At 63.6% G+C, this 110522-nt stretch carries 113 protein-coding genes, 3 tRNA genes, 1 pseudogene and 1 riboswitch (1 of these 118 running past the window's edge); of the genes and pseudogenes, 60 read left to right on the top strand and 57 right to left on the bottom strand.

Translation table 11 applies throughout. The annotated features are described in order from the left end of the window. Both H5P29_RS28440 and H5P29_RS28435 read left to right on the top strand, forming a co-directional pair. Window positions 1-876: the final stretch of a diguanylate cyclase gene (locus tag H5P29_RS28440; RefSeq protein ID WP_154385916.1), read on the top strand. 912 nt of this gene lie to the left of the window's left edge; only the last 876 of its 1788 coding nucleotides appear in the window; its start codon lies beyond the left edge, outside the window; the stop codon is at window positions 874-876. Between the two features lie 109 nt (window positions 877-985). Further along, entirely contained in the window at window positions 986-2005 is a 1020-nt protein-coding gene (locus H5P29_RS28435) for a 2-dehydropantoate 2-reductase (protein ID WP_067965643.1), read from the top strand. Here the strand turns inward: H5P29_RS28435 and H5P29_RS28430 are convergent. The 4 genes from H5P29_RS28430 to dapD form a co-directional block, all read right to left on the bottom strand. Beyond that, the gene (locus H5P29_RS28430) at window positions 2002-2700 is read right to left on the bottom strand and encodes a hypothetical protein (RefSeq protein WP_154385915.1); all 699 of its coding nucleotides are present in this window, start codon (window positions 2698-2700) and stop codon (window positions 2002-2004) included. The two genes, H5P29_RS28435 and H5P29_RS28430, sit on opposite strands and share 4 nt — an antisense overlap. Window positions 2701-2723: 23 nt before the next feature. Further along, the gene (locus H5P29_RS28425; protein WP_067965639.1) at window positions 2724-3095 is read right to left on the bottom strand and encodes a DUF805 domain-containing protein; all 372 of its coding nucleotides are present in this window, start codon (window positions 3093-3095) and stop codon (window positions 2724-2726) included. Beyond that, a complete protein-coding gene (locus tag H5P29_RS28420) occupies window positions 3088-3441 on the bottom strand; it encodes a DUF805 domain-containing protein (protein ID WP_067965636.1) in 354 nt (117 codons plus the stop codon). The genes H5P29_RS28425 and H5P29_RS28420 overlap by 8 nt, the downstream gene beginning before the upstream one ends. Before the next feature lie 72 nt (window positions 3442-3513). Further along, on the bottom strand, window positions 3514-4368 hold the full coding sequence (gene dapD, locus H5P29_RS28415) for a 2,3,4,5-tetrahydropyridine-2,6-dicarboxylate N-succinyltransferase (protein ID WP_067965635.1): 855 nt from the start codon (window positions 4366-4368) through the stop codon (window positions 3514-3516). A 143-nt stretch (window positions 4369-4511) separates the two neighbouring features. On the opposite strand from dapD, the gene H5P29_RS33010 reads away from it, so the two are divergent. Next, a complete protein-coding gene (locus H5P29_RS33010) occupies window positions 4512-5351 on the top strand; it encodes an LOG family protein (RefSeq protein ID WP_154385914.1) in 840 nt (279 codons plus the stop codon). Window positions 5352-5354: 3 nt separating this feature from the next. Here the strand turns inward: H5P29_RS33010 and H5P29_RS28405 are convergent. Beyond that, window positions 5355-6203, bottom strand: a pseudogene (locus H5P29_RS28405) (DUF817 domain-containing protein); the annotation flags it as partial. Next, a complete protein-coding gene (locus H5P29_RS28400; protein ID WP_067965631.1) occupies window positions 6200-6910 on the bottom strand; it encodes a pyrimidine 5'-nucleotidase in 711 nt (236 codons plus the stop codon). The gene H5P29_RS28400 and the pseudogene H5P29_RS28405, both read right to left, overlap by 4 nt. Window positions 6911-7087: 177 nt before the next feature. Between H5P29_RS28400 and H5P29_RS28395 the strand changes: the two genes are divergently transcribed. The 3 genes from H5P29_RS28395 (at window position 7088) to H5P29_RS28385 (ending at window position 10759) form a co-directional block, all read left to right on the top strand. Then, a complete protein-coding gene (locus H5P29_RS28395) occupies window positions 7088-7849 on the top strand; it encodes a GGDEF domain-containing protein (RefSeq protein WP_154385913.1) in 762 nt (253 codons plus the stop codon). A gap of 385 nt (window positions 7850-8234) precedes the next feature. Beyond that, window positions 8235-9731 carry an MFS transporter gene (locus H5P29_RS28390; protein WP_246340906.1) on the top strand — a complete coding sequence of 499 codons (1497 nt, stop codon included), beginning with the start codon at window positions 8235-8237 and terminating at the stop codon, window positions 9729-9731. A gap of 122 nt (window positions 9732-9853) precedes the next feature. Beyond that, the gene (locus tag H5P29_RS28385) at window positions 9854-10759 is read left to right on the top strand and encodes a DMT family transporter (protein WP_067965628.1); all 906 of its coding nucleotides are present in this window, start codon (window positions 9854-9856) and stop codon (window positions 10757-10759) included. A 4-nt stretch (window positions 10760-10763) separates the two neighbouring features. Here H5P29_RS28385 and phhA read toward each other — a convergent pair whose 3' ends face one another. Further along, the gene (gene phhA / locus H5P29_RS28380) at window positions 10764-11597 is read right to left on the bottom strand and encodes a phenylalanine 4-monooxygenase (RefSeq protein WP_067965626.1); all 834 of its coding nucleotides are present in this window, start codon (window positions 11595-11597) and stop codon (window positions 10764-10766) included. Window positions 11598-11729: 132 nt separating this feature from the next. Between phhA and H5P29_RS28375 the strand changes: the two genes are divergently transcribed. Then, entirely contained in the window at window positions 11730-12206 is a 477-nt protein-coding gene (locus H5P29_RS28375; protein ID WP_067967130.1) for an Lrp/AsnC family transcriptional regulator, read from the top strand. A 7-nt stretch (window positions 12207-12213) separates the two neighbouring features. Here H5P29_RS28375 and H5P29_RS28370 read toward each other — a convergent pair whose 3' ends face one another. After that, the gene (locus H5P29_RS28370; RefSeq protein ID WP_067965625.1) at window positions 12214-12996 is read right to left on the bottom strand and encodes a DUF1194 domain-containing protein; all 783 of its coding nucleotides are present in this window, start codon (window positions 12994-12996) and stop codon (window positions 12214-12216) included. A gap of 160 nt (window positions 12997-13156) precedes the next feature. Then, window positions 13157-14059 (bottom strand): acetylglutamate kinase, encoded by a 903-nt coding sequence (argB, locus tag H5P29_RS28365; RefSeq protein ID WP_172582946.1) that lies wholly within the window; start codon window positions 14057-14059, stop codon window positions 13157-13159. Window positions 14060-14237: 178 nt separating this feature from the next. Here argB and H5P29_RS28360 point away from each other — a divergent pair, with 178 nt between their 5' ends. The 5 genes from H5P29_RS28360 (at window position 14238) to H5P29_RS28340 (ending at window position 17363) form a co-directional block, all read left to right on the top strand. After that, window positions 14238-14777 (top strand): sigma-70 family RNA polymerase sigma factor, encoded by a 540-nt coding sequence (locus H5P29_RS28360; RefSeq protein WP_067965623.1) that lies wholly within the window; start codon window positions 14238-14240, stop codon window positions 14775-14777. Continuing rightward, the gene (locus H5P29_RS28355) at window positions 14774-15505 is read left to right on the top strand and encodes an anti-sigma factor domain-containing protein (RefSeq protein ID WP_154385912.1); all 732 of its coding nucleotides are present in this window, start codon (window positions 14774-14776) and stop codon (window positions 15503-15505) included. Before H5P29_RS28360 ends, H5P29_RS28355 begins: the two co-directional genes overlap by 4 nt. Before the next feature lie 188 nt (window positions 15506-15693). After that, window positions 15694-16245: a fasciclin domain-containing protein gene (locus H5P29_RS28350; RefSeq protein WP_154385911.1), complete on the top strand. Its 552-nt coding sequence runs from the start codon at window positions 15694-15696 to the stop codon at window positions 16243-16245. A 195-nt stretch (window positions 16246-16440) separates the two neighbouring features. Then, window positions 16441-16938, top strand: coding sequence for a peptide-methionine (R)-S-oxide reductase MsrB (msrB, locus tag H5P29_RS28345; protein WP_154385910.1), 498 nt, complete (start codon window positions 16441-16443; stop codon window positions 16936-16938). A 92-nt stretch (window positions 16939-17030) separates the two neighbouring features. Beyond that, the gene (locus tag H5P29_RS28340; RefSeq protein ID WP_182575136.1) at window positions 17031-17363 is read left to right on the top strand and encodes an antibiotic biosynthesis monooxygenase; all 333 of its coding nucleotides are present in this window, start codon (window positions 17031-17033) and stop codon (window positions 17361-17363) included. 38 nt (window positions 17364-17401) lie between these two features. Here the strand turns inward: H5P29_RS28340 and yihA are convergent, their stop codons facing one another. The 5 genes from yihA to rpmH form a co-directional block, all read right to left on the bottom strand. Beyond that, window positions 17402-18064: a ribosome biogenesis GTP-binding protein YihA/YsxC gene (gene yihA / locus H5P29_RS28335; protein ID WP_067965613.1), complete on the bottom strand. Its 663-nt coding sequence runs from the start codon at window positions 18062-18064 to the stop codon at window positions 17402-17404. Beyond that, window positions 18061-18699 (bottom strand): CatB-related O-acetyltransferase, encoded by a 639-nt coding sequence (locus H5P29_RS28330; protein WP_067965610.1) that lies wholly within the window; start codon window positions 18697-18699, stop codon window positions 18061-18063. The genes yihA and H5P29_RS28330 overlap by 4 nt, the downstream gene beginning before the upstream one ends. 364 nt (window positions 18700-19063) lie before the next feature. After that, window positions 19064-20869: a membrane protein insertase YidC gene (gene yidC / locus H5P29_RS28325; RefSeq protein WP_067965608.1), complete on the bottom strand. Its 1806-nt coding sequence runs from the start codon at window positions 20867-20869 to the stop codon at window positions 19064-19066. 9 nt (window positions 20870-20878) lie between these two features. After that, window positions 20879-21247 (bottom strand): ribonuclease P protein component, encoded by a 369-nt coding sequence (rnpA, locus tag H5P29_RS28320; protein WP_067965606.1) that lies wholly within the window; start codon window positions 21245-21247, stop codon window positions 20879-20881. A gap of 16 nt (window positions 21248-21263) precedes the next feature. Then, entirely contained in the window at window positions 21264-21398 is a 135-nt protein-coding gene (gene rpmH / locus H5P29_RS28315; protein WP_008833937.1) for a 50S ribosomal protein L34, read from the bottom strand. A gap of 355 nt (window positions 21399-21753) precedes the next feature. On the opposite strand from rpmH, the gene H5P29_RS28310 reads away from it, so the two are divergent. Further along, window positions 21754-23241, top strand: a complete 1488-nt coding sequence (locus H5P29_RS28310) for a HAMP domain-containing sensor histidine kinase (protein ID WP_154385908.1) — start codon at window positions 21754-21756, stop codon at window positions 23239-23241. 112 nt (window positions 23242-23353) lie between these two features. Further along, window positions 23354-23430 (top strand) — tRNA-Arg (locus H5P29_RS28305). 262 nt (window positions 23431-23692) lie between these two features. Here H5P29_RS28305 and H5P29_RS28300 read toward each other — a convergent pair. Beyond that, on the bottom strand, window positions 23693-24292 hold the full coding sequence (locus H5P29_RS28300; protein ID WP_154385907.1) for a hypothetical protein: 600 nt from the start codon (window positions 24290-24292) through the stop codon (window positions 23693-23695). 305 nt (window positions 24293-24597) lie between these two features. Here H5P29_RS28300 and H5P29_RS28295 point away from each other — a divergent pair, with 305 nt between their 5' ends. After that, the gene (locus tag H5P29_RS28295) at window positions 24598-24747 is read left to right on the top strand and encodes a hypothetical protein (protein WP_154385906.1); all 150 of its coding nucleotides are present in this window, start codon (window positions 24598-24600) and stop codon (window positions 24745-24747) included. Between the two features lie 60 nt (window positions 24748-24807). Continuing rightward, window positions 24808-24884, top strand: a tRNA-Arg gene (locus H5P29_RS28290). A gap of 44 nt (window positions 24885-24928) precedes the next feature. Here H5P29_RS28290 and H5P29_RS28285 read toward each other — a convergent pair. Continuing rightward, entirely contained in the window at window positions 24929-26116 is a 1188-nt protein-coding gene (locus tag H5P29_RS28285; protein WP_067956582.1) for an IS481 family transposase, read from the bottom strand. Between the two features lie 161 nt (window positions 26117-26277). Next, window positions 26278-26454, bottom strand: coding sequence for a hypothetical protein (locus H5P29_RS28280; RefSeq protein ID WP_154386871.1), 177 nt, complete (start codon window positions 26452-26454; stop codon window positions 26278-26280). A 233-nt stretch (window positions 26455-26687) separates the two neighbouring features. On the opposite strand from H5P29_RS28280, the gene H5P29_RS28275 reads away from it, so the two are divergent. Both H5P29_RS28275 and H5P29_RS28270 read left to right on the top strand, forming a co-directional pair. Continuing rightward, complete coding sequence (locus H5P29_RS28275; RefSeq protein WP_067967126.1) at window positions 26688-27332, top strand: carbonic anhydrase; 645 nt, start codon at window positions 26688-26690, stop codon at window positions 27330-27332. A 111-nt stretch (window positions 27333-27443) separates the two neighbouring features. Next, entirely contained in the window at window positions 27444-28925 is a 1482-nt protein-coding gene (locus H5P29_RS28270) for an aldehyde dehydrogenase (RefSeq protein WP_154386872.1), read from the top strand. A gap of 70 nt (window positions 28926-28995) precedes the next feature. On the opposite strand, the gene H5P29_RS28265 is transcribed toward H5P29_RS28270, so the two are convergent. Continuing rightward, entirely contained in the window at window positions 28996-30603 is a 1608-nt protein-coding gene (locus H5P29_RS28265) for an ABC transporter ATP-binding protein (RefSeq protein WP_371818659.1), read from the bottom strand. Between the two features lie 378 nt (window positions 30604-30981). Here H5P29_RS28265 and H5P29_RS28260 point away from each other — a divergent pair, with 378 nt between their 5' ends. From H5P29_RS28260 to H5P29_RS28230, 7 genes are all read left to right on the top strand, one after another. Then, window positions 30982-32007, top strand: coding sequence for a BMP family protein (locus H5P29_RS28260; protein ID WP_067965596.1), 1026 nt, complete (start codon window positions 30982-30984; stop codon window positions 32005-32007). Window positions 32008-32168: 161 nt separating this feature from the next. After that, a complete protein-coding gene (locus tag H5P29_RS28255) occupies window positions 32169-33695 on the top strand; it encodes an ABC transporter ATP-binding protein (RefSeq protein WP_154386873.1) in 1527 nt (508 codons plus the stop codon). A gap of 102 nt (window positions 33696-33797) precedes the next feature. Further along, window positions 33798-34847: an ABC transporter permease gene (locus tag H5P29_RS28250; protein WP_067965592.1), complete on the top strand. Its 1050-nt coding sequence runs from the start codon at window positions 33798-33800 to the stop codon at window positions 34845-34847. A 250-nt stretch (window positions 34848-35097) separates the two neighbouring features. Continuing rightward, window positions 35098-36039, top strand: a complete 942-nt coding sequence (locus H5P29_RS28245) for an ABC transporter permease (RefSeq protein ID WP_154386874.1) — start codon at window positions 35098-35100, stop codon at window positions 36037-36039. Next, on the top strand, window positions 36036-37328 hold the full coding sequence (locus H5P29_RS28240) for an amidohydrolase family protein (RefSeq protein WP_154386875.1): 1293 nt from the start codon (window positions 36036-36038) through the stop codon (window positions 37326-37328). The genes H5P29_RS28245 and H5P29_RS28240 overlap by 4 nt, the downstream gene beginning before the upstream one ends. 81 nt (window positions 37329-37409) lie before the next feature. Beyond that, a complete protein-coding gene (locus H5P29_RS28235; protein WP_067965586.1) occupies window positions 37410-37667 on the top strand; it encodes a hypothetical protein in 258 nt (85 codons plus the stop codon). A gap of 113 nt (window positions 37668-37780) precedes the next feature. Further along, window positions 37781-38701, top strand: coding sequence for a DMT family transporter (locus tag H5P29_RS28230; RefSeq protein WP_067965584.1), 921 nt, complete (start codon window positions 37781-37783; stop codon window positions 38699-38701). Window positions 38702-38837: 136 nt separating this feature from the next. On the opposite strand, the gene H5P29_RS28225 is transcribed toward H5P29_RS28230, so the two are convergent. The 6 genes from H5P29_RS28225 to H5P29_RS28200 form a co-directional block, all read right to left on the bottom strand. Further along, window positions 38838-39320, bottom strand: a complete 483-nt coding sequence (locus H5P29_RS28225; RefSeq protein WP_246340965.1) for a CAP domain-containing protein — start codon at window positions 39318-39320, stop codon at window positions 38838-38840. A gap of 144 nt (window positions 39321-39464) precedes the next feature. Then, window positions 39465-41906, bottom strand: a complete 2442-nt coding sequence (locus H5P29_RS28220; RefSeq protein WP_154386876.1) for an FAD-dependent oxidoreductase — start codon at window positions 41904-41906, stop codon at window positions 39465-39467. 2 nt (window positions 41907-41908) lie between these two features. Next, on the bottom strand, window positions 41909-42790 hold the full coding sequence (locus tag H5P29_RS28215; RefSeq protein ID WP_154386930.1) for a phosphotransferase family protein: 882 nt from the start codon (window positions 42788-42790) through the stop codon (window positions 41909-41911). Between the two features lie 13 nt (window positions 42791-42803). Beyond that, window positions 42804-44825 (bottom strand): proline/glycine betaine ABC transporter permease, encoded by a 2022-nt coding sequence (locus tag H5P29_RS28210; RefSeq protein ID WP_246340966.1) that lies wholly within the window; start codon window positions 44823-44825, stop codon window positions 42804-42806. Continuing rightward, on the bottom strand, window positions 44822-45844 hold the full coding sequence (locus H5P29_RS28205) for a glycine betaine/L-proline ABC transporter ATP-binding protein (protein ID WP_067965579.1): 1023 nt from the start codon (window positions 45842-45844) through the stop codon (window positions 44822-44824). The genes H5P29_RS28210 and H5P29_RS28205 overlap by 4 nt, the downstream gene beginning before the upstream one ends. 98 nt (window positions 45845-45942) lie before the next feature. Next, the gene (locus H5P29_RS28200) at window positions 45943-46908 is read right to left on the bottom strand and encodes an ABC transporter substrate-binding protein (RefSeq protein ID WP_067965577.1); all 966 of its coding nucleotides are present in this window, start codon (window positions 46906-46908) and stop codon (window positions 45943-45945) included. A 249-nt stretch (window positions 46909-47157) separates the two neighbouring features. Between H5P29_RS28200 and H5P29_RS28195 the strand changes: the two genes are divergently transcribed. Then, window positions 47158-47922 carry a DeoR/GlpR family DNA-binding transcription regulator gene (locus H5P29_RS28195; RefSeq protein WP_154386877.1) on the top strand — a complete coding sequence of 255 codons (765 nt, stop codon included), beginning with the start codon at window positions 47158-47160 and terminating at the stop codon, window positions 47920-47922. 8 nt (window positions 47923-47930) lie between these two features. On the opposite strand, the gene H5P29_RS28190 is transcribed toward H5P29_RS28195, so the two are convergent. Beyond that, a complete protein-coding gene (locus H5P29_RS28190) occupies window positions 47931-49313 on the bottom strand; it encodes a sensor histidine kinase KdpD (protein ID WP_154386878.1) in 1383 nt (460 codons plus the stop codon). Further along, on the bottom strand, window positions 49310-49984 hold the full coding sequence (locus H5P29_RS28185) for a response regulator transcription factor (protein ID WP_067965571.1): 675 nt from the start codon (window positions 49982-49984) through the stop codon (window positions 49310-49312). Before H5P29_RS28185 ends, H5P29_RS28190 begins: the two co-directional genes overlap by 4 nt. 210 nt (window positions 49985-50194) lie before the next feature. On the opposite strand from H5P29_RS28185, the gene H5P29_RS28180 reads away from it, so the two are divergent. Continuing rightward, a complete protein-coding gene (locus tag H5P29_RS28180) occupies window positions 50195-50794 on the top strand; it encodes a class I SAM-dependent methyltransferase (protein ID WP_154386879.1) in 600 nt (199 codons plus the stop codon). Next, window positions 50791-51408, top strand: coding sequence for a DedA family protein (locus tag H5P29_RS28175; RefSeq protein ID WP_154386880.1), 618 nt, complete (start codon window positions 50791-50793; stop codon window positions 51406-51408). Before H5P29_RS28180 ends, H5P29_RS28175 begins: the two co-directional genes overlap by 4 nt. Window positions 51409-51472: 64 nt before the next feature. On the opposite strand, the gene H5P29_RS28170 is transcribed toward H5P29_RS28175, so the two are convergent. The 14 genes from H5P29_RS28170 to H5P29_RS28105 all read right to left on the bottom strand — a co-directional run bounded on the left by H5P29_RS28170 (window position 51473) and on the right by H5P29_RS28105 (window position 63514). Next, window positions 51473-51790, bottom strand: coding sequence for a hypothetical protein (locus H5P29_RS28170; protein WP_067965566.1), 318 nt, complete (start codon window positions 51788-51790; stop codon window positions 51473-51475). A gap of 42 nt (window positions 51791-51832) precedes the next feature. After that, on the bottom strand, window positions 51833-52195 hold the full coding sequence (locus H5P29_RS28165; protein WP_067965564.1) for a nuclear transport factor 2 family protein: 363 nt from the start codon (window positions 52193-52195) through the stop codon (window positions 51833-51835). 70 nt (window positions 52196-52265) lie between these two features. Further along, window positions 52266-52742 carry a carboxymuconolactone decarboxylase family protein gene (locus tag H5P29_RS28160; protein ID WP_067967121.1) on the bottom strand — a complete coding sequence of 159 codons (477 nt, stop codon included), beginning with the start codon at window positions 52740-52742 and terminating at the stop codon, window positions 52266-52268. A gap of 104 nt (window positions 52743-52846) precedes the next feature. Then, window positions 52847-54412 carry an alpha/beta fold hydrolase gene (locus H5P29_RS28155; RefSeq protein ID WP_154386881.1) on the bottom strand — a complete coding sequence of 522 codons (1566 nt, stop codon included), beginning with the start codon at window positions 54410-54412 and terminating at the stop codon, window positions 52847-52849. A gap of 87 nt (window positions 54413-54499) precedes the next feature. Then, complete coding sequence (locus tag H5P29_RS28150; protein ID WP_067965560.1) at window positions 54500-54730, bottom strand: formate dehydrogenase subunit delta; 231 nt, start codon at window positions 54728-54730, stop codon at window positions 54500-54502. A gap of 10 nt (window positions 54731-54740) precedes the next feature. Further along, complete coding sequence (gene fdhD / locus H5P29_RS28145; protein WP_182575538.1) at window positions 54741-55568, bottom strand: formate dehydrogenase accessory sulfurtransferase FdhD; 828 nt, start codon at window positions 55566-55568, stop codon at window positions 54741-54743. A gap of 7 nt (window positions 55569-55575) precedes the next feature. Then, window positions 55576-58455 carry a formate dehydrogenase subunit alpha gene (gene fdhF, locus H5P29_RS28140; RefSeq protein WP_154386882.1) on the bottom strand — a complete coding sequence of 960 codons (2880 nt, stop codon included), beginning with the start codon at window positions 58453-58455 and terminating at the stop codon, window positions 55576-55578. An 11-nt stretch (window positions 58456-58466) separates the two neighbouring features. After that, window positions 58467-60023: an NADH-quinone oxidoreductase subunit NuoF gene (locus tag H5P29_RS28135; RefSeq protein ID WP_154386883.1), complete on the bottom strand. Its 1557-nt coding sequence runs from the start codon at window positions 60021-60023 to the stop codon at window positions 58467-58469. Beyond that, window positions 60020-60499 (bottom strand): formate dehydrogenase subunit gamma, encoded by a 480-nt coding sequence (locus H5P29_RS28130; RefSeq protein WP_067965552.1) that lies wholly within the window; start codon window positions 60497-60499, stop codon window positions 60020-60022. Before H5P29_RS28130 ends, H5P29_RS28135 begins: the two co-directional genes overlap by 4 nt. Window positions 60500-60640: 141 nt before the next feature. Then, on the bottom strand, window positions 60641-61540 hold the full coding sequence (locus H5P29_RS28125; RefSeq protein WP_067965550.1) for a LysR family transcriptional regulator: 900 nt from the start codon (window positions 61538-61540) through the stop codon (window positions 60641-60643). Between the two features lie 63 nt (window positions 61541-61603). Further along, on the bottom strand, window positions 61604-61981 hold the full coding sequence (locus H5P29_RS28120; protein ID WP_067965548.1) for a VOC family protein: 378 nt from the start codon (window positions 61979-61981) through the stop codon (window positions 61604-61606). A 101-nt stretch (window positions 61982-62082) separates the two neighbouring features. After that, window positions 62083-62634, bottom strand: coding sequence for an SRPBCC family protein (locus tag H5P29_RS28115; RefSeq protein ID WP_154386885.1), 552 nt, complete (start codon window positions 62632-62634; stop codon window positions 62083-62085). Between the two features lie 24 nt (window positions 62635-62658). Continuing rightward, the gene (locus H5P29_RS28110; RefSeq protein ID WP_154386886.1) at window positions 62659-63066 is read right to left on the bottom strand and encodes a DoxX family protein; all 408 of its coding nucleotides are present in this window, start codon (window positions 63064-63066) and stop codon (window positions 62659-62661) included. A 34-nt stretch (window positions 63067-63100) separates the two neighbouring features. Next, complete coding sequence (locus tag H5P29_RS28105) at window positions 63101-63514, bottom strand: VOC family protein (protein ID WP_067965541.1); 414 nt, start codon at window positions 63512-63514, stop codon at window positions 63101-63103. 211 nt (window positions 63515-63725) lie between these two features. On the opposite strand from H5P29_RS28105, the gene H5P29_RS28100 reads away from it, so the two are divergent. Next, a complete protein-coding gene (locus tag H5P29_RS28100; RefSeq protein WP_067965538.1) occupies window positions 63726-64892 on the top strand; it encodes an Mrp/NBP35 family ATP-binding protein in 1167 nt (388 codons plus the stop codon). A gap of 230 nt (window positions 64893-65122) precedes the next feature. Here the strand turns inward: H5P29_RS28100 and H5P29_RS28095 are convergent, their stop codons facing one another. The 3 genes from H5P29_RS28095 to pgi are packed head-to-tail and all read right to left on the bottom strand — an operon-like array spanning window position 65123 to window position 68071. After that, complete coding sequence (locus tag H5P29_RS28095; protein ID WP_067965537.1) at window positions 65123-65584, bottom strand: GNAT family N-acetyltransferase; 462 nt, start codon at window positions 65582-65584, stop codon at window positions 65123-65125. 53 nt (window positions 65585-65637) lie between these two features. Further along, on the bottom strand, window positions 65638-66366 hold the full coding sequence (locus H5P29_RS28090; RefSeq protein ID WP_182575542.1) for an HAD family hydrolase: 729 nt from the start codon (window positions 66364-66366) through the stop codon (window positions 65638-65640). A gap of 55 nt (window positions 66367-66421) precedes the next feature. After that, a complete protein-coding gene (gene pgi, locus H5P29_RS28085; RefSeq protein ID WP_371818596.1) occupies window positions 66422-68071 on the bottom strand; it encodes a glucose-6-phosphate isomerase in 1650 nt (549 codons plus the stop codon). A gap of 273 nt (window positions 68072-68344) precedes the next feature. On the opposite strand from pgi, the gene H5P29_RS28080 reads away from it, so the two are divergent. Continuing rightward, complete coding sequence (locus H5P29_RS28080) at window positions 68345-69838, top strand: PLP-dependent aminotransferase family protein (protein WP_154386887.1); 1494 nt, start codon at window positions 68345-68347, stop codon at window positions 69836-69838. A 279-nt stretch (window positions 69839-70117) separates the two neighbouring features. After that, window positions 70118-71707 (top strand): trimethylamine methyltransferase family protein, encoded by a 1590-nt coding sequence (locus H5P29_RS28075; RefSeq protein WP_154386888.1) that lies wholly within the window; start codon window positions 70118-70120, stop codon window positions 71705-71707. A 40-nt stretch (window positions 71708-71747) separates the two neighbouring features. Here H5P29_RS28075 and H5P29_RS28070 read toward each other — a convergent pair whose 3' ends face one another. Genes H5P29_RS28070 through H5P29_RS28060 form a run of 3 tightly spaced genes read right to left on the bottom strand, consistent with a single transcriptional unit; the run spans window position 71748 to window position 73905 of the window. Next, on the bottom strand, window positions 71748-72977 hold the full coding sequence (locus tag H5P29_RS28070; RefSeq protein ID WP_154386889.1) for an NAD(P)/FAD-dependent oxidoreductase: 1230 nt from the start codon (window positions 72975-72977) through the stop codon (window positions 71748-71750). Beyond that, the gene (locus H5P29_RS28065; RefSeq protein ID WP_154386890.1) at window positions 72977-73294 is read right to left on the bottom strand and encodes a 2Fe-2S iron-sulfur cluster-binding protein; all 318 of its coding nucleotides are present in this window, start codon (window positions 73292-73294) and stop codon (window positions 72977-72979) included. Before H5P29_RS28065 ends, H5P29_RS28070 begins: the two co-directional genes overlap by 1 nt. A gap of 8 nt (window positions 73295-73302) precedes the next feature. Continuing rightward, window positions 73303-73905, bottom strand: a complete 603-nt coding sequence (locus tag H5P29_RS28060; protein WP_154386891.1) for an MSMEG_1061 family FMN-dependent PPOX-type flavoprotein — start codon at window positions 73903-73905, stop codon at window positions 73303-73305. Window positions 73906-74053: 148 nt separating this feature from the next. On the opposite strand from H5P29_RS28060, the gene H5P29_RS28055 reads away from it, so the two are divergent. Beyond that, window positions 74054-75205, top strand: a complete 1152-nt coding sequence (locus tag H5P29_RS28055) for an ROK family transcriptional regulator (protein ID WP_154386892.1) — start codon at window positions 74054-74056, stop codon at window positions 75203-75205. On the opposite strand, the gene H5P29_RS28050 is transcribed toward H5P29_RS28055, so the two are convergent. Next, window positions 75202-75600 (bottom strand): hypothetical protein, encoded by a 399-nt coding sequence (locus tag H5P29_RS28050; RefSeq protein ID WP_154386893.1) that lies wholly within the window; start codon window positions 75598-75600, stop codon window positions 75202-75204. The genes H5P29_RS28055 and H5P29_RS28050 overlap by 4 nt on opposite strands. Window positions 75601-75762: 162 nt before the next feature. On the opposite strand from H5P29_RS28050, the gene H5P29_RS28045 reads away from it, so the two are divergent. Beyond that, entirely contained in the window at window positions 75763-76086 is a 324-nt protein-coding gene (locus tag H5P29_RS28045) for a hypothetical protein (RefSeq protein ID WP_154386894.1), read from the top strand. A gap of 74 nt (window positions 76087-76160) precedes the next feature. Here the strand turns inward: H5P29_RS28045 and H5P29_RS28040 are convergent, their stop codons facing one another. Then, entirely contained in the window at window positions 76161-76868 is a 708-nt protein-coding gene (locus tag H5P29_RS28040; RefSeq protein ID WP_154386895.1) for a DUF6065 family protein, read from the bottom strand. Window positions 76869-77029: 161 nt separating this feature from the next. Here H5P29_RS28040 and H5P29_RS28035 point away from each other — a divergent pair, with 161 nt between their 5' ends. From H5P29_RS28035 to H5P29_RS28015, 5 genes are all read left to right on the top strand, one after another. Beyond that, window positions 77030-77383, top strand: coding sequence for a helix-turn-helix transcriptional regulator (locus tag H5P29_RS28035; protein WP_154386896.1), 354 nt, complete (start codon window positions 77030-77032; stop codon window positions 77381-77383). After that, a complete protein-coding gene (locus tag H5P29_RS28030) occupies window positions 77367-77828 on the top strand; it encodes an SRPBCC domain-containing protein (RefSeq protein ID WP_154386897.1) in 462 nt (153 codons plus the stop codon). Before H5P29_RS28035 ends, H5P29_RS28030 begins: the two co-directional genes overlap by 17 nt. 112 nt (window positions 77829-77940) lie before the next feature. Further along, window positions 77941-78390, top strand: coding sequence for a GFA family protein (locus H5P29_RS28025; protein ID WP_154386898.1), 450 nt, complete (start codon window positions 77941-77943; stop codon window positions 78388-78390). Between the two features lie 86 nt (window positions 78391-78476). Then, a complete protein-coding gene (locus tag H5P29_RS28020; RefSeq protein WP_246670884.1) occupies window positions 78477-79247 on the top strand; it encodes a thioredoxin family protein in 771 nt (256 codons plus the stop codon). A gap of 94 nt (window positions 79248-79341) precedes the next feature. Then, the gene (locus tag H5P29_RS28015) at window positions 79342-79539 is read left to right on the top strand and encodes a hypothetical protein (RefSeq protein ID WP_154386900.1); all 198 of its coding nucleotides are present in this window, start codon (window positions 79342-79344) and stop codon (window positions 79537-79539) included. Window positions 79540-79602: 63 nt separating this feature from the next. On the opposite strand, the gene H5P29_RS28010 is transcribed toward H5P29_RS28015, so the two are convergent. Then, the gene (locus H5P29_RS28010) at window positions 79603-81405 is read right to left on the bottom strand and encodes an IlvD/Edd family dehydratase (protein ID WP_154386901.1); all 1803 of its coding nucleotides are present in this window, start codon (window positions 81403-81405) and stop codon (window positions 79603-79605) included. Between the two features lie 253 nt (window positions 81406-81658). Here H5P29_RS28010 and H5P29_RS28005 point away from each other — a divergent pair, with 253 nt between their 5' ends. Then, complete coding sequence (locus H5P29_RS28005) at window positions 81659-82396, top strand: trans-aconitate 2-methyltransferase (protein WP_182575565.1); 738 nt, start codon at window positions 81659-81661, stop codon at window positions 82394-82396. Between the two features lie 98 nt (window positions 82397-82494). Continuing rightward, window positions 82495-82947 (top strand): carbon monoxide dehydrogenase subunit G, encoded by a 453-nt coding sequence (locus H5P29_RS28000; RefSeq protein WP_154386903.1) that lies wholly within the window; start codon window positions 82495-82497, stop codon window positions 82945-82947. 316 nt (window positions 82948-83263) lie between these two features. On the opposite strand, the gene H5P29_RS27995 is transcribed toward H5P29_RS28000, so the two are convergent. Continuing rightward, the gene (locus H5P29_RS27995; protein WP_154386904.1) at window positions 83264-84457 is read right to left on the bottom strand and encodes a TCR/Tet family MFS transporter; all 1194 of its coding nucleotides are present in this window, start codon (window positions 84455-84457) and stop codon (window positions 83264-83266) included. Window positions 84458-84815: 358 nt separating this feature from the next. Here H5P29_RS27995 and H5P29_RS27990 point away from each other — a divergent pair, with 358 nt between their 5' ends. The 3 genes from H5P29_RS27990 to H5P29_RS27980 all read left to right on the top strand — a co-directional run bounded on the left by H5P29_RS27990 (window position 84816) and on the right by H5P29_RS27980 (window position 86591). Further along, window positions 84816-85022, top strand: coding sequence for a ParD-like family protein (locus tag H5P29_RS27990; RefSeq protein ID WP_154386905.1), 207 nt, complete (start codon window positions 84816-84818; stop codon window positions 85020-85022). Between the two features lies 1 nt (window position 85023). Further along, complete coding sequence (gene map, locus H5P29_RS27985; RefSeq protein ID WP_154386906.1) at window positions 85024-85803, top strand: type I methionyl aminopeptidase; 780 nt, start codon at window positions 85024-85026, stop codon at window positions 85801-85803. Window positions 85804-85961: 158 nt separating this feature from the next. Beyond that, window positions 85962-86591 carry an HAD-IA family hydrolase gene (locus H5P29_RS27980; RefSeq protein WP_154386907.1) on the top strand — a complete coding sequence of 210 codons (630 nt, stop codon included), beginning with the start codon at window positions 85962-85964 and terminating at the stop codon, window positions 86589-86591. Between the two features lie 140 nt (window positions 86592-86731). Here H5P29_RS27980 and H5P29_RS27975 read toward each other — a convergent pair whose 3' ends face one another. Together H5P29_RS27975 and H5P29_RS27970 are read right to left on the bottom strand one after the other, a co-directional pair. Beyond that, window positions 86732-88501, bottom strand: a complete 1770-nt coding sequence (locus H5P29_RS27975) for a long-chain fatty acid--CoA ligase (protein WP_210252532.1) — start codon at window positions 88499-88501, stop codon at window positions 86732-86734. 37 nt (window positions 88502-88538) lie between these two features. Then, a complete protein-coding gene (locus tag H5P29_RS27970; protein WP_185910429.1) occupies window positions 88539-89105 on the bottom strand; it encodes a hypothetical protein in 567 nt (188 codons plus the stop codon). Between the two features lie 390 nt (window positions 89106-89495). On the opposite strand from H5P29_RS27970, the gene H5P29_RS27965 reads away from it, so the two are divergent. The 13 genes from H5P29_RS27965 to H5P29_RS27905 all read left to right on the top strand — a co-directional run bounded on the left by H5P29_RS27965 (window position 89496) and on the right by H5P29_RS27905 (window position 101679). Further along, window positions 89496-91091, top strand: coding sequence for an ABC transporter substrate-binding protein (locus H5P29_RS27965; protein ID WP_154386909.1), 1596 nt, complete (start codon window positions 89496-89498; stop codon window positions 91089-91091). A gap of 110 nt (window positions 91092-91201) precedes the next feature. Then, window positions 91202-92206 carry an ABC transporter permease subunit gene (locus tag H5P29_RS27960; protein ID WP_154386910.1) on the top strand — a complete coding sequence of 335 codons (1005 nt, stop codon included), beginning with the start codon at window positions 91202-91204 and terminating at the stop codon, window positions 92204-92206. Window positions 92207-92215: 9 nt separating this feature from the next. Continuing rightward, window positions 92216-93124 carry an ABC transporter permease subunit gene (locus H5P29_RS27955; protein ID WP_067965488.1) on the top strand — a complete coding sequence of 303 codons (909 nt, stop codon included), beginning with the start codon at window positions 92216-92218 and terminating at the stop codon, window positions 93122-93124. A 1-nt stretch (window position 93125) separates the two neighbouring features. Beyond that, a complete protein-coding gene (locus tag H5P29_RS27950) occupies window positions 93126-93977 on the top strand; it encodes an ABC transporter ATP-binding protein (RefSeq protein WP_154386911.1) in 852 nt (283 codons plus the stop codon). After that, window positions 93974-94801: an ABC transporter ATP-binding protein gene (locus H5P29_RS27945; protein WP_067965486.1), complete on the top strand. Its 828-nt coding sequence runs from the start codon at window positions 93974-93976 to the stop codon at window positions 94799-94801. The genes H5P29_RS27950 and H5P29_RS27945 overlap by 4 nt, the downstream gene beginning before the upstream one ends. Before the next feature lie 343 nt (window positions 94802-95144). Continuing rightward, complete coding sequence (locus H5P29_RS27940; RefSeq protein ID WP_154386912.1) at window positions 95145-96752, top strand: ABC transporter substrate-binding protein; 1608 nt, start codon at window positions 95145-95147, stop codon at window positions 96750-96752. A gap of 272 nt (window positions 96753-97024) precedes the next feature. Then, window positions 97025-98011 carry an ABC transporter permease gene (locus H5P29_RS27935; protein ID WP_154386913.1) on the top strand — a complete coding sequence of 329 codons (987 nt, stop codon included), beginning with the start codon at window positions 97025-97027 and terminating at the stop codon, window positions 98009-98011. Next, complete coding sequence (locus tag H5P29_RS27930; protein ID WP_154386914.1) at window positions 98008-98835, top strand: ABC transporter permease; 828 nt, start codon at window positions 98008-98010, stop codon at window positions 98833-98835. Before H5P29_RS27935 ends, H5P29_RS27930 begins: the two co-directional genes overlap by 4 nt. Beyond that, entirely contained in the window at window positions 98832-99608 is a 777-nt protein-coding gene (locus H5P29_RS27925) for an ABC transporter ATP-binding protein (protein WP_154386915.1), read from the top strand. The genes H5P29_RS27930 and H5P29_RS27925 overlap by 4 nt, the downstream gene beginning before the upstream one ends. Then, the gene (locus H5P29_RS27920) at window positions 99605-100411 is read left to right on the top strand and encodes a dipeptide/oligopeptide/nickel ABC transporter ATP-binding protein (RefSeq protein ID WP_067965477.1); all 807 of its coding nucleotides are present in this window, start codon (window positions 99605-99607) and stop codon (window positions 100409-100411) included. The genes H5P29_RS27925 and H5P29_RS27920 overlap by 4 nt, the downstream gene beginning before the upstream one ends. Next, window positions 100408-100911 (top strand): L-2-amino-thiazoline-4-carboxylic acid hydrolase, encoded by a 504-nt coding sequence (locus H5P29_RS27915; RefSeq protein WP_185910217.1) that lies wholly within the window; start codon window positions 100408-100410, stop codon window positions 100909-100911. Before H5P29_RS27920 ends, H5P29_RS27915 begins: the two co-directional genes overlap by 4 nt. A 162-nt stretch (window positions 100912-101073) precedes the next feature. Further along, a complete protein-coding gene (locus H5P29_RS27910) occupies window positions 101074-101262 on the top strand; it encodes a YegP family protein (RefSeq protein WP_055971136.1) in 189 nt (62 codons plus the stop codon). A gap of 162 nt (window positions 101263-101424) precedes the next feature. Continuing rightward, window positions 101425-101679: a GlsB/YeaQ/YmgE family stress response membrane protein gene (locus H5P29_RS27905; RefSeq protein WP_067967117.1), complete on the top strand. Its 255-nt coding sequence runs from the start codon at window positions 101425-101427 to the stop codon at window positions 101677-101679. An 89-nt stretch (window positions 101680-101768) separates the two neighbouring features. Here H5P29_RS27905 and H5P29_RS27900 read toward each other — a convergent pair whose 3' ends face one another. The 3 genes from H5P29_RS27900 to H5P29_RS27890 form a co-directional block, all read right to left on the bottom strand. Next, the gene (locus H5P29_RS27900; protein ID WP_246670885.1) at window positions 101769-102692 is read right to left on the bottom strand and encodes a fatty acid desaturase; all 924 of its coding nucleotides are present in this window, start codon (window positions 102690-102692) and stop codon (window positions 101769-101771) included. 1361 nt (window positions 102693-104053) lie between these two features. Beyond that, window positions 104054-104833 (bottom strand): (2Fe-2S) ferredoxin domain-containing protein, encoded by a 780-nt coding sequence (locus H5P29_RS27895; protein WP_246670886.1) that lies wholly within the window; start codon window positions 104831-104833, stop codon window positions 104054-104056. Window positions 104834-104947: 114 nt separating this feature from the next. Next, window positions 104948-105140: riboswitch (cobalamin riboswitch) on the bottom strand. 898 nt (window positions 105141-106038) lie between these two features. Next, the gene (locus H5P29_RS27890; RefSeq protein ID WP_154386917.1) at window positions 106039-106383 is read right to left on the bottom strand and encodes a hypothetical protein; all 345 of its coding nucleotides are present in this window, start codon (window positions 106381-106383) and stop codon (window positions 106039-106041) included. Between the two features lie 167 nt (window positions 106384-106550). Between H5P29_RS27890 and H5P29_RS27885 the strand changes: the two genes are divergently transcribed. The 4 genes from H5P29_RS27885 to H5P29_RS27870 all read left to right on the top strand — a co-directional run bounded on the left by H5P29_RS27885 (window position 106551) and on the right by H5P29_RS27870 (window position 109052). Further along, window positions 106551-106907, top strand: coding sequence for a cupin domain-containing protein (locus H5P29_RS27885; protein ID WP_067965465.1), 357 nt, complete (start codon window positions 106551-106553; stop codon window positions 106905-106907). A 209-nt stretch (window positions 106908-107116) separates the two neighbouring features. Next, window positions 107117-107257 (top strand): hypothetical protein, encoded by a 141-nt coding sequence (locus H5P29_RS27880; protein ID WP_154386918.1) that lies wholly within the window; start codon window positions 107117-107119, stop codon window positions 107255-107257. Between the two features lie 53 nt (window positions 107258-107310). Then, entirely contained in the window at window positions 107311-108066 is a 756-nt protein-coding gene (locus H5P29_RS27875; RefSeq protein WP_154386919.1) for a glycosyltransferase, read from the top strand. A gap of 20 nt (window positions 108067-108086) precedes the next feature. Beyond that, the gene (locus tag H5P29_RS27870) at window positions 108087-109052 is read left to right on the top strand and encodes a polysaccharide pyruvyl transferase family protein (protein WP_182575556.1); all 966 of its coding nucleotides are present in this window, start codon (window positions 108087-108089) and stop codon (window positions 109050-109052) included. Between the two features lie 97 nt (window positions 109053-109149). Here H5P29_RS27870 and H5P29_RS27865 read toward each other — a convergent pair. After that, a tRNA-Thr gene (locus H5P29_RS27865) sits at window positions 109150-109225 on the bottom strand. Window positions 109226-109403: 178 nt separating this feature from the next. Continuing rightward, window positions 109404-110360: a nitronate monooxygenase family protein gene (locus tag H5P29_RS27860; RefSeq protein ID WP_185910216.1), complete on the bottom strand. Its 957-nt coding sequence runs from the start codon at window positions 110358-110360 to the stop codon at window positions 109404-109406. Window positions 110361-110522: the final 162 nt, after the last annotated feature.

The following is a 110522-nucleotide window of genomic DNA, read 5'->3' as shown; positions in this document are numbered from 1 at the left end:
GACCTTGCCGGCGGCCTCTATGTCCTCAACGAAGGCAAGACAGCGCTGGCACGTGTCGGCCTCTGGCTCGATCCGGATCACTCCGCGGCGGAGTTCCCGGCCACGGCCTGCTGGGGTCTGCGGCGCGGCCGTACTCATCACAGCGGCGGCAGCGGCGCCGACGTTCCCTGCCAGCACGTGGATCCGCCTGGCGTCGCGACGCTCTGCGTGCCCCTGACGGCCCAGGGCGACATGATCGGGCTGCTCTATCTCGAAGAGCGCGTCGATGGCGCGCTCGAGCCGGCAGGGCCGCGGCTTTACCTCGAACTCATTGCCGAGAATGTCGGCCTTGCCATTGCCAATCTGCAATTGCAGGCAAAGCTGACGGCACTTGCGGTGAGCGATCCGCTCACCGGCCTGTTCAATCGTCGGTTCCTCGACGAGACGCTGCGGCGGCACGCCCGGGACCACCGGGACGAGCCGCTCGCCTGCCTGATGATCGACATCGACCATTTCAAGCGCTTCAACGATCAGTTCGGCCATGACGCCGGCGACCTCGTCATGCAATTCGTCGGGCAGTCGCTGCGCGAAGCCTGTGCGTCGTCCGGCGATGCTTTCCGCTTCGGCGGCGAGGAATTCACCGCCCTTCTGCCGTCCTTCGGCGAGGCGGACGCGATGGTGCTTGCCGACATGCTGCGCGACAAGATCGGCGGCTTCGCACTCTCTTATGCCGGCCAGCGTCTCGGCGCCGTCTCCGTCTCCGTCGGCGTGGCGGTGTCCCCGGCGGGCGGTTCGGTCGAGACACTTGTGACGCGTGCCGACGCGGCCCTGCTGGAGGCGAAAGCCGGCGGCCGCAACCGGACGATTGCTGCAAGCAACATCAGAAAATCGGCCTGAGGCGCAGGTCGGCTCCCTGCCGGCGACCGCCATGATGCCATGCTCCCCGGTCTGGCAGGCATTGCCACGCCGGGTCTGCTGTCGCTTATAGTGGACTTCGGGAGGGCGCATGGCCAAGGATCATCGGATGATCGTCGTCGCTGGTGCCGGCAGCATCGGCTGCCACGCCGGGGCGTGCCTGGCGCTGGCCGGGCGCGACGTGAGCCTGTTGGCGCGGCCTCGCGTCACTGCCGCGATCAAGGCCGGCGGCCTGCGGGTCAGCGACATCGACGGCTTCGACCGCCTGCTTGCCGCCGGCGCCATCGCAGTCACGATCGACCCCTCGGTGCTGTCCCACGCCGATGTCGTGCTGGTTGCCGTCAAGAGCGGCGACACAGCCGCCATGGCCGAGCTTGTCGCCCGGCATGCGCCGGAAAGTGCCGTCGTCGTCAGTTTGCAGAACGGCATCGACAACGCAGCCAAGCTGCGCGCAGCGCTCGGCCGGCGCCGGGTGGTGGCCGGAATGGTACCGTTCAACGTCGTCCAGTCGGCCGAAGGCGAGCTGCCGCTCCGTGTCCACCGCGCCAGTGCCGGGACGGTGCTGATCGAGGCCGGAGACGAGCGTCTGCGCGAGCTGCTCGACGTCGAGGGCTTTGCGGTCGCCACCCACACCGACATGCCGGCCGTCCAGTGGGGTAAGCTTTTGATGAACCTCAACAATGCGCTTGTCGCGCTGTCCGGATTGCCGCTGGCGGCACAACTGGCGGACGCCAGCTGGCGCCGCATCCTCGCCGGGCAGATCGACGAGGCGCTGGCGGCGATGAAGGCGAATGGCATCGTTCCCGCAAAGGCAGCGGCAGTGCCGCCCGCATTGTTGCCGACGGTACTGCGCCTGCCCGACTGGCTGTTCCTGCGCCTGGCCAGGCGCATGCTGGCCATCGACCCGACGGCGCGCTCGTCGATGTGGGAGGACCTGCAACGGCGGCGCGGGACCGAGATCGATGCGCTTCAGGGCACCATCCTCGGGCTCGCGCGAAAAGCCGGCACCCCGGCCACGCTGACCGAGCGCATCGTCGCCCTGGTGCGCGACGCGGAAGCCAGGGGCAAGGGGTCGCCCAGGCTGAAGCCGGAGCAGGTTGCCGGCAGCTAGCGCCGGGCTGTTTCGATCATCGTGATCTTCTGCCAGATCTTGCGCGACAGGTTCGAGCCGAGCTCCTCGATGTCGTTGACCGCCTTCAGCACGACGTCGTCATTGACCGATTGCGCGAAAAGGGCGGCCAGCTTGCCGGTCAGCGACAGCATTTCGGAGCAATAGTCGAGATAACGCGCAAGGTCCGCCGACTTGGTGATGCGTGCCGGCGAATGCGGGGTCGGGCTGAAGCTTTCAGACAGCGTTGCCGGATCCTTGGTCAGCTGGTGCATGTCGATGACGTGGATCAGCGAGCGCAGCCCGTGCAGTTGCCTGAACGTGCGCTTGCGCTTGATGTGTTCCTCGACGCGGATCAGCGCGAGGAAACCGAGCCCAGCGAGGATCAGCGTGTTGAGCGAGGCCTCGATGCCTTGCACGAAATCGAACGCGCCGGTCGAGATGCGGTCGAAGGACAGGATCGTGCCGATGAACAGGAAGATGCCGGCGCCCGACGCGATGGCAAGCCCGATCAGGATGCGCAGCCACCAGATCGGCTGCTCCAGCGCCTTGGCCGAAGCGGCGAGGTCGCGTGCCAGGCGGACAAGCTCCTGGCTGACGCGGGACAGGCCGGCATCGGGGAACCGTTCGCTCACGCGCTGGCTCAACGTCTCGGCTGTTGCGATGATCTTGGCCGGGTCGAGCGTTCTGTAAGACATCGAACCCGGGCCTTTTTGCGCGGTTACTTCGGCGCGTTGGTGGTGTTACCGAACTGGTTCGGGCCCGGCGTGCCGGGGAAGAAGCACAGCGCGATGAAGGCAAAGATCGACACCACCGGGATGAACAGCGCGACCGCAAACAGGCCGGGTTTGTCGAAGTCATGCAGGCGTTTGACGCTGAAGGCGATATGCGCCCACAGGAAGGTCAGGAAGGTTGCGCCGAACAGCATCGACCAGACCTGCGCCGCACCGCTTTCGGGGTGCACACGCATGAACTGGTAGAGCGGGAACGACATCACCACCAGCATGAACAGGAAGCCGAGCAGGTAGGCCGCGCGGTTGACGCGGCCCGAAAAGCGAAAGAACAACCAGAAGAAATCGACGTTGTTAGGCAAGCGGATCCGGTCCGAATTGGTTGGCGCCCCTGGTGCCTTCGAGGATGCCGAGTTCGACCAGGATCCAGATGGCGCCGATGACGGGCACGAGTGCGATCAGGCTCCACCAGCCCGACTTGTCGCGGTCATGCCAGCGTTTGGCATAGATTGCCAGTGCGAAATAGATCATGCCGATGGTGACGATGATGGAGATGACGCCGGCGCCTGAGTTGCCGATGTCGAGGCCGAGCATCATGTCGAGCAGGTTGGCGACGATGCTGACGACGATCATCACGCCGATGCCGGCCCAGAACTTGGCCCGGTTGATACGACCATCGAAGCTGGTCAGAAGATACTTCCAGTCCATTTCACCCCTCCGAAGCCAACCGGCGCACATTTCTCGTGCGCCGGTCGAAGTTGCTTCGGTTTCAGTGAAAGATCAATCGCGCAGCAGTTCGTTGATCGAGGTCTTGGACCGGGTCTTGGCGTCGACGCGCTTGACGATGACGGCGCAGTAGAGGCTTGGGCCGGCATCGCCGTTCGGCAACGGCTTGCCCGGCAGCGAGCCGGCGACGACGACCGAATTGGCCGGCACTTCGCCGTAGAACACTTCGCCGGTGGCGCGGTCGACGATCTTGGTCGACTGGCCGATGAATACGCCCATGCCGAGCACCGAGCCTTCGCGCACGATGCAGCCCTCGACGACCTCCGAGCGCGCGCCGATGAAGCAGTTGTCCTCGATGATGGTCGGGCCCGCCTGCATCGGCTCGAGCACGCCACCGATGCCGACGCCGCCGGACAGGTGCACGTTCTTGCCGATCTGGGCGCAGGAGCCGACCGAGGCCCAGGTGTCGACCATGGTGCCGGTGTCGACATAGGCGCCGACATTGACGAAGGACGGCATCAAAACGGCTCCCGGAGCGACGAAGGCCGACTTGCGCACGACGGCTGAAGGCACGGCGCGGAAGCCGGCCTTTTCGAAGTCGACAGCACCCCAGCCGTCAAACTTGGACGGCACCTTGTCCCACCACGAGCCGCCGCCGGGCGCGCCCGAGATCAGCTCCATCGGGTTGAGGCGGAAGGACAGCAGCACCGCCTTCTTGAGCCACTGGTTGACCTGCCACTTGCCGTCGTCCTGGCGCTGGGCGACACGGGCCGTACCCTTGTCCAAAAGGTCGAGTGCGGTCTCGATGGCGTCGCGGATTTCGCCGCGGGTCGACGTCGAAATGCCGTCGCGTTCCTCGAACGCCCGATCAATTGTCTTTTCCAGGCTGGCGAGATCGGGCTTCGACATAAACATCTCCGTTACGGGCCGTTAAGGTTAAGGCTTCTAAGCTGGCATAAAATCGCGCGGACCCTATTTCAGGCTTATCTGGGGGTCAATCGCGGTGACGCCGCGGAATGTCGCGGGCAACGAAATTTGAGGTCGAGCATATAATGAATCCAATGGACAAGGCTGGCTGGACGCCGCTGCCGCACTCCGACGAGGATCTCGAGCGTTCCAAGAGTGTGCCCGACACGCCGCAGACGCGCGCCTCGACATACAGGCTTGCCTGGAACGATGAAGACTTCATGACCCAGCGCGACCTGCGCCCGGTGCGGCTGCAGCTCGAACTGCTCAAGACCGAGATGATCCTCGCCGAGCGCGGCATACGTTCGACGGTCATCCTGTTTGGTGGTGCGCGCATTCCGGAGCCGGGCGGCGAGGCCTGGGCTGCCAAGAACGAGACGCAGCGCAAGAACCTCGAGGCCAACAGCAGATATTATGACGAGGCGCGCAAGTTTGCCCGCCTGTGCTCGCAGCATTCGGCCGCGTCCTACTATCGCGAGTTCGTCGTCGTCACCGGCGGCGGGCCGGGCGTTATGGAAGCCGGCAACCGCGGTGCCGACGATGTCGGAGCCCCCTCGATCGGCCTCAACATCGTCTTGCCGCACGAGCAGGCGCCTAACCCCTATGTGACGCCGGAGCTGTGCTTCAATTTCCACTATTTCGCCATCCGCAAGATGCACTTCGTCATGCGCGCCAAGGCGGTCGCCGTGTTCCCCGGCGGCTTCGGCACGATGGACGAGTTCTTCGAAACGCTGACGCTGATCCAGACGGGGCGTATGGAGCGGGTGCCAGTCATCCTGTTCGGCAAGTCATTCTGGGAGCGGGCGATCGACCTCGATTTCCTCGCCGATCAGGGCACGATCACGCCCGGCGACCAGGACATCATCGACTTTGTCGACACCGCCGACGAGGCCTGGGACATCATCGCCAGATTCTACAGCCTTTGAGCCGGCGTCCACCGGCAGCGGCCGGTGGACGAGCGTCGCCAGCACGAAGGAGATGATCATCAGCAGATACCAGGCGCCGAGCTTCTGGATCGAGACCGGCGTCCAGCCATCGTGCTGGCCGGGATAGATCCAGGCGCGCGACCAAGTGCCGATGTTCTCTGCAAACCAGATGAACAGCGAAACCAGCAGGAAGCCGAGCAAAAGCGGCATGCGGTGGCGGAAGCGGAAGACGCGGTAGTGCACGACGGTGCGGAAATAAAGCACTGCTGTGACGGCAAACAGTCCGTAGCGGATATCGATGACGAAGTGGTGGGCGAAGAAGTTGACGTAGATCGCCGCGCACAGAAGCATTGTTGCCCATAACGGCGGATAATGCGTGTAGCGCATGTCGAAGATGCGGCTGACGCGGGCGAGGTAGGAGCCGACGGCCGCATACATGAAGCCCGAAAACAACGGGACCGCGCCGATGCGGAACAGGCTGTCTTCCGGGTAGGCCCAGGAACCTGCCTGTGTCTTGAACACCTCCATGGCCGTGCCGACGATGTGGAAGATCAGGATAACCTTGGCTTCCGACGGCTTTTCCAGCTTGAGCGCCAGCATCGTCAGCTGGATGGCGACGGCCGAGAGGAACAGGAAGTCGTAGCGGGCAAGGGCGACCCCGTCCGGCCACCACAGCTTGGTTGCCATGATCAGCGCCAGCATGGCACCGCCGAACAGACAGGCCCAGGCCTGCTTCAGCCCGAAGACGAGGAATTCGACGACCGCGCCAGAGAGGCCTCCGGCGGGCAGGCGGTCGAGAACGGCATGGGCCGCTGCATCGATCCGCGCCTCGACGGAGGTGAAACGGCTCAAGCGGCGTTGGCCTCGACGATGGTGGTCAGGAAGCTTGCGAGATCGTCGGTGACGTAGTCGACGTCGTCCTCATGGGTCGGATCGCTTTCCCAGATCTCGGAGAAGGTCGGCTCGAAATTGCGCGGCACGATCAAGACCGTGGTCATGCCGAGCGACTTCGGCACCGACAGGTTACGCGCCAGGTCCTCGAACATGACAGCGTTGGCGCCTGTCACCTTGTGCAAGGCGGCGAAGGTCTCGTAGGGCTGGCGCGCCGGCTTGGGCGTAAGCCCTGCGGCGACGATGTCGAAAATGTCGTCGAAATGGTCGAGGATGCCGAGCTGGCGCGCGGTGCGCTCGGCATGGCTGCGGTTGCCGTTGGTGAAGATGAACTTGCGGCCCGGCAATTGGCGGATGGCGGCACCCAGCACCGGGTCCGGCACAAGCCAGGAATAGTCGATGTCGTGGACGTGTTCGAGGAACGCGTCGGGGTCGATGCCGTGACGCTGCATCAGCCCGTTCAGCGTCGTGCCGTACTCCAGATAGAGCTCCTTCTGGAGCTTGCGCGCATCCTCGCGCGACAAGGTCAGAAGCTCTGCGACATAGCCGGTCATCTTCACGTCGATCTGCGAAAACAGATTCGAGTGGTGCGGATACAGCGTGTTGTCGAGGTCGAAGACCCAGTCGGTGACGTGGTCGAAGCGAGCGGGATCGGGTGTGTCGGTCATGCCGCCCTTATGCCACGGTTCGAGAATTTTGGAAGCACCTGCATAAGGCCAGTCTGGCTCTCGACAATGGCCAAAATTCGTTGGACACCAGATTCAACACGGTGGGTCAAATTTTAACTACCGATGAAAGATGACCTTCAGTTGATGCTGGCATTCCAAAGCCGGCAGGGAGTCGAAATGAAAATCGTCGTTCTTAAAACAGCCGCTGTGACCTTGATTGCAATCTTGGGTTCGCTTGCACTGGTCTTGACGATCGTGCCGGCGCTGGGAGGAACAGTTGGCGCCATCGCCTGGCTGATGTGCTTGCTGTGCCCACTGTTCATTGCGCCTCCGCTGGGTTTCTTCACCTTCATGCAGGAGAGGAAGCTCAAGCTTGCCCATGAAGACCTGACACGGGCCCACGCTCAACTCGCCGCCGCCCATCGCCGCCTGTCGGAAAAGGCGAGCCGCGACGAGATGACAGGCATGCTCAACCGCGAGAACTTCTTTGCCGCGCTCGACGGCAGCAGGCGCAAGAGCGATCGCGGCGCGCTGCTGATCATCGACGCCGACCACTTCAAGCAGATCAATGACAGTTTCGGCCACCTGACTGGCGACCAGGCGTTGCTGCAGATCGCTGCCGCCATCACCCGTGGCGTGCGCGGCGGCGACATCCTTGGCCGCATCGGCGGCGAGGAGTTTGGCGCCTTCCTCGTCGGCGCGACGGTTGACGAAGCCAAGCTGGTGGCTGAACGCATTCGCAGCGAGGTCGAGGCACTACGCTTCCAGCCAAGCGACGAGCGTGCCGTGCCGCTGACGGTAAGCATTGGCGGCACCGACTGCGAAGCGGAAGCAAATGTTTCCGAACTCATGCGCAACGCCGACAAGCGCCTCTATGAGGCCAAGCGCCGTGGCCGCAACCGGGCCATCTTCGACATGGGCGTTCCGGAAGCGGCGTAACGGCGTGCAAAACGGTCACACGGTTTGCGACAGGGGCGGTGGCGTTTGCCGTCGCCCATTTTGCTTTTGAGCTCGCCCGTTACCACTCGCTGCGGCGAAGATCCTTCGCGAAGATCGCGGTACATTCCAGCCGACCGAAGGCCAAGAAATGAACATGGGCTTAGACAGCCCGTCGATTCGCCCTACATCGACCGCGTAGGTCTCTGACGCAACCGTCATCGCTGGCGCAACGTTTTCTCTGAATCTGTCGAAACCAGGCGGTTCAGAACGACATACGTCCGCATGCATGATGCGACCTCGAAGCAGATGCCTGCATGGAATCGTTCGGTGGCCTCACGGGCAGTGGCAGTCCAACTGTCGGCTTTCGAAGTCAAAGGAACCGGAAATGACATTTTCCCATAGCTCGCCGGCAACGCCCGAGGACGCCTATCCAAGGCGATGGATTGCGATGGCGATCCTGCTCCTGGCCGGCTTCATGAATCTGATCGACGTGACAATCGTCAATGTTGCCTTGCCACGCCTGCAATCCGGGCTTGGCGCGACAAGCAGCCAGATCGAATGGGTGGTGGCGGCCTATGTGCTGGCCTTCGCGCTCGGCCTGCTGCCGTTTGGCCGGCTTGGCGACGTTGTCGGTCGCAAGCGTCTGTTCCTGATCGGCGTCGCGAGCTTCACCGTGTTTTCGGCGCTGTGCGGCCTGGCGCCGACGATGACGACCTTGATCCTTGCGCGCGTGCTGCAGGGCCTGGCCGGCGCCATGATGATGCCGCAGGTGCTGGCGATCACCCAGGTGATCTTTCCGCCGCAGGAACGTGGCTTTGCCTTCTCGCTCTTCGGCCTGTCGGCGGGCCTTGCTTCCGTCGCCGGTCCTCTCGCCGGAGGCATGCTGATCAGTGCCAACATTTTTGGCCTCGACTGGCGGCCGATCTTCCTGGTCAACATCCCGATAGGCATCATGGCGGTGATTGCCGGCCGGGCGCTCATCCCGGACATGCCTGGACGGCCGGAGCTGACGCAGGATCCGGTCGGCATTCTGATCGCCAGTGCCGCGGTCTTCCTGCTGGTGTTTCCGCTCATCGAGGGTCATGCCTATGACTGGCCGCAGTGGACCTTCGTGATGATCGCACTGTCGATCGGCGCAATGGTCAGCTTCTTCCTGCACCAGAAGTCGCGGGCGAAGGGGGAGAAAAGCCAGTTGCTTCCGGTAGCCCTGATGACCAACGGCAACTTCATGCTCGGCTCGGTGATGACCATGACCTTCTTCTCCGGCGTGGCGGGCTTCTTCCTGGTCCTTGCCGTCTTCCTGCAGACCGGTTTCGGCCTGACGCCGCTGCAGTCAGGGCTGACGACGGTGCCGTTTCCGATCGGCGTGCTGATCGCGTCGCTGATCTCGGGGCGGCTGGGCAGCCGCTGGCCGCAGCGGCGCATCGTTGCCGGCGCGCTGGTCATGGGCATCGGCATGGGCTGGCTGCGTTTCGTCGTCGCCAATGTCGGCGACGCTGTCGACCATTGGAACTTCGTCCTGCCGCTTTTGATGTGCGGCTTCGGCATGGGCATCGCCATCTCGTCGCTGTTCCAGACGGTGCTGTCTACCGTGCCGCCGCGCGATGCAGGTTCGGGCTCGGGCGCCGTGCAGGCCTTCCAGCAGATCGGCGCAGCCCTCGGCATTGCCGTTACCGGACAGATCTTCTTCTCGACCCTGGCCGTCAAGGCGAGCGAGCTTCCGCACATCGCCTTCGTCTCTGCCATGGAGCACGCGCTTGTCTACGAGATGGTGGCATTCGCCCTGGTGGCGGCGATGGTGTTCTTTCTGAAACCGGCCACCCCGCAAGGCAACCGCGGCCAAAGCGTCGAAGACAGGCAGCCGCTGCCCGTGGAGATGTGACGGGGACGCGCGGTCCGCTGGATCAATGCATCACCCCGAAAATCGATTCCGAATTGCGGGGTGATGCTGTAGACGCGGACATGCGGCCGCTCCGGCCGTCTTCAAGCCGACACTGAACCGACATGCCATTGTGGATTCCCATCACTATTGCCGCCGCCTTCCTGCAGAACCTGCGGTCGGTGGTGCAGAAGCACCTGAAAGGGGTGATGGGCACGACCGGTGCCACATTCGTGCGCTTCGGTTTCGGCTTTCCCTTCGCGCTTGCCTTTGTCGGGGTGCTGCATTTCGTCGTCGGCTACGAACTGCCGGCTCTGAACAGGACGTTCTTTGCCTGGGCGGTGGTCGGCGGCCTGGGCCAGATCGCCGCGACCTTCCTGTTGATCCACCTGTTCTCGTTCCGGAACTTTGCCGTCGGCACCGCCTATTCGCGCACCGAACCGGCGCAAGCGGCGTTGTTCGGGCTGTTGTTCCTCGGCGAACGCGCGACGGCGGGTGCTGTCGCGGCCATTGCCATCAGCGTCTTCGGCGTGATGCTGATCTCTGTCGCCCACACCGCATTCACCGCGCGAACGCTGGTGACCTCGGTGCTCAGCCGCAACGCGCTTATCGGTCTGGCCTCCGGTACGTTCTTCGGCATTTCGGCGGTCGCCTACCGTGCGGCGTCGCTGGCGCTCGGCGGGCCGAACTTCATGACGCAGGCGGCGGTCACGCTCGCCGTCGTCATCGTCTTCCAGACGCTGATCATGCTGGGCTGGATTCTGTGGAGGGAGCGCGACGAGCTGCCTCGCATCGCCAGGGCCTGGCGGCCGGCGCTGTTCACCGGTCTCGTCGGCGCCTCGGCTTCGTTCGGCTGGTTCATGGCGATGACGTTGCAGCAGGCGGCGATCGTCAAGTCACTCGCCCAGATCGAGATGCTGTTCACCTTCGCGTCGAGTGTCTTCTTCTTTCGCGAGCGCATCAACCGGCTCGAAATAGCCGGTTGTGTGCTGATCGTCGGCGGCATCCTGGTGCTGCTAGCTCTGGGCTGAGAGCCTAGACCGTAGCTGGATCGCGCGGCGGCTCGCCTTTCCAGCGCTTGATGATGCCGGCGAGGTCGCTGTTCTGGAAGGCATCCTTCAGCGTGTCGAAGGACGGCAGCACGAAATAGGCGCGCTGGAATTTGTCGATCTCGTAGGTCGTGCGCATCACCGTTTCGATGTCGAACGGCACCTGGTGCGCATCGGGGCTTTCAACAGCGAATTGCAGCTCGGTGAAGGACGACATCAGGCCGGCGCCGAAGGCCTTCAGCGGCTGGCCGGGTTCCTGCATCAGGCCGTATTCGGCCGTATACCAGTAGAGCCGGGTGATCATTTCGTCGCCGCCGAGCGCGATCAGATCGGTCGCTTTCTCGCCGTACATCTGCATGAAGTCGCCGAACACCGGCTGGCTCAGTACTGGCACATGGCCGAAGAAGTCGTGGAACATGTCGGGCTCGACGATGTAGTCGAGTTCGTCGCGCGTCCTCAGCCAGTTGGTGACGGGGAAGCGACGGTTGGCCAGGTGGTCGAAGAAGGGTTGCGCCGGGATCAGCCCGGGCACCGCCACGATCTCCCAGCCGGAGAGCTTGCGCAGCTTGTCACTGACGTCATGGAAGTCCGGAATGCGGTCGACCAGGCCGAGCGCCGACATGCCGTCAAGATAGGATTTGTGCGCCAGCCGCTGGGTCAGCCTGGTCTGGCGGTCGCACAGCGTACGCCACACATCCTGCTCGGCAGCGCTGTAATCGTATTTCTGCTCGACGGTGAAATCCGGACGGCAGACGCTGTAGTCGCCGCGTAGCCCCTGTTCCGCGCACTCCCGTGCATAGTCTTGAACGCTCACGCTCATGTCAGATCCTCCCCGGAAACAGCTTCGATGGAGGAATCATAGGCGCTGGAAGCGAGCGGAATTCACCTCTTTGCGAGCGTTCGATGTTGTTTTGAGGTATATTTACCCAAATCTCCAAAATGGATGGTGAAAATGCCTCAGTTTGATGAGTTCGAGATCAGGATGCTCGACATTCTCCAGCGCGATGGGCGCAAGCCGGTTTCCGAGATCGCGCAGGAGATCGGCCTGTCCAACACGCCATGTGCCCGACGTTTCGAGGCGCTGCAGGACGCCGGCGTCATCAAGGGCTTTTCCGCCCGCATCGGACGCCGCGCCGTCGGCCTCATGGTCGAGGTCTTCGTCCAGGTCAGGCTGGTCAGCCACAGCGACGATTCCCCGGAAAAGTTCATCGCCGCCGTGCAACGCATGGACGAGGTCTCGGCCTGCTGGACGATGACCGGCGACTACGACTTCCTGCTGCATGTCATGGTGCCCAATGTCGACGACCTCAACGCCTTCGTCATGCACCGGCTGATGCGCCTGCAAGGCGTCCGCGACGTTCACACCCAGCTGGTGCTGCAGAACATCAAGGGCCCCGGCCACGTGCCGCTCGCGCATTTGCGAGGCTAGGGGGCGACTAGGGATCGGGATAGGTGAGCGGGTAGCGCTCGCCAACGAGACAATTGACGGGTTTCGAGGCCTGGATTTTCATCATGCCTGGTGCATCCGCGATGCCGCCGACTTCGAGCACGAGCTTGCGGCGGATGGCCGTGACGAACTCGGATGCGAGGTGGATCGGCAGCACGAACGAGCCCGGCCCGCCGGTGACGCATTCGGCGTAATAGCGGTCGATGTCTTCCAGGCTGCCCGTCGGCCGGACGAGGATCGGCAGGCCGTTGATGACGATGCCCTTTGCAACCGCATTGTTGCGGGCGACCTCTACCGGCGCTCCGAGGTTGTTCGGTCCGTCGCCCGAAATGTCGATGACCTTCTTTTCACCGCGGAAGACATTTTGCTCCAGCAGGTTGGCACCGAACGCCACCGCATTCGAGATCGACGTGCCGCCGGATCCGCCGATGGGCTTGACGGCGAGCTGGGCGGCGAAGGCGTCGGCGCTCGAAGCATCGTCGATGATCTGCCAGGGGATGACCGATTCTGGCCGCACGGTCCCTGCCCACTCGAAATAGGTGACCGCGATACGGCCTCTCGAGCCCGCCAGCACGGCATTGATGAAGTCGGGATGGCGCAGCGCCTTGACGTAGCCGGCGCGCTGAAGCGCAAACTCGCCTTCGTCCATCGAACTCGAAACGTCGACGGCCAGCACCAGTTCGACATCCACCGTCCGGTCGTCCACGTCGATGGTCGGCGTGGCAGGCAGTTCGCAACCCGTGCACAGGATCAGCGCCAGCGCAGCCAGCATTGTTCATCGTCCGAGGGACCCGGAGGTCAGTGTGCGTCAACGCAGGGAAAATGAAAGCCGCAACGCTTCAAGGCTTCGTGAATACGAGGCCTGCTCTTGAAACGACAAGGCCGGCAAAAGCCGGCCTGTCTTTGTGCACTGGGCAGGTCAGTCCTGCAGCTTACGGAACGATCAGCGTCCCTGCGCCGTGCTCGGTAAACAGCTCAAGCAGCACCGAATGCGGCGTCTTGCCGTTGAGGATGACGACACCTTCGACGCCGCGCTCGATCGCCTCGATGCAGGTCTCGACCTTGGGGATCATGCCGCCCGAAATCGTGCCGTCCTTGATCAGTGCCTTGGCGTCGGCAACCGTCAGTTCGTCGATGAGTTTCTTGTCCTTGTCGAGCACACCGGGCACGTCGGTCAGGAACAAGAGGCGCGACGCCTTGACGGCACCGGCGATGGCACCCGCAAAGGTATCGGCGTTGATGTTGTAGGTGTGGCCGTCGCGGCCGGGCGCGACAGGCGCCAGCACCGGGATCATTTCCGAACGGGCCAGAAGGTCGAGCAGCGTGCGGTCGACTTCGACCGGCTCGCCGACGAAGCCGAGATCGATCACCTTCTCGATGTTCGAATCGGGGTCGACCATGGTCTTCTTGGCCTTTTCGGCGAAGACCATGTTGCCGTCCTTGCCGCACAGCCCGATCGCCCACTCGCCTTCGGCGTTGATCAGGGCGACGATCTCCTTGTTGATCGAGCCGGCCAGAACCATCTCGACGATCTCGACGGTTTTCTGGTCGGTGACGCGCAGGCCGCCCTCGAATTTCGATTCGATGCCCATCTTGGTCAGCATGGCGCCGATCTGCGGGCCGCCGCCGTGCACGACGATCGGGTTGACGCCGGACTGCTTCAGTAAGGCGATGTCGCGGGCGAAGGCACGGCCGAGCTCGACATTGCCCATGGCGTGGCCGCCATACTTCACCACGACCGTCTTGTTTTCGTAGCGCTGCATGTAGGGCAAGGCCGCGGAGAGCAGGGCAGCCTGCATTTCGGCGGTGGCGGCGACGTTCGTCGTCATCGGCATGGTCCCGGATAGGTGGAAAAGGTCGGCGCGGTCTTAGCCGGAAACCGGGCAGGGGGCAAATGGTTCGATGGGCTGGCAGGCGTGCTGTTTTGCCGATACGCTACGGAATGTGGTTGCATGGCGCCCGACGATCTAAACAGCAGTTGCAAATAGTTTTGCGCCACGTAACTTGGCGGGCATGACGCCGCAGGACATCACCAAGCTGATTGTTCGGACCTCGATGAAGGACCGTGCGGCCTTCGATTTGCTCTACCGGCAGACGAGCGCGAAACTTTTTGGCGTCTGCCTGCGTGTATTGAACGACAGGGCAGATGCCGAGGAAGCGCTGCAGGAGGTCTTCGTCAAGATCTGGACGAAAGCGGACCGCTTCGCAGTTTCTGATCTCAGCCCCATTTCGTGGCTCGTAGCAATCGCGCGCAATCATGCGATCGATCGCATACGGGCGCGGCGTCAGGCGCCTCTCGCGATCGACGAGGCACTCGAGGTCGCGGACCCAGGGCCGGGGCCAGAGGCTGCAGCAGTGGCGGGCGGTGAAGCCGAGCGCATCCATGGCTGCCTGGAGGAACTTGAAAAGGACAAGGCTGCCGCTGTCCGCGGTGCCTATCTCAAGGGGGAGAGTTATAACGAACTCGCGGACCGCCATGGCGTGCCGCTGAACACCATGCGTACCTGGCTGCGCCGCAGCCTGCTCAAACTCAGGGAATGTCTGGAAAGATGACGCTCGCGCAAGACAATGGACCGGAACGTGGAGGCGACGATCTGGTCGCAGCCGAATACGTTCTCGGCGTCCTGCCTGCCGACGAGCGGCGTCAGGCCAGCGCCCGCATCGACGGCGAGCCTGGTTTTGCGCGCATGGTCGATCAATGGGAAGTACATTTCGCCCCGCTCGCCGCGGCCTATCCGGAGATCGAGGCCCCGGCCTCGGTGAAGCCGGCGATCGACCGCAGGCTGTTCTCGGGGACCGCGACGTCGTCGGCACCCAGCGCGCAAGGCTCCGCGGGCTTGTGGGCCAGCCTCGCCTTCTGGCGCGGCCTGGCAACGGCGGCGGTCGCAGCCCTGGCCATCTACATTGCTGTTCCTTACATCAATCCGCCGGCCCAATTGCCGCAGGAGCGCATGGTCGCCTCGCTGGCTGCCGATGGCAGCGACGTCAAGTACATGGCGATGTACGACGCTGGCAGTGGCCAGATCGGCCTTTCGCACGTCTCCGGCGAGCGCGCCACCGGCAGGGATTTCGAACTCTGGATGATCGAGGGCAGCAACGCTCCGGTCTCGATGGGCGTCATCCCGGTCGGATCGACGATCCATATCGACGTCGATCAGGCGATGCGTGACAAGCTCGCCGCAGGCGCCGTGCTTGCCGTCAGCCTCGAGCCGACGGGCGGTTCGCCGACCGGCCAGCCGACCGGACCGGTCGTAGCCGCTGGCGACCTTCGCGACATCTGATCCACGAAAATTTGCCCGAATTCGCCGCGGGCTGAAACTTTTCCCTGCGTTGATCGTAACTATAAGTTTTGCCAAAGCTTAGAGTGAAAGAAAGGAAATATTTCTCTCCAGAAGGTGAAACTACCTGATCTCAAATCCGTAATTCCTTGTGCCTTTCCATTTAGGGAAACAACCCAAGGAGTTACATTATGCGTAAGATCTCTCTCGCTTTGCTCGCCGGTGCCTTTTCCGCTCTCGCCACCTTCGCCTATGCTGAAAACCCGATGGTTGGCGGCGCCGCGATGTTCGCCGATAAGAACATCGTCGAAAACGCGGCCAATTCGAAGGATCACACCACGCTCGTCGCTGCCGTCAAGGCAGCCGGCCTGGTCGAGACGCTGCAGGGCAAGGGCCCGTTCACCGTCTTTGCGCCGACCAATGAAGCTTTCGCCGCACTCCCGGCCGGCACGGTCGAAAACCTGCTCAAGCCTGAAAACAAGGATCAGTTGACCAAGATCCTGACCTGCCATGTCGTTGGCGCCAAGGCGATGGCCGCAGACATCAAGAAGATGGTCGATGACGACAAGGGCGCGCACCCGGTCAAGACCGTTGGCGGCTGCACCTGGACCGCGAAATATGAAGGCGACAAGGTGACTGTAACCGACGAGAACGGCAATGTCGCCAATGTGACGATCGCCAATGTCGAGCAGTCGAACGGTGTCATCCATGTCATCGACAAGGTCCTGCTGCCCAAGATGTAAGCCCGGGGGGCAGCGTGGTTGTGCGACGCTGTCGCTCCCTGAGGCGCGCGCAATCGGCAAAGCGCCCCGCAACGGGTCACCGTTGCGGGGCGCGGCCTGTTGTGCGCAGGCTGGTCGGTTTTCGCGCCAAACCCTCAAGCCCTGTTGATTTCGCCGTGATGTGACGCCGGCCTATGGTCGGCTGGGAGAAATGCCATGGACCGCCGTACATTCCTGCTGGGCAGTGCCGCGATCGCCGTTCTTGCCGGCTTTGTCGTCTCGAGGCGATTGACCATCGCCGACCAGGCATTGGCTGAAAACTTCGAAGTCACCAAGACCGATGCCCAGTGGCGCGCGATCCTTGCTCCCGCCGCCTTTGCCGTGCTGCGCCAGGAGGACACCGAGCCGCCGGGGTCTAGCCCGCTGCTCAACGAGCACCGCAAAGGCACCTTCAACTGCGCCGGCTGTGACCTGGCCGCCTATTCGTCCGCTACCAAGTTCGATTCCGGCACCGGCTGGCCGAGCTTCTGGGATGCGCTCCCCAATTCGATCGGCACCAAGGTCGATACCTCGCTGATGATGACCCGCACCGAAGTGCATTGCCGCCGCTGCGGCGGTCATTTCGGCCACATCTTCGACGACGGCCCGCCTCCGACCGGCAAGCGCCATTGCATCAATGGGCTGGCACTGACGTTCCGCCCTGTCGCGGCCTGACCTTTTCTCGAAAAATCCTCTTGACCTCAAGATACATTGAGGTTGCATCAATGCGCTCTCACGAAATCCCGAATGGAAAAAGGAGAGCGGAAATGATCCAGAATACAGAGAACGATCAGAACGGCCCGGTGGCGTTCGTCAACATCTTCACCCTGAAGCCGGGCAAGCTGGACGAGTTCATCGCCCTCCAGAAGATCAACCTGGACCGTTCGATAGGCAATGTGCCGGGCTGGCGCGGCAGCCGGCTGCACCGGGCGATCGACGGCGATACAGCGATCATGATCAGCACCTTCGATACGGTTGCCGATCACCAGCGGGTTCATCAGACGCAAGGCTTCGCCGAACACATCGCCAAGGTCGGGCCACTGATCGAAGGCGTGACGCCGGCCTACTACCAGGTCGTCCACGAAGTGACGCAGGCCTGAGGCCGGTTGCCTCAGGCAACATGCGACGGCGGCCGTGATCAGCCGCCGTTGACCACCAGCGCGATCGCCGCGCGCAGTTCGTCCAGGCCTTCGTTCTTCTCGGACGAGGTCGCAAGAACGGTCGGGAAGGCGGCGGCGCGTTTCTTGATCTTGAGCAATGTGTCTTCGATCAGCGGCTGCACGCCTGCGGCCTTGATCTTGTCAGTCTTGGTCAGGACGATCTGGTAGGAGATCGCGGCCTTGTCGAGCAGGGTCAAAACCTCCTCGTCGTTCTTCTTGATGCCGTGGCGGGAATCGATCAGCAGGTAGACGCGCTTGAGCGTCACCCGGCCGCGCAGATAGTCGAACACCAGCTTTGTCCAGGCGTCGACCTGTTCCTTCGGCGCCTGGGCGTAGCCGTAGCCGGGCATGTCGACCAGCGCCATCGGCGGCAGGTCGCCTGCCTCGCCGGAAAAGCCATCCGGGACGAAGTAATTGAGCTCCTGCGTGCGCCCCGGCGTGTTCGAGGTGCGGGCCAGGCCGCTGTGGCGAACCAGTGCGTTGATCAGCGACGACTTGCCGACATTCGAACGGCCGGCGAAGGCGATCTCCGGCGGCCCTTCCGGCGGCAGGAACTTCATGGACGGCACGCCGCGGATGAAAACCCACGGGCGCTTGAAGAGCTCGGCATCCACCGTGCGATTGGTCGTATGTTCGTTCAAGCCGCTGCCTCCAGCAGAGAAATATCCGAGCCGCGAATGGCCTTGAGGTTGCGGCCGATCTTGTCCACCGGCCAATCCCACCAGGCAATCGTCAGAAGCCGTTCGATGGTCTTGTCGTCGAAACGCTTCTTGACCACGACAGAAGGATTGCCGGCTACGATCGCATAAGGCGGTACGTGTCTGCTGACAACCGATTTCGCAGCAATGATGGCGCCGTGGCCGATATGAACCCCAGGCAGGATCACCGCTTCCATGCCGATCCAGACATCATTGCCGAGCACCGTGTCGCCGCGGACCTCCTGCTGCCAGGAGGCAAGGTCGAAGCCTTCCTCCCAGCCATGGCCGAAAATGTTGAACGGATAGGTCGAAAAGCCGGACATGGCGTGATTGGCGCCGTTCATGATGAAGCGCGCGCCTTCGGCGATCGCGCAGAACTTGCCGATGATCAGCTTATCGCCGATGAAAGGGTAGTGGTGAAGCACGCATTTCTGCTGGAACAGATCGGGTCCGTCGGGATCGTCGTAGTAGGTGAAATCGCCTATCTCGATGTTCTCGGCGTCGACGAGCGACTTGAGGAAGCCGACGCGCCTGTGCATCGGGATCGGATGCTTGAGCGAAGGGTTAGGTCCATGCATGGCATTTCGTCCCCATTGATACGCCTCTCTACCAGTATAGCGCGATCCGCGACGAAGACATCGGGGGCGATGATCTCAAGGGAAATGGTTCTTGCGCAGATAAAGGGCCGACTAGTTCGACCGAGCTGCAAACCGGGGTTCTGCAAGGGCTTGCAGAACCCCGGCCTTTGCCGAGACGGTTCAATTCTGACCGGGGGGGATGGTCAGAGACCGCCACCCCGCAGGCTGATGCTTGAGAGGCATCGCTCAGCTACGCTGCCAGCTGGAAAAAAGTTTCAGCTCCCGGTTGAAGAAAAGTCAGGTTCCTCACAATGCAGAAAAGCCCCGGAGTGCGGGGCTTTTTCGTTTCGTCTGGGCTGTTCGGCTATTCGGCCGGTGTCGGTTTCTTCTTGAACAATGCCATCAGATTGTCCCAGAGCTCGATCTTGGCGCCCTGGCGCTTCATGATCACGCCCTGCTGCAGGATCGACAGCGAGTTGTTCCACGCCCAGTAGATGACGAGGCCCGCCGGGAACGATGCCAGCATGAAGGTGAACAGGATCGGCATCCAGGTGAAGATCATCGCCTGGGTTGGATCCGGAGGCGTCGGGTTCATGCGCATCTGCAGGAACATGGTGACACCCATGATCAGCGGCCAGACGCCGATCATCAGGAAGGCGGGAACGCCCCAGGGCAGCAGGCCGAACAGGTTGAACAGCGAGGTCGGATCCGGAGCGGCCAGGTCGTGGATCCAGCCGAAGAACGGTGCATGGCGCATTTCGATGGTGACGTAGAGCACCTTGTAGAGCGCGAAGAACACCGGGATCTGGATCAGCACCGGCCAGCAACCGGCCAGCGGGTTGATCTTCTCGGTCTTGTACAGCTCCATCATCGCCTGCTGCTGCTTCATCTTGTCATCCGCGTATTTCTCGCGGATTTCCAGCATCTTGGGCTGCACCATCTTCATGTTCGCCATCGACTTGTACGACTTGTTGGCGAGCGGGAAGAAGATGGCCTTGACGATGACGGTGGTGGCGAGGATCGCCAGACCGAAATTGCCGAGCAACTTGTAGAGCGTGTCGATAAGCCAGAACATCGGCTTGGTGATGAAGTAGAACCAGCCCCAGTCGATCAGAAGCTCGAACTGGCGGATCTGGCGGTCCGCTTCGTAAGCGTTGATCTTGGCCACTTCCTTGGCGCCAGCGAAGACCAGCGTCTCGACGGTCGCCGACTGACCCGCGGCGACCGTGATCGGATCGGTCATGAAGTCGGCCTGGTAGCGCGGGCGGCCGTCCTCGAAATAGGAGAAGCGCGGCTGGAACGGCTGCTTTCCAGAAGGCACCAGTGCGGCAGCCCAGTATTTGTCGGTGATGCCGAGCCAGCCGTCGGTCGACTTGCCAGGCAGAACCTGCTTGTCGTCCTCGATGGTGGCGTAGTTGATTTCCTGCAGGCCCTCGGTGCCGGTCACGCCGATCAGACCTTCGTGCAGCACGTAGGTCGAGGCATGCAACGGCTTGTCGAAGCGGGTGAGGCGGCCGTAATTGGACAGCGCGACGTCGGTGCTGCCGGCATTCGCCACCGTATCGGTCACCGTGAACATGTAGTTCTGGTCGACGGCGATGGTACGCTTGAAGGTCAGGCCCTTGTCGTTGGTGTAGGTCAGCGTGACAGGCGTTGCCGGTGTCAGCGTCGTATTGGGCTCGGCAGTCCAGACAGTGTCGGGACCCGGAACCGCGCCGGTCGCTTCGCTGCCGACGAAGCCGATTTCGCTGTAGAAGCCGGCTGGCAGCGCCTGCGGGTTCAAAAGCTCGATGACGGGTGAATTCGGTTCGACGGCGACGCGGTAGTGCTTGAGGCTGATGTCGTCGATGCGCGCGCCGGTCAGGTTGATCGAGCCCTTGAGGCTCGGCGTGTCGACCGGGATGCGGCCGGATGCTGCAAGCGCCTGGGCACGGTCGACAACGGCGACCTGGGTCGTCGGTGCGCCGGGGACACCGGCCTGCGGCGTCGCTGGCAAGCCGGCGCTGGTGCCGGGTGCCGTGCCTGCCGGCTGCTGCGCCACACGCTCGGCTTCGATGCGTGCGGCTTCGCGCTGCGATTCGACGCGCGGGTTCATGTAGAACACCTGCCAGAGCGTCAGGATCAGCACCGACAAGGCGATGGTGATGAAGAAGTTACGGTTGTTTTCCATCGAAAGCCCTTATCGCGTTCCGCGAATGCGCCGAGAAAGTTCGGCCGTTATCTGGCCGAAGGGGGCGGTGAGCACGTCTTCGCGCCCGACGATCACATAGTCTTTGCCGGCGGCCATGTCACCTGCGGCATGTGTACGAACGGCTTCCCGGAGGCGCCGCTTGACGCGATTGCGGACAACCGCGTTGCCGACTTTCTTGGTGACGGTGTAGCCGACCCGCGGCCCCGCACTGTCGTCGCGATCCAGAACCTCGACGAGAAAAAACCGCCCGCGCCGCTTGTCACCGCGGCGGACGGCCAGAAACTGTTTTCTTTTCAGAAGCCGTTCGGGGCCGCGTCCATGCGGAGCAGACCCCTCTGGCTTGCCGTCAGCGGGCAAGGTTCCCGCCTATGGCTTAGGCGGAAAGCCGCTTGCGGCCGCGGTTGCGGCGAGCTGCGACGACGCCGCGACCACCCTTGGTTGCCATGCGAGCACGGAAACCATGACGGCGCTTACGGACGAGTTTGGACGGCTGATAGGTACGCTTCATTTGTTTTTACACCGCGGCGTGCGGCCCTTCTTGATTCTGTCACTTTGTAACAGGAGCTTGGCTCAGCTTGCTTCGACGCGATCAAAAACCGCGACGGAAGCGGGTCCCGAGCGTGTGCGGGCTTATAGAAAGAAGGTACCGCGAAGTCAATCCGCCCGTGCCGGCGCCACCGAAGGTTGTTTCCTGATGTCAGCAGCAGACAGGGGATAGCGTCCCGGCTCTGACATTTTGCAGTGCGGAATTTGCAACTGCGTTGTGATCACCTATCTTTGCCATAAAGGGGATGCAAGGCAGTTCGTGCTCATTTTAGTCCGAAGCGCATCATTCTCGCACTGGCCTCGCAGCAAAGAACAGCATGACTGAAGCAGCCGATACCGGTGTATTTCCCGGAAAACAGGCGGACCGTGCGGTTCCGCTTTCGCGCGGCCTGTCGGCCAAGCTGCTGCTGCTGACCATCGCTTTCGTACTCTTCGCTGAAGTGCTGTTCTTCCTGCCCTCTGTCGCAAGCTTCCGCATCCGCTGGCTCGAGGAGCGTCTGGCCACTGCCGCCGCCGTCGCCACGATCCTGGTACAGGGCGACCCGACCACACTTTCCCGCGCCGCCCAGAACGACGTGCTGGCGGCGATCGGCGCCAAGGCGATCGCCGTTCGCGATGGCGGCGTGTCCCGCCTGCTTGTCGTCGCCGACATGCCGCCCGAAGTCGACGAGCATATCGACATCGCCAAGGAAGGCGTGCTGGACTCGATGCCCGACGCCATCGACACGCTGCTGTTCGGCGGCAACCGCATGCTGCGCGTCTATGGCCGGGTCGGCGAGAGCGCCAAGGAGTTCGAGCTGGTCATCCCGGACTACCGGCTGCACCGCGCCATGCTCGCCAATGCGCGCTACATCGTCTTCGTCTCGCTGCTGATCTCGCTGTTCACCGCGGCACTCGTCTATGCCGCCATCGACCGCATCATGATCAGGCCCATCCGCACCATGACACGCTCGATGCTGACCTTCTCCGATGCCCCGGACAATCCCGCCGGTGTCATCGTTCCCGAAGCCCGCTCCGACGAGATCGGGCTGGCCGAGCGCGAACTGGCGGCGATGCAGACGCATCTGCAGCGGATGCTGCACGAACGGAAGCATCTCGCCGACCTTGGTCTTGCCGTATCGAAGATCAACCACGACATGCGCAACATCCTGGCCTCGGCACAGCTGATGTCCGACCGCTTGCGCATGGTCAAGGATCCTGCCGTGCAGGCTTTTGCGCCGAAGCTGCTCAGGACGCTCGACCGAGCGGTTGCCTATTCCGAGAACGTTCTGTCATACGGCCGCGCCCAGGAGCCGGCGCCGGCGCGCCGCCGCCTGCGGCTGAGCCAGCTGGTCGATGACGTGCACGGCCTGCTCGGCCTAGAGGCCGAGCAGGGCATCGAGTTCTTCAACGCGGTCGACACCGAATTCGAGATCGAGGCCGATCCCGACCAGTTGTTCAGGGTGTTGACCAACCTGTGCCGCAACGCCGTGCAGGCCATGGCCGGTGCTGCCGACAGCGCCATCGTCAATCGCCTGACCGTTTATGCCGAACGCGAGGGCAGCGTCAGCCGCATCCTGGTTGCCGATACGGGTCCCGGCCTGCCGCAAAAGGCGCGCGAGAACCTGTTTGCCGCCTTCCGCGGTTCGGCCCGCAGCCGCGGCACCGGGCTTGGCCTCGCCATCGCCTACGAGCTGGTGCGCGCCCATGGCGGCCAACTGGAGCTTGTCGAGAGCGCCGGCGGCCGCACCGTGTTCGCTGTCACCATCCCCGATCAGCCGGTTCGCCTCGATGAGGCGCGCCAGGGCATGCGCCGTCCGGCCTGATCAAAAAAACTTTGCCGGCGGCGGCTTGCATTTCCCGATTCGAGCCGTTAGGTAGCGCCGGTCGCTGCAGTCGATTGACCGCAGCGTGTTGGCCGTTCACTCGGCCTGATGCGCGCCCGTAGCTCAGCTGGATAGAGCACCAGACTACGAATCTGGGGGTCAGAGGTTCGAATCCTTTCGGGCGCGCCATTTTCTCCTTGTGACAGCGCACGCCGTCATGGCTCAGGCCACAGCATCGAGGTCCACGACGCCGGACCTGGACTGAGTGGCGCTGCATTCGAGCAAACGCTGTTGCGCCGGGTGCTTGCGGAGGGGGCGAGCGGACCGACCAACTCGAATTCGTGGCCAGTTGCGGCGTGCCCTACCTCCAGGGATGGATGTTCACCAAGGCGCTGCCACTGGGGCAGGCCATCGAGGTGACGCAGGGCACGACGCCGCGGCCGACTAAGAACTAGAGGCTGGTTGGAATGCGCTGCCCCTCCCAATCAGGCGGCCACCAGTCTCCGCGCAGGTGCTCGTAGTCGTCGTCGGTAATCCAGGTCAGCGGCTCCCCGCGCGTGTCCTCTGGGTCAATACGTTGTTTCAAGCCTTCGCATCGGCGCAATGCCCATTCCAGCATGGCCAGTGTATCGACCTCGCGGTCGCGAACGACCCTGCCTCGCCGGCAAGTGATGACCCGCTCGCGGGTGAACCACGATGACCAACCGTCGAAGCCCCACAGGAGCATCGGTCCTGTCGGGATGCGAAGGTGACCACTGAACCACTCGGCGCTTACTGGAAATCTGGTCGCTGGCACGAGCCGCAAAAACCAACTGCGCATGGCATCCGAGAGTGGCCGCTCCCGGTCACCATAGGTACTCAAGGCGACGAGGCACAACTTGCCATCGATAACATCCCAAGTGCCGACGTATTGACGATGACAATTCGTCGTCCATTCGTCGGGCGCGCTTATTCTGACCCGGCGGGAAGCAAGCAGGCGATAGAGCGGCAGGGCATGTAATAAATGCGGCTTGCCATCGATAAATATCCGCTCGGGCATCTGTGATGTCATGGCTCTCCTCACGGTAGAGAAGTGTCGAGGCGGCAACCTCGAGATCGTAGCAGACTGCATGCAAGGGGCAACTCGATAATCATCTAATATTTTGATATCATGAGGTAAATTTCAGTTATCCCCTCCTTCTGCCGGTGTCGGAATTTGTTGACCTTGCCCTTTGCTGAAGGAGGATTCGACGATGGAGGAGGTCGTGTTGGGTACCAGTTTCATCCTGACGAACTGGATGTCAGAGGCTGCGCCGCCATCGCGGCGAGGACATGCAAGGTACCGGCTCTGGCCGCGACAACGGAACAGGATTGTTCATGCGGCTGCTCACCGGCGGCATCGCCGCCGCCGATCGGCAACGTTTCGGCCTGCCACCGGATCTCCCCTGGCGTCATCCGGCGCCGACAGCTTTTCCCAGAAAGTTTGAACAGGGCGGCTTGCAATTCGCCAAGTCAGCGGCTAGTTAGCGCCGGTCGCTGCGGTCGATTGATCGGAGCGTCCCGGCCGTTTCCTTGATGGCCTGTTGCGCGCCCGTAGCTCAGCTGGATAGAGCACCAGACTACGAATCTGGGGGTCAGAGGTTCGAATCCTTTCGGGCGCGCCATTCTCCTCACTGTACAGCCCGAAGACATAGGTAACAGTTTGTACCTAAGACATGGGTGACAACCTCGTGCCGAACGGGTTGTCGATGGTCTGCAGGGTCCTCTGTTCGAGGTCGATATAGCCAAGATCATAGTGCATGAAGGAGACGAGCCAAATGGCGTCGTCGACTTCAGTGATTCCGAGCCTCTGGCCGGCGAGCACGGTCGAGATATTGATCTTCTTGCGGTGCATGCAGATGCGGCCACAGGCGGTGACGAGGATGTCGCGGTCATGGAAGGGGTAATGCAGGTCTGGCAGCCCCTCATAGGCTCTTGAAGAGGGCTTATAGAGTTCGTCCGGCACCTTCATGCCGATCGCTTGGTGCGGTCGTTCGGCATTGAATTCGCTGACGAATGCATCGAACCTGGCCTGCTGCTGTAGAATGTTCATGCCCGGCGGCCGGGTCGTCTCCTGCTTGAGGGTCCGGTGCATACGCTCATGCCTGCCGTTCTGCTGCGGGTTGCCGGGTTTGATGCGCTCGATGTCGATGCCCAGCCGCAGCCAGAAGACCGAGAGCCTGGACAGATTGTAGAGCCCGTTGGGAGAGGCGAAGGGCAGCCCGTTGTCGCTTCTGATCGCCGCCGGCAGACCGCGCTGCTTGAACAACCTCACGAAGGCTTCGACGACGGGCACCTCCCGCGTTGATTCGAGGGCTTCGCACAGAAGGATCATGCGCGAGGCCTGGTCAGTCACCGTCAAAGGGTAACAGTACTGGCGATTGCCGAGCCTGAACTCGCCCTTGAAATCGACACACCACAGATCGTTGGGGCAGCATGCCGCCGACAGCGGCGTGCCCTCGGCCTTGCAGCGCCGCCTCTGACGGGCGCGCGTGACAAGGCCGTGGCGGTCGAGCACGGCATGGACCGTGCTCGTCGACGGCAGCCGAACGTCGCCGGCCAGCTTGCGCACCAGAAGCTCACGGATCTTCCTGGCGCCCCAGTGCGGCTTGTCCTTCTTGGCCTTCACAATCGCCTGCTCGATCTGACAGGGCAGTTGGTTGGCATAGCGGACCGGCCGCCGTGACCGGTCGGTCAGCGCCTCCAGGCCGTCGTCCTTGTAGCGGTTGAGGATCTTGTAGCCGGTCTTGCGGGAAATCCCGAACTCTCGGCACACATCACTCATGCCCTCGCCATCCAGAAGCCGCGCAACAAAACGAAGACGTTCCTCCATCACCGAACTCTCCTTCCACGGCATCAACACCTCCGGCCAAAAGCCAAAAGTGTTACCCATGTGTCCGGTACGAAACGTCACCTATGTCTCGGGTCGCTCACACCAATGCAGTCAGGTCACTTCACTCGGCAGGCTGGGCCTTGTCTATTGCCTGCTCGCCCTGAGGCATTTCGCCGGCCCGCCGGTCAGCTGACCGTATTTTCCTTCTTGTGCTCGCAGTCCCTGCCGCTGCCCTGGCCGCTCGGCTGCGGACAGTTTTCGCCGCTGCATTCCTGGGCCTGGGCACGAATGATTGTTTTCGGCCCACCGGCGCTGGCGGCCAGAAGAATGGCGGTCGAGAAGGCGAAGAGGAGCAGGCGCATGACATCTCTCCTTGTGGCTGGGGCGGCAGAATGCCGGCTTGGTAGCCGGTCGGCGCGGCATGACCGAGGTCACGCGGCAATCAGGCTGCCGTAACGGCAGCATAGCGCACGTGGCATTGCGGTAAAGCCCGATCCGGCTGCCTGACGATAGGGAAACAATGCCGCAGGGCGGCGTTGCCTCGCGCTTGCATTTGCATTTGCCGCCACGGCAAATTTTGTTTAAGGCCAAGCTCATGTCGCACTTGCCCGAGACTCTGCTCGCCGGTTATCGCAACTTCATGAACGGTCGCTACGCGGCCGAGACGGACCGTTACAAGTCCCTGGCGCGCGAAGGCCAGTCGCCCGAGACCCTGGTCATTGCCTGCTGCGATTCTCGTGCCGCGCCCGAAACCATCTTCGATTCTGGTCCGGGTGAGCTGTTCGTCGTCCGCAATGTTGCCAATCTCGTACCGCCTTATTCGCCGGATGGTGAGTTCCATTCGACCTCGGCGGCGCTCGAGTTCGCCGTGCAGGCGCTGAAAGTCAAGAACATCGTCGTCATGGGCCACGGCCGTTGCGGCGGTATCCGTGCAGCTCTCGACCCCAACATGGCGCCGCTGTCGCCCGGCGACTTCATTGGCAAGTGGATGAGCCTTGTGGCACCGGCCGCCGAGACGGTGACCGGCAACACGATGATGACCCAGGGCGAACGCCAGACGGCCCTCGAGCGCATCTCGATCCGCTACTCGATCGCCAATCTGCGCACCTTCCCGTGTGTGAAGATTCTGGAGCAGAAGGGCAAGCTGGAGCTGTTCGGCGCCTGGTTCGACATCTCGGCCGGCGAGTTGTGGGTCATGGATCGCGAAACCGGCGATTTCGAGCGCACCTCCATCGCCTGACCTTGGCCGCTGGCCTCATTTCAAAGACTTGAATGGCCTGACGTCTCCGGCCTAGCTTTGCACATGAGCCTTGGACGCCTGTGCCATGGCCGCGCGGCGAGGAGCCAAGCCATGACAACTGCCCAGCCCCGTCATTTGCTCGACGGCAGTCACCGTCGCATGTTCATCGGTGGCGCCTGGGTCGAGGCGGCGTCCGGGCAGACGATGGAAACGCGCAATCCTGCCAACGGCGTCGTAATCGCCACGGTGCCGCGCGCCGGCAAGAAGGATATCGAGCGCGCCGTCGCCGCCGCCCGCAATGCGTTTGATGGGCCGTGGAGCCGTTTCAAACCGCATGAACGGCAGAAACTTCTGCTCAGGATCGCCGAGCTGTTCGAGCGCCACTGGGAAGAGATCTGCGTTTCCGACACCACTGACATGGGCCTGCCCATCGCGCGTGCCCGGGGCAATGCCAACCGCGTCCTTGGCATGCTGCGCTATTATGCCGGCATGGCGACGGCGCTGCACGGCCAGACCATCGACAACTCGCTGCCGGGTGACATCGTCTCCTACACCCGCAAGGAGCCGATCGGGGTCGTTGGCGCCATCATCCCGTGGAACGCTCCGACCGCAGCGTCGGTCTGGAAGATCGGCCCGGCCTTGGCCACCGGTTGCACCGTTGTGCTGAAGCCGTCGGAGGAGGCGCCGCTGACCCCGCTTCTGATCGCCGAACTGATGGCCGAGGCTGGCGTCCCCGACGGCGTCGTCAACATCGTTACCGGCACCGGCACCGAGGCCGGCGCGCCGCTCGCCGAGCATATGGGCGTCGACAAGATCGTCTTTACCGGGTCGACGGCCACCGGCCAGAGCATTGTCCGCGCCTCGGCCGGCAACCTCAAGCGCGTGTCGCTTGAGCTCGGCGGCAAGTCGCCGGTAATCGTCTGCACTGATGCCGATCTCGAGCGCGCGGTGCCGGTTGCCGCCATGTCTGTCTTCGCCAATTCCGGCCAGATCTGCATCGCCGGCTCCAGGCTTTTTGTCGCGCGACAGATCCACGACGAGTTCGTCGCGCGGCTGGCCGCCTATGCAGCCGGCTTGCGCATTGGCAACGGCATCGACCCCGAGACCGAGATCGGCCCGCTGATTTCGCCCCGCCAGCTGCAGCGCGTCGAGGGCTATCTGCGCGCCGGTTCGGAGGAGGGCGCGCGGCTCGTCGTCGGTGGCACCAGGCTGTCGCAAGGCGCGCTGGCTGCAGGAAACTTCGTCGCCCCCACCGTCTTCGCCGGCGTCTCCGACACCATGCGCATTGCGCGCGAGGAGATTTTCGGACCGGTTATCTCGGCCCTGCCGTTCGACACACTCGACGAGGTGGTGCGGCGCGCCAACGACACTCCATACGGCCTCGCCGCCGGCGTTTTCACCCGCGACCTCTCCACTGCGCACCAGCTGTCACGACGGCTGCAGGCCGGCTCGGTATGGGTCAACACCTATCACGCGATCGACCCGGCGGTGCCGTTCGGCGGCTACAAGATGAGCGGCTACGGCCGCGAGGGCGGCACTGATCATCTCGACGAATACCTCAACACCAAGGGCGTGTTCATCCGTATCGATTGAGGGCGGCCGCAACGAAAGAGCTGCGCCCGGCTGCCGGCGCGGCCTCTTTTTTCGGCTGTGTGCAGTCTATTCAGTCCATCAGCTGGAATTCGTAGAGCCTGCGATAGAGACCTTCGGCCTCGATCAGGTCGGCATGGCGACCCTGCTCGACGGCCTTGCCGTCCTGCATCACCACGATGTTGTCGGCCTGGTGAACAGTCGACAGGCGGTGCGCGATGGCAATCGTCGTGCGGCCGGATGAGAGTTTCTCCAGCGCCTCGCGGAACAGCGCTTCGGACTCGGCATCGAGTGCGCTGGTGGCTTCGTCGAGCAGCAGAACATTGGCATCGCGAAGAATTGCGCGGGCAATCGACAGGCGCTGCTTCTGGCCACCAGAGAGCAGGGCGCCGTTTTCGCCGACCTGCGTGTCATAGCCGCCCTTGAGCGCCATGATGAAGTCATGCGCGTTGGCCGCCTTGGCGGCTGCGATCACCTCTTCATCGCTGGCACCGTCGCGGCCAAGGCGGATGTTGTGCATGATCGTGCCGGAGAACAGGAACGTGTCCTGGCTGACATAAGCGATGCGGTCGCGGACCGAATGCAGTGTGGCATGGGCGATGTCCTGGCCGTCGAACAGCACCTGGCCGCTGCTGGGGTCGTACATGCGCATGATCAGGTTCATGATCGTTGACTTGCCGCTGCCCGACGGGCCGACCAGCGCCGTCATCTTGCCGGGCGGGAAGGTGAGGTCGAGATCGCGCAGCACCGGTTCGCCGTCGGCATAGGAAAAGCTGACGTCCTTGAGCTCGATTTTGCCGGAACCGGGCACGAGAGCCTCTGCGCCCGGCTTTTCCGCAAGCGTCAGCGGACGGTCGGTGAGTTCGAACATCATGCGCACGCCAACCAGACCCGCTTCCAGCGAGACACGGAAGCGGGCCAACCGCTTGGCCGGCTCGTAGGCCAGCAGAAGCGCGGTGATGAAGGACATGATGCTGCCCGGGGTTTGGCCGCCCTGGACGACTAGATAGCCGCTGACCAGCACGACGCCGGCGATGGCAAGGCCGGCAAGCGTCTCCATGATCGGGCTGGTACCGGCTTCGAGGGCCGCGATGGAGTTGGCGCGCCTTTCGACGTCGGAGACGGCGCGATGCATGCGGACTCGCATCGTCGCTTCCAGGTTGAACGACTTGACGATCCTGACGCCGATGGTCGTTTCCTGCATCACCTGCACGATCTGGGCCAGCGACATGAATTCGGCCTCCATGATCTTGCGCACGCGGCGCAGGATCAGGTTGACGCCGAAGATGGCGATCGGCCCGACGATGAAGGCGACCAGCGACAGCACCGGCTGCTGGTAGACCATCACGGCTATGAGGCCGATCAGCGAAAACAGGTCGCGCACGAACGAGGTGACGATGACGTCGAGCACAACGCGCGCCGCCTGCGCATTGTGCGTGACGCGGGTGATCAGGTCGGCCGAAGGGATCGAATGGTAGAAGGAAATGCCCTGCGCCAGGATGCGGTCATAGATCTTGCGCTGGCGGTCGGCGATGATCGAGTTGCCGACGCGGCTCAGGAAAAATGCCTGCACGAAGGTCGCGACACCCTTGAGGATGAAGATCCCCGCAACCATCGCCGCGATCATGTAGACGCGGTTGATATCCTTGCCGATGACGAATTCGTTGGTGATGTCCTGCATGATCCAGGCGCTGGCCGCCGTCATGGCGGCCACCACAAGCATCGCAACGATGGCGATGCCGTAGCCAAGCGCATGCTGGCGGAACGACTCCCTGACCAGTCTCCAGATCAGGAGATGATTCTGCGACGGACGAAAAAATCGAGGCAAATCAATAAGTCCTTTGGGCGCTAATCCCCCGCGCCGGCCTGTATAAAGCAGCTCTCCGCGAAGGGGAACTGTCGTTGATCTTAGGCTCCGGGCTTACTGTCGCAGCATCCATGGCCCAGTGGACAGCCGGCTACCGCAGATTGCCGCTTCCGGCGATTTCGCATACCGTTGACCAAACGATAAAAAGTCGCCTTCGCCAAAAAAGACCAAAACCAGCCAGAGGTGGATCGTATGCACAGCAGCTCCAAAAATTCAGGCATTTCCAGACGCACGTTGATCAAAGCCGCGGGCGCTTCCGCCGCGGTCGCGGCCGTGGGCTTGCCCGGCCGGCTTTTCGCCGCCGACCCGATCAAAGTCGCGGCCATCTACACCGTCCCGGTCGAGCAGCAATGGGTCAGCCGCATCCACAAGGCGGCCAACGCCGCCAAGGATCGTGGCGACATCGAATATGTCTATTCGGAAAACACCGCCAACAACGACTATGAGCGCGTCATGCGCGAATATTGCGAGGCCGGCCACAAGCTGATCATCGGCGAGGTCTTCGGCGTCGAGGATGCTGCCCGCGCAGTCGCCAAGGACTACCCCGACGTCGCCTTCCTGATGGGCTCGAGCTTCAAGCCCGATGCCGCCGTGCCGAATTTCTCGGTGTTCGACAATTACATCCAGGATGCGTCCTATCTCTCCGGCCTCGTTGCGGGCGCGATGACCAAGTCGAAAAACATCGGCATGGTCGGCGGCTATCCGATCCCAGAGGTCAACCGCCTGATGAACGCCTTCATGGCGGGCGTGAAGGAAGTGGCGCCAGACACCAAATTCCAGGTCGCCTTCATCGGCTCGTGGTTCGATCCGCCCAAGGCCAAGGAAACCGCCTTCGCCCAGATCGATGGCGGCGCCGACCTGCTCTACGCCGAGCGTTTCGGCGTGTCTGACGCCGCCAAGGAAAAGAAAGTACTGGCCATCGGAAACGTCATCGACACCCAGGCCGACTATCCCGAAACGGTGGTCGCCTCCGCACTCTGGCACTTCGAGCCGACGCTCGACAAGGCGATCGCGGAAGTGAAAGCCGGCACCTTCAAGGCCGACGACTATGGCGTCTACTCCTTCATGAAGAACGGCGGCTCGTCGCTTGCGCCACTTGGCACCTTCGAGGGCAAGGTGCCTGACGAGATCAAGGCCAAGGTCGCCGAGAAAGAAAAGGCGATCAAGGACGGCTCGTTCACTGTCGAGATCAACGACGCCGAGCCGAAGTCGAGCTGATGACAGCGTTCTTCTCCCCCGTTTACGAGGGAGAAGATGCCGACAGGACGATGAGGGACAGCGTATCCTCTCCGATTTCGGCACTGCCCATCATCCGGCCCTTCGGGCCACCTTCTCCCCGCAGGCGGGGAGAAGGGACCTCCAGCTGCCGTCGCCGCTTCATGACAACTGAGCCCAGCATCGTCCTTCGCCTCTCCGGCATCACCAAGCGTTTCGGCCCGCTGACGGCCAACGACGCCATTTCCTTTGAGCTGAAGCGCAGCGAGGTGATCGCGCTTCTCGGCGAGAACGGCGCCGGCAAGACGACGTTGATGAACATCCTGTTCGGCCACTATGTTGCCGACGAAGGCACTGTCGAGGCGTTCGGCAAGCTGCTGCCGCCGGGCGATCCACGCGCGGCCCTCGATGCCGGCATCGGGATGGTGCACCAGCATTTCACCCTCGCCGACAACATGACCGTGCTGGAGAATATCGCGCTGGGCACCCAGGGCCTGTGGCGAGCCAGGCTCGACAGGGCAGCCGCGCGCCGTCGCATCGAACAGTTGTCCGCTGATTTCGGCCTGACCGTCGATCCTGCGGCCACCGTGGCCACACTGTCGGTGGGGGAGCGCCAGCGCGTCGAGATCCTCAAAGCGCTCTACCGCGACGCCCATGTGCTGATCCTCGACGAGCCGACGGCAGTGCTGACGCCGGCCGAGACCGACGCGCTGTTCCGCACGCTGAAGCTGCTCGTCGCCAAGGGCCTTTCGATCATCTTCATCTCCCACAAACTTCATGAGGTGATGGCCGTCAGTGACCGCGTGCTGGTGCTGCGCGCCGGCCGGCTCGCCGGCGAACGGGAGACGAAATCGACCGACCGCAAGGAACTTGCCGCCCTCATGGTCGGCCAAGAGGTCAAGCCGGCAGAGGTCAGTCCGGTCCATGCAGGTGCGGCCCTGCTGGCACTCGACCGCGTCTCGACGGCGCGCCATAACGGCGCCGGCCTCGACGAGGTGTCGCTGACACTCAACGCCGGCGAGATCACCGGCCTTGCCGGTGTTTCCGGCAACGGGCAGGCAGCGCTCGCCGCACTCATGTCAGGCACCCAGCGCCCGACCGGCGGCGCGATTTCCATCGCCGGCCACGCGGTTGGCGACTGGTCCCCGCGCGCCGCCCTCGGCCATGGCATCGCCCGCATCCCCGAGGACCGCCATGCCGTCGGCACGATCGGCGACATGAGCGTTACCGAAAATGTCATCGCCGAGCGTTACGGCAGCTCACGTTTCAGCCGCATGGGCTTCCTTGACTGGACGGCGGCGCGCCGCTTCGCCGAGGAGATCATTGCCGACTACGACGTCAAATGCCCATCGCCCGAGGCGCGCATCCGCCTGCTTTCGGGCGGCAACATGCAGAAGCTGATCCTCGGCCGCGCGCTCGACCCCGAACCGGCGGTCATCCTCGCCAGCCAGCCGACGCGCGGCCTCGACGTCGGCGCCGTCGCTTATGTCCACCGCATGCTGCTCGCCGCGCGTGAGCGCGGCGCGGCGGTGCTGCTGATCTCGGAGGACCTGGAGGAAATCCTGGCGCTTTCCGACCGCATCGTCGTGATGTCCAAGGGGAGGTTGTCCGCGCCATCGGCGCGCGGGGAACGGACGATTCGCGAACTGGGTGAACTGATGGCGGGCCATGGTGGGGAGCAGCCGGCGTGAACGCGCGAGGTCAGATGTCAGTGCTCCACGCCACCCCCCTCTGTCCTGGCAGGACAGAGGGGGGTGCTGTCCCGCAAACATCTCAGGCCACGGAGCAGACCCATGCGGCTTGAGCCCAAACCCGCGCCATCACTGGCGGTCACGCTATTGTTCCCGCTGGCGGCGATCGCCGCCACGCTGCTCATCACGTCGTTGCTGGTGCTCGTCGCCGGTGCGTCGCCGCTGTCGGTGTTCTACCTCGTTGCCAAGGGTGCGGCTGGTTCGCAGTTCGCGCTCCTGGAAACCCTGACGCGCGCGACGCCGCTGATCTTTACCGGGCTTGCCGTTGCCGTCGCCTTCCGGGCCAAGCTCTGGAACATCGGGGCCGAGGCGCAGCTCTATGTCGGCGGCATCGTCACCGTGGTGCTCGGCACCGGCGCGCTGCCGCTGCCCGCGCCCATTCTCATCCCTATCATCATGGTCGCCGTCATGGCCGCGGGCGCGTTGCTGCTGCTCGGACCCGCCGTGCTGAAGACCCGCTTCGGCGTCGACGAGGTTGTGACTACGCTGCTGCTCAACTTCATCGTGCTGCTGTTCGTGTCGATGCTGCTCGAAGGCGTGCTCAAGGACCCGATGGGGCTGGGCTGGCCGCAGTCGCAGAAGGTCATCGCCGAGGCGCAACTGCCGCGCATCATCCAGGGCAAGCGCCTGCATTATGGCTTCGTCATCGCCATCGTCTCGGCCATTGTCGTCTGGGTCATCATGAAGAAGACCGTGCTCGGCTACGAGATGCGCGCCGTCGGCCACAACCCCGAAGGCGCGCGCTTCGTCGGCATTCCCGTCAATCTCGTGCTGATGAAGACGGCACTCCTGTCGGGCGGCCTCGCGGCGCTCGCCGGCTTCTCCGAGGTCTCGGGCCTCAAGGGCAACCTGACGCTCGACCTGTCGCCGGGCTACGGCTACTCGGGCATCGTCGTTGCCATGCTGGCAATGCTGAACCCGCTCGGCGTGATTGCCTCGGCCATCTTTGTCGCCGGCATCTTCGTCGGCGCCGATGCCATGAGCCGTGTTGCCAAGGTGCCGAGCTACATCGCCGACGTCATGGTCGCCACGTCGCTCTTGACGATGGTGGTAGCGATCCTGCTGACGCGGTTCAGGGTGAGGTGGAGGTGATGGCTGAGATCCTTCGCGCCTGGCCTGCCGGCCATCTCCTTCACAAGGGGGGAGATCAGTCGCATCGACGCCACACCAGTTCCTGTTGTTTCCCGGGATGCTTTGGCCGACACGGAGTTCCTAAGCGAACGATTGTGCGAGGCGCTGGCGAAGTCCTGATCTCCCCCCTTGTGGGGGAGATGGCCGGCAGGCCAGAGGGGGGCAACGTCGAGCGCCAGCGTTGTTTGGTATCGAGGCGGAGTGCCCTCTGATGGACGCATTTGAAATCCTCTTTACCGCTTCCTTCTGGGTCGCCGCCATCCGCATTGCTTCGCCGCTGATCTTCGCCACCATGGGCGAGCTGATCTGCGAGCGCGCCGGCGTGCTCAATCTCGGCATCGAAGGCATCATGACCGCCGGCGCCTTCGCCGGCTGGTTCACCGTCTATGCCGGCGGCGACCTGTGGACCGGCGTGCTTGTAGCGGCCCTGGCAGGGGCAATGTTCGGCTTGTTGCATGCGACGCTGACCGTGCCGCTCGGCCTGTCGCAGCATGTCGTCGGCATCGGTGTCACGCTGCTCGCCACCAGCCTGACCTATTTCACCTATCGCCTGGCGCTGCCTGAGGTAACCTCGCCGCCCAAGATCGAGCCATTCCAGCCATTGCCGATCCCTGGTCTGTCCAAGATCCCCATCGTCGGCGAAGCGCTGTTTTCGCAGACGCCGCTGACCTATTTCGCCTTCCTCACCGTCGCCGTCGTTGCCTGGGTGCTCTACCGAACACCCGTCGGCCTTGCCGTCCGCGCCGCCGGCGAAAACCCGGCGGCCGTGGAAGCACAGGGCATCTCGGTCACCGGCATCCGCATGGGCGCGGTGGTGGTCGGCAGCGCGCTGATGGCCGTCGGCGGCGCCTTCCTCACAATGTCGGCGTTCAACTCGTTCTTCTTCGAGATGATCAACGGCCGTGGCTGGATCTGCATCGCGCTCGTGGTGTTCGGCTCGTGGCGGCCGGGCAAGGCGCTAATCGGCGCCATCCTGTTTGCCGCCTTCGACGCCTATCAGGTGCGCCTGCAGCAGATGTCGGGCGGCGTCGTGCCTTACCAGCTGTTCCTGATGATGCCCTATGCGCTGTCGATCCTGGCCCTGATCCTCGTGGCGCGCCGCGCTACCTATCCGAAAGCGCTGATGATCCCCTATCAGAAAGGCGAGAGATGAGCTTCGACCTGATCGTCAAGGGCGGTACGCTGCCCGATGGAACCGTCGCCGATATTGGCATCAAGGGCGACAGGATCGCTGCCATCGAGCCGAAAATCGAAGCAGCGGCCAAGAACGTCGTCGACGCCTCCGGCAACCTCGTCTCACAGCCCTTCGTCGACCCGCATTTCCACATGGACGCGACGCTGTCCTATGGCTTGCCGCGCATCAACGCCTCAGGCACGTTGCTCGAAGGCATATCGCTCTGGGGCGAACTCAAGCCGCTGCTGACGCATGAGGCGGTCAAGGAGCGCGCGCTCGCCTATTGCGATTGGGCCGTGTCGATGGGCCTGCTCGCCATTCGCACCCATGTCGACACCTGCGACGACCGCCTGCTTGCCGTCGAGGCCCTGCTCGAGGTCAAGAAGCAGATTGCGCCTTATATCGACCTTCAGCTCGTCGCCTTCCCGCAGGACGGTCTCTATCGCTCGCCCTCGGCGCGCGCCAACACCATTCGCGCCTTGGACATGGGCGTCGATGTCGTCGGCGGCATTCCGCATTTCGAGCGCACGATGGCCGACGGCACGCGCTCGGTGACCGAACTGTGCGAGATCGCGGCAGCGCGCGGCCTGATGGTCGACCTGCATTGCGATGAAACAGACGACCCGCTGTCGCGCCACATCGAGCAACTGGCCTATGAGACCCAGCGTCTCGGCCTGCAGGGCAGGGTGGCCGGCTCGCACCTGACCTCGATGCACTCGATGGACAATTATTACGTCTCGAAGCTGTTGCCGCTGATTGCGGAAGCCGGCGTGTCGGCGATCCCCAACCCGCTCATCAACATCATGCTGCAGGGGCGCCACGACACCTATCCCAAGCGCCGCGGCATGACCCGCGTGCCGGAAATGCTGAAGGCAGGCATCCGCGTCGGCTGGGGCCAGGACTGCGTGCTCGACCCGTGGTATTCGCTCGGCACCGCCGACATGCTCGACGTCGCCTTCATGGGCCTGCACGTCGCCCAGATGTCTTCGCCTGCCGACATGCGCCGCTGCTTCGACATGGTGACCAAGGTCAATGCCGAGATCATGGGGCTCGACCATTTCGGGCTCGAAGTCGGCAAGACCGCAAGCCTCGTCGTGCTCGACGCCGGCAACCCGATCGAGGCTGTGCGCTTGCGCGCCGAACGCCTCTGCGTGATTGCCAAGGGCAAGGTCGTGGCGGAACGTCCGAAGCGCGACACCGCGCTGTCGATCAAGGGCCGTCCGACTAGCATCAACCGCCGCCATGTGGTGCCGCCGCAGGCGAATTGACCTGGCGTAGCGCGTGGCCAGAAGTCACAAAAAAGTCTACAACAGAACTCAAGATTCTCGCGGTTGCGGAAGGAGAAGGTCATGTTGTCGAGGTCAGTTTTGCTGGTGTTCGTGACGGCTTTGCTTGCCGGCTGCGTGTCGGCGGAAGAACAGCGCGCCCGCGACGAAGACAAGTGCCGCTCCTACGGCTTCACCAAGCGCAACGACGCCTTCGCCGAGTGCCTGCAGCGCATCGAGCTCGATCGCCGCGCCGAGTTCCGCCAGAGCAAGTCGTCGTTCGACGACTGGAACCGGCCTGTCGTGGTCTATCGCCCGATCGTCGTCGCACCGAAGCCGTAACGGCTGGTACTGCGACAGGGCAACGCATGGTCCAGGCCAGATTGCCCTCGCCATTACTCTTTCAAGCGCATAGATAGCCTCAATCCGGGCCCGTCGCCCGGCGGATTGGCACCATGACGTTTCGACAAGCCCTGGCCCTCCCGAAGAACAACATGGTTCTTTCGGGCATCCTCCTCATGTTGCTGGGCGACTTCATGTTCGCGCTCAACGACGCGATGGGCAAATGGCTGGTCGAGAGCTTTTCGGTCGGACAGGTGCTGTTCATCCGCTCGATCGGCGCCTTCATCATTCTTGGCCCAATGATCTACAGGCAGGGGCTCGGTCCGCTGACCAATGTCGAGCGCCCCGGCCTGCAGGTGTTGCGTGTCGTGCTCGCCACCGCCGACACCGCCTTCTTCTACGCCGCCGTCGCTTATCTGCCGCTGGCCGACGTGATGACCTTCTACATGGCCGGCCCGATCTACATCGCCGCGCTGTCGCACTTCTTCCTCGGCGAAAAGGTCGGCTGGCGCCGCTGGCTGGCCATCGTGCTTGGCTTCTGCGGCGTGGTCATCGCGCTCCGCCCGTCGACGGCGTCGCTGTCCTGGCCGTCGCTGTTTGCCGTCGTCGGCAGCATGTCCTTTGCCATCAGCCTGATCCTCAGCCGCAAGCTGCGCGCTACCAACGATACGACGCTGGTGACCTGGCAGACGGTAGGCGCGCTGATCATGGGCGGCGTCCTTGCCGCCTCCGACTGGCAGCCGGCAAGCGCCATCGACTGGTCGGCCATGCTGTTGCTCGGTGTCGTCGCCTGCGCGGCACATCTTTTGATCACCCGCGCCCTCAAGCTCGCGCCCGCCTCGCTGCTTGCGCCGCTGCAATACACACTGCTGATCTGGGCCGTGGTCATGGGCATCGCCTTCTTCGGCGACTATCCGGATGCGCAAATCCTGATCGGCTCGGCGATCATCGTCATCGCCGGCCTGTTCATCTTCCATCGCCAGAAGGTGGTGGACAAGGCCGAACCCGAGACGGTGCCGACCAGCGTGCACTGACGAGTTTAGCTCCTTCACCAATAGCGGGTTTAGCCTCTCCCCAGAAGCGGGGGGACGTCGGCCTGCTCTCGGCAATGAGGTGTCATCGGCGGCAAGATGTTCGGATACCTCCCCCTTGTGGAGAGGGGGATGGACCCTAGCGCCCCAGCACCAGCGCCCAATAGCGCTTGTCGCTGCCTTTGCTCTCGCGCACATAGGCGAGGCCGAATTTGCCGAAGCGCGGGTCGAGCATGTTGCGGCGGTGGCCCGCCGAGTTCATCCACATCGAGAACAGCTTGGCCGGCTCCATGCCGCCATGGGCGATGTTTTCGGCCGCGGCGCCCTCGACGCCGCCATCCTTCATGCGCGCCGCGAAATCCTTGCCCCAGCCGGTGGTGTGCTCCATCTTGCCGCTGCGCGCCATGTAGGCGGCTTGCTGCAGGGCGGCGCGCTCAAGCGTCGAGTCAGGGCTCAGCGGCGGCAGGCCATGCTCGGAGCGGATGGTCTGCAGGTAGGTGACGCCGGTCGACGACGCACCGGATCCGTCGCCGGCGATGTTGGACCCGGTCTGGCAGGCGGCCAGGAACAGCAACGACCCAAGAGCGGTCGCCCGCATCACCGTGCCTGTCAGTCGCGCCATGGTTTTTTCCTTGTCTGTCGTCATTGGCGACCGTTGATAAGGCTGATCATGGCTTTTTGGCGAGCATGGCGCCTCGGGGTGGGCGGGACCTTGGGACCGCGCACCACCTTTTCCGAGGATCGATTCTGGCTTTGCCGGTCGCAGCTACGCCTTCACCCTTGCCGCTACCGGATCGAACAGCGGCTCCATATGGATCTTCGCTGGCACGCGCTCCATGGCAACGACAAGCTCGTAGCTGCCACCTGCAAGGAAGGCGTCGTCGACGCCGCCGGTATTTCTGACATAGCCGAAGCCGATGTTCTTGCCGACCGTGTAGCCATAGCCGCCACTGGTGAGGTAGCCGACCGGCTGGCCGTCGCGCAGGATCGTCTCACGTCCCAGAAGCACGACGTCCTTGTCGTCGACGGTAAAGCAGGCAAGCCGCTTGGTCAGCGCCGCGTCGCCGAGCTTCTCCAGCGCCTTGCGACCGAGGAAGTCGGTGTCTTTCCTGAGCTTCACCGCCCAGCCGAGCCCGGCCTCGAGTGGTGTGTCGTTGGGGGTGATGTCGGAACCCCAGGCGCGATAGCCCTTTTCCAGGCGCAGCGATTCCAGCGCGCGGTAGCCGACAGGGCGGATGCCGTGAGGCTTGCCCGCCGCCATCAGCGCGTCGAATACCTCACCGGTGGCGCCGATCGGCACATGCAGCTCCCAGCCGAGCTCACCGACATAGGTCACGCGCAGCGCCCGCACGGCGGCACCGGCGATGGCGACCTCTCTGACATGGCCGAAGGGGAAGGCCGCGTTGGAGACGTCGGCAGCAGTGACCGTTTCGAGCACACTCCGTGCATTCGGCCCCATCAATGACAACGTGCCGAACTGCTCGGTCACATCGACCACTTTCGCGTCGTATCCAGACGGGATGTGGTCGCTGATCCAGGCGAGATCGTGGGTGCGGAAGCCGGTGCCGGTGACGATGTAGAATTTGTCGTCGGCCAGCCGGGCAACGGTGAGATCCGCCTCGATGCCGCCACGCGTGTTCAAGAGCTGCGTGTAGGTCAGGCGTCCCACGGCCTTCGACACGTCATTGGCGCAGATGAAGTCGAGCGCTTTCTGCGCGTCCTTGCCCGTCATCTCGTATTTGGCGAAAGATGACTGGTCGAACACGCCCACCGCCTCGCGCACATGCCGGTGTTCGTCGCCGACCGTCGCGAACCAGTTCTGCCGCCCCATGGCGTAGACGTCCTTTGGCTCTACGCCTTCCGGGGCGAACCAGTTGGGCCGCTCCCAGCCGAGCTTGGAGCCGAACACGGCGCGGTGCCTCTTCAGCCGCTCGTAGAGCGGCGAGACGATGTAGGGCCGCCCGCTCGCATATTCCTCGTGCGGATAGCCGATCGTGTAGTGCTTGCCATAGGCCTCGAGCGTGCGGTCCGACACCCATTGCCGGTCGCGGTGCAGGCCCGAGAAGCGGCTGATGTCGACCACCCAGAGGTCGAGCGGCGCCTCGCCGTCGACCACCCATTGCGCCAGCACCCAGCCCGCACCGCCGCCCGAGGCGATGCCGAAGGCGTTGAAGCCGGCGCCGACGAACATGTTCGAGCATTCAGGCGCCACGCCGAGGATGAAATTGCCGTCGGGCGTGAAGCTTTCCGGGCCATTGATCATCTGCTTGACGCCGACATCGGCCAGTCCGGGCACACGCTCGATCGCCTGCATCATGTGCTGTTCGAAATGATCGAAATCGTCATCGAACAGGCGGAATTCCCAATCGTTGGGCACGTCACCAGTGGTCCAGCCTTGCGGGTTGGGTTCGTAGCCGCCCATGACAAGCCCGCCGACCTCCTCCTTGAAATAGGTGCGACGGTCGGGGTCGCGCAGCGTCGGCGCGTCGGTGGCGAGGCCGGGCAGCTTCTCGGTGATGATGTATTGGTGCTTGACGGGCTGCAGAGGCACGTTGATGCCGGCCATCGCACCGACCTGCCGCGCCCATTGGCCAGCGCAGTTCACCACCTTGTCGCAGGCAACGTCGCCTTGGTCGGTCTTCACCTTGAGGATGCGACCGTCCTTCATCTCGAAGCCGGTGACGCGCACGTTTTCGAACAGTCTGGCGCCATGCATGCGCGCGCCCTTGGCCAGCGACTGGGTGATGTCGGAGGGGCTCGCCTGGCCGTCGGTCGGCAGCCATGACGCACCTACCAGGTCCGAGGTGTCCATCATCGGCCACATGCGCTTGACCTCTTCCGGCGACACCAGCTGCATGTCCATGCCGAAGCTCTTGGCGGTCGTTGCCAGCCGCTTGTATTCCGTCCAGCGGTCCTGGTTGGTGGCAAGCCTGAGGCAACCGGTCATCTTCCAGCCGGTGGCAAGCCCGGTCTCGGCCTCCAGCCCCTTGTAGAGCTCGACCGAATATTTCAGCACCCGCGTGATCGACGCCGACGAGCGCAATTGTCCTACCAGGCCCGCCGCGTGCCAGGTCGAACCCGAGGTCAACTTGCCCTGTTCGAGCAGGATCACGTCGGCCTTGTGGTCGCGTGCCAGGTGATAAGCCGTCGAGCAGCCGATGATGCCGCCGCCGATGACGACGATCTGCGCGTGCGAGGGGAGGGCCATAGCTACAGTTTCCCGTACTGGTTCTGGTAGGTTTCGAGCGCCGCCTTGAATTTTTCGAGGTTCTCGGCGGTGTAGGCGACGTAATCGCTGCCCGGGGCGGTGAGGTACAGTTCCGAGACCATGCTCCACATCGCCTCGCGCAGCAGCGAGGCGCATTGCATGGCCTGGTGCGAGCGCCGGATCGCCTGGTCGGGTCTGCCGCCGAAATAGACGGTCAGAAGCTCGTCCGACTCCTCCGCCGTCATGCCGGCATTGGAGGCGGTACCGGCAAGGTCGAACATCGCCGTCGAGAAACCGGCATATTCGAAGTCGATGAGCCAAAGCCTCGAGCCGTCGTCGAGGAAGTTGGCCGGCAGCAGGTCGTTGTGGCTGAAAATGATCGGCAGCGGCGCTTGCGCCTTTTCCAGCTTGTCGGCCAGGTCGAGATAGCGCGGCAGTTCCTGACACATCCGGCTGTTGCCGGCGGCCAGCGTGCGGGCATAGTCACGGATGACGTGGAAGGCCCAGAACATGAAGCCCGCGCCGGAGACATGCCGCGGCATCTCGTCATGGAAGCGCTTGACCAAGTGGGCGATGCGTCCGGCATTGGCCCGCACATCGTCGGCGCCATAGGTCTTGGCGCCGAGGAAAGCGCTGACCATGACGCCAGGCGCGGCATAGCGCAGCTCCGGTGCAAAACCGGCCTCATGGGCCGCACGCGCCACCATCGCCTCGCGGTCGCGGAAGACGTGATGGAACGGATAGTCCTTGCCGAAGCGGACGACATGGCGGCCGTTGCCGTCTTCGACCAGCCAGCTCTCGTTGCTGATGCCGCCCTTGAGTGGCGCAATTGTCAGCGTCCCGTTCCACAAGGGCAGGGCGCGAATGCGGTCCATTGTTGTCAACGCAGCCATCCCCTTACTCCAATCCCAGCCGTGCCTTTGTCCGAGCGGCCCCGGCCGAGATCAGCCGGTCGGCTATGATGGCGATGAAGGCCACCGCCAGACCAGCAACAAGGCCGCGTCCAGTATCGGCCTTGGTCAGGGCGATGTAGACCTCCTGGCCGAGATCCCGGGTGCCGACGAGCGCCGTGATGACAAGCATCGACAGGGCGAACATGATGGTCTGGTTTAGCCCCAACATGATTTCTGGCAGCGCCAGCTTGATCTTGATCCTGGTCAGCAATTGCCATTGCGTGCAGCCCATTGCGGTGCCGGCTTCGATCAGGCGCGGATCGACCTTGCGCAGGCCATGCACTGTGTAGCGAATTGCCGGAGAGATCGCATATGCCACCACCGCAATCATGGCGGTGAAGTCGCCGACACGGAACAGCATCACCGCCGGCATCAGGTAGACGAAGGATGGCAGCGTCTGCAGTGTGTCGATGATCACCTGCACCCAGTTCCACAGCCTGTCGCGCTGGGCAGCGGCGATGCCGATGGGAACGCCGATCAGGCAAGCCAGAACGACCGATATTCCGCACAGATAGACCGTGATCATCGCCTTTTCCCACTGGCCCGTGGCGGCGATCAGGAAGGCAAGCGCGCCGGTCAGCATTGCCAGGCGAAGGCCACCGAGGCGATAGCCGGCGAAGGCCAGGAGTGCTGTCACTCCCGCCCAGGGCAGTCCGAGCAGCAGTCGCTTGAGCGGCACCAGTATGTTCAGCAGAACTGCGTTCTTGGCCGCTTCCAGCGTATCGAAGTAGTTCACGTTGATCCAGCCGACGACATTCGACCAGAACGAGCCGGTCGAGAGCTGGAGCGCCGGCGGATAGGTTTGCAGTGCCGGCATGGCGAGACCGGCAACACCGGCCAGAACGATCATTACCAATGCCGCCACGATGTAGGGATGACGAGCCGGGAGGCTGGTCGACACGGCGGGCGGCGTCATTGTGCCGGCGCGCGCGGCAGACGCCTGGCTCAAACGGTCGAGCGCGATCGCCAGTGCGACGATGGCAAGTCCAGCCTCCAGGCCAGCGCCGATGTCGAGGCGCCGCAATGCCGCCAGAACATCGAAGCCGAGGCCTCCGGCGCCGATCATCGAGGCGATGATCACCATATTTAGCGACAGCATGATCACCTGGTTGACGCCGACCATCAGGCTGTCCTTGGCCGATGGCACAAGCACACGCCATGTCATCTGCCGGCGCGTGCAGCCGATCATCCTGCCAAGGTCGAGCGTGTCGGAAGGCACCGCGCGCAGCGCGAGCGTGGCAATGCGGGTCATCGGCGGCATCGCGTAGATCACTGTCGCCACCACCGCCGCTGTCGGCCCGAAACCGAACAGGAACAGGATCGGCACCAGGTAGGCAAAGACCGGAATGGTTTGCATCAGGTCGAGCACTGGGGTGAGTGCCCGTTCGAACCAGTGCCAGCGATAGGCCGCAATGCCAAGCAGCAGCCCGCCAATCACGCCGATCGGCACCGCCACCAGGATCGAGGCGAGCGTTGCCATTGCGCTCTGCCATTGGCCGAAGGCTGCCAAGAAGCCAAAGCACAGGACCACCAGTGTCGCGAGCCTGCGGCCTCCGGCATGAAAACCGATCAGGCCAATGGTCGCGGTCACTGCGACCCATGACAGCGGTGGCAAAATCTGGACCGCGCCCGAGCCCTGGCCTTTGAGAAAGCCGGTCGCCAGCAGGCTGAGCGCGCAGCGGTAAGGCAGGTCGATCAGGGCAGCAATGAACCGGGTCAGGTCCTTGAAGCTGAACAGTCCGAAATGCGCCTCATTGACTAGCCATTTCATGAAATCGCCGATCCATCGTCCAGCGGGGATGATCGCTGCACTGGGATATTCGAAGGCCCAGTCATAGGCCCCGCCAAACCGCCAAAGCACGATGAAGGCGCCGGCAGCGACGATCCAGGGAATGAGCCCGCGCGGCAAGCCAATTGGACCGGCAGCAGCTTCGACGCTGGAGTTGGCCGGGGCGGTCATCGTCATCCCCGCATCAGCACGTCGACGACGTCGGTTCGAAGCAGTTGGCCCAACATGTTGCCTGCTTCGTCGATGACACCGACGCACTCGTTGGAACCGTCGAAAAGTGCGACGGCTTCCGACACGGTGGCCCGCGCCGGCACAGATGTTTTCGGCTGCGCGCCCTGTACCGGTTTCATGATCGATTGCGCCTTGATCACCTTGGCTTTCGGGACGTTGCGGGTGAACTCGGCGACATAATCGGTGGCCGGGGCAAGCACGATGTCCTCGGGCGTGCCGATCTGCACGACGGCTCCATCCTTCATGATGGCGATGCGGTCGGCCAGCCTGATCGCCTCGTCGAAATCGTGGGTGATGAAAACGATTGTCTTGTTCAGTACCGATTGCAGGCGAATGAATTCGTCCTGCATTTCGCGCCGAATGAGCGGGTCGAGCGCCGAGAAGGGCTCATCGAGGAACCAAAGCTCCGGTTCCACCGCCAGCGACCTGGCAATGCCGACTCGCTGCTGCTGGCCGCCGGAGAGTTCGCGCGGGAAGACACCTTCCTTGCCAGACAGGCCGACAAGTTCGACCATGCGGCGCGCCAGTTGCTCCCGTTTCTGCCGCTTGACGCCCTGAACCTCTAGCGGAAAGGCCACATTCGCAAGCACTGTCAAATGGGGCAGCAAAGCGAATTGCTGGAACACCATGCCCATCTGGTGGCGGCGGATTTCGATCATCCGGGCTTCGTCGGCGGCGAGCAGGTTTTCGCCGTTGAACAGGATTTCGCCTGAGGTCGGCTCGACCAGGCGCGACAGACAGCGCACCAGGGTCGACTTGCCAGAGCCCGACAGCCCCATGATGACGAAGATCTCGCCGTCACGGACCTCGAGATTGACGTTGCGTACCGCGCCGACGAGGCCTGCTTTCACAAGATCGTCGCCGGTGACCGATGCCGGCTCTCTCGCTCGCAGGAAATCGCGCGCGCCGGAGCCGAACAGCTTCCAGACATTGCGGCAGACGAGTTTAGGTTGGCTATCGTTCATCGACCCGGCTGACAATGCTTGCGGGAAATCTGCCCTTCGGCCATGGGGCCGAAGGGATGACGCGCGTCATTCGTTCCGCCCCGTGGCGGGAATGCGGTCTATTTCTTGATCCAGCCGGACCAGCGGGCTTCGTTAGCGCCCATCCACTCCGCTACCACGTCGCTGACGCTCTTTCCGTCGAGGTCGACCTTTGTGATCATCGCGCCCATCTCGTCATTGTCGATCGTGAACGCCTTGATCGCGGCATAGGCGCCAGGCCATTTGTCCTTGACGCCTGACCAGCCGACTTTCCAGATTTCGCCGAAAGGCTTGCCGCAATCATATTGGGCTGCGGCATTCGAGCCCCATTTCGGGTCCTCGTAGCATTCCTTGGTATAGGCTGGGAATTCGACCCATTCGCCCTTGTACTTGGCCGGCGCCCAGTGCGGTGCGTAGATCCACAGCATGATCGGCGCCTGCCGCTGATAGGCGCTTTCGAGTTCGGCAAACAGTGCGGCGTCGGTGCCGGCATGGATCACTTCGAAGGGCAGGTCGAGCGCCTGCACACGCTCATCGTCGAAGCCGCCCCAGGTGACGGGGCCGCCGAGGTAGCGCCCCTTTGGGGCGGTTTCAGCGGTGGAGAATGCCTCGGCGCACGACGCTTCCTTCAGTGCCTCCCAATTGGGAAGGCCCGGGCACTTCTCCTTCATGTATTCGGGGAACCACCATTCTTCCTTGGCCTTCATGCCGGTCGGGCCGATGTTCTCGACCTTGCCGGTTGCCGTCGCCGCGTCCATGGCGTCGCGTCCGGTGGTTTCCCACATCTCCATCGCCACATGCAGGTCGCCGGCTTCAAGCCCGGCAAACTGAGCGAGATAGTCGGCCTGGACATATTCAATGTTGTATCCGGCCTTCTTCAGCACTTCGCCCATGATCTCGGTGGTGATCAACTGACCGGTCCAGTCGTGTAGTGTCAGCTTGATCGGGTCAGCGGATTCCTGTGCCGTGGCCGGTGCCATGGCAAACGCAGCAGACAGCGTCAGTGCTATCGCTGCGGACTGCAAAACCTTGTTGCGCGCGAACATGTCGTGCCTCCTGATCACCCTCTGAAGATGTTGTTTCTTCTTGGTATACCCGAAGGCCCGCACGGCATTGGCGACGGCGGCTCCTGCCAGGTCACTGCATGAGTGTCACGCAGCGTAATGCACGTTGTCAACGAGTGTTTGAGGTTTTATGTGTTTTTTTGACCGATGAATGTGGAATTTTGGTCAAGGAACGGCCATCATACCACGAAACAAGTCAAACCATTGTACGTCTCCTAACAGGTCTGCAAGATGAATCACTCCAAGCGCCACAGCGAAATCCTGCGCCTGCTCGAGGATGAGGGTACGATCACCATCGCAGAGCTCGCCGACAAGCTTGGCGTCTCGCTGGAAACCGTGCGCCGCGACGTCAAGCCGCTCGCCGACGGTGGCTCGATCCTCAAGATGCACGGGGCCATCGGCCTTCCTTCGGTCGTCGGCGAAGCGCCTTTCGAGCGGCGCATGCGCGACAATGCCGACGCCAAGCGTGCCATCGCCAGGACTGTCGCCACCACCATCCATGACGGCGAGTCGGTCATGCTCGATACTGGCACGACGACAAGCTACCTGGCGCGCGAGCTTCTCGGCCATCGCCGCCTGACGGTGGTGACCAACTCCTCCGACATCGCCCGTACGCTGGCGACGGTGAACGGCAACAAGGTCTACATGGCCGGCGGCGAGTTGCGCAGCGACAGTGGTGCGGCCTTCGGCATCTCGGCGATCGAGTTCGTCAGCCGCTTCGCCGTCACCCATGCGGTGATCTCGGCCGGTGCTGTCGATGCCGAAAACGGCGTCATGGACTACAATCTCGAGGAGGCTGAGTTCGCCCGCGTCGTGCTGGCGCGCGGCCAGCGTTCGGTTGTCGTCACCGACCACAGCAAGTTCGGCCGCAAGGGCCTGGTCCAGGTATGCGGCTTCCACGGCTTTACCGAGCTCGTCACCGACAAGCAGCCATCCGACGACCTTGCCCAAGCCCTGGCCGACGCCGGGGCACAGCTCACCATCGCGGGGCGTTGAACCAGACCTCAGGCCTGCGCGAAGACCAGCCTGAAGCAGGCGCCTTTCCTGTCGCTGCCGGCGAGCTCGATGCGGCCGCCATGGATCTGCATGATCTCGTGTACGAGGTTAAGTCCGAGACCGGCGCCATGGCCGCGCGGGCGCAGGCGATAGAACGGCTCGAAGATCTTCTCCCGTTCCGCCGCCGGCACGCCGTCGCCCTCGTCCGAAACCTCGATCGTGGCCGGGCTGTTGACGCCGATGGTGATCCTGCCGGCATTGCCGCCGTGCTCGATGGCATTCTGGACGAGATTGGTGATGGCGCGCTCGACGGCGGTGCGGTCGCCATTGGCAAACAGCTCGCCGCGTGCCGGTTCGAACGACATCTCGTAGCCGGCGGCAAAGGCCATCGGCGCCAGGTCGACGACGACCCCACGGGCCACCGCCACCAGGTCGAAGCGGGTGAATTGCTGCGTCTGCCGGCCGAGCCGCTGGATGTCGAGAAGCTGGTCCGTCAGCGTCGACAGCCGCGCCGTGTCCTGCAGCAGCCGCGCCCGTTCGGGCGTCGCCGGCAGCGAGGTGATGCGCGTGTTGAGGATGGCGACCGGCGTCCGCAGCTCATGTGCGGCATCGATCAGGAAGCGTTTGTGCCGCTCGTAGCCCTTGTCGAGACGGTCGAGCGCCCCGTTGACAGCCTTCACCAGCGGCGCGATTTCGGTTGGGATTGCCTCGATTGGCAGGCGGACGCCGCGTTCTTCGACGTCGATCTTCTCGGCGAGAGTGGCAGCGCGCCGCATACCCTTGAAGGCATTGCGCACGACGAGGGGAATGACGATCAAGGTCGCCAGGCCCATGACGCCGCCGACGGGCAGAATGATGTCGGTGAACAGCTCCGGGGTTATCGACACCAGAGCCATGTAGTGAAACTCACCCTGCGCGCCAGTGAAGATCTGCACGCGGCCAGCCGCGGTATCCGCCCATTGGACGGTCGCCGACGTCTGCGTGCCGCCAAACTGCTTCACGAAAGTCGCGTCGTTGATGTAGTCTAGCGAAGAAGGAATGTCGATCAGCAGGCGGGGCACCTCGCCTTCGGAGATCTTGTTGCCTTCCGTGTCTCGCACGATGAACCAGAGGTTTGGCACCTCAGCGCGCAATCCGGCGAGCAGTGGTCCTTCCTTGAGCGTCAGCTTGCCGGCGTCGTCCTTGCGCACGGTCTTGCGCAACACGTCGATAGCGCGACCCTCATAATTGTCCGGGATCACGCCGGCGATGGTCAGCCCGGCGAGCAGGATGACGATCATCAGCGTCAGCAGAACGACCTGCAACACCACTAGGCGCCACACCAACTGCCACTTCAGCGAGCGCGGCCGGAAGAAGCGCTGGGTATAGAAAAGCAGGCGCGCCAGTCTCATGAAATCTCGCGCAGGAGATAGCCGACGCCACGGACGCCATTGATCTCGACCTTGCCGTCGGCTTCGGCCAGCTTGCGCCGGAGCCGCGACACATGGGTGTCGAGCGCATTGGATTGGATCTCGTCGTCGAGGCCGAACACCGCTTCCATCAGCGACGAACGCTGCACCATGCGGCCCGTCCGACGCAACAGCGCTTCCAGCACCAGCAGCTCACGGCGCGGCAGCGTCAGCGGCTCGCCGCGGACCATGACCTCGCGATGGCCCAGATCGAAGGACAGGTCGCCGGCACGGATGACCTGCGTCTGCACATTGGCCGGCCGGCGCAACAGCGCGCGCAACCGCGCCAGCAGCTCCTCGAAGGCGAAGGGCTTGGCCAGATAGTCGTCGGCGCCCATGTCGAGCCCGTCGACCTTGTCGGAGGTGTCGCTGCGTGCCGTCAGCACCAGCACCGGTGTTGCGTTGCCGCGCGCGCGGATCTTCGGCACCAGCGTCAGGCCGTCGCCGTCGGGCAACTGCCGGTCAAGCAGGATCGCGTCGTAGTTCTCGCTGGCGGCAAAGTCGCCGGCCTCCAGCAGCGATGCGGCGTGATCCACCACCATGTCGTATCGCCGCAACGCCGTCTTCAAAGCCGAAGCCAGTTCTGGCTCGTCTTCCACAAGCAGTATGCGCATTTCAGTCCTCGAAGGGCCCCTCGGTGCCGCCCGGCTATTCCCTCAACATTGCAGAAGCATTGCGCAATAAAGGTCACGACCGAATGCAGCCGTCGAAATGCCCGGTTCTCAGGCTTTGTCGCAATGCATGTGTAATCCAGCGGCCTCAAACAGCTTTCGCTAAAGGCAGGCGACCGATTCGCCGGCAGACGATTTCGAAAGAGGTTCGCAATGGCCGCAAATGACACTTTGTCCTTTCTCATGGCATGGGCCACCGCGCCACTCAAGGTCGCCTCGATAACGCCGTCCAGCTCCAGCCTGGCGACGCTGATGACCCGGGAGCTTGGCCCCGAGACCGGACCGGTCCTCGAACTCGGCGTCGGCACCGGCCCGTTCACCCGCGCCATGCTGGCGCGCGGTGTCAGAGAAAGCGACATGACGCTGATCGAATTCAACAGCGATTTCGCTCATTTGCTCAGGTGCCGCTTCCCCAAGTCGCGGGTGCTGGAAATGGATGCGGCCGATCTGCGCTACCGGCCGATCTATGACGGCCCGATCGCTGGCGCGGCTGTCAGCGGCCTGCCCTTCCTGGCGATCCCGCCACGCCAGACGCTCTCCATCCTGGAAGGTATTTTCGCCAATCTCCGGCCCGAGGGGGCGATGTACCTATTCACATACGGCTTCCGGTGTCCTATTGATCAGCCGCTTCTCGACAGGCTCGATCTCGAAGTGACGCGCATTGGCCATACCTTCCGCAACCTGCCGCCGGCAGCTGTTTATCGGATCACAAGGATGAAGCCGGCAAAGAGTTACGACTGGCGCTTTTCATGATTCCATCTTTCCTGGGCTTCGGCCTGCTCGGCGCGGCATGTCTTGCCTTCACCGAGAAGGTCTCGCCTGTTCCGCCATCGCATGTGCTGCTGCTGTTCCTCGGCATGACGGCTGCACCGGACGTTACGACACTTGTCCCGTTGATGTTTGCGACGACTTTCGGTTCGACCTTGGGATCGATGATCTGGTACACCGGCGGCAACTGGCTGGGGCCCGATCGCGCCGATGCAGCGGTCCGACGGTTCGGCAAATACATCTTCCTCAAGCACGCCACCTATCAGCGGCTGACGGTGGCTTATCGCCGCAACAACTTCCGCGCATCGCTGATCGCCCAGCTGGTGCCGGTGGCGCGGACCTATCTCGCGCTCGAGGCAGGCGTGCTCAGGCTACCGTTCGTGCCCTTCGCGATCGCCACCATGACCGGCGCCTGCATCTGGAACGCTGCCTTCCTGATTGGCGGCTATATGATGCGCGACAGCGACCACGATCCGGTGACCATCGGCTTTCGCATCATCGCCATCGTCGTCGTCGCCGAGATCGTCTTTCTCGTAGCTCTGCGCCACAGCGCGCGAGGGGAGGACAAGGACCGTCCCTCGGGCGAGACGCACCCATGACGGCCGGTGCCCGGCAACAGGCAACCTGCCGCCGGGCACTGCCTTTGATCGGGTTGTGGCTGCCTCAGCCCTGGATCACGCGATAGAAGTTCCAGTAGGACGAGCCTGAGACGACGAAGGGCTCGAGCTTCTTGCCCCATTGTGCATGGGCATCGATCTTGGACAGCTTGGCGAACATCTCTTCGATCTGCGCCAGGCTTTCGACGTTGTGGTTGACCTCGATTGTGGCTTCCTTGGCGCCGATCGATCCGGTCAGGATCTGCATGGCCATCTTGTCGGTTCCGGCCTGCGGACCGATTTCCCGTTCCCATTGGCGCAACAGATCGATGGCGCTCTGCTTGTGCCCGAAGCGGGCATCGATCTTCCAGCGTGCGACGAACATGGCTTCCTCCCATCTGGCGGGCGACCATTCGCCCGCATCCGATCACTCGTCCCAGGCCTGCACCACGGTCTGCCGCGCGATCTTGCCGTCCTTGAGTTCCAGCATCGCAGCGCAGAAGACTTTGGTGCCGTCCGGGTAGGCGCAGTCCTGCGAAAAGGCGAGGTTGTCGCCTTGCGCAATTGTCAGGTCGACGCGATGGCTCATCGCGCGGCTGCAGATGTCGTCCCAGAAGGTGGTGATCGCCGCGCGGCCGCGGATTTCGCGCGGCTTGCTGGGCGGGTTGTTACGGTCGATGACCCGCACCAGCGCGTCGTCGGCGTAGAAGCTGGACAGCATCGGCCCGTCGCGGCTTTCGATCGCCTTCTTGATCGAGGCACCGGTGACGGCTTCCTTGGTGGCAAGCATTTCTTCCTCCTGTCGGCCGGCCTCCCGAGGCGGCCCTGTGTTGCGACGGTCCCTGTGAGGACCTCGAAAACTACTGCGACTTCGCCTTGGCGGCGGCCATTGCCGTGTCGACCTCCTGCTTGAACTGTGGGTAGTCGACCTGCATGCCGTTCAGCACCGTCGACCAGTGGCGGACGACGGCCGCCATCGCCACCGCCTCGCGGATTTCTTCGTCGGTGGCGCCGTTGGCCTTGGCCGCGGCAGTGTGGAAATAGACGCAGTACTGGCACGGTATCTGGGCGGCGACGGCGAGGCCGAGCAGCTCCTTGGTCTTGCCGTTCAGCTCGGTCTTGGGATTGAGCTGGATGCCCTTGAACTCGGCCCAGGCGCCGGCAATGCCCGTTTCCGGGAATGCCTTGAAGAAGCTGGGCACCGAACCGAGCGTGGCTTCGATGTCCTTGTAGGTCGCCTCGGCAGAGGCGTCTTCGGCGCCGGCGCTCGAAGCTGCCAGAACGGCGAGGCCAGCCGCCATCGCCAGCGTGGTGAGCATTCCACTTGCCTTGGTCATGTCTTCCTCCTTCGCAGTTTCGAGGCGCTGTCTCCGCCTGCCTGCATCGGAAAACTTTAGTCCCAGGCGCCGCTTCACCGCTTCGCCCGAAAAGGCCACTGGTCCTATGGCCCGTCCGGGCCAGTCTGCCGCACCGCGAATGCTGCCGCGGCCGCGCGCGAGGGCAGGTCGAGCTTGGTCAGGATGTTGGCGACATGGCGTTTCACCGTGTGTTCGCTGAGGCTGAGTTCGATGGCGATGGCGGCATTGCTCTTGCCGTCGGCGATGAGCGCCACGACCTCGTTTTCGCGCGCCGTCAAGGCCGAAGGCTCGGCTGCGGCGGGCGTGCGGCTGCGGCACGCCGGTTCGAGATGCTGCTCCGACGTCGCCTCGACCAGCGCCAGCGGTCCCTCCAGGTCGTCGAGCGCCAGGCGACCGGCGTCGACGAAATGCAGGCCCGAGCCAGTCGCGATTTCGGAGACGAGCCGTGATGCCAGGATGCCGCCGCGCCCGGCATGTTCGGCAATCTTGACGGCGACACGCACTGTCAGCCCTGACGGTGGCCCGCGTGCGTCGATCTCGCCGACATGCACGCCCTGGGCGCTGGCGATGCCGATGCCCTGAGCCGCGTCGCGCAATGCAGCCGCACATCTGATGGCGCGCGCCGGCCCGTCAAAGCGGGACACCACCACGTCGCCATATTGATCGGCGATGCGGCCGCCATGGCGGCCGACAAGCAGGCGCAGCGTTTCCTGGAAGCGCAGGCTGCGTTCGCTCCACATCCGGTCGCCGAGCCGCGCTGTATCAGAGACGCGCGTCACCAGCAGTGCCGCCAGCACCCGGTCGGTATCCGGCGGGGCATGGGTGCCGGTCAGGAATTCCTCGATCAGGTCGGCAACACGGTTGACGTCGCCCGTCCAGATCGGATGGTCGCGCCCTGAAATCTCGCAGAGCTGCGCGTCGGGAATGTTGCGGGCGAGGTAGCGGCTGGCCTCGGGGGCGACACGGGCATCGTTGCGGCGGTGGATCAGAAGCGTCTGGGCCCGAATGCTGGCCAGCGCACCGCGCACGTCGATCTCGGCGTTCATCCGGGCCAGTGCCGCGGCCGCCGTCGGGCTCGCCGACAAGCGTTCGAAGCGCGCCCACCAGGCGGCAAAGCGGGCGTCGTCGAGACGGCCCGGGGCGAAGTTCTGCAGCGTGGCGCCGGTGCCCCAGTTGGTCTCGGCCGCGTCGATGAATGTCTGCAGCCGCTCCGGGTCCATTACCCATTTGTGGAAATGGGCATAACCGGCATAGAGCACCAGCGAGCGGGTCCGTTCGGGATAGGTCGCGGCAAACAGGATCGCCATCGGCGCGCCCTCGGAGGCGCCGAGGATCGCCGCACGGCTCGATCCCGCGGCATCCATCACCGCGCGCACGTCGTCCATCCGCGTTTCGAGGCTGGGCAGCGCATTCGCGTCGACGCGGTCGGAAAGCCCGGTGCCGCGCTTGTCGAACAGGATCAGGCGCGAGAAGGCCGAGAGGCGCGACAGTAGCCGGCTGTAGCCTTCGTCTTCCCAGTGCAGGTCGAGATTGGAGATGAAACCGGGAACGAAGACGAGGTCGAGCGAACCCTGGCCAACCACCTGATAGGCGATCTGGACGTCACCGCTGCGCGCATATCGAGTAGCGATCGGCCTTGCCACAGCCATTCCGCCTGCAAATTGCATTAGGTCTGGCTAAGATTAGCAGGTTTCCGGCGGGAAGGTGAGGGGCCTTCGCCGGCCCCAGGGCCTGCTTTAGGCTGCGTCCTGCCTGGGGCGCCGGATCTTGGCGGCGGCGTCGATGACCAGCGGCTTCATGCCCTTGCCGCCTTCGTCGAACATCTCGAAGAACTGGCGCCGCATCCGCGGATCCCAGAAGTCATTGATGTGCTTGGCGACGCCTGCAACACCCTCGTCATGGGGCTTGGACTCGAAGAATGTCGCGATCTGGTTCGCCATGTAGACGAGCTTTTCCTTCGTCCCCATCCTGTGCTCTTCATGCGACATTTTTGGCGGCTCCGGTGGTTACGCGGTCTGGATGGGTGAAGATGTCGAAATCGTCGCCGCGCACCAGTGCGATCAGCGTCATGCCGGCCTGTTCGGCGGTGCGGATGGCGAGTGCCGTCGGTGCCGAAACGGCGATGATGAAGGGCGCCCCGATGGCTGCCGTCTTCTGCACCATTTCCACCGACACGCGGCTGGTCACCACCACGGCGCCCGTACCGCCGCTGATGCCGGCTTTGTTCAGCGCACCCGCAAGCTTGTCGAGCGCATTGTGGCGGCCGACGTCCTCGCGTGCTGCCACGATGCCCTTGCCGGGCACGTAGAAACCGGCGGCGTGCACCGCGCCTGTCTCGGCATGCAGCGGCTGTACCTTGGACAGCAGCTTCACCGCCTGCACGATGTCGTCGGCGGAAAGCCCTGATGACGATGTGTGGACGTCGTCGACCGAACGCATCGCCTCCTCGATCGATTCGATGCCGCAAAGGCCGCATCCGACCGGGCCGGCAAGCCGGCGGCGGCGTTGCTCGAAGCGCTTGTTGGCCTTGTCCTTGAGCCTGATCTGGATGTCGATGCCGGCCTCGACATCGAGCACTTCGATCGTTTCGATCTCCTTGACCGAGCCGATGATGCCTTCGGTCAGCGAGAAACCGAGCGCGAAATCCTCGAAGTCGGCTGGGCTCGCCATCATCACCGCATGGGTGGTGCCGCCATAGGACAGCGCCACCGGCGTCTCCTCCGGCACCATGCGGTTGGCCACCGTGATGCCGCTCGCCCGGCGGGCGAGACGGCTGGTCTGGGTGATGGCGGGGCGGTCGGTCACCGCAAGGCTACTCCGCCGCTTCCAGATGGCCGGCGATGCGGCGGCTCTGCTGGGCCTGCTCGTTGTAGTCCTTCTGCCAATCCGACGGACCGTTGGAGGCGCCGACCTGAACCGCCGTTACCTTGTATTCCGGACAATTGGTTGCCCAGTCCGAGAAGTCGGTGGTGATGACGTTGGCCTGCGTGTCGGGGTGGTGGAAGGTGGTGTAGACCACGCCAGGCGACACCTTGTCGGTAATCGTCGCACGCAGCGTCGTTTCTCCGGCACGGCTCTGCAGCCTGACCCAGTCGCCGTCGCGCAGGCCGCGCTGTTCGGCGTCGTGCGGATGGATTTCCAGCAGGTCCTCGGCGTGCCAGGCAACGTTTTCGGTGCGCCGTGTCTGCGCGCCGACATTGTACTGGCTGAGGATTCTGCCGGTGGTCAAAAGCAGCGGGAAACGCGGGCCGGTCTTTTCGTCGGTCGCGACATACTCGGTGCGGATAAACTTGCCCTTGCCGCGGACGAAGCCGTCGATGTGCATGATCGGCGTGCCTTCCGGCGCCTTGTCGTTGCACGGCCACTGCACCGAGCCCATCTTCTCCAGGAACTCGTAGGAGACGTTGGCGAAGCTCGGCGTCGTCTTGGCCACCTCGTCCATGATCTCGGACGGGTGCTGGTAGTTCCAGTTCAGGCCCATCGCCTGAGCGAGGCGCTGCGTCACTTCCCAGTCGGCGAGGCCGTTCTTCGGTGCCATCACCTTGCGCACGCGGTTGATGCGGCGCTCGGCGTTGGTGAAGGTGCCGTCCTTCTCGAGGAAGGTCGAACCGGGCAGGAACACGTGGGCGTAGTTGGCGGTCTCGTTGAGGAACAGATCCTGCACAACGACGCATTCCATGGCTTCCAGGCCGGCCGACACGTGCTTGGTGTCGGGGTCCGACTGCAGGATGTCTTCGCCCTGGATGTAGATGCCCTTGAAGGTGCCGTCGACGGCGGCATCCAGCATGTTGGGGATGCGCAGACCGGGCTCGTTGTCGAGCTTGACGCCCCACAGGCTGTCATAGATGTCACGCACCGCGTCGCCCGAGATGTGGCGGTAGCCCGGCAGTTCGTGCGGGAACGAGCCCATGTCGCAGGCGCCCTGAACGTTGTTCTGGCCGCGCAGTGGGTTCACGCCGACGCCTCTGCGGCCGATATTGCCGGTCAGCATGGCGAGGTTGGCGATGCCGATGACGGTCGTCGAACCCTGGCTATGCTCGGTGACGCCGAGGCCGTAATAGATCGCGCCGTTGCCGCCGGTGGCGTAGAGGCGGGCCGCACCGCGGATGGTCTCGGCCGGAACGCCCGACAGCTTCTCGACTTCCTCGGGGCTGTGGCGCGGATCCGAGACGAACTCGGCATAATCCTGGAATTCCGACCAGTCGCAGCGCTCGCGGATGAACTTCTCGTCAAACAGGCCTTCGGTGACGATGACATGCGCGATCGCGGTAACCACGGCGACGTTGGTGCCCGGCTTCAGCGCCAGATGATGCTCGGCCTCGATATGGGCCGACTTCACCATTTCGGTGCGGCGCGGATCGATGACGATAAGCTTGGCGCCGGCGCGCAGGCGCTTCTTCAGGCGCGAAGCAAACACCGGGTGGGCCGAGGCAGGGTTGGCGCCGATGATCAGCGCGACATCGGTGTCCTCGACCGAGTCGAAGTCCTGTGTACCGGCCGACGTGCCATAGGTCTGGCCGAGGCCGTAGCCGGTCGGCGAGTGGCAAACGCGGGCGCAGGTGTCGACGTTGTTGTTGCCAAAGCCCTGGCGGATCAGCTTCTGCACGAGGAAGGTTTCCTCATTGGTGCAGCGCGACGAGGTGATGCCGCCGATGGCGCCGCGGCCGTACTGATACTGGATGCGGCGGAATTCCTTGGCCGTGTGTGTCAGCGCCTCTTCCCACGACACTTCACGCCACGGATCGGTGATCTTGTCGCGGATCATCGGGTTGAGGATGCGCTCCTTGTGCGTGGCATAACCATAAGCGAAGCGGCCCTTGACGCAGGAGTGGCCACGGTTGGCCTTGCCGTCCTTCCACGGCACCATGCGCACGAGCTCGTCGCCGCGCATCTCTGCCTTGAACGAGCAGCCGACACCGCAATAGGCGCAGGTGGTGACGACCGAGTGCTCGGGCTGGCCGATCTCGATCACAGACTTTTCCGTCAGCGTCGCCGTCGGGCAGGCCTGCACGCAGGCGCCGCAGGAAACGCACTCGCTGTCGAGGAACAGTTCATGCGCGCCGGGCGAGACACGGCTGCCGAAGCCGCGGCCTTCGATGGTCAGCGCAAACGTGCCCTGCACCTCTTCGCAGGCCCGCACGCAGCGCGAGCAGACGATGCATTTGGACGGGTCGTAGGTGAAATACGGGTTGGACTCGTCCTTGGCCATCCACTTGAAGTTTGCGACGCCGTCATTCTTGGCGCGAACATGGTTGTCGCCTTCATAGCCGTAGCGCACGTCGCGCAGGCCGACGGCACCCGCCATGTCCTGCAATTCGCAGTCGCCATTGGCGGCACAGGTCAGGCAGTCGAGCGGGTGATCGGAGATGTAGAGCTCCATCACGCCCTTGCGGATGTCCTTGAGGCGGCCGGTCTGGGTATGCACGACCATGCCGGGCATGACAGGCGTCGTGCAGGACGACGGCGTGCCGTTGCGGCCTTCGATCTCGACCAGGCAGAGGCGGCAGGAGCCGAAGGCGTCGACCATGTCGGTGGCGCAGAGCTTCGGGATGGCGATGCCCGCTTCCATCGAAGCGCGCATGATCGAGGTGCCTTCGGGCACGGTGACCTCGAAGCCGTCGACGGTCAGCGTGACTTGCTTTTCGGACTTGGAGGCAGGGGTGCCGAAGTCGATTTCGTGAATGAGACCCATGATGTCGTCTCCTATTCCGCTGCCTGGGCGACCGCTGCCGGCCGGAAGTCTTCGGGGAAATGGTGGATGGCGCTCATGACAGGGTACGGAGTAAAACCGCCGAGAGCGCAAAGGGATCCAAACTTCATCGTGTTGCAGAGGTCGGTCACCAGCGCGAGCTGCTTTTCCGGCTCGATGTTCTGCTTGAGCTTGTCGAGCGTTTCGACACCGCGCGTCGAGCCGATGCGGCAGGGCGTGCACTTGCCGCAGCTTTCGATGGCGCAGAATTCCATGGCGAAGCGTGCCTGCTTCAGCATGTCGGCGCTGTCGTCGAACACGGTGATGCCGGCATGACCGATCAGGCCGTCACGTTTGGCGAACTCCTCATAGTCGAATGGCGTGTCGAACAGAGCGCGCGGGAAGTAGGCGCCGAGCGGGCCGCCGACCTGCACCGCCTTGACCGGACGACCGGTCGCCGTGCCGCCGCCGATCTCGTCGACGATCTCGCCCAGCGTCAGGCCGAAGGCAACCTCGAACAGGCCGCCATGCTTGACGTTGCCGGCGATCTGGATCGGGATGGTGCCGCGCGAGCGGCCCATACCGAAGTCCTTGTAATACTGCGCGCCCTTGTCCATCACGATCGGCACCGAGGCGAGCGAAATCACGTTGTTGATGACTGTCGGCTTGCCGAACAGGCCCTGGATCGCCGGCAGCGGCGGCTTGGCACGGACCACGCCGCGCTTGCCTTCGAGGCTGTTGAGCAGCGAGGTTTCCTCGCCGCAGACATAGGCGCCGGCGCCCGAGCGGATTTCGATGTCGAAGCCCTGGGAGGATCCAAGCACGCTCTTGCCGAGCACGCCGGCGCGACGGGCAACTTTCACCGCCTTGTCCATCACGGCGATGGCGTGAGGATATTCGGAGCGGATGTAGACGTAACCCTTGGTGGCGTGGGTGGCGAGGCCGGCGATCGCCATGCCCTCGATCAGCACGAACGGGTCGCCTTCCATGATCATGCGGTCGGCGAAGGTCGCCGAGTCGCCTTCGTCGGCATTGCAGACGATGTACTTCTGATCGGCCGCGGTATCGAGAACGGTCTTCCACTTGATGCCGGTCGGGAAGCCGGCGCCACCGCGGCCGCGCAGGCCGGACTCGGTCACTTGCTTGACGATGTCGGCCGGCGCCATTGACACGGCCTTGCGCAGGCCGGCAAGGCCGCCATGAGCTTCGTAATCTTCCAGCGAAATCGGGTCGGTGATGCCGCAGCGGGCGAAGGTCAGGCGCGTCTGCTTGGCGACAAATGGCAGCTTTTCCGGATCGCCGAGCGACAGCTTGTGCTGGCCGCCATTGGTCAGGCCGGCGTCGAACAGCGAAGCGACGTCCTTGGCAGAGACCGGGCCGTAGGCAACGCGACCGGCTTCGGTCCTTACTTCAACCATCGGCTCGAGCCAGTACAGGCCGCGCGAACCGTTACGCACGATCCTGGCGTCGATGCCGCGTGCAGCAATTTCTTTCTCGACCGCCTTGGCGACCTTTTCGGCGCCGAGCGACAGTGAACCCGAATCGCCGGGAATGTAGATCGTCACGCTCATGAGCGGATCTCCTCGGCGATTTCATCGATCTTGTCGGCGTCGAGACGGCCGATCACTTCGCCGTCGAGCATCGCGGCAGGAGCACAGGCGCACAGGCCGAGGCAATAGATCGGCTCCAGCGTCACTGCGCCATCCTTGCTCGTCTCGTGGAAACCGATGCCGAGCTTCTGCTTGATCTGGGCGGCGATCGCGTCGCTGCCCATCGACTGGCAGGCTTCGGCCTGGCAGACCTTGAGCACGTGCCGGCCGGCCGGGTGGTGGCGGAAATCGTGATAGAAGGTGAAGACGCCGTGCACTTCGGCACGCGACAGGTTCAGTGCCTCGGCGATGATCGGCAGGGTTTCCTGCGGAACATAGCCAAACTCTTCCTGGACACCATGAAGGATCGGGATCAGCGGACCCTCGAGGTTCTTCAATTCGCTTATCACCGCAGCGGTTCGCTCGGCGAGTTCGGTACTTGCTGGCTGCATGACCACGCAGCGCCCTCCCTGACTTCGCGCCGTTCCCTTGGCGCAGTATGTCTATTGAACCGATCCAAGGGGCCGGAATCAATAAAGCTGTTTCGTCGTATGATAAAAATTTTCTATCGAGTGGACGAAAGCAGGGGGTAGTGTAGGTCAGGACCTGCGGCGGAAATCGCCTGCCAGCGCCATGGCTTCGTCAAGCAGCGCCTGCACCAGCGTGGTGTTCGGATCGCGCTTGGCGACCACCAGTCCGACCGTGTGGCTGGCATCGGGCTCGACGATCGGTATTGCACGGATCGGTTCGGCAAAACCGAACGTTTCCGCGAGGTTGAGCGGCATGATCGACGACCATTTGCCGGTCCTGATGTGCGAGAAAAGCACGATCATCGAGTTCGATTCCAGCGTCGGCCGCACCTGAACGCCGGCATCTGCCAGGTGCTGGTCGATGATGCGGCGGTTCTGCATGTCGGGGGTGAGCAGGCACAGCGGCAGCGTGCTGACCTCTTCCCATGTCACCTTGTCACGATCGGAATATTCGTTCCCCGCCGCCGTGATCAGCTGGTAGCGCTCTGCATAGAGCGGCACGCTGGTCACCCGGCCGAGCGGCTCGTTGTCGAGATAGGTGATTCCCGCGTCGATCTCGAAATTGCCGAGCAGCGACAGAACCTCGATCGAGGTGCGCGAGAGGATCGAGAAGGTGACGCCGGGGTGCTTGTCGCGGAACGGCGTCGTCAGCCTCGGCACCATGGCGAGGGCTGTCGGGATGGCGGCAATGCGGATTCGGCCGGACAGGCCGTGCCGAGCCGCACGCATCTCCTCGCGCATGGCGCGAGTGTCGCCGACGATGCGCCGCGCCCAGTCCAGCACCTGCCGTCCCTCGGGCGTCAGCCCCTGAAAGCGCGAGCCGCGCTGCACCAGCATCACGCCAAGGATGTCCTCGAGCTGCTTGATGCCGGCCGACAGCGTCGGCTGGGTGACGCCGCATTCCTCGGCGGCGCGCCCGAAATGTTGCTCCCTTGCGAGCGCGATGAAGAACTCAAGCTTGTCGATCATGCCGGAAAACTATCCGGCGTCGGTCGAATTAGCCAGTCTTCACAAGGGACTACCGCATCAAAATCACTGGTTGATCAGGTTGAGGATGTTGCCGTCGGGATCCTTGAACCAGGCAACCCGCAAGTCGCCGAAGACATGGACGTCGCCTTCGAGCCTGACATCGGGCATGTCGTAGTGCTCGAACGCCACGCCCTTCGACCTCAGCTCATCGACGAGGCCGTCGATCCGGTCGCCGACGGCCCAGGTGACCGAGGTCGCCTTGTTGGTTCCGGCATAGTCCGAGCGGTAGACGTTGATCACAGTGTCGCCGCTCTTCAGCACCGACACCTCGTCGCCCATGTGCTCGACCTCGCTGAGACCGAGCGTCTTTTCGTAGAAGGCCCTGGCGCGTCCGAGATCCCTGACGGCCACATTGGCAACGGCATTGATTTGACCAAGCATGTCAGTCTCCTCTCTGTTGCCCCCGCATTGGGGCAAAGCCCCGGTTGAATATAGTGCCACCCGGTTGGGCGGCATGTCTTGCTGTGCTGAGACTGGTAAACTCACGAGCCGGCAAGGCGTTTCCGTTCGGCGATCGCCTTGATGCTCGCGAGGCCCTTTTCGAAGTCTTTGCCGACCATTTTGTCGAAGTTCATGAACACCTGCATCACCTTGGACATGAACGGTGACGGACCGGTCATTTCCCAGTTCAGGCGCGTCTTTCCGGCCCTCGGTTCCATGGTGAAGCGGGCCTCATTGTGCGCTTCGAACGGCTTCAGGAAGTCGAGCTTGATGACAACCTTGTTCGGTGCCACAGCTTCGGTGATCTCCATCCGGCCGCTGCCGACCTTCTTGTTACCGTCCCATTCGTAGACCGCGCCGCGGCCGGTGCTCGCACCGCTCATCTTGCGCTTGAGGTCGGGGTCGAGCGCCTCCCATGGCGACCAGTCGCGCCAATTGTGGAAGTCATTGATCAGCGAAAAGATGGTATCAGGGTCTGCGTCGACATCGGTCGTACGCTGGATCGAGAAGATAGCGGGTTTGGTCGCGGCGATCGCCAGGATGATGAGGATCGCGAGCACGAGCAGCCCGAGGATGATGGCAAGAACCTGCATTGTCGTCTCCTGGGTATGGCTGGTTCAGCGGCGGAATGGGATCAGCGCCTGCAGACGCGGATCGCGCAGATACAGCCCGCCCCAGGCCATCAGCCCGAGATAGACGCCGAACAAGGTGTGCGAAAGCATCGGATTGCCGATGCGCAGGTGGATGGCGATGGCGCCGCCGAGATAGCCGGTCAGAAGGATCGCGCCGAGGATCGCAGTGCGTGGCCAGGCGTAGAGGATCGTGCATGCCAGGGTCAGCACGCCGAGTGTGCGTGCGAGCTCCGAAGGCAGGCCGAGCGTCGCCATGGTGTCGTGCACGACCTGCAGCGGCACCAGCTTGATTGCGCCGTCAAACAAAAGGAAGGCGATGACCAGGCCGCTGAGCACGCGCCCGGTCCACAGGGCGCCATTGGAAATTGCGGGCGTTGCAACCGCAGTATTCATTGTCAGGTTTCCTCATAATGCCGCTAGTTTGAAATTATTCGCCAGCGTTGCCGCTGCTGATCATCCAGGGTGTTCCGAACTTGTCCTTCAGCATGCCGAACCCCTTGGCCCAGAAGGTCGGGGCAAACGGCATGGTGACAGTTCCGCCGTCGGCAAGGGCTGCGAAGATGCGCTCGGCGCGGGCAAGGTCGCCGAGGTCGACCGAGATCGAGAATCCGCCCATTTCGCTCGCATATTGTGGCGGCGAGTCCGACGCCATCAGCGACTGGTCACCGATCGACAGTTGCACGTTCATCACCTTGTCCTGCCAGTCCGCAGGCATGCTGCTCTCGCCGGGTTCGTCACGATAGGTCACCAGGCCGACGACCTGTCCGTCGAACACGTCGGCGTAGAACTCGAAAGCCTCACGGCAATTGCCGTTGAAGAAGAGGTAGTTGACGAATTTCATCACGGTTCTCCGGGTGATTGCTCTCCGTATGCCCCAAGGACGCAGCAGGCAGCGCTGATCCTACATCCCTGCTGAAGTTTCTTTGCCGGTGTAACACGGCGCCGGATCAGGCACTTGCCAGCGGTCAGCATCCGGCTGCCATTTCGGGTAGCTTGGTTCTTCCGCCAAACTGCATTATCTCAGGCTCGACACAGAGCAGCAGGTTCGTCACATGACAGTCACCAAGGAAATCGTTGTCGAGCGTCTCAAGACGGTCAATGGCCCGGATTTCTCAGGCAACATCGTCGATCTCGGATTGGTTTCCGACATCTTCATCGCCGACGGCAAGGTGTTCTTCTCGATCACCGTGCCGGCCGCCCGCGCCCAGGAGATGGAGCCGCTGCGTGCCGCGGCCGAACGCGTCGTCAAGGCGATCCCGGGCGTCAACGGCGCCGTCGTCGCCCTGACCGCAGAGAAAAAGGGCGGCGGCATGGAAGCGCCGGTGCCGCAGAAGCCAGCACCTCGTCCGACGCCCGCACCGGCGGCACGGCCTGCTCCGCACGCACCGGCTTCGCAGACGCAGGGCAAGCGCGGAGTTCCTGGCATCGCCTCGATCATCGCCGTTGCTTCCGGCAAGGGCGGCGTCGGCAAGTCGACGACTGCCGTCAACATTGCGCTTGGCCTCGCTGCCAACGGCCTCAAGGTCGGCGTACTTGATGCCGACATCTACGGCCCGTCAATGCCCAAGCTGCTTGGCATCCATGGCCGCCCGGAAACTGTCGACGGCAAGATCCTCAAGCCGATGCAAAATTATGGCCTCAAGGTCATGTCGATGGGCTTCCTCGTCGACGAGGAAACGCCGATGATCTGGCGCGGCCCGATGGTCATGTCGGCGCTGACCCAGATGCTGCGCGAGGTCGAATGGGGTCCACTTGACGTGCTCGTCGTCGACATGCCGCCCGGCACCGGCGATGCCCAGCTGACCATGGCCCAGCAGGTGCCGCTGGCGGGTGCCGTCATCGTCTCGACGCCGCAGGATCTGGCACTGATCGACGCGCGCAAGGGTCTGAACATGTTCAAGAAGGTCGACGTGCCGCTGCTCGGCATCGTCGAGAACATGAGCTATTTCATCGCTCCCGACACCGGCAAGCGCTACGACATCTTCGGCCATGGCGGAGCCAAGCGTGAGGCCGAGCGCCTCGGCGTCACTTTCCTCGGCGAAGTGCCGCTGGAAATGGGCATCCGCGAGAGCTCCGACGCCGGCACGCCGGTCACCGTCGCCAAACCCGACAGCGCTCAGGCGCAGACCTACCGCGACATCGCCGCCAAGGTCTGGGAGCGTCTGCGGGAGGAAAAGGGTGCCGCCGAAGCGGCGACGCCGACGATCGTGTTCGAATAGGCGAGGGTTAGGAGGCTCGTGAGACTACTGCCTCATCCTTCGCACCCCTCTCTGTCCTGCCGGACATCTCCCCCGCAAGGGGGGAGATTGGCAGCTCGGACGCCGCAGCACATCCTGCAACGCTGGTGATTGGCGAAAGTCGATTTGACGGCTGATCTTCCCCCTTGCGGGGGAGATGTCCGGCAGGACAGCGAGGGGTGCGAAAGATCGCTACCCGACTGAGTTCCGCCTCACCCCACCCGCGACGGTATACGCCTCATCTCAAACCCCGTCTTGGTCGTCTGGAACCCGGCGTTGCGGTAAAAACCCAGCGTCGCCGGCTCCTTCGAGCTGGTCAGTAACATCACCTTGTAGCAGCCGAGCGACCACGCCTCCTCGACGGCCGTGAGCAGCACTGCCTTGCCATGGCCCCGGCCGCGGAAGTCGGCATGGGTCACCACATTCTCGATCAGCGCATAGTTGGCGCCGCCGCGGACGAAGTTGGGCACCACCACAAGCGTGCAGGTCGCCACCTGCCTTCCGTCGATCAGGCCGAGCAAGATGCCGCTCGGCCCGTAATGCGAGAACCGCTCCCAGATCTCTTCCGCATGTCCGGTGCTGACTGGCTCGTCAGGCACGAGATGACGATAGAGCTGCACCAGTTCGGGCAGATCCTCGCGGGTCGCCCGGCGGATGGTCAGCTCGTCGGCCATGGGTTTTCCTTCGGAGTGGCTGGATGCCTGCGGGTGTTGCCGATGGGCCCCGCTCAGGCTTCGCGTGCCAGATAGGCGGGCAGGTCGGCGATCGAATCGAGCACCACGTCGGCCATCGGCGTCAGCGATTCCCGCGTGCCGGTGCCCGACAGCACGGCGATGGCCAGGGCGCCGCCAGCCTTGGCCATCTCGAGGTCGTGACGATTGTCGCCGACCATGGCGATCTCCTTCGGCTTGAGGCCGGTGAGGTCGGAAAAGGCATGGATCGCATCGGGCGCCGGCTTGGGGTTGGCGACGGCGTCGTAGCCATAGGCCGCGTCGAACAGCTGGGCGATGCCGAGCGACAGCAGCGTCTTCTCCGCGCCGCCGGTCGAATCGTTGGTGGCGACGCCGAGGCGGAAGCCGGCGCTGTGCAGGCTCGCCAGCGCATCCTTGCTGCCCGGCAGCGGCACGGCCTTGGCCGAGCCCTGCTCGGCCGATACCTGGTCGAACATCCTGATCAGGTCAGAGCGCTCGCTGTCGGTCGCGCCGGGATACCAGAGCGCGACGATATCGGCGTTGGTGCCGGCGGCAAAAACCGAATCGGCCTTGAAGCAATGGGCGCTGAAATCGTAGCCGGCTGCTTCCATCAGCGCGGTTGCCTGCGCCTGGTCGCCATCCGCCGCCTTCAGCGCCATCATTTCGCCGATGGCGAACCACGTCGCCTGGAAATCGACAAGGGTCCCGTCCTTGTCGAAAAGTATGCCCTTGATGCCCCTCAAATCACTCACTCCTCCGACCATGCGCCCCGGCGGAAGGCCGAATGCGCAGGTGCAATGCCAGGGGCGCCGTCCGCTTCTATTGCCCGCGCGGCGCTCTGAGGCGGTGGATATGCTCCACGAGGCCGGCTGTCGAGGAGTCATGACGCGCGGCATTTTCTCGCCCATCCACGACAGGCAACAAGCCGGTGGCCAGTTCCTTGCCGAGTTCGACGCCCCATTGGTCGAAGGCATTGATGCCGAACAGCTGCGCCTCGACGAAGACGCGGTGCTCATATAGCGCGATCAGCCGGCCGAGCATGTAGGGGTCGAGCTTACGGTAGAGGATCGTCACCGACGGGCGATTGCCCGAGAAAACGCGGTGCGGCGCGATCTTGTCGACCTCCTCCGGCTTGATGCCCTTGGTCAGCATCTGCCGCCGTGCTTCCTCGAGCGTACGGCCCTTCATCAGCGCTTCCGACTGCGCCAGGCAGTTGGCGAGCAGCAGGTCATGGTGTTCCTGCAACTCAGGTTCATGGCCTTCCGCCGCCGCGAGAAACTCGACGGGGATGAAGTCGGTGCCCTGGTGCAGCAACTGGAAGAAGGCGTGCTGGCCGTTGGTGCCCGGCTCGCCCCACACCAGCGGACCCGTCGGCGTCACCACGCCGCCGCCCGATATCGTCACGCTCTTGCCGTTCGATTCCATGTCGAGCTGCTGCAGATAGGCTGGCAGGCGCGACAGGCGCTGGTCGTAGGGGATGACGGCGCGGGCCGGATAGCTGCACACCACCCGGTGCCAGAAGCCGATCAGCCCCATCAGCACCGGAATGTTCTTGAGCAGCGGCGCCGTGGCGAAATGCTTGTCCATGGCATGCGCGCCGGCAAGGAATTCGCGGAAGTTCTTCGGTCCGATGGCGATCATGATCGGCAGGCCGATCGCCGACCATAGCGAATAACGCCCGCCGACCCAGTCCCAGAAGCCGAACACGCGTGACGGCTCGATGCCGAAGGCGGCAACCTTGTCGAGAGCCGTCGATACGGCGGCGAAATGGTGGCCCACCGCCTTGGCCCCCAGCTTCTCCTCCACCCAGCGCCGCGCAGTGGCGGCATTGGTCATGGTCTCGACCGTGGTGAAGGTCTTCGACGCGATGATGAACAGCGTCGTGCCGGCGTCGAGCCCCTTCAGCGTGTCGTGGATATGGGCGCCGTCGATGTTGGAGACGAAATGCACGCGCGGCCCGTCATGATAGGGCGCCAGCGCCAGCGTCGCCATGGCCGGACCAAGGTCGGAACCGCCGATGCCGATATTGACGATGTCGGTGATCTTCTTGCCGGTGGCACCTGACGCCTTGCCCGAGCGGACGTCGTCGGCGAAGGCCGCCATGGCATCGAGCACGGCGTGCACGTCAGCCGTCACATCGTGGCCGTCGAGCATGACCGGCTCGCCGCGTGGATTGCGCAGAGCCGTGTGCAGCACGGCGCGGTCTTCGGTGACGTTGATGCGCTCGCCGGCGAACATCGCGGCGCGCCGGCCTTCGAGATCGACCGAGTGTGCCAGCTTTTCCAGCAGCGTCATGGTCTCGGCGTCGACAGCACATTTCGACCAGTCGAGCAAAAGGTCGTCGTCGGAGGCGGAAAAATGCTGGAACCGCTTCGGGTCGGAAGCGAATGCCGCCCGGAGATTTCTGGGTGCGTCCTGATGGTGGCTGCGAAGCGCGGCCAGTGCCGCCTTGAAAGGTTGGTCGATCACCTGGGAACTCCGGAAATGTCAGCTGCTGGCCTCATCCTAGCAGACCTTGGGGCTGATTGAGAGGCGTCGCGGCGGACTATCGCCGCAAATTTCAATCGATTCAATAGATGTCTTTCAATCGATTTAATCGGTGTCATTTGCAACCGCCGCTGGAAAGGTTCACTGGCATAAATCTATAAGATTAGAAAAATTGATTGGTGCAACTGCTTGTGCCAAGGATAGCTTTCTATGGTCCAGCGAAGTCAAAAGACTGGACATGCAGGAAACGTCCCCATGCCACAGCGAAACGATACGGCTATCTGGTCAGGCTTGTTCAGAATTTCGGCGGAATCAGGTCAGACGCTCCAGGCCCAGATCCGACAGGCGATCGTCGCCGCCATTCTCGACCGCCAGATCGCGGCGTCGATGCCTTTGCCGTCGTGCCGAATCCTCGCCGAAAAACTGGGCGTGGCGCGTGGCACCGTGGTGCTGGCGTTCCAGCAACTCGTCGACCAGGGGTTTCTCGTAGCGCGTGAGCGCCGTGGCCACTTCGTCAATCCCGAAGTGCTGGCGACGCCGGCCAAGCCGCAGCAGAAGAGCCCCGATCAGGCCAATGAAATCGATTGGAAGGCGCGCCGCCAGATCGCTGCCTCCGATATGCAGCCGCCGGCCAAGCTCGATAACTGGATCAAGTCGTCCTATCCCTTCGTCTACGGCCAGTTCGACCCGACTTTGTTTCCGACCGCCGAATGGCGCGAGTGCAACCGCATGGCGCTGGCCGTGCTCGAGATCCGCAACTGGGCGGCCGACATGGTCGACCGCGACGATCCGCTGCTGATCGAGCAGATCCAGGCGCGTTTGCTGCCGCGTCGCGGCATTTTCGCCAATCCGGACGAGATCATCGTCACGCTGGGTGCCCAGAACGCGCTCTACATGCTGGCCACGCTCTTGATGAGCAAGGGCTCCAAGGTGGCGATGGAAGATCCGGGTTACCCCGACGCGCGCTCGATCTTCCGCCTCGCCGGCGCCGACATCGAGCCCGTGCCCGTCGACCATTCGGGCATCGTCACCTCGGCGATCCCGTCGGATGCCGGCTTCGTCTTCGTCACGCCGAGCCATCAGTGCCCGACCATGGTGCCGCTGAGCGCCGAGCGCCGGCAGGACCTGCTGGCGCGTGCGGCGCGCAACAACCAGATCATCATCGAGGACGGCTATGACAGCCAGTTGCTCGATGAAGCGCCGCAGCAGGCCCTGAAGAGCCTCGATCGCTCGGGCCGCGTCGTCTATGTCGGCTCGATGTCGAAGACGCTCGCGCCCGGCCTGCGCCTTGGCTACATCGTCGCCTCGGCCGATCTCATCGCCGAGCTGCGCGCGCTGCGCCGCTTCATGCTGCGCCACCCGCCGGCCAACAACCAGCGCGCTGTTGCGCTGTTCCTGTCGCTCGGCCACCACGAGGCACTGGTGCGTCGCCTCTCCACAGCCTTCGGTGAGAGGCGCAAGCGATTGGTCCAGGCGATCTCGGCTTTTCTGCCAGAATGGCAGTCGACCGACTCGGCCGGCGGCACGTCGCTGTGGCTGGAAGGACCGCGCGGCACCGACTCGCGCGGGCTTGCGGCAGCGGCAGCTGCGCGCTCGGTCATCATCGAGCCGGGCGAGCGTTTCTTCGAGCATTCCGACAAGCCGACGCGCTTCATGCGGCTGGGTATTTCCTCGATCGCCTTGCAGCACATCGAGCCCGGAATCCGCGAATTGGCCACTGCCGCCGGCCGCCGGCCGGCCGCTGCCTGATCCCTTTGCAACGCTGCCCGCCTCCTGGCGCGCGGCGTTGCAGCACCTTCATCCAGCGTCTGATCCCCGCCTGATTTCAGCTCCGATTTCAGGTCTATTCTCCATGCCGGCCGCTGTTTCGTGCCGCCGCGCATATATGAGCGTTCTGGCATATCCGGCGGAATCTGCTGGCCCATAGTCTGGGCCAATGGACGTTGCATAGTCGCGCAAAGGGAACGAGGCGACACGACGGTGGCATAATCACTGCGGGCCAGCCTCACACGAATTCGGAGGACCTGCATGTCAGTTGCCATCGAAAGCCATGATCTGTCTGCGGAGCAACGCTCGCGAAGGTCCGGCGGCAGGGAGGCGCGACGGGCGATGCGCGCCGCACCACTCGCCGACGACATCCGCCCGGTGCGGGCCGGGTTGGAGGGCGGCACCTTCAAGGCATTGGGCCAGAACGATCTCGAACGCATTCACGAGGCGGTGCTGACGCTGCTCGAAACCGTCGGCTTCGCCAATGCCATTCCGAGCTGCATCGAGTCGCTGAAAAGGGTCGGCGCCAGCTATGGCGACGACGGCCGCATCCGCTTCCCCAGGGAATTGGTGCTGTCGACCATCAAAAAAGCCGCCCGCAACTTCACGCTCTGCGGCCAGGATCCCAAACATGACATGGTGATCCAGGGCAGGCGGGTCCACTACGGCACCGCAGGTGCCGCCGTACATCTGGTCGACGTCGAGAAACGCGAATATCGCGAAAGCCTGCTGCAGGACATCTACGACGCCGCCCGCATCGTCGACGGGCTCGACAACATCCACTTCTTCCAGCGCCCGATGGTGCCGCGTGACATCCCCGACCCGTTGGAGATGGACTTCAACACGCTTTATGCCTGCGTCTCCGGCACCTCCAAACATGTCGGCACCAGCTTCACCGTGCGCGAGAACGTCGCGCCGGCCTTGCAGATGCTCTACGAGATAGCAGGGGGCGAGGAAAATTTCCGCGCCCGCCCCTTCGTCTCCAATTCCAACTGCTTCGTCGTGCCGCCGATGAAGTTTGCCGAGGATGCCTGCGGCGTGCTCGAAGCCTGCGTCGAGGGCGGCATCCCGATACTTTTGCTCTCCGCCGGCCAGGCCGGTGCCACCGCACCGGCAGCGATTGCCGGCGCTGTCGTCCAGGCCGTCGCCGAGGTGCTCGCTGGCCTCGTCTATGTCAATGCGCTGAAACCCGGCCACCCCGCCATCTTCGGCACCTGGCCTTTCGTCTCCGACCTGCGCACCGGTGCGATGTCAGGCGGTTCGGCCGAGCAGGCGCTGCTGACGTCAGCCTGCGCCCAGATGGCCCAGTTTTACGACCTGCCGGGTGGCTCGGCCGCCGGCATGGCCGACTCCAAGCTGCCCGACATCCAGTCGGGTTACGAAAAGGGCATCACCAATGTCATGGCCGGGCTGTCCGGGCTCAATCTGGTCTATGAGTCCGCCGGCATGCACGCCTCGCTGCTCGGCTTTTGCCTGGAAAGCCTGATCATAGATAACGACATGCTGGGCCAATGCCTGCGCTGCGTGCGCGGCATCGAGGTCTCCGACGAGGCGCTGTCCATCGCCACCATCTCCGAAGTCTGCCTCAACGGCCCCGGCCATTATCTCGGCAACGAGCAGACGCTCCGGCTGATGCAGACCGAATATTTCTATCCCGCCGTGGCCGACCGCTTCTCGCCCAAGGAATGGAACGAAAAGGGCAAGCCCGATCTGCTCGGCAAGGCGATCGCGGAGAAGAGACGTATCCTGGCCGAGCGTTTTCCGCGGCACATCCCGCGCACTCTCGACGACAGGCTGCGGGCCCATTTCGGCGAGCTGATCAAGTTGCCGCGTGCCGGCATGGGCGGCTAGACGCCGAAAAGGCGAACTTTCGTCAGGCCTTGCTCAGACGCTAGGCCGCGCGGAAACCTTCGGCCGCTCGCGCGGCAAGTGCCTTGGCATGAGCCACAATGTCGAAGCCGGGCGCGTTGGCTACATCCATTCCGAGCGGGACACCCGCGTCGAGGATACGCCGCGCGGCGACATGGACGCGGTTGGCATTGATCGTCTCGACGGCAGCCAGCTGCCCGTCGCGGAAGCACAGCGCGACATGTCCGCCGTCGACGGTCAACGTCTGCACCACGTCGTCAGGCTGCCTCACTCCAACCATCTTCAGCTTGAACTCGCCGATATCGCTCCAGAACCAAGGCGTCTCCGGCGTCAGGTCGGGCTTGCCGCAGAGCCGGGCCGCGATGCGACGCGCCTGGAAGGTGGCGTTGGCCACGCTCTCCAGCCGGGAACAGCCTCGAATCCGCGCGCAGTCGCCGATGGCCGAGATATTGGCTGCCGAGGTCGCCAGCGCCTCATTGACCAGGATGCCGTCGTCGACCGCGAGCCCGGCATGATCTGCGAGCTCGACATTGGGCACGGCCCCGATGCCGATGACAACAAGCTCCGTCTCGCTCAGGCTGCCGTCGCCCAGCCGGACACCAGACAGGCAGGTGTCGCCTTCGAAGCCGGCGATGCTGGCGCCGACGATGGTCTCGATGCCCATATCGCTCAGCGCCGCCGCCAGCACCTTGGCGGTCTCCGGGGACACCGAGCGCCCCAGCGGCAGCGGACGCGATGCGGCGACGGTGACCTTCACGCCACGCCTGGCGAGCACGGCCGCCACTTCCAGTCCGAGATAACCCGCGCCGACGACGAAGGCCCTCGTGCCGATGACGACTGACGAGGCCAACCGGTAGGCGTCGCCAAGATCGCGGATCGAGACGATGCCGTTCAGCTCCGCGCCCGGAACCGCCAGCCGGCGGTTGCGCGAGCCCGTGGCGAGGATCAGCTGGTCGTAGGCGAGCTGTTCGCCGGTGCGCAGCGTCAAACGCTGCCTCCTGGCGTCGATCTCTTCTACCGCCGTACCGAGCCGCAGCCTGATGTCCTCTGCCGCGTAGAACGCCGCCGGCCTGAGCGCGATCGCCTCGTCGGTCAGCCCCTCGGCAAAGCGCTTCGACAGCGGCGGTCGATGATAGGGCAGGGCGCTTTCTGCATTGACCAGCTCGATGTCGCCGCCGAAACCCTCGTCGCGCAGCGAGGCCGCCGCCTGCACCCCGGCGTGGCCGGCACCAACGATGGCGACGCGCTCCATCAGCCGGCTCCAGGCAGCGCGACGCTCAGGCCGTTCAGTTCGGGCGCGAGCCTGATCTGGCAGGCAAGGCGGCTTTGTTCGGTCACGTCCTCGGCCAGCGACAGCATGTCGGTCTCGTCGTCGGCCGGTGGTGGCAGCCTGCCGGTCCAATCAGGTGCGACATGGACGTGGCAGGTGCCGCATGAGCAGCCGCCGCCGCATTCGGCGACGATGCCCTTGATGCCGGCGCCAAGGATGGCGTTGAGCAGCGTGCCGCCGGCCTCGGCGCTCAGCAGGCGCGTGTTGCCATCGGCTTCGGTGAAGTTGATCTCGATCATGTCACACCTCAGTAGAGCGTCCGCTGGTCGCCCACGCGGATCCATTCGATCATCTCGTCCTTGTCGAGCCCGGCGATCTGGTCGGCCAGAACGGCGCCCAGCGGCGGAAAATCCTCGCGCTTGGCAAAGGTCGCCGGGTTCCAGACCTTGGCGCGGATGACCGCCTTGGCGCAGTGGAACAGCGCCTCGCGGATCCGGATGCGGATGGCGACCGGCGGCGTCTTGCCCTGGAAAGCAAGCTGCTCCAGCTCCGGCCCGACGATGAGGTCGGCCTCCCCATTGATGCGCAGGATCTCGCCCAGCCCCGGCACCAGGAACAGGCAGCCGACGCGTGGGTTGTCGAGGATGTTTTCCATCGTGTCGAGCCGGTTGTTGCCGGGCCGGTCGGGGATCAGGATCGTCTGCCTGTCGATCGCCTTGACGAAGCCTGCTGGGTCGCCGCGCGGCGACACGTCGGCGCCGTTGTGGCCTTGGGTGGCGATCAGCAGAAACGGCGACAGCGACAGGAAATGCAGGCAGTGCTGGTCGAGCCGATCGAGCACCTTCTGCACCACCAGGTCGCCGGGCGGCGGAAACATCTCCCTCAGCTTCACGCGGTCGATCGGCTGCATCGACTGATCTCCTTCGGTTTGCGGCCCATCTGCTGTGGCGGGCCTGTTCGATCCGCCGCGAGGCTAGCGGAAGTCGGTTCGGAGTCAATAAAGAAATTTCGTTGTTTTACTTTTATATGGTAGCGAGGCCGGAATCGAGGGAGGAAACATGGCCAACGGCAATTCGGCGACGCTCACCCGGCGCTACAACCGAACCGTCGTGCTCGACGCGCTGCGCCGCCACGGCAGCCTGTCGCGCATCGAGCTGGCGCGGCTCTCCGGCCTCACGCCGCAAGGCATCCGCAACATCATCGAGGATCTGATCGGCACCGAGCTGGTGCGCGAGACCGGCCGCCGGCGCGGCCAGCGCGGACAGCCGCAGATCGACATCGAGATCAATCCAGGCGCCGGCTATTGCCTCGGCCTTCACGTCGCATCCGGCCTCTGCCACGCCATCGCCACCGATCTCGCCGGCAATGTCCTGGCGCGGCCCGAGGCGCGTGCCTTCGGCGGCGACCACGGTCAGCGGTTGGTCGTGCTCGAGGCTATTTCGCGCGAAGTGGATGCCGCAGCCGGCGGACTGTCGCGGCTCGGCACCGGTGTCGTCGTCTCGCGTCCACTCGCCAGCCGCTGGTCGGCGTCAGGCGGGCTCGCCGACGCGCAGGCGGATTTTGCCAAACCCTTCGAGGAGCTGTTTGCCTCAGCCCCCCTGGTGTTCGAAAACGACGCCAATGCCGCCGCCATGGCCGAGTACACCCACGGCCAGGCCAAAGGTCGCGGCGATTTCCTCTATCTGTTCCTCGGCGAAGGCGTGGGCGGCGCGATCGTCCAGGGCGGCGTGCCGGTACATGGCGGGCGCGGCAATGCCGGCGAGTTCGGCCACATCCTCATCGACGCCAAAGGACCGACATGCCATTGCGGCAATCGCGGTTGCCTGCACGGCTATCTCGCGCTCGATGGCCTCAGGCGCCTGCTGCCGGCGGACGCGACACTCGCGCCGGAAACGCTGCCGCAAGCCTGGCTGGACGGCGCGGCTTTCGCCCTGTCGCGAGCGCTTGTCAGCCTCGAAAACATCTTCGATCCTCAGGCTATCGTGCTCGGCGGAACGGCACCCGCCTGGCTGCTGCACAGGCTGGTGGAAAGAATGGGCGATCCGGGCCCGTCGGTCCGTTCGGATATGGCAGAGGCACGAGTCGAGGTCAGCGGTCTCGGCCAGAGCTGCGCCCTGATCGGCGCCGCGGCCCTGCCGTTACTGGCATTGACCAGCCCAGACCCGGCGACCTTGATGAAGGAGCCTTTGGTCGAGCAGGCCGCTGACTAGTCGGCAGACAACCCGAAACGTTCGACGACGTCGGGGTTGATCAGCTTGGCATGCAGCGCCAGCAGGATGATCTGGGCGTCGAAACTGTCCTCGGCATCAAGCGCTGCCTCGATGCGCTGTTCCACCCGCACGGCCATGTCGCCGCCATTGGCGCCGGCAAAGGCATCGGCGCCGGCAATGCAGTAGCCGAACAGCTGGGCGATGGGCGGATAGGCCGAAGAAGGCGGCTCTTCGGGCCAATGATCCTTCATCAAATTGACGATGGTCAGCTTGAGGCCTTCCGGTACCAGCGCCGGATGCAGGTCGACAGAGCGCAACGCGCCGTCCAGTTCCCGCAGGTCGCTGGAGCGGCCGAACAGGCCGAGGAAACCGAGGGATGAGCGTCGTCTGGCCATGGCTTGCGTCCGTTGCGTCGGTTTCCAGTTAGGCGAGGCGAAGGGTGAATTCAAACATCCTCGGACGCGCAGGGGCAGAATTTCCAGGCGGCGATGGAATAGCCGCCGATCTCTCCCGTTCCTCCCCGGCAATCAGCAAGATTGTCGAACAGGAGATGACAGATGAAAAAGACCCTCGCCATTCTCGGTGCTCTGATCTTCGCCGCCCCGCTGGCGCAGACGCCTGCACATGCCGACGACGACATCAGCCGCTTCTTCAAGACAGTCCTTACTGGCGGCAAGAAGTCTGACGGCAAGAGCTGGTCGAACAGCTCGTCGAACTCGTCGAGCAATTCGAGTTCCAACCGCTCGTCGAACTCGTCGAGCAATTCGAGTTCCAACCGCTCGTCGAACTCGTCGAACAACTCGAGCTCCAACAGCTCGTCCAATTCCTCCAGCAATTCGAGCTCCAACAGCTCGTCGAACTCGTCGTCCGACGACGATTGATCCCTGTCGGTACGCAGAAAATGGGCCGGTGGTTTGCCACCGGCCCTTTTTGTTGTGCTTTGAAAAGGCTCGCTTCAGCGCTGGGCGCGGGCGAAGCGGCGATACCAGCCGTCTGATGAAATTGTGTTGCGGAAGACGCGGATGCGGTCCTGCTTTTCGTCTTCGCGCTCGGCGCGGATGTCGGCCGACAGCTCCAGCGCCTTGCGCTCGAACGGGATGACCTGCGCGATCGGCGCGCCCTTCTCGATGATATGCAGTCCGTCCGCGCCAGTGGCGAAGAACGGGAAATGGATCTCGGCCATGTAGCTGTCGGTGTCGACGACGCCCGAGACGATCTCGAAGATGCCGTTGGGGCGGTTCAACGGCTGCACGAACAGGCAGCTCCAGCCCGGCGGGGTGCGGATGCTCCAGTAATTGTGGAACTTGCATGGCGGCAGCGGCGCGCGCGGATTGCCTGATACCTGGTGGGCGCCGTGGTTGCTGACCAGCGTGCGGTCGAAGTCCCAGGCGGTGTCGACCTTCTTGCCGCCATCCGAGATTTCCATGCGCACGGTCGCCGCCAGCCGGATGATCCAGCCCGCGGTCATGGCGTCGAGAAACGGCATGCAGCGTTTGACCGTCAGCCCGCTGTCGCCGGTCGACAGCTTCTCGGGATCGACGGCCGGCAGCTTGCGGAACCAGTCGGGCATGAAGGTCTTGGCTGGCACCGGGGGCGGGATCACGCCGTCGTCTTCCGGGCGGCAGAGAAAGCGTATCGAGCGCGGCTTGGGCGTCGGGAACATTCTGTATCTCCTTGATGATGGCAGGGAGAACGGGCGGAAGGCGCGTCTATTCCATGGCGTTGGCGGGGCAACCGCGCCGAGCGCGATTTTCGGCCTCGCTTGACAGTGGCGAGTTTCGGCTGTAGTTAACGAATATGTTAATTAACAAGTTTGATAAATAGATGACCGAAGATCGCCTCGACGCCACATTCGCCAGTCTCGCCGATCCCACAAGGCGGGCCATCCTTGCCCGGCTCGCCCAGGGCGAGGCGACCGTCAACGAACTGGCCGAGCCGTTCGAGATGAGCCTGCCGGCGATCTCGCGCCACCTGAAAGTGCTGGAGCGCGCCGGTCTGATCAGCCGCGGCCGCGAGGCGCAGTGGCGTCCGTGCCGGCTGGAGGCCGGGCCGCTCAAGGACATCGCCAACTGGGTCGAGCGCTACCGCCGGTTCTGGGATCAGAGCTTCGACCGCATGGCCGACTATCTCAAGGAACTGCAGACGCCCAAGGGAGATCAGGATGACCGCAAGAACTGACACCGTTGCCGCCCAGTCGCTCGTCCTCGAATTCTCCAGGCTGTTCGACGCGCCGCCGGCGCTCGTCTTCCGCATGTGGTCGAGCCCCGAACATCTCTGCCGCTGGTGGGGCCCCAAGGGTTTTACCTCGAGCTGCGAAAAGCATGAATTCCGCAGAGGCGGCGACTATCACCTGCTCATTCACGGCGACAGCGACAACGGCATGTCCGGCACATTCCGCGAGATCGTCGAGAATGAGAGGATCGTCTTCACCTTCGCCTGGGATCACGACCCCGACTGGCAGACGCTGGTGACGGTGACACTGAAACCCGAAGGCGATGGCACACGGCTGACCTTCCGCCAGGAGCCGTTCCTCGACGTCGAAACCCGCGACTCGCATCTGGGTGGCTGGGGCGAATGCCTCGATCGCCTGGCCGCAGCACTCGCCGGCCGACCCGTGCTCTGAAGCTTCGCGCGCCGGCTAAAGCTGCTGGCGCGCTGACCGCCCGATTGAGACCCCTGTCACCGATGATCGTTGTCGATCATCGGAACGAGCAGCCATGCGAGGAGAAACGAAGATGCTGAAAACCTATCGCGGCAGTTGCCATTGCGGGGCCGTGCATTTCGAATGCCGGCTTGATCTCGCACCGGAGGGCCAACGCTCGAAGCCCGAGCTTGATGGCGTCTGGTGGACGTCGAGCTTCCGTTGCAATTGCTCCTGGTGCGCCAAGACCCGCTTCTGGAAGAGTTTTGCCCGGCCTGCCGGCTTCCGCGTCACCTCGGGCGCCGACGTGCTGACCGAGTACCGCTTCAACTCGTCGGCCATCCGCCACACCTTCTGCAGCCGCTGCGGCGTCCATCCTTTCGCCTCGGCCAGCTTCGACATCATGGGCGGCGACTTTTATGCCGTGAACATCGCCTGTCTCGACGACATCTCGGCCGACGAACTGGCTGCCGTGCCAATCACCTATGAGGACGGCAAGCACGACGCCTGGGACCGGCCACCTGTGGTGACCGCCTACCTCTAGCAGCGAGCATCGGACCTTCGAGCCGTGCATGACGGCCGCCACGGGGCGGCCGATTGGAACCCTGTGTCCAAAAGATGGAGAGTGACATGCAGCATGAAACCGTATCACGAGACGAGTGGGTTGCGGCGCGCCGGACGCTGCTTGCCAAGGAAAAGGCAATGACCAGGGCGCGCGACGCGCTGAGCGCCGAGCGGCGCGAACTGCCTTGGGTCAGGATCGACAAGCAATATTATTTCGACGGCCCCGGAGGACAGCTGTCGCTGTCCGACCTGTTCGACGGGCGCAGCCAGCTGTTCATCAAGCACTTCATGATGGCGCCGGGCCAGCAGCACCATTGCGTCGGCTGCTCGTTCGAGATGGACAATGTCGACAGCGTGCTCGTCCACCTCGAAAACCACGACGTCAGCTACGTTGCGGTCACCCGTGCGCCGCTGGCCGAAGCCGAGGCGCTGAAGGCGCGCATGGGCTGGAAGGCGCGCTTCGTCTCGTCCTTCCCCAGCGACTTCAACTACGACTTCAACGTCTCCTACACGCCCGAGCAATTGGCGGCGAAGCAGGCCGTCTACAACTTCGCGCCACTCGATTTCCCTATTGAGGATCTCTCCGGCGACAGCGTCTTCTACAAGGACGACGACGGCCAGATCTATCTGACCTATTCGACCTTCGGCCGCGGCGCGGAGCAGTTTCTCGGCATCTATGGTTTTCTCGACGTGATGCCCAAGGGCCGTGCCGAGAACGGTCCGTTCCACCTGCTCGCCGACTGGGTCAGGCCGCACGACATGTATGGCAAGGGCGGCATGGTCGAGATGACGGGCCGCTACCACCCGGCCGATTGCGGCTGCGGCAAGCACGGTTGAGCGGGTGATGTGCTGCGCCCTGACAGCATTGCTCTTCGCCGTGATGGCAGCCTGGCGCCGCTTGTGGAGAGCGGCGTCCGGTTGGCATCACGGCGTGCGCTGGGGTGCAGTTGTTGGCACGGCCTTGGCCGTAGGTATCGGGACAGCTGCCGCCGCGCAGCATCTCGGTCATTACGTCGCGCGCGCCGAGATCAACCAACGCAGCATTTTTGCCGAGATGCTGGCGCAGCCGATCTGCTCCGGCGAAGCCGCAAATGTGGCGGGCGAGCAAACGGCGATCCGCCTCGACTGACTGCGTCTCGGGCTGACCGTGCCCGAGGCGTGATTGTGCCTAGGTGTCTGGTCCCGGGGGTACCTAGTGATTGTCGCGCGGCAGGCCTTTGGTCTGGGCGACACGCTGGTATTTGACGGCCGGCTTCAGCACCATGCCTTGCGCCAGCTGGTCGACCATGCCGCGCTGGATTTCCTGCCACGGCGTCTGGTGCGCCGGGAAGTGATAGCCGCCATCGTTCTGCAGCTCGGCGCGGCGGCGGGCGATCTCGTCGTCGCTCACCAGGATGTCGGCGGTGCCTTTCCTCAGGTCGATGCGCACCCGGTCGCCCGATTTCAGCAGCGCCAGTCCGCCGCCGACGGCGGCTTCCGGCGAGGCGTTGAGGATCGACGGCGAACCCGATGTGCCCGACTGGCGGCCGTCGCCGATACAGGGCAGCGAGTGGATGCCGCGCTTGAGCAGATAGGCCGGCGGCTGCATGTTCACCACCTCGGCACCGCCGGGATAGCCGACAGGCCCAGCACCTCGCATGAACAGCACCGTATGCTCGTCGATGTTCTCGGCGGGGTCGTCGATGCGGGCGTGATAATCCTCCGGTCCGTCGAACACCTTTGCCGTGCCTTCGAAGGCTTCCGGGTCTTTGGGGTTTGACAGATAGCGGTCACGGAACTCTGGCGAGATCACGCTGGTCTTCATGATCGCGCTGTCGAACAGATTGCCCCTGAGGTTGATGAAGCCGGCGTCCTTCTTCAACGGGTCGGCAACCGACCTGATGACCTTGGGGTCCATGTTCTCGGTGGCGCCGCAGTTCTCGCCCATCGACTTGCCGTTGGCGGTGATCGCGTCGGGGTGCGGCAGCAGGCCGGCCTTCATCAGTTCGGCGACGACCGCCGGCACGCCGCCGGCGTGGTGATAGTCCTCGCCGAGATATTCGCCGGCCGGCTGCAAATTGACCAGCAGCGGCACATGGTGGCCGACCCTCTGCCAGTCGTCATTGTCGAGCGGCACGTCGAGATGACGGGCAATGGCATTGAGGTGGATCGGCGCATTGGTCGAGCCGCCGATCGCCGAATTGATGACGATGGCGTTTTCGAAGGCTTCGCGGGTCATGATGTCGGACGGCTTCAGATCCTCGCGTACCATGTCGACGATGCGCTTGCCGGTCTCGTAGGAGATCTGGCCGCGCTCGCGATAGGGCGCGGGGATCGCAGCCGCTCCGGGCAACTGCATGCCGAGCGCCTCGGCCAGGCTGTTCATCGTCGTCGCCGTGCCCATGGTGTTGCAATAGCCGACCGACGGCGCCGACGAGGCGACGATGTCCATGAACTGGTTGTAGTCGATCTCGCCCGACGACAGGCGCTCGCGCGACTTCCACACGATGGTGCCCGAGCCGGTGCGTTCGCCCTTGTGCCAGCCATTGAGCATGGGGCCGACCGACAACGCGATCGCCGGGATGTTGACGGTGGCCGCTGCCATCAAAAGCGCGGGGGCAGTCTTGTCGCAGCCGATGGTCAACACCACGCCGTCGAGAGGATAGCCATAGAGCACTTCGACGAGGCTGAGATAGGCGAGGTTGCGGTCGAGCGAGGCGGTTGGGCGCTTGCCGGTTTCCTGGATCGGGTGGCAGGGAAACTCGAACGGCACGCCGCCGGCGGCAACGATGCCGTCGCGCACGCGCTTGGCCAACTCAATGTGGTGGCGGTTGCACGGCGACAGGTCAGAGCCGGTCTGGGCGATGCCGATCAGCGGCTTGCCCGACTGCAGCTCCTCGCGCGTCAGGCCGAAATTCAGGTAGCGCTCGAGATAGAGCGCGGTCATGCCGGGATTGTCGGGATTGTCGAACCACTCCTGCGAACGGAGCTTCTTCGTCGTCTTTGTGCCGGCCATCAAATCCTCCCGAATTCCGGACCTGCATCGTTATGGCAAGGACCAAAGCGCTGCAAGAGCGACGAAGGGCGCAACGTGCGGGATGCCGTTGGGCGATGCCCTGGTGCAACTTTCACCGGCCTCTGATCCGGCCGGCGAGGCTTTTCTCGTGACGCTCCAATGATAAGAATGCGCCGCCGGCGCGTCGGTCGGAAAGCCGAAACCGGCTTCGCAAAGATGCGCGACTTCAACAAGCAAAGCGAGCAATGCCTTGATCGACGACCGTCTTTACATCGACCCCGAACTTGTCCAGTTCTACGACCTCGAGAACGAAGGCGGCGACGATGTCGACTTCATCATGGGCTTCGTCGGCGACGCCAAGAGCGTGCTCGACCTCGGCTGCGGCACCGGCGCGCTGACGGCGATGCTGGCCGACGGCAGGGCGGTCACCGGTGCCGATCCGGCGCCGGCCATGCTGGATGTCGCCCGCAAGCGCTGCGGCGGCGATCGCGTCGAATGGGTCGAGGGCGATGCCCGGTCGCTGCGCCTCGGCAAAAGCTTCGACTTGGTTATCCTGACCGGCCACGCCTTCCAGGTGTTCCTGACCGCCGATGACCAGCGCGCCGTGCTCGACACCATCGCTGCCCACCTGGCATCAGACGGCCGCTTCATCTTCGACAGCCGCAATCCGCTGGCCCGGGAGTGGCAGGAGTGGGGACCCGACGACTCGAGGCGCACCGTTGCGCATCCTACTTTCGGCGCCGTCGAGGCCTGGAACGACGCCGTCCAGGACGCGGTAACGGGCATTGTCACCTACGACACCTTCTATCGCGTGCCGGCCGGCGGGCGGCAGTTCCATGCCCAGTCGCGCATCGCCTTTCCGGCGCAGCAGGCGCTCGCCGAGATGATAGCCGCGGCAGGGCTTGTCGTCGACCGCTGGCTCGGCAGCTGGCAGGGCGCGCCCTACGCGCCCGACACGGGCGAGATCATCCCGATCGGCCGCAAGGCCTGATCCCGATCGGCCACGGGGTCTGACAAAAACTGCGGCGATGGACAATCGCCGGGCGCTGCGTTACGCCTCGATCGGATCGGCATTCGGGAGGATAACGCATGGCCCTGGTGATCGAAGGCGAGGAAAAGATCGCCGCCCCCATCGAGGTGGTGTGGAAGGCGCTCAACGATCCCAATGTGCTCAAGGAGAGCATTCCCGGCTGCGAGAGCCTGGAGATGACCTCGCCGACCGAGATGGCCGCCAAGGTGGTGCTCAAGATCGGTCCGATCAAGGCGACCTTTTCCGGCGAGGTGACGCTGAAGAACCTCAAGCCGCCGCATTCCTACACCATCGAAGGCGAAGGCAAGGGCGGCATCGCCGGCTTCGCCAAGGGCGGCGCCGACGTGACGCTGACCGAGGACGGGCCCGGTTCGACGATCCTCAAATACGAGGCCAAGGCCGATGTCGGCGGCAAGATCGCCCAACTCGGCAGCCGCCTGATCACCTCGACTTCGAAGAAGCTGGCCGGCCAGTTCTTCTCGACCTTTGGTGAGAAGGTTGGGGGGGCGTAAGGCGCAATTTTCCTTCTCCCCTTGGCGACTGTCCACGGGGGAATGGTGACAGTGGCGCTGGCGGTCGTTCTTTACCAGGACAACCTTTGGCGTCGCGATCCTTCGCACCCCCTCTGGCCTGCCGGCCATCTCCCCCACAAGGAGGGAGATTGGTCGCGTCGCCCGCGCGCACTTTTCCTCCAAGTAGGAAAAGCCCGGCGGTGTTGAATGAGACCGAGGCGGTCTGCGGGAGTTGCGCTTGGCGGCTCCGGTTCAGAAAAACTAGGAAAAGCGTGGAAAAGCCCTCCACGTCTCGCACCCTACCCACCCACCAGCTTCACGTCGCCGCTGCCGGCACCGCCTCGCGAAACCTCAGGCCAAGCACCAGCGGCACGCTGAGGGCGTAGAGGGCGATGACGGAGAGCCAGATCGCGCCGGGCCATTGGGCGCGGACGACAAAGTAGAAGCTGGAGAAGGCGAGCGGGGCTGCGATCGAGGCGAGGCTGAGCGCCGAGGCGAGCACGCCCTGGAACTGGCCTTGCTGGCTCTCGTCGACCTGCCGGGTGGCGAGCGACTGAAGGGCGGGCACGCCGATGCCGCCGAGGGCGAAGAGCGGCATGATGGCGAAGATCATCCAACTCGCGGTGGCGAATGCCATGACGACCAGTGCAGTGCAGGCGCAGGCGATGCCGACGAGGATGGCGGTGCGCTCGCCGAGCAGCCTGACTGCGGGACCGGGTAGAAAAGCCTGGGCAAGCGCCTGGCAGACGCCGAAGCTGCCCAGCGACAGGCCGATCCACAGCCCGTTCCACTGAAAGGCATCGCTGCCCCACAGCGCCCAGGAGGTGCCGTAGGCCTCGCCGGTGGCGCTGAAGATGAGGAAGACGGAAATGATGGGCAAAAGGTGCTTCATCGAAAACAGCCAGCGCAGCGGCCTAAGCGGATTGTGCGCGGCGAGGTCGATCTTCGCCCGGCTGGGTTCTCGCGATTCCGGCAGGACGAAAAATGCCAGCAGGAGGTTGCAGGCGTTGAGCACCGCTGCCGCGATGAAGGGCAGGCGCAGCCAGTGGTCGCCGAGCACGCCACCCAGCACCGGCCCGATGATGAAGCCAATGCCGAACATGGCGTTGAACAGGCCAAGGCGGCGGGCACGTTCATGCTCGGCGGAGATGTCGGTTATGTAGGCAGTCGCCACCGACAAGTTGGCGCTGGTCAGCCCGGCAATGGCGCGGCCGAGCAGCAGCATCCAGAGTCTGGGGGCAATGGCCAGGAACAGGTAGTTGACCGCCGCCCCGGCGAGCGAGATCAAGAGCACCGGGCGCCGGCCGAGCCGGTCGCTCAGCGAACCGAGGACTGGAGCGAAGACGAACTGCATGGCGGCGTAGAGTGCCGTCATGACGCCGATATAGGCGGCGACATTGTCGGCATGGGTGACGTCGCGCAAAAGCGCAGGCAGGATCGGAAAGATGAGCCCGATGCCGATGGCGTCGAGGACTATGGCAACGAAGATAACGATGAGCGGCTTGCTCATTGCGGACTCCAATCGATGCAAGGGTGCAGCGGTGCCTGGCGCCGATGGGGTGCTTTCGATGGGCCTGATCGATGTCAGGCGGGATGATTTTCGGGAGACGCTGGCGACCCACGCCCGAAACGGCATGGGTGCTTATGCTTGACCGCCTGGACGACTATTCGTCCACCTGTTTACTCCGCCACTGGGCGGATCAAGGGAAGCGGTCGCTTTTCGCGACACGTTCCCTTTACGTTACGTGACGGCGCCGGGCAAGGGTGTCCCTTGCGACGTGCCTCGCTGGCCTTCATGTCGCCGAGTCCGATTGACCTAAGAATATATGAAACGTATATGATGCGTATATTCATTACAGGAGACATTCATGGGCATCGTGAAAATCGACGAGGACCTGCATGAGGAAGTCAGGCGGGCGAGCACGGTGATGTGCCGGTCGATCAATGCCCAGGCCGAGTTCTGGATGAAGGTCGGCATGCTGGCGGAGGCCAATCCGACGCTGTCGTTCAACGAGATCGTCAGGATGCAGTTTGCGGCAGCACAAGTGCATATCAGGGACCTGGCGGTCGCCTGACATGGTCAAGACACCGGACGAGCTGGCGCTGATGCGGATCGCGGGCAGGATGCTGGCGTCGGTGTTCGAGATGCTGGACGGGCAGGAACTGGCCGGCATGTCGACCTTGCAGGTCAATGATCTTGTCGAGCGCTTCATCACCGTCGACCTCGCCGCGCGTCCGGCGAGCAAGGGGCAGTATGGCTTCAAGCATGTGCTGAACTGTTCGATCAACCATGTCGTCTGCCACGGTGTGCCCGGCGGCCACGAGATCATCCGCGACGGCGACATCGTCAATTTCGACATCACGCTGGAAAAGGGCGGCTACATCGCCGATTCGAGCAAGACCTATCTCGTCGGCAATGCCGCGCCGGCGGCGACGCGGCTGGTGCGGGTGGCGCAGGAGGCGATGTGGAAAGGCATCAGGCAGGTCCGGCCCGGAGCGCATCTCGGCGACATCGGTTTCGCCATCGAGCGACATGCCAAGCGGAACGGCTATTCGGTGGTTCGGGAATATTGCGGCCACGGCATCGGCCGCGAGATGCACGAGGAGCCGCAGGTGCTGAATTTCGGACGCCCGGGAACCGGCCTGGAACTGCGCGAGGGCATGGTCTTCACCATAGAGCCGATGGTCAACCAGGGCACTCGCAGGGTTGCAACCGAGAGCGACGGCTGGACCGTGGTGACGGGTGACCGCAAGCTTTCGGCCCAGTTCGAGCATACGGTCGCGGTAACCGCGACCGGCGTCGAAGTGCTGACGCTGCGTCGCGACGAGGCGCGGATGATGGCAGGCCGGGCGTGATAGCTGGTCGACATCTGCCGGGGGACGTAGGCGGGTGGCTGGGCCTGAATCAATAGGGAACCATTTATGCCGGCGTGACCGGGGCCGATGCCGGACCGGCCCGCATTGACGCCGCAACGACACTGGGGCAGTGACGCTGCGTTTACGGCGGCGGTGCGATGTCTTCCTTCTCCCTTGCGATCTTCGACTATGACGGAACGCTGGCCGACAGCTTTCCGTGGTTCTGCTCGGTGCTCAACCAGACGGCGCGGCAGTTTGGCTTTCGCGAGGTGGCGGAGGACGAGATCGACGAATTGCGCGCGCTCGGAACGCGTGAGATCATTGCCCGCCTAGGCGTCGCCAAATGGAAGCTGCCGGCCATAGCCATGCACATGCGCAAGCTGAGCGCTGAAAGCGGCGATGCGGTTGCACTGTTCCCCGGAGTTGAGCCGATGCTTGCGAGCCTTGCCGCAAGCAACATCAGTGTTGCCATCGTCAGTTCCAACAACGAAGACACCATTCGCCGGACACTTGGGCCGGCTGCGGCTCATGTCAGTCACTTCCAGTGCGGCGCGTCGCTGTGGGGCAAAAGCGCGATGTTCAAGGCCGTTATCAAGCGCATTGGCGCCGACAGGCGGCGCGCCATCGCCATCGGCGACGAGGTTCGCGACATCGAGGCGGCCCGAGGCGCAGGCATCGCGGCCGGCGCCGTGACCTTCGGCTACAATGCAGGCGCCACCTTGCGCGCCCACGGGCCGGATCTGGTGTTTGACGACTATGCCGATCTGGTTGCAAAGCTGACCGGCTGACCGGGTTGCGGCACTGCTGGTCGCCTGATGTACCGATACGCCCTGATTTGCATGCGATCGGCACATCGAGCCGCCGGGGGCACAAAAAAACGGCCACCGTGTTCCCACGATGGCCGTTGTCGTTCGGATCGAGCGGAGCCTCAGCCCCTGAGTTCTCTCCGTAGGATCTTGCCGACATTGGTCTTCGGCAGTTCGGTGCGGAACTCGATGTATTTGGGCCGCTTGTAGCCGGTCAGGTTTTCGCGGCAGTAGGCGATCAGCGTCTCGACAGTGAGGTCGGGATCCTTGCGCACGACGAACAGCTTCGGCACTTCGCCCGAATGCTCGTCCGGCACGCCGACGGCGGCGACCTCGAGCACGCCGGGATGCTGGGCGACGACGTCCTCGAGCTCATTGGGATAGACGTTGAAGCCCGAGACCAGGATCATGTCCTTCTTGCGGTCGACGATCTTGGTGAAGCCGCGCTCGTCCATGAAGCCCATGTCACCCGACTTGAAGAAGCCGTCCGAGGTCATCACCTTGGCGGTCTCGTCGGGGCGGTTCCAGTAGCCGGCCATGACTTGCGGGCCCCTGATGCAGATCTCGCCGACCTCGCCGAGCGGCATGTCGTTGTCGTTCTCGTCGCGGATGGCGATGTCGGTCGAGGGCAGGGGCAGGCCGATGGTGCCGGTGAAGTCGGGCGACGAGCACTTGTTGGCGGTCGCCACCGGCGAGGTTTCCGACAGGCCATAACCTTCGGTGATGTGGTTGCCGGTCGCCTTCTTCCAGCGCTCGGCCACCGGCCGCTGAACCGCCATGCCGCCGCCGAGCGACAGGATCAGGCCCGAGAAATCGAGCTTGCGGAAGTCCTCGTTGTTGGTCAGCGCGTTGAACAGCGTGTTGAGTCCGGGGAAGATGTTGAACTGGAACTTGCCCAGTTCCTTGACGAAGCCGGGAATGTCGCGCGGGTTGGGGATCAGCACGTTGAGCGCGCCCTGCTGCATGCCCATCAGCGCGTTCACGGTGAGCGCGAAGATATGATAGAGCGGCAGCGCACAGACGAAGGTCAGGTGCGGCGGCTTCGGACGCACCGTGTAGGCGTCCTCCACCCACAGCGCCAACTGGGCGACGTTGGCGAGCACGTTGGAGTGGATCAGCATCGCGCCCTTTGAGACGCCCGTGGTGCCGCCGGTATATTGCAGGAAGGCGATGTCGGAGGCAGCGACAGTGGCCGGCTTGAAGCTTAGGCCTGCACCTTCCTTGAGCGCCGCCATGAACTTGACATGGCCGGGCAGCGACCAGACCGGCACCAGCTTCTTGACCTTGCGCACGACGAGATTGACCAGGAGGCCCTTGAGGCCGAGCATCTCGCCCATCGAGGCCACGACGACATGCTTGACCTCGGTCTTGGCGATGACGGCCTGCAGCGTGGTGGCGAAGTTTTCGAGGATGATGATGGCCTGGGCGCCGGAATCCTTGAGCTGGTGCTCGAGTTCGCGCGGTGTGTAGAGCGGGTTGACGTTCACCACAGTGTAGCCGGCGCGCAGGACAGCCATCATGGCGACCGGGTACTGCAGCACGTTCGGCATCATGATGGCGACGCGGGCGCCCTTTGCGAGGCCCTTCGACTGAAGCCATGCGCCGAACGCCGTCGACATGCGCTCGAGCTCGCCATAGCTCAGCGATTTGCCCATGCACGAAAACGCCGGGCGGCCGGCATATTGGCGGCAGGCTTCGGTCAACAGATCGCCGATCGAGCTGTATGTGAGCGGCGGCATCTCGGCCGGAACGTTGGCCGGGTAGCTCTTCAGCCACGGCTTGTCGCCGGACCTCGCTGCTGCCTTGGCAGGTGCCGCAGGCTTGGCTGCTGGCGCCGGCTTCGCGGTGGGGGCTGCTGCAGCCTTGGCGGCAGGTTTTGCCGCTGCTGACATTGCAGCAGGCTTCGCCTTGGCAACAGGCCTGGGCGTTTCAGCAACGTTTGTCGGTGCGGCGACCGCAGGCGCCGATGCCGCGATCTTCGATGCGGCAGGTTTGGCGGCGCTTTTCGCCTTGGCCGGAGCGGCCTTTGCAGCCGCTTTCGGCGCTGTGGCTTTTGGCTTGGCTTCGGTCTTGGTTGCGGGCTTCGCGGCCGCAGGCTTTGATGCCGCTGGCTTTGCTGCAACAGGCTTTGGCGCTGCCGCCTTTGGCTTGGCCGCTACGGCTTCGGTCTTCGCGGTTACTGGCTTGGATGCGGCTGGCTTCGCTTCGGATTTCTGAGCCGGCTTGGCGGCCGGCTTGCTCACTGGGGCCGCGGACTTCGGCGCTGCGGCCGCCTTTGCCGGCTTTGGAGCCGCTGCCTTGGCAGGTGCCAGCTTGGCGGGGGTCGCCTTGGCTGCGGGTTTGGTTTCGGGCTTGGTCGTATCGGCTGGCTTGGCCGCCGCCATGGTGGTTGCGGACTTCGCCGTGCTCGCCTTGCCGGTAGATTTGGCCAATGCATCCTCCCTTGTTGTTCTTGTTTCCAGCGGCAACGATCCGCCGGCTTTCGCCCTCGTCCACGTCGCAGCGCCGCAAGAACAGTGCCGCGTCGGGGCATGTTGTAGTTGTTTGTATTGCCACCTGACGTTAACGGCAAGTATCACCCAACGTCACCTCGCAGAACGAATTTTAGGTTTCGCAGTTATATCGGCCCGGTCCAGCAACAGCGCCGCAATTGCCATCGGCCGCGATGACAAAACCTGTCGCCGTCGAATCTAACGCGAAGTGCAAATGGCTGGCCAGCCAATGGAAATTGCGAATTTTCGACTATTTCGAAGTCATCTGTGGGTAAAATATTCTGCTTACCAAAGGGCAGGTAGGCGGGGAGTTCCAAAGCTGGATAAACGGTGCTTATATGCGCGCCTGCGAGCCTGACGGGTAGGGCTTGGGAAAAATCATAGGGAGTGTTCAATGTTGAAAAAAACGACCTTTGCGGCCGCGTTGCTGGCTGCAACCGTCCTCAGCGGTGCGGCGAGCGCTAAGACGTTCGTCTACTGCTCGGAAGGTTCGCCGGAAGGCTTCGATCCGGGCCTTTATACCGCCGGTACGACCTTCGACGCCGCTGCGCACACCGTCTATAACCGCCTGCTTGAGTTCAAGAAGGGCACCACCGAGACCGAGCCGGGCCTGGCCGAGAGCTACACGGTTTCCGACGACGGCCTCGAGTACACCTTCAAGCTGCGTCCGGGGGTCAAGTACCAGACCACCGAGTTCTTCACGCCGACCCGCGACTTCAACGCCGACGACGTCGTGTTCTCGTTCGACCGTCAGCTGAAGGCCGACAATCCCTGGAACAAGTACGTGACCGGCGCTTCGTGGGAATACGCTGCCGGCATGGGCTTCCCGGAAGTGATCAAGTCGGTCGAGAAGGTCGACGACCTGACCGTCAAGATCACCCTGACCCGCAAGGAGGCTCCGTTCCTCGCCAACATCGCGATGCCGTTCGCATCGATCGTGTCGAAGGAGTATGCCGACAAGCTGCAGGCTGACGGCAAGATGAACCAGATGAACCAGATGCCGCTCGGCACTGGCCCGTTCGCCTTCGTCGCCTACCAGCAGGACGCCATCATCCGCTACAAGGCCAACCCGGATTACTGGGGCGGCAAGCAGAAGATCGACGACCTGGTCTTTGCGATCACCCCTGACGCATCGGTTCGCTATCAGAAGCTGAAGGCCGGCGAATGCCACCTGATGCCGTTCCCGAACGCTGCCGACGTGGCTGCGATGAAGGCCGATACGAACCTGAAGGTCGTGGAACAGGAAGGCCTGAACGTCGCCTACCTCGCCTACAACACCACCCAGGCTCCGTTCGACAAGCCGGAAGTCCGCAAGGCGCTCAACCAGGCCATCAACAAGCAGGCCATCGTCGACGCCGTGTTCCAAGGTGCTGCAACGCCGGCAACCAATCCGATCCCGCCGACGATGTGGTCGTATAACAAGGCCGTCGAAGACGACAAGTACGATCCGGAAGCATCGAAGAAGGGCCTTGAAGCCGCTGGCGTCAAGGACCTCAAGATGAAGGTCTGGGCGATGCCGGTTTCGCGTCCCTACATGCTCAACGCCCGCCGCGCGGCGGAGCTGATCCAGTCCGATTTCGCCAAGGTTGGCGTGACGGTCGAGATCGTCTCCTACGAGTGGGCCGAGTACCTCGACAAGTCGAAGGCCAAGGATCGTGACGGCGCCGTCATGCTCGGCTGGACCGGCGACAATGGCGATCCGGACAACTTCCTTGACACCCTGCTCGGTTGCGACGCTGTCGGCGGCAACAACCGCGCCCAGTGGTGCAACAAGGAGTTCGACGATCTGGTGACGAAGGCCAAGGAAACCTCGGATATCGCCGAGCGCACAAAGCTCTATGAGCAGGCGCAGGTCGTGTTCAAGAAGGACGCTCCCTGGGCAACCATCGACCACTCGCTGTCGATCGTTCCGATGCGCAAGGGCGTCGAAGGCTTCGTCCAGAGCCCGCTCGGCGACTTCGCTTTCGACGGTGTTGACATCACGGAGTAAGGTTGCCTAAACAGGCCAGCCTTGGGTTGGGGCGCTTGGATCACAAGCGCCCCAATGCACTTTTTGTGCTACCCTTACCTTTTCTCGGAACATTCACTTAAAGGTTCGACATGCTCCGGTTCCTGTTGGGACGGCTCGCCGTCCTGATCCCGACATTCATCGGGGTCTCCATCATCGCATTCTCATTCATCCGACTTCTGCCCGGCGATCCTGTCGCCCTGCTTTCCGGCGAACGCGTCATGTCGCCGGAGCGCCACGCGGAAATCTCCGCTCAGCTCGGCTTCGACCGGCCCATCGTCATCCAGTATCTCGATTATCTCTGGGGTGTTGTGCGCGGCGATTTCGGCACCTCGATCGTCACCAAGAAGCCTGTTGTTGACCAGTTCTTCGAACTGTTCCCGGCGACCGTCGAGCTTTCGCTCTGCGCGATCGTCTTCGCCATCGTTCTCGGCGTGCCCGCGGGCATCGTCGCTGCGATCAAGCGCGGCTCCTTCGCCGACCAGGCGATGATGGGCACCGCCCTTGTCGGCTTCTCGATGCCGATCTTCTGGTGGGGCCTGCTGCTGATCATGCTTGTTTCGGGCATGCTCGGCTGGACGCCCGTCTCCGGTCGCATCTCGCTGATGTTCTATTTCCCGCCCGTCACCGGCTTCATGCTGATCGACTCGCTGCTTTCAGGCCAGGCAGGCGCCTTCAAGTCGGCCGTCAGCCACCTGATCCTGCCGACCATCGTGCTGGGCACCATTCCGCTCGCCGTCATTGCGCGCCAGACGCGCTCCGCGATGCTGGAGGTGCTGTCCGAGGACTATGTGCGGACCGCGCGCGCCAAGGGCCTGTCGACCTTCCGTGTCGTCGGCGTCCATGCGCTCCGCAACGCCATGATCCCGGTCGTCACGACAGTCGGCCTGCAGGTCGGCGTGATGCTGGCCGGCGCGATCCTGACCGAGACGATCTTCTCCTGGCCGGGCATCGGCAAGTGGATGGTCGATTCCGTGTCGCGGCGCGACTACGCCGTCATCCAGGGTGGCCTGCTCATGATCGCTGCCGTGATCATGCTGGTGAACCTTGCGGTCGACCTGATGTACGGCCTCATCAACCCGCGTATCCGGCACTAGGAGGGCACGATGTCTCAAGCTGCTGCAACCAGTGCTGTCTCGACCGATCCGTCCCGCCGGGCGCGACTGGCCGAGTTCTGGTACTACTTCTCCGAAAACCGCGGTGCCGTCATCGGCCTCGTGTTCTTCATCTTCCTCGTGCTCTTGGCGATCTTCGCACCGCTGATCGCGCCACATGATCCGACCCAGCAATATCGCGACGCGGTTCTGGTTCCGCCGGTCTGGCAGGAGGGCGGCCGCGCCGACTTTCTGCTCGGCACCGACGCCGTCGGCCGCGACATGCTTTCGCGCCTGGTCTACGGCACCCAGTTCTCGCTCTTCGTCGGCGTCATCGTGACGGCGCTGTCGCTGGTCGTCGGCGTCGTCTTCGGCGTCATCGCCGGCTATTTCCGTGGCTGGGTCGATACCGCCATCATGCGCGTGATGGACATCATCCTGGCCTTCCCGTCGCTGCTGCTGGCACTCGTGCTGGTGGCGATCCTCGGGCCGGGCCTGGTCAACGCGATGATCGCCATCTCGCTCGTCTACCAGCCGCATTTCGTGCGCCTGGCACGCGCGGCGGTGATGAGCGAAAAGACCCGCGACTACGTCGTCGCCGCCAAGGTGGCCGGTGCCGGCCATACCCGCCTGATGTTCAAGACCATCCTGCCGAACTGCATGGCACCGCTGATCGTCCAGGCGACGCTGTCGTTTTCTTCAGCCATTCTCGACGCCGCCGCACTCGGCTTTCTCGGCATGGGCGCGCAGCCGCCGACCCCGGAATGGGGCACGATGCTGGCCGAGGCTCGCGAGTTCATCCAGAGCAAGTGGTGGGTGGTGACGCTTCCGGGCGTGGCGATCCTGATCACCGTGCTGGCGATCAACCTGATGGGCGATGGCCTGCGCGACGCACTCGACCCCAAGCTGAAGAGGTCCTGAGATGGCACTTCTTGAAATCGAAAACCTGGTCGTCGAGTTCGAGACGGCCTCCGGTCCCTTCCGCGCCGTCAACGGCGTCTCGATGAAGGTCCACGAGGGCGAGGTTCTCGCCATCGTCGGCGAGTCCGGCTCGGGCAAGTCGGTGTCGATGCTGGCGGCGATGGGCTTGCTGCCCTGGACGGCCAAGGTCACCGCCGACAAGCTGACCTTCAACGGCCGCGACCTGCTCGGAATGCCGGCAAACGAACGGCGCAAGATTATCGGCAAGGACATTGCCATGATCTTCCAGGAGCCGGTGGCGAGCCTCAACCCGTGCTTCACCGTCGGCTTCCAGATCGAGGAAGTGCTGCGTGTGCATATGGGCCTCGACAAGGCTGCGCGCCGCAAGCGCGCGATCGAGCTGTTCCAGGCTGTCGGCATCCCAGACCCGGCCGAGCGTCTCAATTCCTACCCGCACCAAATGTCCGGCGGTCAGTGCCAGCGCGTGATGATCGCCATCGCCATTGCCTGCAATCCGAAGCTGCTCATCGCCGACGAGCCGACAACCGCTCTCGACGTGACGATCCAGAAGCAGATCCTCGACCTCTTGATGAAGCTGCAGGCCGACCATGGCATGGGCCTGATCATGATCACCCACAACATGGGCGTCGTGGCCGAGACTGCCGACCGCGTGGTCGTGCAGTATAAGGGCCGCAAGATGGAAGAAGCCGACGTGCTGACGCTGTTCGAGAACCCGAAGAGCAACTACACGCGCGCGCTGCTGGCGGCACTGCCGGACAATGCGACGGGGGATCGCCTGCCGACGATTTCGGAACTCTTCGTCGACGACCAGGTGGAAGGGGCTGCACGATGAGCGTCATTCTCGAAGCGCGCAATATCGTGCGCGACTACCACGTGCCCGGCAGCTTTCTGAAGAAGGCCAAGACCGTTCACGCCGTCAAGGGCGTGAGCTTCCAGGTCGAGAAGGGCAAGACGCTGGCGATCGTCGGCGAAAGCGGCTGCGGCAAATCCACGCTCGGCCGCATCCTGACGTTGATCGACCCGGCGACGTCGGGCGAGCTGTTGATCGAAGGCAAGACCGTCGACATTGCCAAGGGTGACCTGACGCCCGAGATGCGCCGCAAGGTGCAGATCGTGTTCCAGAACCCTTATGGCTCGCTCAACCCGCGCCAGAAGATCGGCGACATCCTGACCGAGCCGCTGGTCATCAACACCAAGACGCCGGCCGACGAACGCCGCGACCGGGCGATGACGCTGCTGAAGAAGGTCGGCCTCGAAGAGAAGCATTACAACCGCTATCCGCATATGTTCTCGGGCGGCCAGCGCCAGCGCATCGCAATCGCGCGTGCGCTGATGCTGAACCCGAAGCTTCTGGTGCTGGACGAGCCGGTGTCGGCGCTCGATCTGTCTGTGCAGGCCCAGGTGCTGAACCTGCTCGCCGACCTGCAGGACGAATTCCAGCTGACCTACGTCTTCATCAGCCACGACCTTTCGGTGGTGCGCTACATCGCCGATGAGGTGATGGTGATGTATTTTGGCGAGGCGGTCGAATATGGCAGCCGCGACGAGGTCTTCGCCGACCCTAAGCACAGCTACACCAAGACGCTGTTTGCAGCGACGCCGCGTGCCGATGTCGAGAGCATCCGCGCGCGCCTCGCCAGGAAGAAAGCCGCCTGACCGGCTGGCGACTATGACTGACCGACCATTGCTTCGGCCCGGAAATCGACAACGGTTTCCGGGCCGAAGCTTTTCCGGACCTGTTCTCGCACTGATGGGCCGCGCACGTAGCACAATGTTTTGGGCCAGCGGCCCAAAACGCCAATTTCGTCTCTCGCAAAAAGGCTTTCCCGGATCATAATCCCGGCCATCATCACTACAGCGCCACGCGCTCACTTGGACGCGTAAAGGACGTTGTGAATTCTGGATCGGTGCTTGATCCTTTCCGAAGATCGGTCCCGATTCTCGGAGGTGTGCAGCAGAGGGCCGGCAATGTCGCCGTGCCGAGGGCTTGGAGGCGGAAATGGCGGGATTTGACATTTCGAGGCGCAACATTCTGGCAGGGTCGGCGTTCCTGCTGGCCTCGACGGCGCTGCCGTCGATCGGCTGGAGCCAGGCCAGGAAGGGCGGGCGACTGGTGGTCGCCGCCGATTCCGAGCCGCGCAACCTGAACCCGGCGATCGTTGCCTCCAACGGCGTGTTCTTCGTGTCGAGCAAGGTTGTCGAGCCGCTGGCCGAGGCCTCGTTCGACGGCGAGGACGGGCTCGAGCCGCGGCTGGCGACAAGCTGGGAAGGTTCGGCCGACGGCCTGTCCGTCACCTTCAAGCTGCGCGAGGGCGTGACCTGGCACGACGGCCAGCCATTCAGCTCGGCCGACGTGGCGTTTTCGGCACTCAATGTCTGGAAGCCGCTGCAGAATCTCGGCCGCGTCGTGTTCAAGAACCTGGAGGCGGTGGAGACGCCGGACGCAAACACCGCCGTGTTCAAGTTCTCCAAGCCGACGCCGCTGCAACTGATCAAGAACGCGCTGCCGGCGCTTACGTCGGTGGTGCCGAATCATGTCTATGACGGCAAGGATATTGCCGAGAACCCGGCCAATAACGCGCCGATCGGCACCGGACCCTTCAAGTTCGCCGAGCACAAGGCGGGCGAATATTACCGGCTGGAGCGTTACGACAAATACTGGGGCGAAGGCGAGCCTCAGCTCGACGAGATCATCTATCGCGTGCTGCCCGACCGCGCCGCGGCCGCCGGCGCGCTGGAGGCGGAAGAGATCCAGCTTGCGGCTTTCTCTGCCGTGCCGTTGGCCGATCTCGAGCGCATCTCCAAGGTTCCCGGTATCAAGGTCATCACTGAAGGCTACGAAGCGTTGACCTACCAACTGGTGGTCGAGATCAATCATCGCCGCAAGGAGCTGGCCGACCTCAAGGTGCGCCAGGCGATCGCCCATGCCATCGACAAGGATTTCGTCGTCAAGACGATCTTCCTGGGCTATGCCAAGCCGGCGACCGGCATCGTGCCGCAGAACGACAAGCAGTTCTACACGCCTGATGTTGCGACCTATGGCTTCGACGTCGCCAAGGCGAACGCACTGCTGGATGAAGCCGGCTATCCGAAGAAGGATGACGGCAAGCGTTTTGCGCTCAAGCTTCTGCCGGCGCCTTATTTCAACGAGACCAGGCAGTTCGGCGACTATCTGCGCCAGGCGCTGGCCGCCGTCGGCATCGATGCCGAGATCGTCAACAACGATCCTGCCGCCCACCAGAAGGCCGTCTACACCGAGCACGCCTTCGACATCGCCGTCGCCCCGCCGGTGTTCCGCGGCGACCCGGCGATCTCGACGACGATCCTGGTGCAGTCGGGTATTCCTGACGGTGTGCCCTTCTCCAACCAGGGCGGCTACAAGAACGACGAACTCGACGCGCTGATCGCCAAGGCGGCGGAGACGCTGGATCCGGCGGCGCGCATCGAGCTCTACAAGCAGTTCCAGAAGAAGGTGGCGGCCGACCTGCCGCTGATCAATGTGGCCGAATGGGGCTTCATCACCGTCGCGCGCGACACGGTGAAGAATGTGTCGAACAACCCGCGCTGGGCGGTCTCGAACTGGGCGGACACCTATGTCGAAACGTGACATCATCGCCTGAGCTGGGATGATGATCCGTTACTGAGCATGCCCCTGGAAGTCGCAGTGCCTGAACCTACCCCCACCCCTTGCGCCTCCCCACAGAGCGTAAGGGGACATGATGCCGCGTGCCCTTCATTTGGCGCGCGGTTCATCTTGACGGGGCAGGCGACCCCAGAATTCCCCTTCCCCTTGTGGGGGGCTAGGGGTGGGGGCAATTTCTTCACCCCGGCAACCCCCAACGGGCTGCTCGGGGCACTTTCCCCACAAGGGGCAGGGTAATGAATCGCGCCTGGGGCCTGTTGAAGCGCCGGCTGATCGGCAGCATTCCGGTGCTGCTGATCGTGGTTGTCGGCTCGTTCCTGCTGCTCGAGGCCGCGCCCGGCGATGCCGTCGATGCTTATGTCGCTTCGGTCGGCGGCGACGCCGGCATGATCGAGGCGTTGCGAACGAGCTGGGGCCTCGATGCCTCCCCGATGACGCGGCTCGCCGCCTATCTCTGGGCGCTGCTGCATCTTGACCTCGGCCACTCGGTCGCCTTCTCCCGGCCGGTGCTCGACGTTGTGCTGGAGCGGCTGCCGAACACGCTGCTTTTGATGAGCGCGGCAACCGCACTGTCCTTTGCGCTTGGCACCACACTCGGCATCCTGGCTGGCGCGCGGCCGGGCAGCGCCCGCGACCGGCTCCTGTCGATCGGTTCGCTGGCGCTCTATGCCGTGCCCGGCTTCTGGCTGGCGCTGGTGCTGACCATCGTCTTTTCTGTCGAGCTGCGCTGGCTGCCGCTGTCGGGCATGGAAACCATCGCCTCCGGCAAGAGCGGCATCGCGCGTGCGCTCGACATCGCAAGGCACATGGTGCTGCCGGTGACGAGCCTCGGCCTGATCTATCTCGCGCTCTATCTCAGGATGATGCGGGCCGGCATGGCCGAGGTCTGGCGGATGGACTTTACACTGGCCGCCCGTGCGCGTGGCATTCCCAGGCGGCGCATCGTGCTCGGCCATGTCGCGCGCAACGCGCTGCTGCCGCTGGTCACCATGCTCGGCCTGCAGTCGGCGCAGATGCTGGGCGGCAGCGTGGTGATCGAAAGCGTGTTTTCGGTTCCGGGGCTGGGCCGGCTGGCGCAAGAGGCCGTGGGCTCGCGCGATACGCCGCTGCTGATCGGCATCATCCTCGTCAGCGCATTGCTGGTGATCGTCATCAACCTGCTCGTCGACATCGCTTATGCCGTGCTCGACCCGCGTGTCGGCGCGAGCGAGGCCAGCGCATGAGCCTTTCCCGCCTGTTCCGCACGCCGGAGGCCTCCGCCGGCCTGGTCATCCTTGGCCTGCTTGTCGCCATGGCTGTCGCCGCGCCGTGGCTGTTCCCACGCGACCCGCTGGCGATTGCCGGCCAGCCGCTCTTGCCCCCGTTCCAGGACTGGGCCCTGCCGCTCGGCACTGACCGCCTTGGCCGCGATGTGGTCGCTGGGCTGTTCCATGGCGCCCGCACCTCGCTGGCCGTCGGGCTTGCTGCCGCTGCCGCCTCGATCCTCGTCGGCAGCATCGTCGGCACGGTGGCCGGCTTTGCCGGCGGGCTTGTCGACGAAGTGCTGATGCGTATCACCGACGCCTTCCAGACAGTGCCGGGCTTCTTGCTGTCGCTGGCGCTGGTCAGTGTCGTCGGGCCGTCGCTTTCGGTCGTGGTGGCGGCGATCGCGCTCAGCGCCTGGACCGGCCCGACGCGCATCGCGCGTGCCGAAGTGCTGTCGATCCGCGAGCGCGACTATGTCGCTTCGGCGCGGGTGATCGGCATGCATCCGGTCGAGATCGCCTTCCGCGAGGTGCTGCCCAATGCGTTGCCACCGGTCTTGGCGCTGTCGTCGGTAATCGTTGCCGCCGCCATCCTGACCGAGGCGGCGCTGTCCTTCCTCGGTCTCGGCGACCCCAACCGCGTCACCTGGGGCGGCATGATCGCGGAGGGCAGGGCGGTGCTGCGGTCGGCGCCTTACCTCTCCGTCATCCCCGGTATCGCGCTGGTGCTCTCAGTCCTCGGCGTCTACCTCGCCGGCGAAGGCGTGGTTGAAGGCACGGCGGCACGGGAGGGGCAGGCATGAAGCCGCTGCTCGAACTGCGTGGTCTCGGCGTGTGCTACAACGGCGCAGTGGCGCCGGCGGTCGAAGGCGTCGACCTCGATCTGGCCGCCGGCGAAAGGCTGGCGATCATCGGCGAGAGTGGCTCGGGCAAAAGCACGCTGGCCCGGGCCATATCAGGGTTGCTGCCGCAGACGGCGAGACTTCAGGGCACCGTCGCATGGCCGGGGCTCGATCATCCGGCGCGCAACGGCCGCGACATCGGCTTCGTCTTCCAGGATCCAGCTTCGAGCCTCGATCCGGTCATGTCGGTCGGCGACCAGGTCGCCGAGGTGGCGCACGCCAATCTCGACATCGACTGGGGTGCTGCACGGCGGCTGGCGGTCGAACTGCTGGACAGGGTGAAATTGCCGGAGCCCGAGGCGCTGGCGCGGGCATATCCGCATCAGTTGTCGGGCGGACAGAAACAGCGCGTGGTGATCGCAGCGGCCATCGTGGCGTGTCCGAAACTGCTGATCGCCGACGAAGCGACGAGCGCGCTCGACACCATCGTCCAGGCCGAGATCGTGGCGCTGATCCGCCGGCTCGTGGCCGAGGATGGCATGGCGCTGCTGTTCGTCAGCCATGACATAGCACTTGCCGCCAACCTGGCCGACCGCATCGCCGTGTTCCGTCACGGCCGCATGGTCGAAATGGCGGCGACGGCCGAGTTGCTGGCGCGGCCAAGGAGCGACTACAGCCGCGCGCTGCTGGCGGCACATCTGGGGCTGAAAGCCCATTCTGGTGCCAGCCGATGAGCGCGCTGCTGCAGGTCGAGGGGCTGTCGAAGCGCTACTGGCGCGGCGACAGGGATTTCTCCGCCCTCGATGGCATTTCCTTTTCTATTGCGCCGGGGGAGACGCTGGCGCTGGTCGGACCCTCCGGCTCGGGCAAGTCGACGGTGGCGCGTATCCTGCTGCGGCTGGTCGAGCCCGATGCCGGCAGCATCCGCTTCAACGGCGAGGAACTGTTGGGATTGCGGGGGGCAGCCTTGAGGGCCACCCGGACGAAGCTGCAGATGGTGTTCCAGGATCCGCTGGCGGCATTCAACCCGCGCGCCACGGTGGCCCGACTGATCGACGATCCGCTGCGCATTCACGGCATCGTCGGGCGCGCCGATCGACCCAAGGCAATCGCAGCGCTGCTGGAGCGTGTCGGTCTCGCCGCCGAGCTCGCCAGCCGTCGCGTGCACGAAATATCGGGCGGCCAGCGCCAGCGCGTGGCGATCGCGCGCGCGCTTGCTACCCGGCCGGCGCTGATCGTGCTCGACGAAGCGTTGTCGGCGCTGGACGTGCTGGTGCGCGGCGACATCCTCAACCTGCTTGCCGAGCTGCAACGGGACGAAGGCGTCGCCTATCTCTTCATCTCCCACGACCTTGGTGCGGTGCGCGCCGTAGCCCACCGCATCGCGATCATGGACAGCGGCCGTATCGTCGAAGAGGGCGACGCCGCCGCCGTGATAGCCGCGCCCGCCTCGGCCACGGGCCGGGCGCTGGTGGCGGCCACGCCGGAACTGCCTGTGTTCCCAAGGTTGCCTGTTTTCAAGGAGACCGTTTCGTGACCGAACATGCCATGCGCGCCGAAAAGCTCGCTGCCGAACTTGACTCCGCCTTTCGCAACCGCGCCGATCTCTACCGGCTGATGCTGGATGAACTTGCCGCCGAGCTTGGCGACGCCAAGGCGGAAGAAGTCCTGGTAAGGGCGATCGAGAAGCGCGGCCGCGAGGTCGCACAGGTGGCGTTCGCCAGCTTCGGGCCGAACGATGCGCGCGCCATCGGCGAGGCCTTCCTGGCCGTCAGTCCGGATGGCGGGCGCATGTACCCCACCGATGTCGAGCGCAGCGACCATCACATCGCCTTCAAGGTCAAGCGCTGTCCGCTCAAGGACGCCTGGGTGGGGGCCGGTGTCGGCGACGACAGGCTGGCGACCTTGTGCCGGATCGCCGGCGCTTTCGACCGCGGCCTGTTCGAGGCGACCGGTGTGCGCTTCGAAAACGTCACCTGGAAGCCGGGCCATGGCTCCGGCTGCTGCCACATCTGCCTGACCGACCGCGACATCTGAGATCGCACTTGGCGCGGCTGACGGGTGCAGCGGCGATGGGCCTTGGCGGTTGTATTGGTGCGTTTGCGTCGCGAAAATCGCTTCGCGCTTTTCCTCGGGTTGCCGTCGTGCGACGATTCGTCAGCGGCGTGAGTCGCGGATCGGCACATACGGGGAAATGCGATGTACAAATTCGAGGTCTACAAGGACAAGGGCGGCGAGTTTCGGTTCCGCTTCAGGGCTTCCAATGGCGAGGTGATGTTCAGCTCGGAAGGCTATTCGGCCAAGGCATCGGCGCTGAAGGCGATCGAGTCGATCAAGAAGAACACGCCCGGCGCCGCGGTGGAGGATCAGACCACGGCGGTCGCCTGACGGGCGGCATTTCCACGGCGGGCCGATAGGTCGGCCCGTCTCCAGCCTGTTGTTCCAGCATGATCTCTGGCTGCCTGCTTGTCGATCATGCGCTGGTCGTTGCAACTGCGCATCGTGGCTCGTGACGTGCTCCGGCCGATGCGCCAGAACCTGGAGAGACAAATGGGTATCGAAAGCTTGCTCGTCTTCCTGATCGTCGGCGCCGTTGCCGGCTGGCTCGCCGGCCAGTTGGTCAAGGGCTACGGCTTCGGCCTGATCGGCAACATCGTGGTCGGTATCGTCGGCGCGCTGATCGCCGGCTGGCTGCTTCCGACGATCGGCATCAGCCTGGGCTCGGGCATCATAGCTGCCATCATCCATGCCACCATCGGCGCGGTGATCCTGCTCGTACTGCTCAGACTGGTGAAACAAGCCTAGCGAAACCACCCGAGACGTAGTTGCGATCGCCGGCAAGCACAGCTTCGCCGGCGATCTTTTTTGTCCCCTCTTGAAAAGGTCTGGCGGCGCTAGTCGGCGCGCTTCCGCGGCTCTGCGATCTTGCTCGCCAGTCCGAGCACGCCGAGCAACCTGATGGTCAGGTAGGTGACGTCGAATTCCCACCAGTGGTGGCCGTGGCGAGCCGAGCGCGGGTCGGCGTGGTGGTTGTTGTGCCAGCCCTCGCCATTGCTGAGCAGGCCGACGATGACGTTGTTGGTGCTGTCGTCTGTCGTGTCGTAGTTGCGGTAGCCCCAGACATGGGTGACCGAATTGACCGACCAGGTGATGTGCCAGGTAATCACGGTGCGCGCGAACACGCCCCAGACGAGCAGGCTGAGGCCGAACTGGATCGCCTCGTCAGTCGTGCCGCCGGTGATCAGGCTCGCGGCGACGCCGCCGCCGAAGAAAGCTGCCCAGGACGCGATGATGATGCCGAGATAGACATGCGGCTTGTCGAGCTTGCGGTAGAACGGGTCGCGAACGATGTCTTTGGCGTAGCGGCCGTAGATCTGCATGCGCTCCATGTCGGGCGACTTGACCAGCAGCCAGCCGATATGGGCCCAGAGGAAGGTGACGATCGGGCTGTGCGGATCCGGCTCCTCGTCGGCGTGCTCATGGTGGCGGCGGTGCACCGCAACCCAGCGCGCCGGCGTGTCCTGGAAGGCGCAGACGGCGATGATCGCAAGCCCGTGCTCGAGCCATTTCGGGCAGGTGAAGCCGCGATGGGTGAGAAGCCTGTGGTAGCAGAGGTTGATGCCGAGCGTGCCGAAGACATAGATGCCGGCGATGCAGAGGATGACGCCGGTCCAGCTGAAGAACCAGGGCAGCAAGGCGTAGAGCGCGACGACATGATAGAAGGCGAGGCCGCTCAAATTGAGCCAGTCGATGCGGGCCAGAAGCGGTCGGCGCGCAATTGCGGGCGTGGCGGACGACGCCGCGATCTGGTCGGACATAGATGCTCCCATTTGCGGCCCGGATCGCTTCCCCACGATCGAGCCGCCTCCTCCGTTTCGGGCGAGGTTGCGCAGTTTCTAATTCAGGGTCAAGGCACGTTTGGAATTACCCCGAAATATGAGTGCGGACGGTGGGCCGTGGCGGCGACCTACTGCTATTGGGGATGCGGGTTTGGCCGGATCATCGGGGAAGGTAGATCGCCCAAGAATGTGCCTGGGACGCCGCGGACACGGAAGTTCCACAGCAGTCGATCTAGGCGCTGGAACTCCCGCAAAGGGAGCTGCGCTGGCTGGACAATCAGTCGTGATGCAGGCAGTCGTCGCAGAGGCCGAACTTCCAGGCGGCAGCGGTGACGCCGATGAAGCGATTATGACAATGGACGCATTCCATGTTGCCATATCCCCGCGGCGAAGGCGGTGACAGAGATCTCTGCGCCGCGATGTAAGTCTCGCGCCGACGCACCAACTCTTCGCGGACATCACGCCGCGAATAGGATACTTGAATTGCCATGACTGCCACCGCCCACTGAACTGATCTAGCCCTGCGCAATAGTCGCTGATGTTTCCCTTGGGTCAATTAGATCGATGGATTGACGTGGATCGCAACAGGCTGTGTCAGCCCATCGGACCTGTGCCCGACGACCCCAGGCGCCGCTGCCGCTGCTGAGCGTTTCAGCCTTGGCTTCCAGCCAGTGGCGGATATCGGCGGGAACATCCGCCGATCCGTTGAGCAGCGGATTGCGCGCCGTGCCTGGTAAAGACGTCGTGATAGTGGACGATCGACAACGGCAAGCGTTGCTGTTCGGCCGGAATCGGGTCGAACAGGTGGTGCGGAAAGTTGTGCGGTGCCGACAAGGTGCGCATCGTCAGGCCGCTGCCCGGTATGGCCAGCGACAGGCAGGCCTGCGAACTGTCCCACAGCTCGCTTCCCCGGGCGGAAACGCGCCGTGGCCCGCCTCGACACGATGGCTGACATTGGGCGCGAGCTTTGCTGCCACCGAACGCTCGACATAGCCGAGTAGCCGAGGATACGGTCTTCTCGCCTAACCACGACGAGGCCGCCATCGTAGCTCGCTTTGACCCCAGCCTTGTCGACGGTGGTCTCGATCATTGGCACCAGGTCGTAGTCGACGCCCAAAGTCCGGGACGGCGCCTGCCAATAACCGTCCCGAGGATCGGTCGTCGCGGCCATATGTGCACATGCCCTTGACGTCGACGGAGCCGAAGGGCGGCCGCAGCAACCTCCAGTGCCAGATCAGGTTCGCGGCAGAACAGCATGTCGCTGTCCAGGCCGATAAAAGGCAGGGGCAAAAAGCAGGTGGTGGCGGAACGACACGATCCCCCTTGTTTTCAATGGGCCTTCACCGCAGCAACTGCTTGCGGCCGGTGGGGTGGTAGGCAAAGTCGTCGACCACCGCGCCGCCGAGCAGATGTTCGGTGACTATGCGGTCGACGGCGGCCTCGGTGACCCCGCCGTAATAGGTGCCTTCGGGAAAGACCTGCAGCACCGGTGCCAGGTTACAGGGGCCAAGGCAGGTCGATTTGGCGCTCATCGTGCCGTCGCCGGTCACGCGCAGCTTCTGGCGGTCCTGCTGGTTGCGCAGGTGGCCCCAGATCAGGTCCGCGCCGGCGGCATTGCACGGGCCGCCCTGGCAGACCAGCACGCGGCGTTTCTGCGCCGGCACGAGCGAGCCCTCCGGAGCCAGCCTGTCGAGCGGCGGGATGGGCGGCGTCGCATCGGCGCCGGTGACGAGGTCGGCCATCATTGCAGCTAGCAGCGGGCTTTCGGCGAGGCCATGCGCGATGCGCACCGTCGGCCGAGGTGCCGCGTCCTCGGCCTGCCACCGGCGCAGCGACTTGGTGAGCCAGGCATTGAAGCTGGGCTCGATCGGCAGCATCAGCGGCAGGATGAGGATATCGGAGAAATCCTGCTGGCGAAGTGCCGCAAGCGCCTCGCGCAGCGACGGCGTGCCTTGTTCGGTGAAGCCGAAGCTGGTGTGATCGACGCCGGGCAACGCCGCGGCGAGATCACAGAGCTGCTGCATCTGCCTGTAGGGCGCGGCAGCAAAGGCCGACCTGGCGACGAGCACGATGGCACGTCTGGCCTGGGACTGCGCGGTCTCAACTTCTGTATTGTGCAAACGATCGATCCCTGGCCTGACTGCGGTCGGGATTGTCGCAACGCATGTTGGTGGAAGGCGATGGCCGATAGCGCCGCCTGCACGAACCTGCGCTCCGGTGGTACACCCCGCCCACGGAACATCACTCGGTCAGGCAGGTCTCCTGGCTCGCGGGTCTCGGCTCATTGCCTGCCTTCCCGGCCGTCGGCCAGTGACACAATCGGCAATGCGGCTCACCGCTTACAGTTGCGGGGCAGCTTCGGTTTCGCACCGAATTCCCTCTTAGCTTCCGCCCGAAAGCAGAAGAACCATAACCGCGCGGCAAGCTATATGCGGGCAGACGCAAGTCAAGGGTTGTCGATGGACAAGTACCTAGGCCAGCAATGCGCTGCCTTGCGATCGCTTGGCGTTGCTGGACATGGTCCAGCGATGGACGACGATTGCCAAGCAGCCCTTCCGATCATGACCGTGCGCCATCGGGGCGCATTGGTAGAGACCGGAGATGGACATGCACCCCAAGCGGAATAAGCCCAGGAATGCCAGGGCCGGCTGCCTTCTGTGCAAACCGCACAAGGCGAACGGCGCCTGCCCGAGGCATATCGACATGAAAATCGGCAACCGGCGTCGATATGAAGCGGGAAGCTCGCAGTTGCGATGTGAAGGCGTCCGCGGCTGATAAGCTTGTCTGCGCGACATCGGATGTGCGAGGGGACGCGCCCGCCCATTGATTGGGGGGGGGCAGGGCGGGCGCTAAGCTCGGGTGGTCCAAGGTGGGGTAAGGACGAGGTGAGCCTGTAGGTCGTTTAGAGGCTCCTAACGTAAGGTCAACCAACGCCAGCGAGCGGACGGCGCGGTCGTTCAACTTCTCGTGTAGAGCGGCTGGATCGCAAGCGGCGTCGAGCCCGTTCAGGGCAATCTGAGCGGCCGTCCACCGGTGCGTTGCCAGGACACCGGCGAGTGTCGTGAGTTACCGCCAACGTGAAGACGCTGGGAACGGCCACCAGGCGGGTCGCCAGAATGATTGCAGAGCAGCTTTGGCCTGTTTTCGTGGGCACCCCACCAATGTGGCCCGGCATGCAATCGCGACAGCCACAGGCGAGGATCGGAGGTGTCGATGATGTGCGCGGCGGCGGCTCACCGCGTGGGCGAACGCTTCGCCGAAGGCGTTGGAGCAGGCGCGCGACGAGCTTGCCGCACATGCGCGCCGTTGGCAGTGAGGACCGAAGTTACCGCTTCGCGGTGTCCGCGCTGCTCGCCAGGCTGGCAGGAAGGGGCTTGCTCGAGCATTTCAGATGCATGTCCCGGGCGAATTTCTTGCGCATCTTGGCGCGATGCTCCTTGCCGGCCATGGCGATGCCGAGCCCGTATGGGCCAAGCAGCAGCCCTGCCGATACGCTCAGGGTTTCTTTCTCTTGCGCTGCGTAGTTCGCCGCCTCAGCTCGAGCTTTCGTGCAGTCCGCTGACCGCCATTTGGAATCCTTGGCAGAGAGTGTGGTGGCATAGTCGGCGGGCTGGGATGCACAGCCGGCAACTGCGAGCATCGTCACCGCAGCGAGCAGTTTGGCCTTCATCTATGAGTCCTTGCTAAACATCCGTCCATCAACACAGACAGGGCTGATTCCGCAAGGGGCGGCGGAAGAACACCAACATAGGAATATGCCTCTTTATCATAAGGAAACAAAGTTGCCTGAATTGAGGGCGTCGGCTATGCAGGGGTGTCTTAAGGGAGGAGAATGCCATGGCGAACAAAACAATCCTCAAATTTGGCCAGCCGGAAGGTGCAGATTCCAACGACCTACCGGGATGGGTGGTGGTCGACGGAAAGCCGACGATGAAAACGGCCGTCCAGCATACGACCGGGGATGGCAAGGTGCTGTCGGGAACGTGGCAGGCCACGCCAGGCACCTACCACGCCAGCTACACCGACTACGAGTTCGTCCACATGATCTCGGGTCGCATCATCATCACGCCGGATGGCGGCGCGCCCGTCGAGGTTGGGCCGGGCGACGCGTTCGTCGTGGAAGCGGATTTCAGGGGCACCTGGAAGATCATCGAGCCGGTGACGAAGCACTTCGTCGTTACGCTGGGATCGTAGGAAACACCGCGCAACCGGCGGGGATATCTCCATCGGCTGTCGAAGAAGGCTGCCGGCCGGCTCGTGCACGCGGGCGAACGCCTGATTGATTCGACCTGGTTCCGACAGTGAGCGGAACCAGGCGCACCGGTGATGCCTTGCTGGCTTAATTTCCTTGGGAAAAGGCTGGTGCAGCTTTGAATGATCAAACAACGCGAGATGCATCGCGCATGTTGCGTTCCCCGGCCGAGAATGAGCATTTTTCCAAGCTTTGCGGCCAGGACTATCGCTCGCTGCGCGACCACCACAACATCACCATCGACCTTGTCCGCGGCTGTTGCGGGCTACCACCTGTGCTTGCAGAAGGTTGACCTTTGCCCGATCTGGTTTATTTAGGCCCCGGGCAGGTATGGGGTGGTAATTCATGTTGGCAGTGGTGAATTCGCTGTGGATCGGCAACAGATTGGGGCCGGTCCACGCGGGGTGTCTGAGGTCGTTTCTTCGAAATGGGCATCGTGTCGTTCTGCATGTGTTTGACCGGCCGGAGGACGTGCCTGAAGGCGTCGAACTTTTCGACGCCCAACGGTTGATGGCTCGATCGGAAATCGTTGCGCATGAGACGACCGGTAGCCTGGCTTTGGCGTCGGATATCTATCGGTACCGCATCCTGCGGGCGGGCCTCGGCATATACGTGGATTGCGACGTCTATTGCCTGAGGCCGATCCAGCAGGAGGAATTCCTCTTCGGCTGGGAATCCGACAAGGCGATCAATGGCGCCGTGCTGGGGCTGCCTTCGCAGCATCCGGCGCTCAATGAGCTGATCACGGCATCCAGCGATCCTCATTTCATTCCATGGTGGTATCGAAGCACAAAGAGACGGTTACTGCGCCTGCGCAAGGCCATGCGCCTGCCTGTCCCGGTATCCCGCCATCGTTGGGGTGTCATTGGACCGCAGCTGTTGACCAACGTCACCCGGCGCCACGAAATTGCAGCTTCGGCCAAGCCGATCGATGTGTTCTATCCGGTCAGCTACCAGAACACCAACCTGCTCTTCGATCGCGGGCTGTCCTGGCCCGATGTAGCAACCAATCGGACGCTTGGCGTTCACTTGAGCGCGTCGGTCATATCAGGACGCGAAATCATACGCGGCAGCCTTCTGGACGCCGTTGTCACTCAATAGCTCGTTTCGAGACTGCACTGATGTCGCTGAAGAGCCGGCTAAGCTCCTTTCGTCGCGTGTATCTGGCTGCGCGCACCGTCGACACGCCGCCGACGCTTCTGTTCTGGTGGGGAAGCTACGGCTACAGGGGCGGTCCGACGATCGGCGACCTGATGGCGGTCGACAACCTGTCATCGAGGCTGCGTCTGCGCGGCGTCGAGCACGCCGTCATTTCGCATCCGGAACTGCAGATTCCGGGCCATCTGCCGGTTGATGATCTCTATGCCATCAAGCCTGCGAAAAAGCTCGTGTTCGTCTGTGGTCCGATCACCTACAGTCGCGACCTGAACGACCTTTTGTCTGTCCACAGGCTAGCGACCAAGATCGCGGCAGGCGTCAGCGTCCTTCCCAATCACGCCAGGATGAATCGCCGCTTCCATCACATTGTTGGCCGTGATGGCGTCGATCCACCGTATTTCGATCTCGCCGTTTCGGAGACCGTTGAACCCACTGGAAAGGAGAGGCTCGAGACCGCAGGTGTTTGCCTGCGTGGCCCTCAAGGCGAGTATGGCGCCAGGCGAGTTGCGATGGCACCTCAGGCATTGGCGATGTTCCAAGATGTGGTGCGCGGGTCGACGCTACACCCGATCGAGATCGACACGGTGCTATCACCTGAGAATGGTCCTGGGAAGATCCATGCCGGGTTCGCACGATCCGACATCGTGCTGACGACCCGCATGCACGGGGCGCTGTTGGCGCTCGCCGCAGGAAAGCCGGTGATTGCGATCGATCAGGTTCCCGGTGGAGCTAAGGTTTCAGCCGTGGTCGGCAGGACCGGTTGGCCATTTGTGTTCCAGGCGGAAAAGGTGTCTGCCGAAACGGTGCGGGCGGCTCTTGACGAATTGCGCGCCGGCAATTGGCGGGCCCATCTGGTCGGAGCCCAGGCCAGGATCCGTGCGCTTGTCGAAGATGCTCTCGCGGCAAGCGTCGACGCCATCACGGAGTGATCCGTCTGCACCTTGTGGGGCGAAGGACAGTCCCGAAATGGGCATAGATTTCCGGTGCCGCGTGGGCATCTGGAAGGAGCTGATTTTCCTGGGAAACTGGTGCCGCTTGCGTGACTCGAACACGCGACCCCATCATTACGAATGATGTGCTCTACCAACTGAGCTAAAGCGGCTTCCAGGCAACGCAGCCTGGCGGCCGCGCGACGGTGTGTGCCTGATAACTTCAAAGCGCTGCGATTGCAAGACGCCTTCTGAGGCTTTCGACAGGCGGGACAAACGTGCTGCCTGCCGGATATTCAGCGCGCCGGACGGCACCGGAACAGGTCGGGCGCCGACGGTTTACGGATGTTGTCAGCCCGTGATGCGGGCCTTGGCCGCAGCATATTCGGTGGCGAGGCGCTCGACCAACTCGGCGACGGGCACGACCTTGTCGACGGCGCCGATACCCTGGCCGCAGCCCCAGATGTCTTTCCAGGCCTTGTACTTGGCCGCTTCCTCGAAATCCATTTTCGACGGATCGGAGACGGCGAGGTTGTCGGGGTCCATGCCGGCTGCGCGGACCGAGCCCTTGAGGTAGTTGCCGTGGATGCCGGTGAACAGGTTGGAATAGACGATGTCGGCGGCCTTGGATTCGACGATCATCTGCTTGTAGTCGTCGCCGGCGCGCGCCTCCTCGGTGGCGATGAAGGGCGAGCCGATATAGGCGAGGTCAGCACCCATGGCCTGGGCCGCGAGCACCGCACCGCCATTGGCAATGGCTCCGGACAGGAGCAGCGGGCCGTCGAACCACTGGCGGATTTCCTGGATCAGGGCGAAGGGCGACAGCGTGCCGGCATGGCCGCCGGCACCGGCAGCGACCGCGATGAGGCCATCGGCACCCATCTTGATCGCCTTGCGGGCGTGGCGGTCGTGGATGATGTCGTGCAGCACGATGCCGCCATAGGAATGGACGGCCTGGTTGACCTCCTCGACAGCACCCAGCGACGAGATGACGACCGGCACCTTGTATTTCACGCACAGGCGCAAATCGTGCTCGAGCCGCTTGTTGGACTTGTGCACGATCTGGTTGACGGCGAAGGGCGCGGCCGGCCGATCGGGATTGGCGGCGTCATGGGCGGCGAGATCTTCCGTCACCATCGCCAGCCATTCGTCGAGCTGAGCCTCTGGGCGGGCGTTGAGCGCGGGAAACGAGCCGACGACACCGGCCTTGCATTGGGCCAGCACCAGCGGCGGATGCGAGATGATGAACAGCGGCGCGCCGACGACGGGAACACGCAGATTCTTCTTGAGGATGTCAGGCAATGCCACGCGTCTCTCCCGGGTCTAGAAATTGACGTTTCCGTAAACGTCACTCCATATAGCAGATCGGGCACGATCGACAATGCACGAGTCTGGGCACGAGCATGGGCACGAGTCCTGGACACCAGTCCGGCGGGCTTGCCGTCGCCGGTTTGCGGCGTCCGCTGCGAG

Origin of the sequence: Aminobacter sp. MDW-2, assembly GCF_014250155.1 — a bacterium.
Classification (GTDB): domain Bacteria; phylum Pseudomonadota; class Alphaproteobacteria; order Rhizobiales; family Rhizobiaceae; genus Aminobacter; species Aminobacter ciceronei.
The sequence above is the reverse complement of the archived record's forward strand: the minus strand, read 5'-3'. Positions and strand labels throughout refer to the sequence as shown.

Bases quoted from the DNA above. Each gene is read 5' to 3' on its own strand.
- H5P29_RS28165 (WP_067965564.1), bottom strand. From the start codon at position 52,195: ATGCTTGCCACCAAGGAAGCCGTCACCGGTGCCTCGATCAAGAAGGCG.
- fdhF (WP_154386882.1), bottom strand. From the start codon at position 58,455: ATGGGTCTCATTCACGAAATCGACTTCGGCACCCCTGCCTCCAAGTCC.
- H5P29_RS28340 (WP_182575136.1), top strand. From the start codon at position 17,031: ATGATCCAGAATACAGAGAACGATCAGAACGGCCCGGTGGCGTTCGTC.
- H5P29_RS27910 (WP_055971136.1), top strand. From the start codon at position 101,074: ATGTACAAATTCGAGGTCTACAAGGACAAGGGCGGCGAGTTTCGGTTC.
- H5P29_RS28310 (WP_154385908.1), top strand. From the start codon at position 21,754: ATGACTGAAGCAGCCGATACCGGTGTATTTCCCGGAAAACAGGCGGAC.
- H5P29_RS28205 (WP_067965579.1), bottom strand. From the start codon at position 45,844: ATGAACGATAGCCAACCTAAACTCGTCTGCCGCAATGTCTGGAAGCTG.
- H5P29_RS27880 (WP_154386918.1), top strand. From the start codon at position 107,117: ATGTTGCGTTCCCCGGCCGAGAATGAGCATTTTTCCAAGCTTTGCGGC.
- H5P29_RS28210 (WP_246340966.1), bottom strand. From the start codon at position 44,825: ATGACGATGACCGCCCCGGCCAACTCCAGCGTCGAAGCTGCTGCCGGT.
- H5P29_RS27955 (WP_067965488.1), top strand. From the start codon at position 92,216: ATGTCTCAAGCTGCTGCAACCAGTGCTGTCTCGACCGATCCGTCCCGC.
- H5P29_RS27870 (WP_182575556.1), top strand. From the start codon at position 108,087: ATGTCGCTGAAGAGCCGGCTAAGCTCCTTTCGTCGCGTGTATCTGGCT.
- H5P29_RS28275 (WP_067967126.1), top strand. From the start codon at position 26,688: ATGTCGCACTTGCCCGAGACTCTGCTCGCCGGTTATCGCAACTTCATG.
- H5P29_RS27965 (WP_154386909.1), top strand. From the start codon at position 89,496: ATGTTGAAAAAAACGACCTTTGCGGCCGCGTTGCTGGCTGCAACCGTC.
- H5P29_RS28360 (WP_067965623.1), top strand. From the start codon at position 14,238: ATGACGCCGCAGGACATCACCAAGCTGATTGTTCGGACCTCGATGAAG.
- H5P29_RS27995 (WP_154386904.1), bottom strand. From the start codon at position 84,457: ATGAGCAAGCCGCTCATCGTTATCTTCGTTGCCATAGTCCTCGACGCC.
- H5P29_RS28160 (WP_067967121.1), bottom strand. From the start codon at position 52,742: ATGACCAAGGCAAGTGGAATGCTCACCACGCTGGCGATGGCGGCTGGC.
- msrB (WP_154385910.1), top strand. From the start codon at position 16,441: ATGGACCGCCGTACATTCCTGCTGGGCAGTGCCGCGATCGCCGTTCTT.
- H5P29_RS28105 (WP_067965541.1), bottom strand. From the start codon at position 63,514: ATGAAATTCGTCAACTACCTCTTCTTCAACGGCAATTGCCGTGAGGCT.
- H5P29_RS28065 (WP_154386890.1), bottom strand. From the start codon at position 73,294: ATGATCGAGATCAACTTCACCGAAGCCGATGGCAACACGCGCCTGCTG.
- dapD (WP_067965635.1), bottom strand. From the start codon at position 4,368: ATGTCGAAGCCCGATCTCGCCAGCCTGGAAAAGACAATTGATCGGGCG.
- H5P29_RS27890 (WP_154386917.1), bottom strand. From the start codon at position 106,383: ATGAAGGCCAAACTGCTCGCTGCGGTGACGATGCTCGCAGTTGCCGGC.
- yidC (WP_067965608.1), bottom strand. From the start codon at position 20,869: ATGGAAAACAACCGTAACTTCTTCATCACCATCGCCTTGTCGGTGCTG.
- H5P29_RS28435 (WP_067965643.1), top strand. From the start codon at position 986: ATGGCCAAGGATCATCGGATGATCGTCGTCGCTGGTGCCGGCAGCATC.
- H5P29_RS27885 (WP_067965465.1), top strand. From the start codon at position 106,551: ATGGCGAACAAAACAATCCTCAAATTTGGCCAGCCGGAAGGTGCAGAT.
- argB (WP_172582946.1), bottom strand. From the start codon at position 14,059: ATGCCGATGACGACGAACGTCGCCGCCACCGCCGAAATGCAGGCTGCC.
- H5P29_RS28010 (WP_154386901.1), bottom strand. From the start codon at position 81,405: ATGGCCGGCACAAAGACGACGAAGAAGCTCCGTTCGCAGGAGTGGTTC.
- H5P29_RS28025 (WP_154386898.1), top strand. From the start codon at position 77,941: ATGCTGAAAACCTATCGCGGCAGTTGCCATTGCGGGGCCGTGCATTTC.
- H5P29_RS28125 (WP_067965550.1), bottom strand. From the start codon at position 61,540: ATGATCGACAAGCTTGAGTTCTTCATCGCGCTCGCAAGGGAGCAACAT.
- H5P29_RS28110 (WP_154386886.1), bottom strand. From the start codon at position 63,066: ATGAATACTGCGGTTGCAACGCCCGCAATTTCCAATGGCGCCCTGTGG.
- rpmH (WP_008833937.1), bottom strand. From the start codon at position 21,398: ATGAAGCGTACCTATCAGCCGTCCAAACTCGTCCGTAAGCGCCGTCAT.
- H5P29_RS28385 (WP_067965628.1), top strand. From the start codon at position 9,854: ATGCCATTGTGGATTCCCATCACTATTGCCGCCGCCTTCCTGCAGAAC.
- H5P29_RS28265 (WP_371818659.1), bottom strand. From the start codon at position 30,603: ATGCAGGACATCACCAACGAATTCGTCATCGGCAAGGATATCAACCGC.
- H5P29_RS27950 (WP_154386911.1), top strand. From the start codon at position 93,126: ATGGCACTTCTTGAAATCGAAAACCTGGTCGTCGAGTTCGAGACGGCC.
- H5P29_RS28115 (WP_154386885.1), bottom strand. From the start codon at position 62,634: ATGCAGGTTCTTGCCATCATCCTCGGGCTGCTCGTGCTCGCGATCCTC.
- H5P29_RS28090 (WP_182575542.1), bottom strand. From the start codon at position 66,366: ATGGTCGGAGGAGTGAGTGATTTGAGGGGCATCAAGGGCATACTTTTC.
- H5P29_RS28080 (WP_154386887.1), top strand. From the start codon at position 68,345: ATGCCACAGCGAAACGATACGGCTATCTGGTCAGGCTTGTTCAGAATT.
- H5P29_RS28195 (WP_154386877.1), top strand. From the start codon at position 47,158: ATGAATCACTCCAAGCGCCACAGCGAAATCCTGCGCCTGCTCGAGGAT.
- H5P29_RS27980 (WP_154386907.1), top strand. From the start codon at position 85,962: ATGTCTTCCTTCTCCCTTGCGATCTTCGACTATGACGGAACGCTGGCC.
- H5P29_RS28390 (WP_246340906.1), top strand. From the start codon at position 8,235: ATGACATTTTCCCATAGCTCGCCGGCAACGCCCGAGGACGCCTATCCA.
- H5P29_RS28245 (WP_154386874.1), top strand. From the start codon at position 35,098: ATGGACGCATTTGAAATCCTCTTTACCGCTTCCTTCTGGGTCGCCGCC.
- H5P29_RS28060 (WP_154386891.1), bottom strand. From the start codon at position 73,905: ATGCAGCCGATCGACCGCGTGAAGCTGAGGGAGATGTTTCCGCCGCCC.
- H5P29_RS28200 (WP_067965577.1), bottom strand. From the start codon at position 46,908: ATGTTCGCGCGCAACAAGGTTTTGCAGTCCGCAGCGATAGCACTGACG.
- H5P29_RS28045 (WP_154386894.1), top strand. From the start codon at position 75,763: ATGAAAAAGACCCTCGCCATTCTCGGTGCTCTGATCTTCGCCGCCCCG.
- H5P29_RS28180 (WP_154386879.1), top strand. From the start codon at position 50,195: ATGGCCGCAAATGACACTTTGTCCTTTCTCATGGCATGGGCCACCGCG.
- H5P29_RS27990 (WP_154386905.1), top strand. From the start codon at position 84,816: ATGGGCATCGTGAAAATCGACGAGGACCTGCATGAGGAAGTCAGGCGG.
- H5P29_RS28070 (WP_154386889.1), bottom strand. From the start codon at position 72,977: ATGGAGCGCGTCGCCATCGTTGGTGCCGGCCACGCCGGGGTGCAGGCG.
- H5P29_RS28260 (WP_067965596.1), top strand. From the start codon at position 30,982: ATGCACAGCAGCTCCAAAAATTCAGGCATTTCCAGACGCACGTTGATC.
- H5P29_RS27905 (WP_067967117.1), top strand. From the start codon at position 101,425: ATGGGTATCGAAAGCTTGCTCGTCTTCCTGATCGTCGGCGCCGTTGCC.
- H5P29_RS28035 (WP_154386896.1), top strand. From the start codon at position 77,030: ATGACCGAAGATCGCCTCGACGCCACATTCGCCAGTCTCGCCGATCCC.
- H5P29_RS28150 (WP_067965560.1), bottom strand. From the start codon at position 54,730: ATGGGGACGAAGGAAAAGCTCGTCTACATGGCGAACCAGATCGCGACA.
- H5P29_RS28220 (WP_154386876.1), bottom strand. From the start codon at position 41,906: ATGGCCCTCCCCTCGCACGCGCAGATCGTCGTCATCGGCGGCGGCATC.
- H5P29_RS27900 (WP_246670885.1), bottom strand. From the start codon at position 102,692: ATGTCCGACCAGATCGCGGCGTCGTCCGCCACGCCCGCAATTGCGCGC.
- H5P29_RS28175 (WP_154386880.1), top strand. From the start codon at position 50,791: ATGATTCCATCTTTCCTGGGCTTCGGCCTGCTCGGCGCGGCATGTCTT.
- H5P29_RS28055 (WP_154386892.1), top strand. From the start codon at position 74,054: ATGGCCAACGGCAATTCGGCGACGCTCACCCGGCGCTACAACCGAACC.
- H5P29_RS28240 (WP_154386875.1), top strand. From the start codon at position 36,036: ATGAGCTTCGACCTGATCGTCAAGGGCGGTACGCTGCCCGATGGAACC.
- H5P29_RS28350 (WP_154385911.1), top strand. From the start codon at position 15,694: ATGCGTAAGATCTCTCTCGCTTTGCTCGCCGGTGCCTTTTCCGCTCTC.
- H5P29_RS28285 (WP_067956582.1), bottom strand. From the start codon at position 26,116: ATGCCGTGGAAGGAGAGTTCGGTGATGGAGGAACGTCTTCGTTTTGTT.
- H5P29_RS27945 (WP_067965486.1), top strand. From the start codon at position 93,974: ATGAGCGTCATTCTCGAAGCGCGCAATATCGTGCGCGACTACCACGTG.
- H5P29_RS28225 (WP_246340965.1), bottom strand. From the start codon at position 39,320: ATGGCGCGACTGACAGGCACGGTGATGCGGGCGACCGCTCTTGGGTCG.
- H5P29_RS28050 (WP_154386893.1), bottom strand. From the start codon at position 75,600: ATGGCCAGACGACGCTCATCCCTCGGTTTCCTCGGCCTGTTCGGCCGC.
- H5P29_RS28420 (WP_067965636.1), bottom strand. From the start codon at position 3,441: ATGGACTGGAAGTATCTTCTGACCAGCTTCGATGGTCGTATCAACCGG.
- H5P29_RS28235 (WP_067965586.1), top strand. From the start codon at position 37,410: ATGTTGTCGAGGTCAGTTTTGCTGGTGTTCGTGACGGCTTTGCTTGCC.
- H5P29_RS28395 (WP_154385913.1), top strand. From the start codon at position 7,088: ATGAAAATCGTCGTTCTTAAAACAGCCGCTGTGACCTTGATTGCAATC.
- H5P29_RS28120 (WP_067965548.1), bottom strand. From the start codon at position 61,981: ATGCTTGGTCAAATCAATGCCGTTGCCAATGTGGCCGTCAGGGATCTC.
- H5P29_RS27925 (WP_154386915.1), top strand. From the start codon at position 98,832: ATGAAGCCGCTGCTCGAACTGCGTGGTCTCGGCGTGTGCTACAACGGC.
- H5P29_RS28185 (WP_067965571.1), bottom strand. From the start codon at position 49,984: ATGCGCATACTGCTTGTGGAAGACGAGCCAGAACTGGCTTCGGCTTTG.
- H5P29_RS28155 (WP_154386881.1), bottom strand. From the start codon at position 54,412: ATGGCTGTGGCAAGGCCGATCGCTACTCGATATGCGCGCAGCGGTGAC.
- H5P29_RS28400 (WP_067965631.1), bottom strand. From the start codon at position 6,910: ATGACCGACACACCCGATCCCGCTCGCTTCGACCACGTCACCGACTGG.
- H5P29_RS28230 (WP_067965584.1), top strand. From the start codon at position 37,781: ATGACGTTTCGACAAGCCCTGGCCCTCCCGAAGAACAACATGGTTCTT.
- H5P29_RS27930 (WP_154386914.1), top strand. From the start codon at position 98,008: ATGAGCCTTTCCCGCCTGTTCCGCACGCCGGAGGCCTCCGCCGGCCTG.
- H5P29_RS27935 (WP_154386913.1), top strand. From the start codon at position 97,025: ATGAATCGCGCCTGGGGCCTGTTGAAGCGCCGGCTGATCGGCAGCATT.
- H5P29_RS28430 (WP_154385915.1), bottom strand. From the start codon at position 2,700: ATGTCTTACAGAACGCTCGACCCGGCCAAGATCATCGCAACAGCCGAG.
- H5P29_RS27875 (WP_154386919.1), top strand. From the start codon at position 107,311: ATGTTGGCAGTGGTGAATTCGCTGTGGATCGGCAACAGATTGGGGCCG.
- H5P29_RS28330 (WP_067965610.1), bottom strand. From the start codon at position 18,699: ATGCATGGACCTAACCCTTCGCTCAAGCATCCGATCCCGATGCACAGG.
- H5P29_RS27940 (WP_154386912.1), top strand. From the start codon at position 95,145: ATGGCGGGATTTGACATTTCGAGGCGCAACATTCTGGCAGGGTCGGCG.
- H5P29_RS28030 (WP_154386897.1), top strand. From the start codon at position 77,367: ATGACCGCAAGAACTGACACCGTTGCCGCCCAGTCGCTCGTCCTCGAA.
- H5P29_RS27920 (WP_067965477.1), top strand. From the start codon at position 99,605: ATGAGCGCGCTGCTGCAGGTCGAGGGGCTGTCGAAGCGCTACTGGCGC.
- H5P29_RS28135 (WP_154386883.1), bottom strand. From the start codon at position 60,023: ATGAGCGTGACGATCTACATTCCCGGCGATTCGGGTTCACTGTCGCTC.
- H5P29_RS28300 (WP_154385907.1), bottom strand. From the start codon at position 24,292: ATGACATCACAGATGCCCGAGCGGATATTTATCGATGGCAAGCCGCAT.
- H5P29_RS33010 (WP_154385914.1), top strand. From the start codon at position 4,512: ATGAATCCAATGGACAAGGCTGGCTGGACGCCGCTGCCGCACTCCGAC.
- H5P29_RS27960 (WP_154386910.1), top strand. From the start codon at position 91,202: ATGCTCCGGTTCCTGTTGGGACGGCTCGCCGTCCTGATCCCGACATTC.
- H5P29_RS28020 (WP_246670884.1), top strand. From the start codon at position 78,477: ATGCAGCATGAAACCGTATCACGAGACGAGTGGGTTGCGGCGCGCCGG.
- H5P29_RS28295 (WP_154385906.1), top strand. From the start codon at position 24,598: ATGCGGCTGCTCACCGGCGGCATCGCCGCCGCCGATCGGCAACGTTTC.
- phhA (WP_067965626.1), bottom strand. From the start codon at position 11,597: ATGAGCGTGAGCGTTCAAGACTATGCACGGGAGTGCGCGGAACAGGGG.
- H5P29_RS28075 (WP_154386888.1), top strand. From the start codon at position 70,118: ATGTCAGTTGCCATCGAAAGCCATGATCTGTCTGCGGAGCAACGCTCG.
- H5P29_RS28100 (WP_067965538.1), top strand. From the start codon at position 63,726: ATGACAGTCACCAAGGAAATCGTTGTCGAGCGTCTCAAGACGGTCAAT.
- H5P29_RS28170 (WP_067965566.1), bottom strand. From the start codon at position 51,790: ATGTTCGTCGCACGCTGGAAGATCGATGCCCGCTTCGGGCACAAGCAG.
- H5P29_RS28280 (WP_154386871.1), bottom strand. From the start codon at position 26,454: ATGCGCCTGCTCCTCTTCGCCTTCTCGACCGCCATTCTTCTGGCCGCC.
- H5P29_RS28190 (WP_154386878.1), bottom strand. From the start codon at position 49,313: ATGAGACTGGCGCGCCTGCTTTTCTATACCCAGCGCTTCTTCCGGCCG.
- H5P29_RS28370 (WP_067965625.1), bottom strand. From the start codon at position 12,996: ATGCTGGCTGCGCTGGCGCTGATCCTGTGCACGGGTTGCGAACTGCCT.
- H5P29_RS27975 (WP_210252532.1), bottom strand. From the start codon at position 88,501: ATGTCAGCAGCGGCAAAACCTGCCGCCAAGGCTGCAGCAGCCCCCACC.
- H5P29_RS28250 (WP_067965592.1), top strand. From the start codon at position 33,798: ATGCGGCTTGAGCCCAAACCCGCGCCATCACTGGCGGTCACGCTATTG.
- H5P29_RS28375 (WP_067967130.1), top strand. From the start codon at position 11,730: ATGCCTCAGTTTGATGAGTTCGAGATCAGGATGCTCGACATTCTCCAG.
- H5P29_RS28355 (WP_154385912.1), top strand. From the start codon at position 14,774: ATGACGCTCGCGCAAGACAATGGACCGGAACGTGGAGGCGACGATCTG.
- map (WP_154386906.1), top strand. From the start codon at position 85,024: ATGGTCAAGACACCGGACGAGCTGGCGCTGATGCGGATCGCGGGCAGG.
- H5P29_RS28040 (WP_154386895.1), bottom strand. From the start codon at position 76,868: ATGTTCCCGACGCCCAAGCCGCGCTCGATACGCTTTCTCTGCCGCCCG.
- H5P29_RS28270 (WP_154386872.1), top strand. From the start codon at position 27,444: ATGACAACTGCCCAGCCCCGTCATTTGCTCGACGGCAGTCACCGTCGC.
- H5P29_RS28095 (WP_067965537.1), bottom strand. From the start codon at position 65,584: ATGGCCGACGAGCTGACCATCCGCCGGGCGACCCGCGAGGATCTGCCC.
- H5P29_RS28255 (WP_154386873.1), top strand. From the start codon at position 32,169: ATGACAACTGAGCCCAGCATCGTCCTTCGCCTCTCCGGCATCACCAAG.
- H5P29_RS28000 (WP_154386903.1), top strand. From the start codon at position 82,495: ATGGCCCTGGTGATCGAAGGCGAGGAAAAGATCGCCGCCCCCATCGAG.